The organism is Pseudomonas sp. YuFO20 (assembly GCF_035064975.1).
Taxonomy (GTDB): Bacteria; Pseudomonadota; Gammaproteobacteria; order Pseudomonadales; family Pseudomonadaceae; genus Aquipseudomonas; species Aquipseudomonas putida_AE.
Genome location: NZ_JAXDEO010000032.1, coordinates 1 through 82,115, shown reverse-complemented (window position 1 = coordinate 82,115; position 82,115 = coordinate 1). Strand labels below are relative to the sequence as shown.

General features: G+C 59.7%; 76 protein-coding genes, 3 rRNA genes and 1 pseudogene. 45 read left to right on the top strand and 35 right to left on the bottom strand.

What is annotated here, in order from left to right; translation table 11 throughout:
- Positions 1–49 precede the first annotated feature (49 nt).
- The 5 genes from rrf to SOP85_RS18910 all read right to left on the bottom strand — a co-directional run bounded on the left by rrf (position 50) and on the right by SOP85_RS18910 (position 8,019).
- Positions 50–165, bottom strand: a 5S ribosomal RNA gene (gene rrf / locus SOP85_RS18930).
- A gap of 150 nt (positions 166–315) precedes the next feature.
- Positions 316–3,209: ribosomal RNA gene (locus SOP85_RS18925) — 23S ribosomal RNA — on the bottom strand.
- A gap of 276 nt (positions 3,210–3,485) precedes the next feature.
- Positions 3,486–5,022, bottom strand: a 16S ribosomal RNA gene (locus SOP85_RS18920).
- Together the 16S, 23S and 5S rRNA genes form the textbook arrangement of a ribosomal RNA operon.
- Before the next feature lie 582 nt (positions 5,023–5,604).
- Positions 5,605–6,825: a CaiB/BaiF CoA transferase family protein gene (locus tag SOP85_RS18915; protein WP_274073866.1), complete on the bottom strand. Its 1,221-nt coding sequence runs from the start codon at positions 6,823–6,825 to the stop codon at positions 5,605–5,607.
- Positions 6,826–6,837: 12 nt separating this feature from the next.
- The gene (locus tag SOP85_RS18910; RefSeq protein WP_008064832.1) at positions 6,838–8,019 is read right to left on the bottom strand and encodes an acyl-CoA dehydrogenase; all 1,182 of its coding nucleotides are present in this window, start codon (positions 8,017–8,019) and stop codon (positions 6,838–6,840) included.
- 157 nt (positions 8,020–8,176) lie between these two features.
- Between SOP85_RS18910 and SOP85_RS18905 the strand changes: the two genes are divergently transcribed.
- The 10 genes from SOP85_RS18905 to SOP85_RS18860 all read left to right on the top strand — a co-directional run bounded on the left by SOP85_RS18905 (position 8,177) and on the right by SOP85_RS18860 (position 18,061).
- Positions 8,177–9,076: a LysR family transcriptional regulator gene (locus SOP85_RS18905; protein ID WP_323627845.1), complete on the top strand. Its 900-nt coding sequence runs from the start codon at positions 8,177–8,179 to the stop codon at positions 9,074–9,076.
- 434 nt (positions 9,077–9,510) lie between these two features.
- Positions 9,511–10,632, top strand: coding sequence for a Re/Si-specific NAD(P)(+) transhydrogenase subunit alpha (locus SOP85_RS18900; RefSeq protein ID WP_046818713.1), 1,122 nt, complete (start codon positions 9,511–9,513; stop codon positions 10,630–10,632).
- Positions 10,633–10,643: 11 nt separating this feature from the next.
- Positions 10,644–11,000, top strand: coding sequence for an NAD(P) transhydrogenase subunit alpha (locus SOP85_RS18895; protein WP_008064823.1), 357 nt, complete (start codon positions 10,644–10,646; stop codon positions 10,998–11,000).
- On the top strand, positions 10,997–12,430 hold the full coding sequence (locus tag SOP85_RS18890) for an NAD(P)(+) transhydrogenase (Re/Si-specific) subunit beta (protein ID WP_323627844.1): 1,434 nt from the start codon (positions 10,997–10,999) through the stop codon (positions 12,428–12,430). The genes SOP85_RS18895 and SOP85_RS18890 overlap by 4 nt, the downstream gene beginning before the upstream one ends.
- 215 nt (positions 12,431–12,645) lie before the next feature.
- Positions 12,646–14,139 carry an acetyl-CoA hydrolase/transferase family protein gene (locus tag SOP85_RS18885; protein WP_323627842.1) on the top strand — a complete coding sequence of 498 codons (1,494 nt, stop codon included), beginning with the start codon at positions 12,646–12,648 and terminating at the stop codon, positions 14,137–14,139.
- A 319-nt stretch (positions 14,140–14,458) separates the two neighbouring features.
- Complete coding sequence (locus tag SOP85_RS18880; RefSeq protein WP_007902752.1) at positions 14,459–14,674, top strand: DUF1127 domain-containing protein; 216 nt, start codon at positions 14,459–14,461, stop codon at positions 14,672–14,674.
- A gap of 337 nt (positions 14,675–15,011) precedes the next feature.
- Entirely contained in the window at positions 15,012–15,329 is a 318-nt protein-coding gene (locus SOP85_RS18875; RefSeq protein WP_274073862.1) for a DUF2388 domain-containing protein, read from the top strand.
- Positions 15,330–15,436: 107 nt separating this feature from the next.
- The gene (locus SOP85_RS18870) at positions 15,437–15,754 is read left to right on the top strand and encodes a DUF2388 domain-containing protein (protein ID WP_274073861.1); all 318 of its coding nucleotides are present in this window, start codon (positions 15,437–15,439) and stop codon (positions 15,752–15,754) included.
- Positions 15,755–15,782: 28 nt separating this feature from the next.
- On the top strand, positions 15,783–16,103 hold the full coding sequence (locus SOP85_RS18865; RefSeq protein ID WP_020798084.1) for a DUF2388 domain-containing protein: 321 nt from the start codon (positions 15,783–15,785) through the stop codon (positions 16,101–16,103).
- The gene (locus SOP85_RS18860) at positions 16,100–18,061 is read left to right on the top strand and encodes a DUF7844 domain-containing protein (protein ID WP_323627840.1); all 1,962 of its coding nucleotides are present in this window, start codon (positions 16,100–16,102) and stop codon (positions 18,059–18,061) included. Before SOP85_RS18865 ends, SOP85_RS18860 begins: the two co-directional genes overlap by 4 nt.
- Before the next feature lie 72 nt (positions 18,062–18,133).
- Here SOP85_RS18860 and SOP85_RS18855 read toward each other — a convergent pair whose 3' ends face one another.
- The 3 genes from SOP85_RS18855 to trpB all read right to left on the bottom strand — a co-directional run bounded on the left by SOP85_RS18855 (position 18,134) and on the right by trpB (position 20,749).
- Positions 18,134–18,580 (bottom strand): anti-virulence regulator CigR family protein, encoded by a 447-nt coding sequence (locus SOP85_RS18855; RefSeq protein ID WP_274073859.1) that lies wholly within the window; start codon positions 18,578–18,580, stop codon positions 18,134–18,136.
- A gap of 121 nt (positions 18,581–18,701) precedes the next feature.
- Positions 18,702–19,514 (bottom strand): tryptophan synthase subunit alpha, encoded by an 813-nt coding sequence (trpA, locus tag SOP85_RS18850; protein ID WP_274073858.1) that lies wholly within the window; start codon positions 19,512–19,514, stop codon positions 18,702–18,704.
- Complete coding sequence (trpB, locus tag SOP85_RS18845; RefSeq protein ID WP_323609102.1) at positions 19,514–20,749, bottom strand: tryptophan synthase subunit beta; 1,236 nt, start codon at positions 20,747–20,749, stop codon at positions 19,514–19,516. The genes trpA and trpB overlap by 1 nt, the downstream gene beginning before the upstream one ends.
- A gap of 114 nt (positions 20,750–20,863) precedes the next feature.
- Here trpB and SOP85_RS18840 point away from each other — a divergent pair, with 114 nt between their 5' ends.
- On the top strand, positions 20,864–21,781 hold the full coding sequence (locus SOP85_RS18840) for a LysR family transcriptional regulator (RefSeq protein WP_323627839.1): 918 nt from the start codon (positions 20,864–20,866) through the stop codon (positions 21,779–21,781).
- Here SOP85_RS18840 and SOP85_RS18835 read toward each other — a convergent pair.
- A complete protein-coding gene (locus SOP85_RS18835; protein WP_077185133.1) occupies positions 21,754–22,080 on the bottom strand; it encodes a DUF883 family protein in 327 nt (108 codons plus the stop codon). The genes SOP85_RS18840 and SOP85_RS18835 overlap by 28 nt on opposite strands.
- Before the next feature lie 157 nt (positions 22,081–22,237).
- On the opposite strand from SOP85_RS18835, the gene SOP85_RS18830 reads away from it, so the two are divergent.
- Positions 22,238–22,453, top strand: a complete 216-nt coding sequence (locus tag SOP85_RS18830; RefSeq protein WP_010465710.1) for a dodecin — start codon at positions 22,238–22,240, stop codon at positions 22,451–22,453.
- Between the two features lie 121 nt (positions 22,454–22,574).
- Positions 22,575–22,799 (top strand): DUF1161 domain-containing protein, encoded by a 225-nt coding sequence (locus SOP85_RS18825; protein ID WP_274073855.1) that lies wholly within the window; start codon positions 22,575–22,577, stop codon positions 22,797–22,799.
- A gap of 77 nt (positions 22,800–22,876) precedes the next feature.
- On the opposite strand, the gene SOP85_RS18820 is transcribed toward SOP85_RS18825, so the two are convergent.
- Complete coding sequence (locus tag SOP85_RS18820; RefSeq protein WP_274073854.1) at positions 22,877–23,878, bottom strand: LLM class flavin-dependent oxidoreductase; 1,002 nt, start codon at positions 23,876–23,878, stop codon at positions 22,877–22,879.
- Between the two features lie 240 nt (positions 23,879–24,118).
- On the opposite strand from SOP85_RS18820, the gene SOP85_RS18815 reads away from it, so the two are divergent.
- Entirely contained in the window at positions 24,119–24,550 is a 432-nt protein-coding gene (locus SOP85_RS18815) for an OsmC family protein (RefSeq protein WP_274073853.1), read from the top strand.
- Positions 24,551–24,696: 146 nt separating this feature from the next.
- Complete coding sequence (locus SOP85_RS18810) at positions 24,697–24,930, top strand: DUF1161 domain-containing protein (protein ID WP_323627838.1); 234 nt, start codon at positions 24,697–24,699, stop codon at positions 24,928–24,930.
- 6 nt (positions 24,931–24,936) lie between these two features.
- Here the strand turns inward: SOP85_RS18810 and SOP85_RS18805 are convergent, their stop codons facing one another.
- Positions 24,937–25,356 (bottom strand): PA0061/PA0062 family lipoprotein, encoded by a 420-nt coding sequence (locus SOP85_RS18805; RefSeq protein WP_323609105.1) that lies wholly within the window; start codon positions 25,354–25,356, stop codon positions 24,937–24,939.
- A gap of 40 nt (positions 25,357–25,396) precedes the next feature.
- Positions 25,397–25,819, bottom strand: a complete 423-nt coding sequence (locus tag SOP85_RS18800) for a PA0061/PA0062 family lipoprotein (RefSeq protein ID WP_274073850.1) — start codon at positions 25,817–25,819, stop codon at positions 25,397–25,399.
- A 59-nt stretch (positions 25,820–25,878) separates the two neighbouring features.
- Here SOP85_RS18800 and SOP85_RS18795 point away from each other — a divergent pair, with 59 nt between their 5' ends.
- Positions 25,879–26,955: an aminopeptidase gene (locus tag SOP85_RS18795; RefSeq protein WP_323627836.1), complete on the top strand. Its 1,077-nt coding sequence runs from the start codon at positions 25,879–25,881 to the stop codon at positions 26,953–26,955.
- A gap of 109 nt (positions 26,956–27,064) precedes the next feature.
- Here the strand turns inward: SOP85_RS18795 and SOP85_RS18790 are convergent, their stop codons facing one another.
- Positions 27,065–27,715 carry an HAD family hydrolase gene (locus SOP85_RS18790; protein WP_323609107.1) on the bottom strand — a complete coding sequence of 217 codons (651 nt, stop codon included), beginning with the start codon at positions 27,713–27,715 and terminating at the stop codon, positions 27,065–27,067.
- Positions 27,716–27,743: 28 nt separating this feature from the next.
- Positions 27,744–28,289, bottom strand: coding sequence for a gamma carbonic anhydrase family protein (locus SOP85_RS18785; protein WP_323627834.1), 546 nt, complete (start codon positions 28,287–28,289; stop codon positions 27,744–27,746).
- An 89-nt stretch (positions 28,290–28,378) separates the two neighbouring features.
- On the opposite strand from SOP85_RS18785, the gene prlC reads away from it, so the two are divergent.
- From prlC to SOP85_RS18760, 5 genes are all read left to right on the top strand, one after another.
- The gene (gene prlC, locus SOP85_RS18780; protein WP_323627833.1) at positions 28,379–30,430 is read left to right on the top strand and encodes an oligopeptidase A; all 2,052 of its coding nucleotides are present in this window, start codon (positions 28,379–28,381) and stop codon (positions 30,428–30,430) included.
- Positions 30,427–30,714 (top strand): YheV family putative zinc ribbon protein, encoded by a 288-nt coding sequence (locus SOP85_RS18775; protein ID WP_046818691.1) that lies wholly within the window; start codon positions 30,427–30,429, stop codon positions 30,712–30,714. The genes prlC and SOP85_RS18775 overlap by 4 nt, the downstream gene beginning before the upstream one ends.
- Positions 30,715–30,827: 113 nt before the next feature.
- Positions 30,828–31,886 carry a PA0069 family radical SAM protein gene (locus tag SOP85_RS18770; protein WP_323627832.1) on the top strand — a complete coding sequence of 353 codons (1,059 nt, stop codon included), beginning with the start codon at positions 30,828–30,830 and terminating at the stop codon, positions 31,884–31,886.
- A 241-nt stretch (positions 31,887–32,127) separates the two neighbouring features.
- Positions 32,128–32,859 (top strand): carbonic anhydrase, encoded by a 732-nt coding sequence (locus SOP85_RS18765; protein ID WP_046818688.1) that lies wholly within the window; start codon positions 32,128–32,130, stop codon positions 32,857–32,859.
- A 90-nt stretch (positions 32,860–32,949) separates the two neighbouring features.
- Positions 32,950–34,476 (top strand): SulP family inorganic anion transporter, encoded by a 1,527-nt coding sequence (locus SOP85_RS18760; RefSeq protein WP_323627831.1) that lies wholly within the window; start codon positions 32,950–32,952, stop codon positions 34,474–34,476.
- A gap of 101 nt (positions 34,477–34,577) precedes the next feature.
- Here the strand turns inward: SOP85_RS18760 and SOP85_RS18755 are convergent, their stop codons facing one another.
- Positions 34,578–35,228 (bottom strand): hypothetical protein, encoded by a 651-nt coding sequence (locus tag SOP85_RS18755; protein WP_274073843.1) that lies wholly within the window; start codon positions 35,226–35,228, stop codon positions 34,578–34,580.
- Between the two features lie 370 nt (positions 35,229–35,598).
- On the opposite strand from SOP85_RS18755, the gene coxB reads away from it, so the two are divergent.
- The 4 genes from coxB to SOP85_RS18735 all read left to right on the top strand — a co-directional run bounded on the left by coxB (position 35,599) and on the right by SOP85_RS18735 (position 39,998).
- Positions 35,599–36,726, top strand: coding sequence for a cytochrome c oxidase subunit II (coxB, locus tag SOP85_RS18750; protein ID WP_274073842.1), 1,128 nt, complete (start codon positions 35,599–35,601; stop codon positions 36,724–36,726).
- A gap of 82 nt (positions 36,727–36,808) precedes the next feature.
- Complete coding sequence (gene ctaD / locus SOP85_RS18745; protein WP_274073841.1) at positions 36,809–38,407, top strand: cytochrome c oxidase subunit I; 1,599 nt, start codon at positions 36,809–36,811, stop codon at positions 38,405–38,407.
- Positions 38,408–38,533: 126 nt separating this feature from the next.
- Complete coding sequence (locus SOP85_RS18740; RefSeq protein WP_034149469.1) at positions 38,534–39,085, top strand: cytochrome c oxidase assembly protein; 552 nt, start codon at positions 38,534–38,536, stop codon at positions 39,083–39,085.
- Between the two features lie 25 nt (positions 39,086–39,110).
- The gene (locus SOP85_RS18735; RefSeq protein WP_274073840.1) at positions 39,111–39,998 is read left to right on the top strand and encodes a cytochrome c oxidase subunit 3; all 888 of its coding nucleotides are present in this window, start codon (positions 39,111–39,113) and stop codon (positions 39,996–39,998) included.
- A gap of 65 nt (positions 39,999–40,063) precedes the next feature.
- Here SOP85_RS18735 and SOP85_RS18730 read toward each other — a convergent pair whose 3' ends face one another.
- Positions 40,064–40,267, bottom strand: coding sequence for a twin transmembrane helix small protein (locus SOP85_RS18730; RefSeq protein ID WP_075947087.1), 204 nt, complete (start codon positions 40,265–40,267; stop codon positions 40,064–40,066).
- Positions 40,268–40,337: 70 nt separating this feature from the next.
- Between SOP85_RS18730 and SOP85_RS18725 the strand changes: the two genes are divergently transcribed.
- Genes SOP85_RS18725 through SOP85_RS18705 form a run of 5 tightly spaced genes read left to right on the top strand, consistent with a single transcriptional unit; the run spans position 40,338 to position 44,240 of the window.
- A complete protein-coding gene (locus tag SOP85_RS18725; protein WP_323627830.1) occupies positions 40,338–41,078 on the top strand; it encodes an SURF1 family protein in 741 nt (246 codons plus the stop codon).
- A complete protein-coding gene (locus tag SOP85_RS18720) occupies positions 41,044–41,637 on the top strand; it encodes a hypothetical protein (RefSeq protein ID WP_323609113.1) in 594 nt (197 codons plus the stop codon). The genes SOP85_RS18725 and SOP85_RS18720 overlap by 35 nt, the downstream gene beginning before the upstream one ends.
- A gap of 10 nt (positions 41,638–41,647) precedes the next feature.
- Positions 41,648–42,721, top strand: a complete 1,074-nt coding sequence (locus SOP85_RS18715) for a COX15/CtaA family protein (RefSeq protein WP_323627829.1) — start codon at positions 41,648–41,650, stop codon at positions 42,719–42,721.
- Positions 42,709–43,608, top strand: a complete 900-nt coding sequence (gene cyoE / locus SOP85_RS18710) for a heme o synthase (protein ID WP_323627828.1) — start codon at positions 42,709–42,711, stop codon at positions 43,606–43,608. Before SOP85_RS18715 ends, cyoE begins: the two co-directional genes overlap by 13 nt.
- Complete coding sequence (locus SOP85_RS18705; protein ID WP_274073835.1) at positions 43,605–44,240, top strand: SCO family protein; 636 nt, start codon at positions 43,605–43,607, stop codon at positions 44,238–44,240. Before cyoE ends, SOP85_RS18705 begins: the two co-directional genes overlap by 4 nt.
- Before the next feature lie 151 nt (positions 44,241–44,391).
- Here SOP85_RS18705 and SOP85_RS18700 read toward each other — a convergent pair whose 3' ends face one another.
- From SOP85_RS18700 to SOP85_RS18690, 3 genes are all read right to left on the bottom strand, one after another.
- Positions 44,392–45,165 (bottom strand): MetQ/NlpA family ABC transporter substrate-binding protein, encoded by a 774-nt coding sequence (locus SOP85_RS18700; protein ID WP_274073834.1) that lies wholly within the window; start codon positions 45,163–45,165, stop codon positions 44,392–44,394.
- 89 nt (positions 45,166–45,254) lie between these two features.
- Positions 45,255–45,929 (bottom strand): methionine ABC transporter permease, encoded by a 675-nt coding sequence (locus tag SOP85_RS18695; RefSeq protein WP_008027679.1) that lies wholly within the window; start codon positions 45,927–45,929, stop codon positions 45,255–45,257.
- Positions 45,929–46,936, bottom strand: a complete 1,008-nt coding sequence (locus tag SOP85_RS18690; protein ID WP_274073833.1) for a methionine ABC transporter ATP-binding protein — start codon at positions 46,934–46,936, stop codon at positions 45,929–45,931. The genes SOP85_RS18695 and SOP85_RS18690 overlap by 1 nt, the downstream gene beginning before the upstream one ends.
- Positions 46,937–47,121: 185 nt before the next feature.
- Between SOP85_RS18690 and katE the strand changes: the two are divergent.
- A pseudogene (katE, locus tag SOP85_RS18685) lies at positions 47,122–49,284 on the top strand (catalase HPII); the annotation flags it as partial.
- A gap of 84 nt (positions 49,285–49,368) precedes the next feature.
- Here the strand turns inward: katE and SOP85_RS18680 are convergent.
- From SOP85_RS18680 to SOP85_RS18665, 4 genes are read right to left on the bottom strand one after another with little or no spacing between them, the layout of a single operon-like run.
- On the bottom strand, positions 49,369–50,082 hold the full coding sequence (locus SOP85_RS18680; RefSeq protein WP_323627827.1) for a PA5502 family lipoprotein: 714 nt from the start codon (positions 50,080–50,082) through the stop codon (positions 49,369–49,371).
- A gap of 37 nt (positions 50,083–50,119) precedes the next feature.
- Positions 50,120–50,908, bottom strand: a complete 789-nt coding sequence (znuB, locus tag SOP85_RS18675; protein ID WP_323627826.1) for a zinc ABC transporter permease subunit ZnuB — start codon at positions 50,906–50,908, stop codon at positions 50,120–50,122.
- The gene (gene znuC / locus SOP85_RS18670; RefSeq protein WP_274073830.1) at positions 50,901–51,686 is read right to left on the bottom strand and encodes a zinc ABC transporter ATP-binding protein ZnuC; all 786 of its coding nucleotides are present in this window, start codon (positions 51,684–51,686) and stop codon (positions 50,901–50,903) included. The genes znuB and znuC overlap by 8 nt, the downstream gene beginning before the upstream one ends.
- A complete protein-coding gene (locus SOP85_RS18665) occupies positions 51,686–52,168 on the bottom strand; it encodes a Fur family transcriptional regulator (protein WP_274073829.1) in 483 nt (160 codons plus the stop codon). The genes znuC and SOP85_RS18665 overlap by 1 nt, the downstream gene beginning before the upstream one ends.
- Before the next feature lie 66 nt (positions 52,169–52,234).
- On the opposite strand from SOP85_RS18665, the gene SOP85_RS18660 reads away from it, so the two are divergent.
- Complete coding sequence (locus tag SOP85_RS18660; protein WP_323627824.1) at positions 52,235–53,155, top strand: zinc ABC transporter substrate-binding protein; 921 nt, start codon at positions 52,235–52,237, stop codon at positions 53,153–53,155.
- Positions 53,156–53,263: 108 nt separating this feature from the next.
- Here the strand turns inward: SOP85_RS18660 and SOP85_RS18655 are convergent, their stop codons facing one another.
- Positions 53,264–54,214: a homoserine kinase gene (locus SOP85_RS18655; protein ID WP_274073827.1), complete on the bottom strand. Its 951-nt coding sequence runs from the start codon at positions 54,212–54,214 to the stop codon at positions 53,264–53,266.
- 59 nt (positions 54,215–54,273) lie between these two features.
- Positions 54,274–54,564, bottom strand: coding sequence for a DUF2782 domain-containing protein (locus SOP85_RS18650; RefSeq protein ID WP_046818667.1), 291 nt, complete (start codon positions 54,562–54,564; stop codon positions 54,274–54,276).
- A 74-nt stretch (positions 54,565–54,638) separates the two neighbouring features.
- On the opposite strand from SOP85_RS18650, the gene polA reads away from it, so the two are divergent.
- The gene (polA, locus tag SOP85_RS18645; protein ID WP_323627822.1) at positions 54,639–57,452 is read left to right on the top strand and encodes a DNA polymerase I; all 2,814 of its coding nucleotides are present in this window, start codon (positions 54,639–54,641) and stop codon (positions 57,450–57,452) included.
- A gap of 336 nt (positions 57,453–57,788) precedes the next feature.
- On the opposite strand, the gene yihA is transcribed toward polA, so the two are convergent.
- Positions 57,789–58,433 (bottom strand): ribosome biogenesis GTP-binding protein YihA/YsxC, encoded by a 645-nt coding sequence (gene yihA / locus SOP85_RS18640; protein WP_046818665.1) that lies wholly within the window; start codon positions 58,431–58,433, stop codon positions 57,789–57,791.
- Between the two features lie 191 nt (positions 58,434–58,624).
- On the opposite strand from yihA, the gene SOP85_RS18635 reads away from it, so the two are divergent.
- The 7 genes from SOP85_RS18635 to SOP85_RS18605 all read left to right on the top strand — a co-directional run bounded on the left by SOP85_RS18635 (position 58,625) and on the right by SOP85_RS18605 (position 65,813).
- Positions 58,625–58,915, top strand: a complete 291-nt coding sequence (locus SOP85_RS18635; protein ID WP_323627821.1) for a c-type cytochrome — start codon at positions 58,625–58,627, stop codon at positions 58,913–58,915.
- Positions 58,916–58,958: 43 nt separating this feature from the next.
- On the top strand, positions 58,959–59,588 hold the full coding sequence (locus SOP85_RS18630; RefSeq protein ID WP_274073824.1) for a c-type cytochrome: 630 nt from the start codon (positions 58,959–58,961) through the stop codon (positions 59,586–59,588).
- A gap of 200 nt (positions 59,589–59,788) precedes the next feature.
- Entirely contained in the window at positions 59,789–60,430 is a 642-nt protein-coding gene (locus SOP85_RS18625) for a thiol:disulfide interchange protein DsbA/DsbL (RefSeq protein WP_274073823.1), read from the top strand.
- Positions 60,431–60,444: 14 nt separating this feature from the next.
- Positions 60,445–61,320 (top strand): endonuclease/exonuclease/phosphatase family protein, encoded by an 876-nt coding sequence (locus SOP85_RS18620; RefSeq protein WP_274073822.1) that lies wholly within the window; start codon positions 60,445–60,447, stop codon positions 61,318–61,320.
- Entirely contained in the window at positions 61,321–63,243 is a 1,923-nt protein-coding gene (locus SOP85_RS18615; protein ID WP_323627819.1) for a GGDEF domain-containing protein, read from the top strand. It begins immediately after the preceding gene.
- Between the two features lie 101 nt (positions 63,244–63,344).
- Entirely contained in the window at positions 63,345–64,124 is a 780-nt protein-coding gene (locus SOP85_RS18610; RefSeq protein ID WP_274073820.1) for an N-acetylmuramoyl-L-alanine amidase, read from the top strand.
- 75 nt (positions 64,125–64,199) lie between these two features.
- Positions 64,200–65,813 carry an EAL domain-containing protein gene (locus SOP85_RS18605; RefSeq protein ID WP_274073819.1) on the top strand — a complete coding sequence of 538 codons (1,614 nt, stop codon included), beginning with the start codon at positions 64,200–64,202 and terminating at the stop codon, positions 65,811–65,813.
- A 6-nt stretch (positions 65,814–65,819) separates the two neighbouring features.
- Here the strand turns inward: SOP85_RS18605 and SOP85_RS18600 are convergent, their stop codons facing one another.
- Positions 65,820–67,610 (bottom strand): KinB sensor domain-containing domain, encoded by a 1,791-nt coding sequence (locus SOP85_RS18600; protein ID WP_274073818.1) that lies wholly within the window; start codon positions 67,608–67,610, stop codon positions 65,820–65,822.
- Positions 67,611–67,620: 10 nt separating this feature from the next.
- A complete protein-coding gene (gene algB, locus SOP85_RS18595; RefSeq protein ID WP_274073817.1) occupies positions 67,621–68,967 on the bottom strand; it encodes a sigma-54-dependent response regulator transcription factor AlgB in 1,347 nt (448 codons plus the stop codon).
- Positions 68,968–69,402: 435 nt separating this feature from the next.
- Here algB and SOP85_RS18590 point away from each other — a divergent pair, with 435 nt between their 5' ends.
- The 5 genes from SOP85_RS18590 to SOP85_RS18570 all read left to right on the top strand — a co-directional run bounded on the left by SOP85_RS18590 (position 69,403) and on the right by SOP85_RS18570 (position 73,843).
- On the top strand, positions 69,403–69,690 hold the full coding sequence (locus SOP85_RS18590; protein WP_274073816.1) for a hypothetical protein: 288 nt from the start codon (positions 69,403–69,405) through the stop codon (positions 69,688–69,690).
- 72 nt (positions 69,691–69,762) lie between these two features.
- A complete protein-coding gene (locus SOP85_RS18585; protein WP_003170804.1) occupies positions 69,763–69,927 on the top strand; it encodes a DUF1328 domain-containing protein in 165 nt (54 codons plus the stop codon).
- A 2-nt stretch (positions 69,928–69,929) separates the two neighbouring features.
- Positions 69,930–70,394, top strand: coding sequence for an inhibitor of vertebrate lysozyme family protein (locus SOP85_RS18580; protein WP_323627818.1), 465 nt, complete (start codon positions 69,930–69,932; stop codon positions 70,392–70,394).
- Between the two features lie 673 nt (positions 70,395–71,067).
- Positions 71,068–72,399 carry a glutamate/aspartate:proton symporter GltP gene (gene gltP / locus SOP85_RS18575; RefSeq protein ID WP_323609295.1) on the top strand — a complete coding sequence of 444 codons (1,332 nt, stop codon included), beginning with the start codon at positions 71,068–71,070 and terminating at the stop codon, positions 72,397–72,399.
- Positions 72,400–72,613: 214 nt separating this feature from the next.
- Positions 72,614–73,843 carry a nucleoside recognition domain-containing protein gene (locus SOP85_RS18570; protein ID WP_150773141.1) on the top strand — a complete coding sequence of 410 codons (1,230 nt, stop codon included), beginning with the start codon at positions 72,614–72,616 and terminating at the stop codon, positions 73,841–73,843.
- 91 nt (positions 73,844–73,934) lie between these two features.
- Here SOP85_RS18570 and SOP85_RS18565 read toward each other — a convergent pair whose 3' ends face one another.
- The 7 genes from SOP85_RS18565 to SOP85_RS18535 all read right to left on the bottom strand — a co-directional run bounded on the left by SOP85_RS18565 (position 73,935) and on the right by SOP85_RS18535 (position 81,819).
- Entirely contained in the window at positions 73,935–74,561 is a 627-nt protein-coding gene (locus SOP85_RS18565) for an ABC-type transport auxiliary lipoprotein family protein (protein WP_323607354.1), read from the bottom strand.
- Entirely contained in the window at positions 74,558–75,496 is a 939-nt protein-coding gene (locus SOP85_RS18560; RefSeq protein WP_274073812.1) for an MlaD family protein, read from the bottom strand. Before SOP85_RS18560 ends, SOP85_RS18565 begins: the two co-directional genes overlap by 4 nt.
- A gap of 1 nt (position 75,497) precedes the next feature.
- Positions 75,498–76,301, bottom strand: a complete 804-nt coding sequence (locus SOP85_RS18555; RefSeq protein WP_323607355.1) for an ABC transporter ATP-binding protein — start codon at positions 76,299–76,301, stop codon at positions 75,498–75,500.
- Positions 76,298–77,446, bottom strand: a complete 1,149-nt coding sequence (locus SOP85_RS18550) for an ABC transporter permease (protein ID WP_274073810.1) — start codon at positions 77,444–77,446, stop codon at positions 76,298–76,300. The genes SOP85_RS18555 and SOP85_RS18550 overlap by 4 nt, the downstream gene beginning before the upstream one ends.
- Positions 77,447–77,500: 54 nt before the next feature.
- Positions 77,501–78,529 carry a DUF5924 family protein gene (locus SOP85_RS18545; protein ID WP_274073809.1) on the bottom strand — a complete coding sequence of 343 codons (1,029 nt, stop codon included), beginning with the start codon at positions 78,527–78,529 and terminating at the stop codon, positions 77,501–77,503.
- Between the two features lie 64 nt (positions 78,530–78,593).
- Positions 78,594–79,970, bottom strand: coding sequence for a M16 family metallopeptidase (locus tag SOP85_RS18540; RefSeq protein ID WP_323607357.1), 1,377 nt, complete (start codon positions 79,968–79,970; stop codon positions 78,594–78,596).
- Positions 79,971–80,160: 190 nt separating this feature from the next.
- Entirely contained in the window at positions 80,161–81,819 is a 1,659-nt protein-coding gene (locus tag SOP85_RS18535; RefSeq protein WP_274073807.1) for a Na/Pi cotransporter family protein, read from the bottom strand.
- Positions 81,820–82,115: the final 296 nt, after the last annotated feature.

The following is an 82,115-nucleotide window of genomic DNA, read 5'->3' as shown; positions in this document are numbered from 1 at the left end:
AAAGACAAAACCCCTACCTGCATGCGCAGATAGGGGTTTCGGAATTTAATCTTGACGATGACCTACTCTCACATGGGGAAACCCCACACTACCATCGGCGATGCATCGTTTCACTTCTGAGTTCGGGATGGGATCAGGTGGTTCCAACGCTCTATGGTCGTCAAGAAATTCGGGTACTGAACCGTTTTTCAACGTTTCAGCAAATTGGGTATGTGACAGCTAGGTGTTTTGTGAGCATTTCGAACTTTCGGTTCTTTCGTCTTCACACACCGCAATCTGATGCTCTTTCGAGTAGTCAAATTGCTTGGGTGTTATATGGTCAAGCCTCACGGGCAATTAGTATTGGTTAGCTCAACGCCTCACAGCGCTTACACACCCAACCTATCAACGTCGTAGTCTTCGACGGCCCTTCAGGGGACTCAAGGTCCCAGTGAGATCTCATCTTGAGGCTAGTTTCCCGCTTAGATGCTTTCAGCGGTTATCTATTCCGAACATAGCTACCCGGCAATGCCACTGGCGTGACAACCGGAACACCAGAGGTTCGTCCACTCCGGTCCTCTCGTACTAGGAGCAGCCCCTCTCAAATCTCAAACGTCCACGGCAGATAGGGACCGAACTGTCTCACGACGTTCTAAACCCAGCTCGCGTACCACTTTAAATGGCGAACAGCCATACCCTTGGGACCGGCTTCAGCCCCAGGATGTGATGAGCCGACATCGAGGTGCCAAACACCGCCGTCGATATGAACTCTTGGGCGGTATCAGCCTGTTATCCCCGGAGTACCTTTTATCCGTTGAGCGATGGCCCTTCCATACAGAACCACCGGATCACTAAGACCTACTTTCGTACCTGCTCGACGTGTCTGTCTCGCAGTCAAGCGCGCTTTTGCCTTTATACTCTACGACCGATTTCCGACCGGTCTGAGCGCACCTTCGTACTCCTCCGTTACTCTTTAGGAGGAGACCGCCCCAGTCAAACTACCCACCATACACTGTCCTCGATCCGGATAACGGACCTGAGTTAGAACCTCAAAGTTGCCAGGGTGGTATTTCAAGGATGGCTCCACGCGAACTGGCGTCCACGCTTCAAAGCCTCCCACCTATCCTACACAAGCAAATTCAAAGTCCAGTGCAAAGCTATAGTAAAGGTTCACGGGGTCTTTCCGTCTAGCCGCGGATACACTGCATCTTCACAGCGATTTCAATTTCACTGAGTCTCGGGTGGAGACAGCGCCGCCATCGTTACGCCATTCGTGCAGGTCGGAACTTACCCGACAAGGAATTTCGCTACCTTAGGACCGTTATAGTTACGGCCGCCGTTTACCGGGGCTTCGATCAAGAGCTTCGCGTTAGCTAACCCCATCAATTAACCTTCCGGCACCGGGCAGGCGTCACACCCTATACGTCCACTTTCGTGTTTGCAGAGTGCTGTGTTTTTAATAAACAGTCGCAGCGGCCTGGTATCTTCGACCGGCGTGGGCTTACGCAGTAAATGCTTCACCCTCACCGGCGCACCTTCTCCCGAAGTTACGGTGCCATTTTGCCTAGTTCCTTCACCCGAGTTCTCTCAAGCGCCTTGGTATTCTCTACCCAACCACCTGTGTCGGTTTGGGGTACGGTTCCTGGTTACCTGAAGCTTAGAAGCTTTTCTTGGAAGCATGGCATCAACCACTTCGTGTTCTAAAAGAACACTCGTCATCAGCTCTCGGCCTTGGAATCCCGGATTTACCTAAGATTCCAGCCTACCACCTTAAACTTGGACAACCAACGCCAAGCTGGCCTAGCCTTCTCCGTCCCTCCATCGCAATAACCAGAAGTACAGGAATATTAACCTGTTTTCCATCGACTACGCTTTTCAGCCTCGCCTTAGGGACCGACTAACCCTGCGTCGATTAACGTTGCGCAGGAAACCTTGGTCTTTCGGCGTGGGTGTTTTTCACACCCATTGTCGTTACTCATGTCAGCATTCGCACTTCTGATACCTCCAGCAAGCTTCTCAACTCACCTTCACAGGCTTACAGAACGCTCCTCTACCGCATCATCCGAAGATGATACCCGTAGCTTCGGTGTATGGTTTGAGCCCCGTTACATCTTCCGCGCAGGCCGACTCGACTAGTGAGCTATTACGCTTTCTTTAAAGGGTGGCTGCTTCTAAGCCAACCTCCTAGCTGTCTAAGCCTTCCCACATCGTTTCCCACTTAACCATAACTTTGGGACCTTAGCTGACGGTCTGGGTTGTTTCCCTTTTCACGACGGACGTTAGCACCCGCCGTGTGTCTCCCATGCTCGGCACTTGTAGGTATTCGGAGTTTGCATCGGTTTGGTAAGTCGGGATGACCCCCTAGCCGAAACAGTGCTCTACCCCCTACAGTGATACATGAGGCGCTACCTAAATAGCTTTCGAGGAGAACCAGCTATCTCCGAGCTTGATTAGCCTTTCACTCCGATCCACAGGTCATCCGCTAACTTTTCAACGGTAGTCGGTTCGGTCCTCCAGTCAGTGTTACCTAACCTTCAACCTGCCCATGGATAGATCGCCCGGTTTCGGGTCTATTCCCAGCGACTAGACGCCCTATTAAGACTCGCTTTCGCTACGCCTCCCCTATTCGGTTAAGCTCGCCACTGAAAATAAGTCGCTGACCCATTATACAAAAGGTACGCAGTCACAGAACAAAGTCTGCTCCCACTGCTTGTACGCATACGGTTTCAGGATCTATTTCACTCCCCTCTCCGGGGTTCTTTTCGCCTTTCCCTCACGGTACTAGTTCACTATCGGTCAGTCAGTAGTATTTAGCCTTGGAGGATGGTCCCCCCATATTCAGACAAAGTTTCTCGTGCTCCGTCCTACTCGATTTCATGACTAAGAGATTTTCGCGTACAGGGCTATCACCCACTATGGCCGCACTTTCCAGAGCGTTCCGCTAATCTCAAAGCCACTTAAGGGCTAGTCCCCGTTCGCTCGCCACTACTAAGGGAATCTCGGTTGATTTCTTTTCCTCAGGGTACTTAGATGTTTCAGTTCCCCTGGTTCGCCTCTTGCACCTATGTATTCAGTACAAGATAACCATCTTATGATGGCTGGGTTCCCCCATTCAGACATCTCCGGATCAAAGTCTGTTTGCCGACTCCCCGAAGCTTTTCGCAGGCTACCACGTCTTTCATCGCCTCTGACTGCCAAGGCATCCACCGTATGCGCTTCTTCACTTGACCATATAACCCCAAGCAATCTGGTTATACTATGAAGACGACATTCGCCGAAAATTCGATTGTGCTCTAAGAGCAACTCACAAATTTTACCTTAGCCTGATCCGTTACCAGTGAAAGTAACGTTCAGTCTATCTTTCTATCACATACCCAAATTTTTAAAGAACGGTTCTGAAAAAGATCAGAGCTAAGTATTCGAAGCGAATATTTAGCTCTGCACTTTTACAAACGCATGAATCAAGCAATTCGTGTGGGAGCTCATGGAGCAGCTGAGTCGTCGATTAAGGAGGTGATCCAGCCGCAGGTTCCCCTACGGCTACCTTGTTACGACTTCACCCCAGTCATGAATCACACCGTGGTAACCGTCCTCCCGAAGGTTAGACTAGCTACTTCTGGTGCAACCCACTCCCATGGTGTGACGGGCGGTGTGTACAAGGCCCGGGAACGTATTCACCGCGACATTCTGATTCGCGATTACTAGCGATTCCGACTTCACGCAGTCGAGTTGCAGACTGCGATCCGGACTACGATCGGTTTTATGGGATTAGCTCCACCTCGCGGCTTGGCAACCCTCTGTACCGACCATTGTAGCACGTGTGTAGCCCAGGCCGTAAGGGCCATGATGACTTGACGTCATCCCCACCTTCCTCCGGTTTGTCACCGGCAGTCTCCTTAGAGTGCCCACCATTACGTGCTGGTAACTAAGGACAAGGGTTGCGCTCGTTACGGGACTTAACCCAACATCTCACGACACGAGCTGACGACAGCCATGCAGCACCTGTCTCAATGTTCCCGAAGGCACCAATCCATCTCTGGAAAGTTCATTGGATGTCAAGGCCTGGTAAGGTTCTTCGCGTTGCTTCGAATTAAACCACATGCTCCACCGCTTGTGCGGGCCCCCGTCAATTCATTTGAGTTTTAACCTTGCGGCCGTACTCCCCAGGCGGTCAACTTAATGCGTTAGCTGCGCCACTAAGAGCTCAAGGCTCCCAACGGCTAGTTGACATCGTTTACGGCGTGGACTACCAGGGTATCTAATCCTGTTTGCTCCCCACGCTTTCGCACCTCAGTGTCAGTATCAGTCCAGGTGGTCGCCTTCGCCACTGGTGTTCCTTCCTATATCTACGCATTTCACCGCTACACAGGAAATTCCACCACCCTCTACCATACTCTAGCTTGTCAGTTTTGAATGCAGTTCCCAGGTTGAGCCCGGGGCTTTCACATCCAACTTAACAAACCACCTACGCGCGCTTTACGCCCAGTAATTCCGATTAACGCTTGCACCCTCTGTATTACCGCGGCTGCTGGCACAGAGTTAGCCGGTGCTTATTCTGTCGGTAACGTCAAAATTGCAGAGTATTAATCTACAACCCTTCCTCCCAACTTAAAGTGCTTTACAATCCGAAGACCTTCTTCACACACGCGGCATGGCTGGATCAGGCTTTCGCCCATTGTCCAATATTCCCCACTGCTGCCTCCCGTAGGAGTCTGGACCGTGTCTCAGTTCCAGTGTGACTGATCATCCTCTCAGACCAGTTACGGATCGTCGCCTTGGTGAGCCATTACCTCACCAACTAGCTAATCCGACCTAGGCTCATCTGATAGCGCAAGGCCCGAAGGTCCCCTGCTTTCTCCCGTAGGACGTATGCGGTATTAGCGTCCCTTTCGAGACGTTGTCCCCCACTACCAGGCAGATTCCTAGGCATTACTCACCCGTCCGCCGCTGAATCAGAGAGCAAGCTCTCTTCATCCGCTCGACTTGCATGTGTTAGGCCTGCCGCCAGCGTTCAATCTGAGCCATGATCAAACTCTTCAGTTCAAACATCTTTGGGTTTTGAGAAAACCCTAAACTTGGCTCAGCAATCGTTGGTTACATCTTTGATTTCTCGCGGAGTAACTTGTGATGCTGATAATCTGTTGACTAGCAGTCTGACTCCACAAGCACCCACACGAATTGCTTGATTCAGTTGTTAAAGAGCGGTTGGTTAAGATCTTTCGTCTCAACCGAGGCGCGCATTCTACAGCAGCCTCATTTGCTGTCAAGTGGTATTTTTCAGAAGCTTTCAAGGAATCCTTAACAACTTCAACCACTTGCGCTTCAGATCTCTCATCAGCGGGAGGCGAATTCTACAGCGTTACACGCTGCTGTCAACACCTCTTTTTCAACTTCCTTCGCGCCTCGATGAACTGAAGCAACCTGCTGTCAAAAACTGCGTAACCCATTGTTTAACAAGGAGTTTTCCGTTTCGACTGTGCCGGAAGTGGGGCGAATTATAGGCTTCCAGAATCTGCCGTCAAGCATTGATTCCGGCGTTCTATCAATAACTTGCAGCAGGCGCCAAAACGCCCTGATTGAACCCTATCCAGAAAGACAAACGCTCCTCTATATAGAAAAGCGCCATCAGAGAACGCCCGACGCCTTCAAAGCAGAAACGGCCCCAGCCTCCAGGCCGAGCACCCGCTGCAGAACCTCCAGCGTATGCTCGCCCAGCAAAGGCGGCGCATACCGGTACTCCACCGGCGTCTCGGACAACCGAATCGGACTGGCCACCTGTGGCACCATGCCAGCCAAGGCGTGAGGCAACTCGATCGCCAACCCGCGCGCCTTGACCTGAGGGTCTTCAAACATCTGCGCCAGATCATTGATAGGGCCGCACGGCACACCGGCCTGTTCCAACTGAGCAACCCACTCAGCGGTCGTCTTGAACACCGTAGCCTGGCGGATCAGGGGAATCAGCACCGCCCGGTTTGCCACCCGCAGCTTGTTGGTTGCAAAACGCGGATCATCGGCCCACTGGGGCTGCCCCGCCACTTCGGCAAATTTGCGAAACTGCCCATCGTTGCCGACAGTCAGGATGAAATCGCCATCTGCAGTAGGAAAGTCCTGGTAAGGCACGATGTTCGGATGAGCATTACCCAGACGCTTTGGCGCATTGCCCGTTGTCAGGTAATTCATCGCCTGGTTGGCCAGGCACGCGACCTGGACATCCAGCAACGCCATATCGATATGCTGCCCGCCACCATCGTGGTCTCGATGCGCAAGCGCCGCCAAAATGGCAACCGTGGAATAGAGTCCGGTGAGAATATCCGTCAGCGCCACGCCAACCTTGACCGGCCCGGCTCCCTCTTCGCCTTCAGGTCGACCCGTCAGGCTCATCAGGCCACCCAGGCCCTGGATCATGAAGTCATAACCCGCACGCTTGGCGTAAGGACCGGTTTGCCCAAAACCGGTAATCGAGCAATAAATCAGTTCAGGATTGATCGCCTTCAGCGACTCATAGTCCAGACCGTAGGCTGCCAGGCCGCCGACCTTGAAATTCTCGATCAGGATGTCCGACCTGGCCGCCAGCTCACGCACCAGCTTCTGCCCCTCAGGGCGCGTGAAGTCGATGGTGACCGATTGCTTGTTGCGGTTGGCCGACAGGTAATAGGCGGCCTCGCTGGTATTTTCGCCATAGGCGTCCTTGAGGAACGGCGGGCCCCAGGCGCGCGTGTCATCGCCATTGCCCGGACGCTCGACCTTGATCACTTCGGCGCCAAGGTCGGCGAGGATCTGCCCGGACCACGGCCCGGCCAGCACCCGCGATAAATCCAGTACCCGTAGATGCGAAAGCGCGCCCATAACGTTCTCCTATTAATAGAACGCCTGGATGCCGGTCTGCGCGCGACCGAGGATCAGCGCGTGGACGTCATGCGTACCCTCATAGGTATTCACCACTTCCAGGTTGACCAGATGGCGGGCAACCCCGAACTCGTCCGAGATACCGTTGCCGCCCAGCATGTCGCGGGCCATGCGCGCGATATCCAGGGACTTGCCGCAGGAGTTGCGCTTCATCATCGAGGTAATTTCAACCGCCGCAGTACCTTCGTCCTTCATGCGACCCAGGCGCAGGCAGCCTTGCAGCGCCAGGGTAATTTCGGTCTGCATGTCGGCCAGTTTCTTCTGGATCAGCTGGGTGGCGGCCAATGGGCGACCGAACTGCTGGCGGTCCAGGGTGTATTGACGCGCGGTGTGCCAGCAGAACTCGGCGGCACCCAGTGCGCCCCAGGAGATGCCGTAACGGGCCGAGTTCAGGCAGGTGAAAGGGCCCTTCAGACCACGGACGTCAGGGAAGATGTTTTCTTCCGGAACGAACACGTTGTCCATGACGATTTCACCGGTGATCGAAGCACGCAGGCCAACCTTGCCGTGAATCGCAGGGGCGCTCAGGCCTTTCCAGCCCTTTTCCAGCACGAAGCCACGGATGTCGCCGGCATCGTCCTTGCCCCAGACCACGAACACATCGGCGATCGGGCTGTTGGTGATCCACATCTTGCTGCCGGTCAGGCTGTAGCCGCCTTCCACTTTGCGAGCACGGGTGATCATCGCACCTGGATCGGAGCCATGGTTAGGCTCGGTCAGGCCGAAGCAACCGATCCATTCGCCCGACGCCAGTTTTGGCAGGTATTTCTGTTTCTGCGCTTCGGTACCGAATTCATTGATCGGCACCATCACCAGCGAGGACTGCACGCTCATCATCGAGCGGTAGCCGGAGTCGACACGCTCGACTTCACGGGCGATCAGGCCGTAGCTGACGTAGTTCAGGCCACTGCCGCCGTACTGTTCCGGGATGGTTGCGCCCAACAGGCCCACTTCGCCCATTTCGCGGAAGATCGCCGGGTCGGTCTTTTCATGGCGGAAAGCTTCGAGCACGCGCGGCGCGAGACTCTGCTGGGCGAACTGCGCAGCGGTGTCGCGGATCATGCGTTCTTCTTCGGTGAGCTGTTGATCCAGCAGCAGGGGATCGATCCAGTTGAAGCTAGCTTTACCGGCCATGAGTGTGTCCTCTCGAAACAGGTCAAATAACGTGCAGTGATCCTAGGCCGGGTTCGACGCTTGGGCAAACGAGGATTTCGCATACTGTTGTGCTAATTTCTCACTCCGAAACGTCGCAAATCCCTTTCAAGGCGATGTATTAGTGAGGTTGACGTACATGCGCAGGAAAATACCCAGCACCACCGCCCTGATCAGCTTCGAGGCGGCCGCACGCCATGAAAGCTTCACCAAGGCCGCCCAGGAGCTTTCGCTGACCCAAGGGGCCATTTGCCGACAGATCGCCAGCCTAGAGGAGTTCCTCAGCGTGGAACTGTTCCGACGCTCCCGGCGCGGGGTCAAGCTGACAGAGGCGGGCCTTTCCTACAGTCGCCGGGTGGCCACTCAACTCGATGCGGTCGAGCGCGACACCTTGTCCGTGATGGGTCAGCAGGGCGCCAACGTAATCGAACTGGCCGTGGTTCCGACCTTCGGCACCCAGTGGCTGCTGCCCAGGCTCAAGGACTTTCAGCAGAAACATCCGGAAGTGACGGTCAACCTGACCAACCGCACGCGCCCATTCCTGTTTGCCGACACCGATTTCGACGCCGCGATCTATTTCGGTGATGCGGATTGGTCGGGTACTGAATCCCACAGGTTGATGGGTGAAAACCCGATGCCCGTGTGCAGCCCTAACCTGCTGGGCAAGAAGAATGTCCTGACACCCGCCGAAATCGCCGACCTGCCCCTACTGCAACAGACCACCCGCCCCTATGCCTGGCGCCAATGGTTCGCCTCTCAGCACCTGAATGTGCCGCGGGACATGACAGGGCCGCGCTACGAGCTATTCTCCATGCTGGCCCAGGCCGCGATGCACGACATGGGGATTGCGCTGATCCCGCCATTCTTGATTCAGCGCGAACTGGCCGAGGCGCGCCTGGTGATCGCCAACCCCCAGGCACTCTCCAGTATCAAGGCCTATTACCTGATGATTCCGGAAAGAAAGGTCGAATCGGCGTCTTTAAGGGCTTTTCGGGACTGGCTGGTAACTCAGGCCCATGGCTACAGCCTTGAAGAATAAGGCCCCGGGCAATTATCTGACCTCGTAGTCAGAAAAATTAAAACCCTACAGATATAAGTATTTGTCGCATGGAGGAAAACTGTAAAGCCAAGCAGTACAAACGTGCCACAAGCGCCTGACGACGCGGCTTTGCGCCACTATTTCATCACCATGTCGCATCATTCATATGGCCGATGTGTAATTTGTTGGATTGGCCCCAGAATCCACGAAAGGCACGGCCTAGACGGGATTGAGCCGTTTGGTTGCGACATTCGGTCACGGGGTGACTTGTAGTTAATTTTCCGTCACCCGTCATAATCCCTTGAAGGGCACAAAGTTCGCCTGCAAAATGCCGCGCCCCGCCTGAATTTAGCGGGGTCGTGCTGATCGGCCGCCCCAGCCGCACCATCCGTAGTGCATGGGTTTACTCAATAAGATCACGCAGGAGATTTGACGTGCACATTGGTGTTCCTCTCGAAACCCAGACCGGTGAAACACGGGTTGCTGCAACCCCCGAAACCATCAAGAAGCTGATCGGCCAGGGTCACAAGGTCACTGTACAAAGCGGCGCCGGCGTCAATGCCAGCGTTGTCGACAGTGCCTATGAAGCTGCCGGCGCAACCATTGGCAGCGCCAGTGAGGCATTTGGTGCAGAGCTGATTTTGAAGGTCGTCGCCCCCAGCGACAGCGAGCTTGCGCTGATAAAGAGCGGCACCGTTGTGGTGGGGATGCTCAATCCGTTCAACAACGAAACCATCGCCAAGATGGCCGAGTGCGGCATTACCGCCTTTGCCCTGGAGGCCGCACCTCGCACCTCCCGCGCCCAGAGCCTGGATGTGTTGTCCTCGCAAGCCAACATCGCCGGCTATAAAGCCGTATTGCTGGCCGCTCATCATTATCCGCGCTTCATGCCGATGCTGATGACCGCTGCGGGCACCGTGAAAGCGGCGCGGGTGCTGATTCTCGGCGCCGGTGTTGCCGGATTGCAGGCCATTGCCACGGCCAAGCGCCTGGGCGCGGTGATCGAAGCGTCCGACGTGCGTCCTGCGGTGAAGGAGCAGATCGAATCCCTCGGCGCCAAGTTCGTCGACGTGCCTTACGAGACCGATGAAGAGCGTGAATGCGCCGTCGGTGTCGGCGGTTACGCCCGCCCGATGCCGGCCAGCTGGATGCAGCGTCAGGCCGTGGCCGTGCACGAGCGCGCCAAGCAGGCTGACATCGTCATCACCACGGCACTGATTCCGGGTCGCAAGGCACCGACACTACTCAGCGCGGAAACCGTGGCGCAGATGAAACCCGGCTCGGTGGTCATCGACCTCGCCGCAGCCCAGGGTGGCAACTGCCCTTTGACCGTGGCCGATCAGGTGGTCGTCGAAAACGGCGTGACCATCGTTGGCCCGACCAACCTGGCTGCCGCCGTAGGCGCCGATGCTTCGGCCCTGTATGCGCGCAACCTGCTGGACTTCATGAAACTGTTGTTCGATAAAGAAGGACAACTGGTGATCAACCTTGAAGACGATATCGTCGCCGCGTGCCTGATGTGCCGCGACGGCCAGATCGTGCGCAAGAACGGCTGAGGATAAAAACAATGGAAGACATGCTGATCTCTCACGGTATCTACAACCTGATCATCTTCGTGCTGGCCATCTATGTCGGCTACCACGTGGTCTGGAACGTGACGCCTGCACTGCACACCCCACTGATGGCCGTGACCAACGCGATCTCGGCCATCGTCATCGTCGGCGCCATGCTCGCTGCCGCCCTCACCGTGACCCCGCTGGGCAAGACCATGGGCACCCTGGCCGTGGCCCTGGCCGCGGTCAACGTGTTCGGTGGCTTCCTGGTCACCCGGCGCATGCTGGAAATGTTCAAGAAGAAAGCGGCTCCAGCAAAGGCTCCGGCAGCCAAGGCCGAAGCAATCAAGGCTGAGGTGCAGCAAGCATGAGTATGAACCTGGTTACTTCCCTGTATTTGATCGCCTCGGTCTGCTTCATCCAGGCGCTCAAGGGACTCTCGCACCCCACCACGTCGCGTCGCGGCAACCTGTTCGGCATGCTCGGCATGGGCCTGGCGATCCTCACCACGGTCGGCCTGATCTACAAGCTCGGTGCTGAGCTGGCCCATGACGGCATCGTCTACGTGATCGTCGGCCTGCTGATCGGCGGCACTGTCGGTACGATCATGGCCAAACGCGTTGAAATGACCAAGATGCCGGAACTGGTCGCCTTCATGCACAGCATGATCGGCCTGGCAGCGGTGTTCATCGCCATTGCGGCGGTAGTCGAGCCGCAGTCGCTGGGTATCGTTGCGCAGCTGGGTGACGCGATCCCGGCCGGTAACCGCCTGGAGCTGTTCCTCGGTGCCGCCATTGGTGCGATCACTTTCTCCGGTTCGGTAATCGCCTTCGGCAAGCTGTCGGGCAAGTACAAGTTCCGCCTGTTCCAGGGCGCACCCGTACAGTTCACCGGTCAACACAAGCTGAACCTCGTGCTGGGACTGGCGACACTCGGCCTGGGCATCACCTTCATGTTGACCGGAGACCTCAGCGCCTTCGCCTTGATGCTGGCCCTGGCCTTCATCTTGGGTGTGCTGATCATCATCCCGATCGGTGGCGCGGACATGCCAGTGGTCGTATCCATGCTCAACAGCTACTCCGGCTGGGCGGCAGCGGGTATCGGCTTCTCGCTTAACAACTCGATGCTGATCATTGCAGGCTCCCTGGTGGGCTCGTCCGGTGCGATCCTCTCGTACATCATGTGCAAGGCGATGAACCGCTCCTTCTTCAACGTACTGCTTGGCGGCTTCGGCAATACTGCCGACGCAGGTCCTGCAGGCGCCAAGGAAGCCCGTCCGGTGAAATCCGGTTCGGCTGACGACGCTACCTTCCTGCTGACCAACGCCGACACCGTGATCATCGTTCCGGGTTACGGCCTGGCGGTAGCACGGGCACAGCACGCACTGAAGGAACTGACCGAGAAGCTGACCCATCGCGGCGTGACCGTGAAGTACGCGATCCACCCGGTCGCCGGGCGTATGCCGGGGCACATGAACGTCCTGCTGGCCGAGGCCGAAGTGCCTTACGACCAGGTGTTCGAGATGGACGACATCAACTCCGAGTTCGGCCAGGCCGACGTGGTGCTGGTGCTGGGTGCCAACGACGTGGTCAACCCTGCCGCGAAGAACGATCCGAAATCGCCGATTGCCGGCATGCCGATCCTCGAAGCGTTCAAGGCCAAGACCATCATCGTCAACAAGCGCTCGATGGCCAGCGGCTACGCCGGCCTGGACAACGAACTGTTCTACCTGGACAAGACCATGATGGTGTTCGGCGACGCCAAGAAAGTCATCGAAGACATGGTTAAAGCCGTCGAGTAAGACCGCTTGGCAATGCCACAACGCCCCGACTCGTCGGGGCGTTTTTGTTTGCGTTAATCGTCGGGAAAAGGGCCGCTTTGTTACCGAAACGGTAACGGTGTTTTGTCTGGAAGTGCCGGAATAGACGCCTCGTTTGCGACCTTGGTAGCGGGACAGGGCATCAACAAATTCTCTAGACTGGACATCCTGCTACCCGTTGCCCGAGATAACAATTCATGTACCGTGACCGTATTCGCCTGCCTTCGTTGTTGGATAAAGTGATGAGCGCCGCCGAGGCTGCCGCTCTGATTGAGGACGGCATGACCGTCGGCATGAGCGGCTTCACCCGCGCCGGCGAAGCCAAGGCCGTACCCCACGCATTGGCCGAACGGGCCAAGGTCACTCCGCTGAAGATCAGCCTGATGACCGGCGCCAGCCTGGGCAACGACCTCGACAAACAACTCACCGAGGCCGGCGTATTGTCACGACGCATGCCGTTCCAGGTGGACAGCACCCTGCGCAAGGCGATCAACGCCGGCGAGGTGATGTTCATCGACCAGCACCTCTCGGAAACCGTCGAGCAATTGCGCAATCAGCAACTGAAGTTGCCGGACATCGCGGTGATCGAAGCCGTGGCCATTACCGAGCAAGGCCATATCGTGCCGACTACGTCCGTGGGCAACTCGGCCAGTTTCGCGATTTTCGCCAAGCACGTCATCGTCGAGATCAACCTGGCGCACAACCCGAACCTCGAAGGCCTGCACGACATCTATATCCCGACCTATCGTCCGACTCGTACGCCGATTCCCTTGGTCAAGGTCGACGATCGCATTGGCAGCAGCGCCATCCCGATTCCGCCGGAAAAGATCGTCGCGATCGTGGTCACCAACCAGTCCGACTCACCGTCCACCGTGCTGCCACCGGATGTGGATACCCAGGCCATCGCCGATCACCTGATCGACTTCTTCAAGCAGGAAGTCAGCGCCGGGCGCATGACCAACAAGCTCGGCCCGTTGCAAGCCGGTATCGGCACCATCGCCAACTCGGTGATGTGCGGCCTGATCGATTCGCCGTTCGAACACCTGACCATGTACTCCGAGGTCCTGCAGGACTCGACGTTCGACCTGATCGATGCCGGCAAACTGAGCTTTGCATCCGGCAGTTCGATCACCTTGTCGAGCCGGCGCAACGCTGACGTGTTCGGCAACCTGGAGCGCTACAAGGACAAACTGGTCCTGCGCCCCCAGGAAATTTCCAACCACCCTGAAGTGGTCCGTCGCCTCGGCATCATTGGCATCAACACCGCCCTTGAGTTCGATATCTATGGCAACGTCAACTCCACCCACGTCTGCGGCACGCGGATGATGAACGGCATTGGCGGCTCGGGCGACTTCGCGCGCAACGCACACCTGGCCATCTTCGTGACCAAGTCGATCGCCAAGGGCGGGGCGATTTCCAGCGTGGTTCCGATGGTCAGCCACGTTGACCACACGGAACATGACGTCGACATCCTCGTCACCGAGGTCGGCCTGGCGGACCTGCGTGGCCTGGCCCCCCGGGAGCGGGCGCGCGTCATCATCGACAACTGCGTACACCCGGATTACCGCCAGGCCCTGAACGACTACTTCACAGCGGCCTGCGCAATCGGCGGGCACACGCCGCATATCCTGCGTGATGCACTGAGCTGGCACATGAACCTGGAAGAAACCGGAAGAATGATCGCCGTGTAATTGATACAGATGGCAGCTGACGCAAACACAGTTTCGTCAGCTTGCCGTTGCCGAACAGAATCCTGACAAAAACTGTACTACTGTACCGGTCATTTCCTACCGAATTTTCCTACACCACCCCCTCAAATCACCAAAATCGCACCACAATAGAGCAGACAGGTACAGTTGCCTTATTTTCGACCAGTACACCCCCTATAAACAGTTAACTGAGCTCTCACAATACAGATGAACTGTATCTACAGAGACTAGGCAAACGAGAGGATCATGGGCACCAGTCAAGCCACTACCTAATCCCGCCATAAGCGGAAGGATGTAAACCATGGAACGTACACTCAGTTCCGAACTGTTCTTCGAAGACACCGCTGCAAAAACCCAGGCTTCCATGCCTCTGCGCGTTATCGCCAACCTGATGCTGTGGCAGCGCCGCATCTCCAGCCGCCACCAGCTGGCTCGCCTGGATTCGCGTCTGCTGGCTGACGCCGGGATTAGCGAAGCACAACGCTACGAAGAGCTGAGCAAGCCGTTCTGGCGCTAAGTTAGCGTCGCTGGCTCTGACCTCAGGGTCCACCGCCAGCAACCCGAATTGAACAAGCAAAGCCCGTCGTGGGAAACCACGACGGGCTTTGTCGTTTCACCGGCTGTTAACGCATAACCAGTACAGTTTTCTCATTTATCGATTACACCGATACAGTTGAGCAACCAGTTTTTCATCCGTTCAAACTGATTTCCAGCAACCTTTTCTCTTATAGGCTGTTCGAAACGTCCTGCTCAGGCCTAATATCAAGCCAGAACGTGGCGCCCCCCGAGTGTCTGGCGTCTGATCATCAGACACTGCACCACCTCTTTATCGTCTCATCCAAAGGAGTTACACCATGTCCCGTCTTCGTCTGCTCAGCGCTGCAGCCCTGCTTGCCGTGGCGGCCAATGCCCACGCCACCAGCTTCATCGTGACGACCGATGCCGTCGTCGGTGCACTCAAAGCCACCTCCGACGCGACTTCCGACATCACGTCTTCGTTCAAGGATGACAAGATCGTGCTCGCGGCCCGTGACGACGCTGCCAGCTTCGTCGCCAGCGAAGGCAGCATCCGTGGGGTAAAACTGGAAAGCGCACTCGATCACATTCGCCATCAGGCTCCACAGCTGAACGCAACAGACGCACAATTGGCCCAGGCCATCCTGACCATCTAAGCGTTTGCCTTGATGTGGGACACGCATGCCGTGTCCCAATGTTTCCGCGCTGGCTCTAGCCCGGGCCTTGCGCTAGCCTTGGGACTCACTTTCAACTGTCGAGTCTCATGCGTTTTCTTTCAAATCTGTTGATAACCCCAGTATTTCTTGCAGCCAGCTACTCGGGGGCGGCCCATGCCTTCGATGCGTTCAACCTGTCTACCCAGGGCATTGTGGCCAGCAGTTATGCCTCAAGCCTGGTGACCTCTGCCCCCTTCGACCATAAACTGTTGCTCGCCGCCCGGGATGATGCCGCGGCATTCGTCGCCAGTGATGGTCAAATGAGAGGCGTACGACTGGAATCGGCCTTGTCTTACCTGCGCCACGCCCAGCCAAAACTTCATGCCAGCGACCTTGAACTGGCACAGGCAATTCTCGTCCAATAGTTATCCCAAGTTCCTCCGGAGTCGTTCCATGCGTAACCCGCTGATTGTTGCCACCCTTGGCCTGCTGTTGTTGGCTGATGTGGCCCAGGCCCAAACCCTGGTTGCCACCAGCAACATCCTCATTCGTGCCACCCAGCGCACACTGGACTTCACTTCCGACACGACGACGTCGATCCGCGACTCGAAAATCGTCCGCGAAGCCCAGGACGATGCTGCGAGCTTCGTCGCCAGCAACGGCGATATTCGTGGCGCGCACCTGGAATCCGCTCTCAATTTGTTGCGCACTCGCGTTCCGGAAGCCCGCGATGCCAGTGACCAGGATCTCGCCGAAGCCATCCTCGCACTGTGAGGTCTCCAGTTGCCTTGCTGTTGGCCGGGGTCGTGCTGCTGTTTGGCAGCACGGCCCACGCCGACCTCGAACTGCACCTCAAGACCGAAGGCCTGAGCCCCGCGCAACAACAGGCCAGCCAGGCGTTGCTTGATGAAGCCATGCAGGCATTGCCGCCGCGGTTCATCGAGCAACTCGACCGGCGCATCGACGTCGGCTGGACCGATGACATGCGCAGCGATGCCTATGGCCAGGCGTCGCCGGTGTCCGAACTCGACCTGAATCGCAAACTGCTGGCCAGCCTCACCGACGGCAGTGCGGCGAGCAAAAAAACCAATCGCCCCCATGGCACTGTGCGCCGGGAACTGCTGGCCACGGTGTTGCACGAGCTGACTCACATTTATGACCGCTCGCGCTTGTGGCCTACGTCGGAACGCACGTTGATTCAACGCTGCACCCGCCAGGAGAGCAGCTCGGGGCTGGTGGGCATTCCCGACCAATGCCGTGGTCAATCGGGCCGGCGCTTCACGCTCAGCGATGACCCGCGCCTGCTCGACCTCGCCGGTTGGCAGCAATACGTTGGCCGGCGTGGCGAGCGCGAACAGCACAACCGCCAGATCGCCCGCAGCCCGGACATCTACGAGATCAGCAGCCCGAAGGAATTCGTCGCGGTCAACATGGAGTATTTCCTCCTCGACCCGAGCTACGCCTGTCGTCGCCCGGCGCTGTACCGCTACTACAAGGAGCACTTCGGCTGGGCTCCCGCCGCCAAAGGCGATTGCGCCAAGACCTTCGCATTCCTCAACGCCGGCAATGACTTCGCCAAGACGCCCCTGGGCCAGGTCGATCCGGAGCGGGTCTACGCCGTCGACTACTTGCTGGCAGAGGCCAACCAGAACTGGGTCAGCCGTTGGGGCCACAGCATGTTGCGCCTGGTGATCTGCGCCCCGGGCAGACCCCGCGGGCCGGATTGCCGCCTGGACCTGGACCAGCACCTGGTACTGTCCTACCGCGCATTCGTGGGCGACGTGCAGCTATCGAGTTGGGATGGCCTGGTGGGTAAATACCCGTCCCGCCTGTTCGTGTTGCCACTGGCCCAGGTGATCGACGAATACACCAAGACCGAGTTGCGCAGCCTCGCCTCCGTGCCACTGAACCTGTCGCGTGACGAGATTGAAAACGTGGTGGAGCGTGCCGCCGAGATGCACTGGAGTTACGACGGCAACTACTTCTTCCTGTCGAACAACTGCGCCGTGGAAGAGCTGAAGCTGCTGCGTGGTGGCACCAACAACTCAAAACTGGTTGCCCTGGACAACATCATGCCCAATGGCTTGCTGGAAGTGCTGAAGGGCCGCGGGCTGGCGGATACCAGCGTGCTGGACGACCCGCGTGAAGCCCTTCGCCTGGGTTATCGCTTCGACTCTTTCCGCGATCGCTATCAAGCGATGTTCGAGGTGTTGAGAAAGCGCCTGCCGATCAAACAGGAAAAGGTCGAAGACTGGTTGTCCCTGACTGCTGCAGAGCGCCGCCAATGGTTCGATCAGGCAGACTTGCGCACCAGCGCGGCCTTGCTCTTACTCGAGCAGGCAAGCTATCGCCAGCAGTTGCTCCTGGCCCAGGATGAGGTGAAACAACGTTACCTGGGGGCCCGTGAGCTGAAAAACGGCGGAATGGACAAAGCCAACGCGACACTAAGGCAAATTCTCGACAACAGCGGTTTCCTCAGTCGCCCGGCGGAACTGCTCGGCAGCGGCGGTTATGGCCTGCCGCAACCTGCTGAATGGCAACGCCTGGAATCGGAAACCAGCCTGCGGCAGAAGCAGCTTCAGGTATTGACCGGGGATCTGGACAAGGAAGTCAGGGCGCTCCTCGATCCAGATCGTGCAGCGGAAATGGCAGCCAATGAAGCCAACGTGAGACAGATTGGCGAACATTTGCGCAAGTTGCACAAGGCATCGGGTGGATTGGAGTTGCCATGAGGTCATAAAAGCAAAGATCGCAGCCTCCTGTAGGAGCTGCCGAAGGCTGCGATCTTTTTCACGCTGGCCCCATCAATACAAAACGCCCTGCAACACCTCGTAGACAATCCCCGTACCCGCAGCAATCAGCACAACATCCCCGCCCGCACGACGCCATTCATAACCCGGGTAATACGGCAGTCGCTCCAACGCCCTGTTATCCAGGCGTTCGCCGTAATAACCACGGGGCAGCGGCCGACCACGCTCCAGATGAATGCCTGGTGGCAACGGCGCACCACGGACGAAATACTCGCGCTGGTCATGAATCGTCTGACGCACCGGGGCAAAGTCCCGAGGAGGCGGCCCACCGCGATGATTGTCCTGCCCGCCACGATGGTCATTGTCACGGTTATCGTAATGGCCCTGTTGCGGGCCGCCGTGGTCATGATCGTCGCGCTGATCGGCGCTGGCGTGCAGCAATGGGGTCGCACTGAGCATCAGCACACCCAGGCTGGCAATCAGACGTTTCGGCATTTTCATTGGGTCTTTCCTCAGAACACCTGCAGCAAAAAGGGCTTCAGAACATGGTCCTGAAGCCCTCGGTCTTGCTGGTTAGTCTGTGTTGGGAGGCTCTAATTCCTCTGTATCAGGAACTTTACCTTCAGCTGACACGGGCCTTACGCACGCCATCGGCCAACGCCGAGCACAGGCTCAAAACGCCATCGACCGCTTGCTCCGCAGTCGTGGCATTGGCGATCTGATCGATCAACGCCGAACCCACGACCACGCCATCGGCCAGACGCGCGATGTTCGCCGCCTGCTCCGGCGTGCGGATGCCGAAACCGATGCTGATCGGCAGGTCGGTATGGCGACGCAGACGCGCCACTGCTTCTTCGACGTGCTCCAGGGTTGCCGCGCCCGCACCGGTCACACCGGCCACCGACACGTAGTACACAAACCCGGAGCTGCCGTTGAGGACGGTTGGCAGACGCACATCATCGGTGGTCGGTGTGGTCAGGCGGATGAAATCGATGCCCGCGGCCTGGGCCGGGTCGCACAGTTCACCGTTATGCTCGGGTGGCATGTCGACCACGATCAAGCCGTCGACACCCGCTTCTTTCGCCTCGGCAATGAACCGCGGCACGCCGTATTTGTGGATCGGGTTGAAGTAGCCCATCAGCACCAGGGGCGTTTCGTTGTTGTCCTTGCGGAACTCACGCACCATTTCCAGGGTTTTCGCCAGGTTCTGCTTGGCCTCCAGGGCACGGATGTTGGCCAGCTGGATCGCCGGACCGTCAGCCATCGGATCGGTGAAGGGCATGCCCAGCTCGATCACGTCGGCGCCCGCCGCTGGCAGGCCCTTGAGGATCGCCAGGGAGGTGTCATAGCCCGGGTCGCCCGCGGTGACGAAGGTCACCAAAGCGGCGCGATTCTGTTCCTTGAGTTCGGCAAAACGCGTTTGCAGGCGGCTCATCAGTGTTTCTCCTGCTTGGATGGCTCTTGTTGAGAGTGTTCCATGTGGTGCATCACGGTCTGCATGTCCTTGTCGCCACGGCCAGACAGGTTGACCACCATCAGGTGATCCTTGGGCAGGGTCGGCGCGCGCTTGAACACTTCAGCCAGGGCATGGGCGCTTTCCAGGGCAGGAATGATTCCTTCCAGGCGGCAGCACTGGTGGAAGGCCGCGAGTGCTTCGTCGTCGGTCACCGAGGTGTACTGGACACGGCCGATGTCATGCAACCAGGCGTGTTCCGGGCCGATGCCCGGGTAGTCGAGGCCAGCGGAGATCGAGTGGGCGTCGATGATCTGGCCATCGTCGTCCTGCAACAGGAAGGTGCGGTTGCCGTGCAGTACACCCGGTACGCCGCCGTTCAGGCTGGCCGCGTGCTTGCCGGTCTCGATGCCGTAGCCGGCCGCTTCCACGCCGATGATCTCGACGCTCTTGTCGTCCAGGAACGGGTGGAACAGGCCCATGGCGTTGGAACCACCACCGATGCACGCCACCAGGCTGTCGGGCAGGCGGCCTTCCTGGGCTTGCAGCTGGTCACGGGTTTCCTTGCCGATCACGGCCTGGAAGTCGCGAACCATCGCCGGGTAAGGGTGCGGACCGGCCACGGTGCCGATCAGGTAGAAGGTGCTGTCGACGTTGGTCACCCAGTCGCGCAGGGCTTCGTTCATCGCATCCTTCAGGGTGCCGGTACCGGCCACCACCGGGATCACTTCGGCGCCCAGCAGCTTCATGCGGAACACGTTGGCCTGCTGGCGTTCGATGTCGGTGGTGCCCATGTAGATCACGCAGTCCAGGCCGAAACGCGCGGCCACGGTGGCCGTCGCCACGCCGTGCATGCCGGCGCCGGTTTCGGCGATGATGCGTTTCTTGCCCATGCGCCGCGCCAGCAGGATCTGGCCGATGCAGTTGTTGATCTTGTGCGCGCCGGTGTGGTTGAGCTCTTCACGCTTGAGATAGATCTTTGCGCCGCCACAGAATTCGGTCAGGCGCTCGGCGAAATAAAGCGGGCTCGGACGACCGACGTAATCGCGCTGGAAATAGGCCAGCTCTTCCTTGAAGGCAGGATCTTCCTTGGCCGCTTCGTATTCACGGGCCAGGTCGAGGATCAACGGCATCAGGGTTTCGGCAACATAACGGCCACCGAACGCGCCAAACAGGCCGTTGGCGTCAGGGCCGTTGCGCAGATTAGTCTGGGTCATGGGGCGCTCCAGTTGAATTGCGTAGGAATACAATGGGCACCACTCTACCCCCTGACGCCCCGGGGTGAAAACCGATAAGATCGCTGCAACCTGTCAGGAAAACTCACAGATCAAATGAGCCACGACCTCCCACCGTTGAACGCCCTGCGCGCCTTCGAAGCCACGGCCCGCCTGAACAGCGTCAGTCAGGCTGCCGAACAGCTGCACGTCACCCATGGTGCGGTCAGCCGGCAGCTGAAAGTGCTTGAACAACACCTCGGCGTGAGTCTGTTCATCAAGGATGGGCGCGGCCTGAAACTCACAGATGCCGGCATGCGTTTGCGTGACGCCAGCGGCGAAGCGTTCGAGCGCTTGCGCAGCGTGTGCGCCGAACTCACGCAAAGCACCGCGGATGCGCCGTTCGTCCTCGGCTGCTCGGGAAGCCTTCTGGCGCGCTGGTTCATACCGCGTCTGGGACGGCTGAACGCCGACCTGCCCGACCTGCGCCTGCACCTGTCAGCCGGTGAAGGCGATCTCGATCCCCGTCGCCCGGGGCTGGACGCCCTGCTGGTGTTTGCCGAGCCACCCTGGCCCGCGGACATGCAGGTCTTCGAACTGGCCAGCGAACGGATCGGCCCGGTCATGAGCCCTCTGTTCGCCGGATATGAGCGCCTGCAAACGGCGCCGGCCCAGGCGCTGCTCACTGAATCGTTGCTGCACACCACTTCGCGTCCGCAAGCCTGGCCCAGTTGGGCGCAGCAAAGCGACCTCGACGCCAAGGCGTTGAAGTACGGTCAGGGGTTCGAACATCTGTATTATTTGCTGGAAGCAGCCGTGGCCGGGCTGGGCGTGGCTATCGCCCCCGAGCCGTTGGTGGCCGAGGATTTGAAGGCGGGTCGCCTGGTTGCCCCATGGGGATTTTGTGAAACCCCCGCTCACCTGGCCTTGTGGTTACCCAAGCGCGCCGCGGACGGGCGCGCCAGGCAACTGGCGCAATGGCTCAAGAATGAGCTGCGCCAGACCGATCATTCCCCGCGCTTAAACAGCAGGTAGGCCGCCAGCAGGCCCAGCGCACCGACAGCAACCCCGGCGGTCGTCCAAGGGTGCTCCTGCGCGTAGTCCCGAGTGGCAATGCCGGTCTCACGGGTTTTGACCTTGACCTCTTCATAGGCATCGGTGAGCAGATGGCGCGAATGCCTCAGAGCGTTCTCCGCATTGCCTTTCAACACCTTGAGGGTTTTACGCGACTCGTCCGAGGCGTCGTCCTTCAGGCTTTCCAAGGATTTGAGCAGACTCTCGATCTCCGCTTCCATGCTTTGCAATGAGGCTTTACGTAACGAGCTGTTGGCCATGGTGGCTCTCCTGCATTGTTGATGAGTGGCGTGTGTTGGTTGGGACTTCAGGGACTCGAGAAAGTGCAGTAAATGTGAGCATCCATGTCGCACCGACCGAAGGCAGTAAGACGGAAAATCACTGCTAGGCTGTAATTCACACCCTAAGGAGAACGCCATGACTGACCATCACACCTATAAGAAAGTCGAACTCGTCGGCTCATCCACCAGCAGTATCGAAGACGCGATCAACAACGCCTTGGCCGAGGCCAACAAAAGTATCAAGCACTTGGAATGGTTTGAAGTGACCGAAACCCGCGGACACATCAAGGACGGCAAGGCTGCGCACTTCCAGGTGACGCTCAAGGTCGGGTTCCGGATTGCCAGCAGTTGAGGTTGGTCTAGTCTTCTGAACTTGCGCGCTGGCCGAGTGCCATAGGGAATGGCAATGCGCTAGATGCGTTTCCGGCCAATGGCTGGATGCCTTTTTTTGATCCGACCAGAGAATGCGACCGATGAAGAAGTTTATTTTGGCGGTAGGCTTGTTGAGCCTGGCGGGTACTGCCTTCGCTGAAGGCGGCAAGTCCTGCGAAGAATTGAAAGCCGAGATCGCGGCAAAGCTCGATGCCAAGGGCGTTTCCGGTTATTCGCTGGAAATTGTCGATAAAGGCAATGCGTCTGGCGGAAAAATCGTCGGCACCTGCGAAAAGGGCAGCAAGGAAATAGTCTACAAGCGATAGCCCCGACAAACGGTGGCCCCAACCAATTGCTAGCAAAAAGCCGACGCCATCGCGTCGGCTTTTTGCGGTTAGCTTGCTTAGCCCTTCATGACCTGCGCCAGTAGCTCATAGGAATGCAGACGGTCCGCGTGTTCGTACAGGTCGCAGGTGAAAATCAGCTCGTCGGCTTGAGTCTGCTCGATCAGCACTTCCAGCCTGGCGCGGATTTTTTGCGGGCTGCCGATCATCGCCAGCCCCAGGAAATCACTGACGGCTTCCTTCTCATGAGGCAGCCATAGCCCGTCCATGGTTTTCACCGGCGGACGTTGCACCAGGCTCTGGCCACGCATCAGGGCGAGAATGCGCTGGAATACCGAGGTCGCCAGATAGTCGGCCTGTTCATCCGTGTCGGCGGCCACCAGCGGCACGCCAAGCATCACGTAAGGCTTGTCCAGCACGGCCGAAGGTTTGAAATGATTGCGGTAGACACGAATAGCCTCATGCATGAAGCGCGGAGCGAAATGCGAGGCGAAGGCATAGGGCAAACCGCGTTCGCCTGCCAGCTGCGCACTGAACAGGCTTGAGCCCAGCAGCCAGATCGGAACATTGGTGCCGGTGCCCGGCATCGCGATGATGCGCTGGTCCGGTGTGCGTGGGCCGAGATAACGCACCAGTTCGGCCACGTCTTCCGGGAAGTCGTCGGCACTGCCGGAGCGCTCGCGGCGCAGTGCGCGGGCAGTCATCTGGTCGGAACCAGGCGCACGGCCCAGCCCCAGGTCAATGCGCCCCGGATACAGGCTTTCCAGCGTGCCGAATTGTTCGGCAATCACCAGTGGCGCATGGTTGGGCAGCATTATCCCGCCAGAACCGACACGAATGGTCGAGGTACCACCGGCCAGATAGCCGAGCAGCACGGAGGTCGCGGAACTGGCAATGCCGTCCATGTTGTGGTGTTCGGCGACCCAAAAGCGGTTATAGCCGAATTTCTCGACGTGTTGCGCCAGGTCCAGCGAGTTTCGCAACGATTGCGCGGCGCTGCCGTTCTCCCGAACGGGCACCAGGTCGAGGGTCGAAAACTTGATATCGGACAGTCGTTTCATGAACCTGCTTCTCCAATTGAGGGCGCAGGTTTCTTGATACAAACGAAAACCTGCCGAATCCATAAGCGTGTTTCATGCAATGAGGGCATATACCCGAGTTTCAATAGCACAGAGAAATTTACTGACAAAATGACGCTGCGATCAGATGCGCTGAACTTTGCTGCCCGGTCTATCCTCAGAACCCTAGCGAACGAAACCACAACGGCGCGACGCTTCGCGCCGGATCTTGAGGAGACAGGCATGGCTATCACAAAGAAAGCATCGGCCCACTGGGAAGGCGATCTGAAAACCGGCATCGGCTCGATTTCCACCGAAACCGGTGTGCTCAGGGACGCGCCGTATGGCTTCAAGGCCCGCTTTGAAGGCGGCAAGGGCACCAACCCGGAAGAGCTGATCGGCGCCGCCCACGCGGGCTGTTTCTCGATGGCGTTTTCCATGATTCTCGGCGACGCCGGCCTCAAGGCCGACAGCATCGACACCAACGCCGAAGTGACCCTGGATCAGGTAGAGGGTGGTTTTGCAATCACGGCGGTGAAATTGATTCTCAAGGCAAAAATCCCCGGCGCGAGCCAGGCGCAATTCGATGAGTTGAGCAACAAGGCCAAGGAGGGCTGCCCGGTATCCAAGGTGCTGAACGCGAAAATCAGCCTGGATGCGACTTTAGTCAGTTGAATCCAAAAGATCGCAGCCCTGTAGGAGCTGCTGAAGGCTGCGATCTTTTTTGCGTTATGTAAGATTTGCCGGGCAAAACTGTGGTCGAATAAATGACAGCAGCAAAAACGCATGACCTGTGCGCGCTGCCTGAAGGAGCTTCAACCATGAAACGTTTTGCCTTGGCGGTTATCTGTTGCGCCCTGGCCACTTCGGCCCTGGCGGCACCTAAACCTTGTGAAGAACTCAAGGCCGAAATCGAAGCCAAGATCCAGGCCCGCGGGGTGACCTCCTATACCCTGGAAATCGTGACCAATGACGAAGTGCACGATCAGAACATGGTCGTAGGCTCGTGCGACGGCGGCTCCAAAAAAATCATCTACCAGAAGAATGACCGCTGACCGCTCCTACGGCACACAATTGACCTGGCTGTCTTCGGCGACGATCTCGCGCTTGGCGTTATAGAGGCGCGCTTCAGGGGTGAACGCCATGGAGCGGGCTTGCAGCAGATATCGCTGACCGGCTTCGAAATGATCGTATTTGATGATCATGTAGCACAGCCGCTCGGTGGAGCCGCCGAACAAGTCCGAGCCCCCGCCTGGCACCTCGAAATCGAAGCGCACGGTGAGCACATGGCTACCGGGAGTGACCTGGAAAAAGCGTCCGTCACGCAAGCGCTGGTTATCCAATCGCTCGCCCATCAGCAATTTATCGTTGGGGAATGGCGTAGAGAAGTCGACCCACGCCATATTGGGATTGGCCGCCGGCATCGGCGACGAACAGCCGGCCACTGCACTTGCGGCGAGTAACAGCATCATCCTGCGCATGATGAATGTCCCAATGTCGGGATATTCAGAATAGCGCCGATCAGGTCCGTTGGCAGCCAGCCGGTGTGCCCTGGCCAATCACTTTTCGCTGCTGATCATAAAGCTTGGCCCATGGCCGGAAGCCGATATTCCCCGCTTGCAGCTGGTAGCGCTCGCCCGCATTGAAGTCGCTGAATTTCACATTCATCTGGCAGTCACGCCACAGAGGTTCCGCATTGGGGCCGATATTGGTGGGCTGGACCGGGAACTGGTAACGAACGGTCAGCTCATGGCTGCCGGGTTGAACCTCGAAATAGCGCTTGTCGGTGGCTGCTTTGTTGTCCACCTCCAGCGCCACCAGGGCCGAGTCTTCCTGATGGGATTCCAGATCGATCCAGGCTTGCGTCGGATCATGGTGAGGTAATCCGAATCCGGCACAACCGGCCAGCGTCAGCAGGCCTCCCGTCAGCATCAACTTGCGCATAGCGGAGCTCCAGTCAAGCGGGATAGTCTTGCGAGCAGACTCTCCAGGGATTTTTTATTTTGATCAGGCCGCGTCGAAGCCATGGGTTACTTGATCGCGTTTTACGCATTTTGTTTCCGGGTGTGTTGTTTTTGTTACTCAACGGTTGTTCCAGCATCAGCTACTACAGTCAGTTGGCGAGTGGCCAGCTGCAACTGCTGCGGGCACGGGAGCCCGTTGCCCGGGTAATTGCCGATCCACAGCGCGATCAGAAATTGCGTACGCACCTGGCCCAATCACAAAGGGCCCGGACCTTCGCCAGCCAGCAACTGCACCTGCCGGACAATCAGAGTTACCGCTTGTATGCCGACATTGGCCGCCCCTATGTCGTCTGGAACGTGTTTGTCACCCCGGAATTTTCCCTGAAACCGCAAAACCACTGCTTCCCCATCGCCGGTTGCGTAGCCTATCGCGGCTACTACAGCCAGGGCGCGGCTCGCGGCGAGGCGGCAGTGCAACGCCTGCAAGGCATGGACGTGTCCATCGGTGGCGTAGAGGCCTATTCGACCTTGGGCTGGTTCAACGACCCGATCATGAACTCCATGATGGGCTGGGGCGATGAACGCCTGGCCACGCTGATCTTTCATGAGCTCGCGCACCAGCGCGTTTATGTGAAGGACGACACTGAGTTCAACGAGTCATTCGCCACCTTCGTCGAGCAGGAAGGCACCCGCCAATGGCGGGCGTTTCGGGGCCTGCCGCCGGACAGCAGCTTGCTGTCGCAACAACGGGAGCAGTTCATTGCGCTGGTGCTGGATACCCGCACCCGGCTGGAAAAACTCTACAACCAGCCGCTGCCGCCTGAGCAAATGCGCCAGCGAAAAGCGGCGGAATTCGAGCGCCTGCGCAGCGAATACCGACAGCTGCGTGACAGCCAATGGGCCGGGGACAAACGTTATGACGCGTGGATCAATGCGCCGATGAACAATGCGCGGTTGCTGCCGTTTGGCCTGTATGACCAGTGGGTGCCGGCGTTTGCGGCGCTGTTCAGGCAAGAGGGCGGGGATTGGGTGAGGTTTTATGCGCAGGTCGAGAAGTTGGGTGTGTTGCCGGTTGTTGAGCGCAAGACGGCGTTGAAGGAGTTGGCTGGATCCTGAATCTTCGGTGGCAGTGAGGTCCTCTTCGCGGGCAAGCCCGCTCCCACAGTGATTTGTGTCGACGACGCAATACCCTGTGGGAGCGGGCTTGCCCGCGAAGGCGTTCTGATCAACGCTGCAAAAACGCCTGATGCATCTCATCCAGCGTTTCAAAATGATAGGTCGGCGCTTCTGCGCTTAACTCTTCCCGACTGCCAAACCCATACCCAACAGCCGCCACATCCAGCCCATTGCTGCGCGCACCGATCAGGTCATGCTTGCGATCGCCGATCATCAGGGTCTGGGCCGGGTCGAGGCCCTCTTCGGCCACCAGATGGGCAATCAGTTCGACCTTGTTAGTACGGGTGCCGTCCAGTTCGCTGCCGTAGATCACCTTGAAGTGTCTGGCAAAGTCGAAATGCCGGGCGATTTCCCGGGCGAAAACCCAGGGCTTGGAGGTCGCGATGTACAGCTGTCGCCCTTGCCCGCCAAGCATTTCCAACAACGGCGTGACCCCGTCGAATACGCGATTTTCGTACAGCCCGGTGACCTTGAAGCGTTCACGATAGAAGTTCACCGCCTCCCAGGCCCTGGCCTCGTCGAAGTCATAGAACTGCATGAAGGCCTGTAACAAGGGCGGACCGATAAAGTGCTCGAGCTTGCTCAGGTCGGGCTCATCGATGCCCAGCTTGCCCAGGGCAAACTGAATCGAACGGGTAATGCCTTCGCGCGGGTCGGTCAGGGTGCCATCAAGGTCGAACAGTACGGTTTGGTAATGCATGAAAATTCCTGGGCAATAGCGAGACGTTTCAGATCCGGTCGTAGCCTTCGGCCAGATGCAGGTCCTTGAGCTTCACGTAGTTCGCCGCGCTGTAGGTGAAAAAGGCTTGTTCCTTATCGGTCAGCGGGCGGATCTGTTTCACCGGGCTGCCCACATACAGGAAACCGCTGTCCAGGCGTTTACCCGGAGGTACCAGGCTGCCGGCACCGATGATGACATCGTCGGCGACCACCGCACCGTCCATGACGATGCTGCCCATGCCGATCAGCACCCGGCTGCCCACGGTGCAGCCATGCAGCATGACTTTGTGGGCGATGGTCACGTCATCGCCGATCAACAACGGGAAACCGTCGGGGTTGAACGGCCCGGCATGGGTGATGTGCAGTACGCAGCCATCCTGCACGCTGGTGCGAGCACCGATGCGGATGCGGTGCATGTCGCCGCGGATCACCGTAAGGGGCCAAACGGAGCTGTCTTCACCGATCTCGACATCGCCGATCACCACCGCCGAGCCGTCGACAAAAGCGCCCTTGCCGAGCAATGGCGTGTGATTCTGGTACTTGCGAAGGTTCACGATAGGATTTCTCTCTGTTGCTGATAGCTGCGGTGAGCGTCGATTGTAATTAAGATGGCTGCATGTTTCTTCCAGCCAAGGTGCCAACCGTGAGCGTGAACAACCCTCTTTTGCAGTCCTACGACCTGCCGCCGTTCTCCGCGATCCGTGCCGAGCACGTGCAGCCGGCCATTGAACAGATCCTGGCTGACAACCGCGCCGCCATTATCGAGATCCTCAAGACCCAGGGCAAACAACCGACCTGGGCCGGGCTGGTGCTGGCAATGGACGAGCTCAACGACCGCCTGGGTGCGGCCTGGAGTCCGGTCAGCCACTTGAATGCCGTGTGCAACAGCGCCGAACTGCGCGAAGCCTACGAGGCTTGCCTGCCGGCGTTGAGCGCCTACTCCACCGAAATGGGCCAGAACCGTGAACTGTTCCAGGCCTATGAGGCCCTGGCCAACAGCCCGGAAGCAGGCGGTTTCGACGTAGCGCAGAAAACTATCCTGGAACACGCCCTGCGCGATTTCCGTCTATCGGGTATCGACCTGCCGGAAGCTGAGCAGAAGCGTTACGCCCAAGTGCAAAGCAAACTGTCGGAGCTGGGCAGCCGCTTCTCCAACCAGCTGCTGGATGCTACCCAGGCCTGGACCAAGCACATCACCGACGAGTCCACCCTCGCCGGCCTGACCGATTCGGCCAAGGCGCAAATGGCCGCCGCCGCGCAAGCCAAGGACCTCGATGGCTGGCTGATCACCCTGGAATTCCCGAGCTACTACGCGGTGATGACCTACGCCCACGACCGCGCCCTGCGCGAGGAAGTCTACGCCGCCTACTGCACCCGCGCGTCGGACCAGGGCCCGAATGCCGGCCAGAATGATAACGGCCCGGTCATGCAGGAAATCCTCGACCTGCGTCAGGAACTGGCAAAACTCCTGGGTTTCGCCAGTTTCTCGGAACTGAGCCTGGCCACCAAAATGGCTGAATCCAGCGATCAGGTACTGAGTTTCCTGCGCGACCTGGCCAAGCGCAGCAAACCGTTCGCCGCCCAAGACCTGGAACAACTCAAGGCTTACGCCGCCGAACAGGGCTGCCCGGACCTGCAAAGCTGGGACAGCGGCTTCTATGGCGAAAAACTTCGCGAGCAGCGTTACAGCGTTGCCCAGGAAGCCCTGCGCGCCTACTTCCCGATCGACAAGGTGCTCAGTGGGCTGTTCGCCATCGTTCAGCGTCTGTACGGCATCGAGATCGCCGAGCAAAAAGGCTTTGATACCTGGCACCCGGATGTCCGCCTGTTCGAAATCAAGGAAAACGGCCAGCACGTCGGCCGTTTCTTCTTCGACCTGTACGCCCGCGCCAACAAACGCGGTGGTGCCTGGATGGACGGTGCCCGTGATCGTCGTCGCACCGCCGAGGGCGTACTGCAGAGCCCGGTGGCCAACCTGGTGTGCAACTTCACGCCGGCCGACAGCGGCAAGCCTGCCCTGCTGACCCACGATGAAGTCACCACCCTGTTCCACGAGTTCGGTCATGGCCTGCATCACCTGCTGACCCGCGTCGAACATGCCGGCGTGTCCGGCATCAACGGCGTGGCCTGGGATGCGGTCGAGTTGCCAAGCCAATTCATGGAAAACTGGTGCTGGGAGCCCGAGGGGCTGGCGTTGATCTCCGGTCACTATGAAACCGGCGAACCACTGCCCCAGGATCTGCTGCAGAAAATGCTCGCGGCGAAAAACTTCCAGTCCGGCCTGATGATGGTTCGCCAACTGGAATTCTCGCTGTTCGACTTCGAACTGCACGCCACCCACGGTGACGGTCGCAGCGTGCTGCAAGTGCTTGAAGGCGTGCGCGACGAGGTCTCGGTGATGCGCCCTCCGGCCTACAACCGTTTCCCTAACAGCTTCGCGCACATTTTCGCCGGCGGTTACGCGGCGGGCTACTACAGCTACAAATGGGCTGAAGTGCTCTCGGCCGATGCGTTCTCGAAATTCGAGGAAGAAGGTGTGCTCAATGCCGATACCGGCCGGGCGTTCCGTGAAGCCATCCTGGCGCGCGGCGGTTCCCAGGAGCCAATGGTGCTGTTCGTCGACTTCCGTGGTCGTGAGCCTTCGATTGACGCACTCTTGCGCCACAGCGGCCTGAGTGAGGGCGCGGCAGCATGAGTGAGGGTCCCGTGATTACCAAACGACGCTTTATCGCCGGCGCGGTCTGCCCGGCCTGCAGCGAGCCGGACAAATTGATGATGTGGAGTGAAGACGATGTACCGCATCGCGAGTGCGTGGCCTGCGGTTATTCCGATACGCTGAATGAACAAGGTCTGTCCGTTCCCAAGGAACTGGGCACTCGGGTCAACACATCCGCGCTCAAGCCTGCGGACACCAAGGTTCAGGCGGTGCAGTTTTTTCCGAATCCGAAACTGAAGAAAAAGCCTGACGAACAGCACTGAGTAGAAAGCGCCTTCTCCCACGGCGCAATGCCGTGGGAGAAGCTGCCAAACGGCACTGGTCACTCAAGCCTTCGCCGTATACTGTATAGACATACAGCATGCGAGCTATCCCCATGAACACGCCCTTGCCCCCTCGCGGTCGCGGCACCGCGACCAACCCGCACAATCGCTTCGCCCCCCATCGTTCGGTGGCCGAGGACGACGGCTGGTTTGAGGAAGCGCCGATGACCCAAGGCACCGAGGTGTCCATCGAGACTGCGAAAACCATCATCACCCGCAACAACTCACCAGACCTGCCCTTCGACCGATCGATCAACCCTTATCGCGGCTGCGAGCACGGGTGCATCTACTGTTATGCGCGACCCAGCCACGCCTATTGGGACATGTCGCCAGGCCTGGATTTCGAGACGAAGCTGATCGCCAAGACCAATGCTGCGGACATACTGGAGGAACAGCTTTCCAGGCGTGGCTACCAGTGTGCCCCCATCAACCTGGGGTCCAACACCGACCCTTACCAGCCCATCGAGCGTGAGTACAAGATCACCCGCCAAACCCTCGAAGTGCTGCTGCGCTACCGTCATCCGGTGACAATCGTGACCAAAGGCTCGTTGATTCTGCGCGACCTGGACCTGCTGGCCGAACTGGCCCGACAACGGCTGGTGGCGGTGATGATCAGCCTGACCACGCTGGACGACGAACTCAAACGCATCCTCGAACCCCGTGCTGCGGCGCCCAAGGCCCGGCTGCGGGCAATCCGGGTGTTGCGCGAAGCCGGGGTTCCGGTGGGCGTGCTGTGTTCACCGATGATTCCGATGATCAACGACAGCGAAATCGAAAACCTGCTCACAGAGGCCCATGCGGCCGGGGCACAGAGCGCCGCCTACATGATGTTGCGCCTGCCCCTGGAAGTCGCGCCGCTGTTCGAAGAATGGCTGGCTGCCCACTATCCGCAACGGGCGGCGCATGTCCTGAGCCTGATTCGCCAGACCCGAGGCGGCGAGCTATACGACAGTCGCTTCGGCGCCCGCATGCGCGGTGAAGGTCCCTTTGCCGATCTGTTGGCCCAACGTTTTGCCAAGGCCATCAAGCGCCTGGGGCTCAACCATCGGGAGGGTTTCAACCTGGACTGCGAAGCCTTTTGTCCGCCCGGTCGCCAAATGTCGCTGATTTGAGGACAATTGGCCTATGGTTGATTACTGGGAACACGCGCACATCATGGGCCAGTCACGTTTTTTGTGACCTGGAACACAGGTTCTAGAGCGGTTTTTTCAGTTTGAGTTAAGATTCGAGGGCTACCTTGTTCATCGAGTGACTGACGGGTCGAGCTTCACGACCTGGATGTTTTTTAAACAGCCACTGGCTTCACACCGGACAAAACGGGATTATCCCTGACTCCGCCAAAGAGGATGAATCATGAGTGACAAGGATAAACAGCCGTTGGCTGCGTCGGCTTCTGCCCAACCCGAGGCGGAAACCGCCGATGCAGCGCTGCAGCATATCGTTGACGGCTTTTTGCATTTTCATCATGAGATCTTTCCGCAACAGGAAGAACTCTTCAAGAAACTCGCCACGGCCCAGCGCCCGCGCGCCATGTTCATTGCGTGCGCCGATTCGCGCATCGTTCCCGAACTAATTACCCACAGCGCCCCCGGCGACCTGTTCGTGACCCGCAACGTCGGCAACGTCGTGCCACCTTACGGGCAAATGAACGGCGGCGTTTCCACGGCCATCGAGTACGCCGTGCTGGCCCTGGGAGTGCACCACATCATCATTTGCGGGCACTCCGATTGCGGCGCCATGCGCGCGGTACTCAACCCGCAGAGCCTGGAAAAGATGCCCACGGTCAAAGCCTGGCTGCGGCATGCCGAAGTGGCCAAGACCATGGTCCAGGAAAACTGCAACTGCGCCGATGAAAACGAAAGCATGCACATCCTCACCGAGGAAAATGTGATCGCCCAGTTGCAACACTTGCGCACGCACCCCTCGGTGGCTTCACGCATGGCCAATGGTCAGTTGTTCATCCACGGTTGGGTCTACAACATCGAAACCAGCGAAATAAAAGCCTACGACGCCGACAAGGGTTGTTTCCTGCCGCTCAATGGCAGCCTGCCTATTCCGGTCGCGACGCCCAAAGCGCGCTTCTAAATCCTCCTAAATACCCGTGTGGTTCAGTCGAGGCTGCCGATCAGGCAGCCTGGCTTCGCCATGCCTGAAGAAATCTTCGGGAGAATCATCATGCGTGCTGCGCAACTTAAAGCTGTGCTGCCACGGGAGCTATTGGCTTCGGTGGTTGTGTTTCTGGTCGCCCTGCCCCTGTGCATGGGCATCGCCATCGCTTCGGGACTGCCACCGGCCAAAGGCCTGATCACCGGGATCATCGGTGGACTGGTGGTCGGCTGGCTGGCCGGCTCGCCGTTGCAAGTCAGCGGCCCGGCGGCAGGCCTGGCGGTGCTGGTGTTCGAACTGGTTCGCCAGCATGGTGTGGCCATGCTCGGGCCGATCCTGCTGTTGGCGGGCTTTCTGCAACTGGTCGCCGGTCGGCTGAAACTGGGGTGCTGGTTTCGCGTGACAGCACCCGCCGTGGTCTACGGCATGCTCGCCGGGATCGGGGTGTTGATCGTCCTGTCACAGATACACGTGATGCTGGACGCCACGCCCAAGCCCTCGGGGCTGGATAACCTGGCAGCCTTCCCCGCCGCCGTGTCCCAGGCGTTGCCCTCCTTTGGCTGGCAGGCCGGTTTGCTCGGGCTGGGAACGATCGCGGTGATGTGGCTGTGGGAAAAGCTGCGCCCCCATTCCCTGCGCTTCGTGCCCGGCGCACTGCTAGGAGTCGGGATTGCCACCGTCGCCAGCCTGGTACTGGCGCTGCAAGTCAAACGGGTGGAAGTGCCGGCCAACCTGGCCGAAGCCATTGGCTGGCTGAAACCTGCGGACTTGCTGAACCTGGCGGACCCCACGCTGCTGATCGCGGCGTTCGCGGTAGCCTTCATCGCCAGCGCCGAAACCCTGCTGTCCGCCGCCGCGGTCGACCGCATGCACAGCGGCCAACGTTCGGACTTCGATCGCGAACTGTCTGCCCAGGGCGTCGGCAACATGCTTTGCGGATTGCTCGGCGCGTTGCCGATGACCGGGGTGATCGTCCGCAGTTCGGCCAACGTCCAGGCCGGTGCCACCACGCGCTACTCGACGATTTTCCACGGATTGTGGCTCCTGGCGTTCGTGATGTTGCTGTCGAGCGTGCTGCAAAGCATTCCGGTAGCGAGCCTGGCCGGTGTGTTGGTGTACACGGGTTTCAAGCTGGTCGATCTCAAGGCATTTCGCGGTTTGGGTCGCTATGGTCGCATGCCGATGTTCACATATGCCGCGACAGCGCTGGCGATCATCTTCACTGACCTGTTGACAGGCGTGCTGATCGGCTTCGGCTTGACCCTGGTGAAACTGGCGCTGAAAGCTTCTCGGCTGAAAATAAGCCTGATCGACCTGGCGCAGGACGGCGAAATGGAACTGCGCCTGGTAGGTGCGGCGACCTTTCTCAAGGTGCCGGCGCTGACCCGAGTACTGGGCAGCATTCCAGCGGGGGCGACGGTGCATGTGCCGCTCAATAACTTGAGCTACATCGATCACTCGTGCCTGGAGTTGCTGGAAGAATGGGGTCGGGCGAATGCGGCCAAAGGGTCAAGGCTGCTGATTGAGGCGCGGGGGTTGAAACGCAGGTTGGAGGGGCGGGTGCGGACCAACACCGGCGTAGGCTCCACCACCTGAAACTTGCAGGAGCCGGTTTGCTGGCGATCCAGGCGACGCGGTGTGTCAGGCAGACCGTGTCGTCTGGATCGCCAGCAAGCCGGCTCCTGCAGGGGATGGAGTCAGGCGACGGGCTGATCCAGCTCCAGGCCCACGCCCAGGCGACGGGACATGCACGGCCAGCGCTTCCAGGCAGCGCCGGTGTCCGGACTGCTGAGTTTCTCGCGGTAGGCCTCCACCGACTCCAGCGCAAAGCTCTCTTCGTTAAGCATCTCGTCGATGGCGTGATGCACAGCTTCATCAAGTTGGTTGGCAAATTCCTCACCGATCAATTGATGAGCAATCAGGTTGGCGACAGTCATGTCCAAGGGGATCAGTGGCTGGCCAAGATGCTTGATGTACAGGTCGTTGACCTCTTCGACGAACCGGTGTGCCAGATAGGCTTCGTCCAGCAGGCTGTCGAGCCCGACGTGCCCTGCCATGATCGCTGGCGGCTGGAGGAAGTACTGCTCGGCGATTTTCAGCACCGGTTTGATCTGTGACTCGATGCCCGCTTCCCTGGCAACTTCATTGGCTGCATCCAGCAGATCCGGAACTTCGTCGATGTAAGCGGCGACAAAACGCGTCAGCACGCCGTTGGCGTCCGCTTCCGGCAATTGGATAGCCGGGTGCAAATGAGGCAGCTTGGTTTCAAGTTGACGCGTCAGCAGGCCGGTCTCGGTTTCGTGTTGTTGGGCTTGTTGGATCTGCTCGCGCAATGCGGCGGTGTTCATGAAAACTCCAGGAAACAAAGGCAATGAAATAGGGAAGACATAACTTAGCTGGCTTACGAAAAATGCTAAGACGCATTTGTCATAATTATTTCATCCTTGAGACGCCTCCGTTATATCGGTTTGCCACCACTCGTCTGCATCCTTCTCCATTCGTGCCCTGCAACGCAAGTTAATGCTGTTTCAGTTGATTTACGCCAGCACATTGCGAGGTGGGAGTCGCTGTCTATACTCGGGTTGGAATGGAGTTAGCTGATGACGCCCGACTGCACTGCAGCAAGGCCCGGCGATTCAAGTTCGTAGTCTGATGCAGCCGCTCCCTTGCCGCAGGTGAAAGCCGGCGGGATAACAAGAACGATAAGGGGAACCCGCAATGATGCGACATCCACATGTCTGGATGGGCCTCCTGTTGTGGTCGATTTTCAGTCAGGCGCAAGCGGCCTGGACTGTGAATATGGCGCCTGGAGCGACTGAAATCAGTCACGCTGTGTTTGACCTGCACATGACCATTTTCTGGATCTGTGTAGTGATCGGCATCATCGTCTTTGGCGCCATGTTCTGGTCGATGATCCTCCATCGCCGCTCAACCGGGCAGGTGGCGGCAAAATTTCATGAAAGTACCACCGTCGAAATCCTCTGGACCATCGTGCCCTTCGTGATCCTGGTGGCCATGGCGGTTCCGGCGACCGCCACCCTGATCAAGATGTACGACGCCAGTGAGCCGGATATCGATATCCAGGTCACCGGCTATCAGTGGAAATGGCACTACAAATACCTCGGCCAGGACGTCGAGTTCTTCAGCAACCTGGCCACTCCCGCCGATCAGATCCACAACAAGGAAGCCAAGACCGAGCACTACCTGCTCGAGGTCGACAAGCCCCTGGTGCTGCCGATCGGCGCCAAGGTGCGCTTCCTGGTGACCTCCGCCGACGTGATCCACTCCTGGTGGGTGCCGGCCTTCGCGGTCAAGCGCGATGCGATCCCGGGGTTCGTCAATGAAGCCTGGACCCGTGTCGAAAAACCCGGCATCTACCGCGGTCAATGCGCCGAGCTGTGCGGCAAGGACCACGGGTTCATGCCGATCGTGGTCGAGGTCAAGGAAAAGGCCGACTACGAAAAATGGCTGGGCGAGCGCAAGGCTGAAGCCGCACAACTCAAGGAGCTGACCAGCAAGGAATGGACCCTCGACGAGCTCAAGGAGCGCGGCGACAAGGTCTATCACACCGCCTGCGTGGCCTGTCACCAGGCCGAGGGTCAAGGGCTGCCGCCGATGTTCCCGGCACTCAAGGGCTCGAAAATCGCCACCGGACCCATCAAGGATCACCTGAGCATTGTCTTCCACGGCAAGCCTGGTACCGCCATGGCGGCGTTCGGCAAGCAACTGTCGGAAGTCGATATCGCAGCGGTCGTGACCTACGAGCGTAACGCCTGGGGCAACAATAAGGGCGACATGGTCACCCCTAAAGAAGTGCTGGAGCTGAAACAGGCGGAAAGCAAATGACCCGGTCTATTGCGCACCCAAGGAATCGGTCGGGGCATCGCGCCCCGGCCTGCCCAGCTCATCTGTTTGCAGGAGACAGGACATGACTGTTGTAGTCGATGACCATGTTCATACCGGCGCGGCCCACGACCACGCCCACGGCCCTGCCAAAGGCCTGATGCGCTGGGTGCTGACCACCAACCACAAGGACATCGGTACGCTGTACCTGTGGTTTGCGTTCTCCATGTTCCTGCTGGGCGGCTCGTTCGCGATGGTGATCCGCGCCGAACTGTTCCAGCCAGGGCTGCAGATCGTCCAGCCGGAATTCTTCAACCAGATGACCACCATGCACGGCCTGGTGATGGTCTTCGGTGCGGTGATGCCGGCCTTTGTCGGCCTCGCCAACTGGATGGTCCCGCTGATGATCGGCGCACCCGACATGGCGTTGCCACGGATGAACAACTTCAGCTTCTGGCTGTTGCCGGCGGCATTCATCCTGCTGGTTTCGACCCTGTTCACCCCGGGTGGCGGACCCAACTTCGGCTGGACGTTCTACGCGCCACTGTCGACGACCTACGCACCGGAAAGCGTGACGTTCTTCATCTTCGCCATCCACTTGATGGGGATCAGTTCGATCATGGGGGCGATCAACGTTATCGCGACCATTCTCAATCTGCGCGCCCCCGGCATGACGCTGATGAAAATGCCGCTGTTCGTCTGGACCTGGCTGATCACCGCGTTCCTGCTGATCGCGGTGATGCCGGTACTGGCCGGATGCGTGACGATGATGCTGATGGACATTCACTTCGGCACCAGTTTTTTCAGTGCCGCTGGCGGCGGTGACCCCGTGCTGTTCCAGCACGTGTTCTGGTTCTTCGGCCACCCCGAGGTGTACATCATGATCCTGCCGGCCTTCGGTGCCGTCAGCTCGATCATTCCGGCCTTTTCGCGCAAGCCATTGTTCGGCTACACCTCGATGGTCTACGCCACGGCGAGTATCGCGTTCCTGTCGTTCATCGTCTGGGCGCACCACATGTTCGTGGTCGGCATTCCACTGGTGGGCGAGCTGTTCTTCATGTACGCCACCTTGCTGATCGCGGTGCCCACCGGGGTCAAGGTGTTCAACTGGGCCAGTACCATGTGGCAAGGCTCGCTGACCTTCGAAACGCCCATGCTGTTTGCCGTGGCGTTCGTGATCCTGTTCTCCATCGGCGGTTTCTCGGGGCTGATGCTGGCCATCGCACCCGCGGATTTCCAGTACCAGGACACCTACTTCGTGGTCGCACACTTCCACTACGTACTGGTGCCCGGCGCCATCTTCGGGATCTTCGCCTCGGCCTACTACTGGATGCCGAAATGGACCGGTCACATGTACGACGAAACCCTCGGCAAGCTGCATTTCTGGCTGTCGTTCATCGGCATGAACATGGCCTTCTTCCCGATGCACTTCGTAGGGTTGGCAGGCATGCCGCGGCGGATTCCGGACTACAACCTGCAATTCGCCGACTTCAACATGGTGTCGTCGATCGGCGCCTTCATGTTCGGCGCCACGCAGATTTTCTTCCTGTTCATAGTGATCAAGACCATCCGCGGCGGCCCGCCAGCACCGGCCAAACCGTGGGATGGGGCTGAGGGTCTGGAATGGAGCATCCCGTCGCCGGCGCCGTATCACACCTTCACCACGCCGCCGGAAGTGAAATGAACACCTTGCCCTTTGTGGGAGCGGGCTTGCTCGCGAAGAACGATAACGCGGTTTGCCTGTTGAACCGCAGTGCCTGCTTCGCGAGCAAGCCCGCTCCCACATTGGTTTGTGTTGAGGTTTGGAATCATGGCTGATTCAATTTCGATGAAGAAGCTCGTCACTCGCCTATTGCTCGTGGTGGTAGCGATGTTTGTCTTCGGCTTTGCCCTGGTGCCGATCTACGACGTGATGTGCAAGGCATTCGGCATCAATGGCAAGACCGCCGGGCAGTATGAGGGCGAACAGACGGTCGATACCTCGCGGCAGGTTCGCGTGCAGTTCCTGTCGACCAATTCCGCCGACATGTCCTGGGATTTCTATCCCAAGCACGATGAATTGACGGCCAACCCCGGGGCGGTGAACGAGATGATCTTCATCGCGCACAACCCCACCGACAAGCCGATGAGCGCCCAGGCGGTTCCGAGCATCGCGCCCAGCGCGGCAGCGGCGTACTTCCACAAGACCGAATGCTTCTGCTTTACCCAACAAGTGCTGCAGCCCGGTCAACGGATCGAGATGCCGGTACGTTTCATCGTTGACCGTGACATGCCCAAGGATGTGAAGCACCTGACGCTGTCCTACACGCTGTTCGATATCACCGCCCGACATCCACCGGTCGCAGTCAATACTGGCGGTTGAGCGTGCCCGATAAGGAGAACAATAAATGGCAACTCATGAACATTATTACGTTCCGGCCCAGAGCAAATGGCCGATCATCGCCACGGTCGGGATGTTCGTCACAGTGCTCGGCCTGGCCACCTGGTTCAACGATCTGAAAGCGGCGCGGCCGGAATCCCACGGGCCGCTGATCTTTTTCGTTGGCGGCCTGCTGCTGGCCTACATGCTCTTTGGCTGGTTCGGTACGGTGATCAAGGAAAGTCGCAGCGGCTTGTACAGCGCGCAGATGGATCGCTCGTTCCGCTGGGGCATGAGCTGGTTCATTTTCTCGGAGGTGATGTTCTTCATCGCTTTTTTCGGCGCTCTGTTTTATGTGCGCCATGTGTCCGGCCCGGCACTCGGCGGTGAAGGCGCCAAAGGCCTGGCTCATATGCTCTGGCCGAATTTCCAGTTCACCTGGCCGCTGCTGAATAACCCGGATTCCAAACTCTTTCCGCCGCCCAAGGAAGTCATCAGCCCCTGGGGCCTGCCGCTGCTCAACACGGTTTTGCTGGTGAGTTCCAGCGTGACCGTGACCATCGCCCACCATGCCTTGAAAAAGGGCCATCGCGGCGCGCTGAAAATCTGGCTGGCGCTCACCGTGCTGCTGGGTTGTGCCTTCCTCGGCTTCCAGGCCGAAGAGTACATCCATGCCTACCATGAACTGGGCCTGACCCTGGGTTCAGGCATCTACGGCGCCACGTTCTTCATGCTCACGGGGTTTCACGGCGCGCATGTGACGATCGGCACCATCATCCTGTTCGTGATGCTGATGCGGGTCATGCGTGGACACTTCGACAACGAGCACCAGTTTGCCTTCGAGGCTGCGAGTTGGTACTGGCACTTCGTGGATGTGGTGTGGATCGGGCTGTTCGTTTTCGTCTATGTGCTTTAAGAGCAGCTGCAAGCTACGAGCTACGAGCTAGAAGCTTGAAGCTTGAAGCTCGCGCTTTGCGCGCCCTACCAAGGGGCATGGGAAACCAGCTGGCCGCTGAAAAAACCCCAGGCGATCAAGCCGACGGTAATGGCGGCCAGCGCGACACGAACACTCAAGGCAATGACGAGGCGGTTCGAACTGCTGTCGTCCTTGACCAGAAAAAACAGGCCGCTGAACAGGCTGACAACCGTGGCAATCAGCATCAGGACGATGGCTGTTTTGAGCATGGTGGGACTCCGGGGGACAAGCGATGCACTTGAGTATAGCTATCGCGACGACCGACTTTCTGGCCAGGCCATGAAGCGCTTTCGGCCGGGCATCATTCCGACACTGGTGGTGGCGCTGTTGCTGCCACTGCTGGTGTCGCTCGGGTTCTGGCAATTGAGTCGGGGCGCGGAGAAAAGCGCGCTGCTGCAAAGCTACACCGAGCGCCGGGCCGCCGAACCGATGGCCAGCACCGAGCTGCAACACACCGCAGATCCGGCCTTCCGCCGGGTTCACCTGCACGGCCAGTTCGACGCCGGCCACAGCCTGTTGCTGGATAACCGCCAGCGCGATGGCAAGGTCGGGGTTGAATTGTTGCAACCGTTTCACGATCAAGCCACCGGGCTGTGGCTGCTGGTCAACCGCGGCTGGCTGCCGTGGCCGGACCGCCGTACACCGCCACAATTCACGACGCCCGACACCCTCTTGAGTCTCGACGCCTGGGTCTACGTGCCTCCCGGCGCCACTTTCCAGCTCCACGCTGACCCCAATACCCGTACCTGGCCAAAACTGCTGACGGCCATTGATCCGAACGCTCTCTGGAAAGCCCTGGACCGCGAAGGCTACGCCTACGAATTACGCGCAGAAACCGGACCCGCCACGTACCAGGCCGATTGGCCAGTCGTGGCCATGGGCCCGGAAAAACACCTCGCTTATGCCGTGCAGTGGTTCGCCCTGGCGATCGCCCTGTTCGGTCTTTATCTCTACCTCGGCTGGCACAACGCAAAGGAGAAACACCATGGGAGCGGCCATGAATCCACCCAGCATGTCTGAGGCCAAAACGCCGGCGAGTCGGCGCAAGGGTCGCCTGCAACTGCTGCTGATTGTGCTCGGGGTGATCGGTCCGATGATCCTCGCCACCGGCATGTACAAACTGCAGTTCTGGGTGCCGGAGGGTCGCAGTTACCACGGCGAACTGATCGGCAACGGCCAGACCCGCGCCAACCTTGGCGTGCAGGCCGATGAACAACGCTGGCAGTTGCTGGTGACCGCACCCAAGGAGTGTGCGGTGGACTGTCAGCAACTGGTGTACCTGGCACGGCAGGTCCAGATCGGCCTGGGCCGCGATGCCGGGCGCGCCAGCCATGCCATTGCCGTCGCGCAGCCGCTGGGCACTGATTACGACGCCAAGTTGACGCGGGAGTATCCTCAACTGCAGCGCTATCCGCTGGACGTGAACACCTTCAACAAAACCACCGGTGGCAAGGCGGTGCCACAGCTGTGGATCATCGACCCCCACGGCAATCTGGTGCTGCGCTACGACCCGTCAGTCAAAGGCAAGGACCTGCTCAACGACCTGCGTCACCTGTTGAAACTGTCGAACATCGGATGAGGGCATCGTCATGGCCAAGCCTGGATTTCGCCTCGCGTTGTTTGCCACCTTGCTGGCACTGATTGTGGTGTTGCTCGGGGCTTATACCCGCCTGACCCACGCAGGCCTGGGCTGCCCGGACTGGCCCGGCTGCTATGGCTTTATCAGCGTGCCGAAAAGCGAAGCGCAATTGGCCCATGCCGAATTGCATTTCCCGGACACGCCCGTCGAAGCCCATAAAGGCTGGAATGAGATGATCCACCGCTACTTCGCCGGCACGCTGGGGCTGCTGATCTCGGTGTTGGCCGGTCGGGCCTGGGTCCATCGCCGGCATCCGGGGCAACCGGTGAAGCTGCCGTTGTTCCTGCTGGCGGTGGTACTCGCCCAGGCGGCGTTCGGCATGTGGACGGTGACGCTCAAGCTCTGGCCGCAAGTGGTCACCGGGCATCTGCTGGGCGGCTTTGCGACCTTGAGCCTGCTGTTCCTGCTGACCTTGCGCCTGTCCGGCGTATTGCCGGCGCTGACGGTGCCGCGGCGCTTGCAGTACTGGGCGACTGCCGGGTTGTTGCTGGTGATCGGGCAAATTGCCCTCGGCGGTTGGGTGAGTTCCAACTACGCCGCTGTGGCCTGTATCGACTTTCCGACCTGCCATGGTCAATGGCTGCCGCCAGCCGACTTTGCCAATGGTTTTCACCTGACCCAACACATCGGCCCGAACTACCTCGGCGGGCAACTGGACAGCGACGCTCGCACCGCCATACACCTGACTCACCGTATCGGCGCGCTGCTGGTCACGCTGGTGCTGCTCGGCCTGGCGTGGCAACTGAAAGTCGTGGGCATGACGCGCCTGGCGGGGCTGGTGCTGATCGCCCTCGCCGCGCAAATCACCCTGGGAATCAGCAACGTGCTGTTTCATCTGCCGCTGCCAGTGGCCGTCGCCCACAACGCCGGGGGCGCGGCACTGCTGCTGACGATGGTGCTGGTCAACTATCACGCCCGGACCAGCCTGGTTCGGGTCAAGCAGCCGACTCGCTGGCGCTTCAGCCCGCGTAAACATTCAGCCGGGCCCATAACAATAAAAGGAGAGATGCCATGGCGATTCTGATCGGCGCGCGTCACAGCCAGGCGATCTGGCGTGACTATCTGGAGCTGACCAAACCGAAAGTGGTGGTGCTGATGCTCATCACTTCGCTGGTGGGGATGTTCCTCGCGACGCGCGCCGGAGTGCCATGGACGGTGCTGGTGTTCGGTAACCTGGGCATTGCCCTGTGTGCAGGCGGTGCGGCGGCGGTCAACCATGTGGTGGACCGGCGGATCGATGCGGTCATGGCACGCACCCACAAGCGGCCGCTGGCTGAAGGCCGGGTGTCTCCGGCCGCCGCGCTGACCTTTGCCCTGGTGCTGGCGCTGCTCGGCCAGGCCTTGTTGCTGGCCTTCACCAACCCACTGACAGCATGGCTGACACTCGCCTCCCTGCTCGGCTACGCGGTGGTCTACACCGGTTTCCTCAAGCGCGCGACGCCGCAGAACATCGTCATCGGAGGCCTGGCCGGTGCCGCCCCACCGCTGCTCGGCTGGACCGCCGCCACCGGACACGTCAGTGCCGAACCGCTGCTGCTGGTGCTGATCATCTTCGCCTGGACCCCGCCGCACTTCTGGGCGCTGGCCATCCATCGCAAGGAGGAATATGCCAAGGCCGACATCCCGATGCTGCCGGTGACCCACGGCGAGCACTACACCAAAATCCACATCCTGCTTTACACCTGCGCGCTGTTGGCCGTCAGCCTAATGCCCTACGTGATCCACATGAGCGGCCTGCTCTACCTGGTCTGCGCCATCGGTCTTGGCGCCAGATTCCTGCAATGGGCCGTGGTGCTGTACCGTGGCACTCGGCCGCACGCGGCGATCAACACCTTCAAGTACTCTATCTACTACTTGTTCCTGCTGTTTATCGCCCTGCTCGTTGACCACTACTTATTGTTGAATCTATGACCCGAACCCAGAAAACCATCTTCATCCTTGTCGCCCTGATCGCGCTGGTCCTGGGCCTGACCATCAATAAAGTGCTGTCCGGCAAAGGCCAGGGCGACCCGACGGCACTGATCGACGCCGGGATCATCCTGCTGCCGCAAAGCCGCAACCTGCCGAGCGTGACCATGACCGACCAGGACGGCAAGCCGGTGGCGGTCAACGAACTCAAAGGCAAGTGGTCGCTGCTGTTCTTCGGCTACACCTTCTGCCCGGACATCTGCCCGACCACCCTCGCCCAACTGCGCCAAATCAAGAGTGAACTGCCGCCCGAGGCGGTGGACAAGTTGCAGATCGTTTTGGTCAGCGTCGATCCCAACCGCGATACGCCCAAGCAGCTCAAGCAGTACCTGGGTTACTTCGATCCACAGTTTGTCGGCCTGACCCCGACTTCTATTGAAGACCTGCAGAAAGTGGCCAACGCCGTGAGCATTCCGTTCATTCCTGCCGATACCAGCAAGCCGAACTACACCGTCGACCACAGTGGCAACCTTGCTGTCATCGGGCCGGACGGAACCCAGCGCGGGTTTATTCGGGCGCCGTTGAACAATGTGAAGCTGGTGGCGCAATTGCCGGTGATGCTTAACCGTCAGTGAGAACACCACGCAACCTGTAGGAGTCCGGCTTGCCGGCGAAGGGGCCCGTGAGATCGCCTTCGCCGGCAAGCCGGGCTCCTACAAGGGCAGTGTTTCAGGCGAAAAAAAGGGGCGCATTCAATGCACCCCTTTTTTTCGTCATAGCTACAAATCAGAACGCCGGCACGACCGCGCCTTTGTACTTCTCGAGGATGAAAGCCTTCACTTCCGGACTGTGCAGGGCAGCGACCAGCTTCTTCATCGCTTCGCTGTCCTTGTCGTCCGGGCGGGCGACCAGGATGTTCACGTAAGGCGAGTCGCTGCCTTCGATGACCAGCGCGTCCTTGGACGGATCGAGCTTGGCTTCCAGCGCGTAGTTGGTGTTGATCAGCGCCAGGTCGACCTGGGTCAGTACACGCGGAATGGTCGCGGCTTCGAGCTCACGGAACTTCAGGTTCTTCGGGTTCTCGGTAATGTCCTTGACCGTGGACAGGATGTTGTTCGAATCCTGCAACTTGATCACACCGGCCTTGGCCAGCAGCAGCAGCGCACGGCCGCCGTTGGTGGCGTCGTTCGGGATCACCACGGTGGCGGTGCTTGGCAGTTCTTCCAGGGTCTTGTACTTGCTGGAGTAAGCGCCCAGGGGTTCCAGGTGCACGCCGGCAACCGAAATCAGGTTAGTGCCCTTGGCCTTGTTGAACTCATCCAGGTATGGCTGGTGCTGGAAGAAGTTGGCGTCCAGGCGTTTTTCCGCGACCTGCACGTTCGGCTGGATGTAGTCGGTGAAGACCTTGACCTTGAGGTCGACGCCTTGCTGGGCCAGTGCCGGTTTGACGAACTCGAGGATTTCCGCGTGCGGAACCGGAGTCGCCGCGACAGTCAGGGTGTCGGCGGCATGGGCGGAAAAGGCTGCAACGGCAGCGAACGCGACGAGTAGTTTTTTCATTCAGCTAACTCCTTGTGGGTACCCGCTTGCGGCGCCCGTTTGGCGCCTGCCAGCGAATGGCCGGCTCATTGATCATTAACGAGAGCTTTTTATTTCCGGGAAAAATGCACAACCAGCTTGTCGCCGACGGTTTGCAGGACCTGCACCAGCACCAGCAGCAACACGACCGTGACCACCATTACATCAGTCTGGAAACGCTGGTAACCGAAGCGGATCGCCAGGTCACCCAGGCCACCGGCACCGACCACACCGGCCATTGCCGTGTAGGACACCAGTGTAATGGCTGTCACCGTAATCGCTGCGAAGATGCCCGGGCGGGCTTCGGGCAGCAAGGCATTGGTGATGATCTGCCGCGTCGTTGCGCCCATGGCCTGGGTCGCCTCGATGATGCCGCGATCCACTTCACGCAACGCGGTTTCCACCAGTCGCGCGAAGAACGGTGTGGCACCGACCACCAGCGGCGGGATTGCACCGGCGACGCCGAGGGAAGTCCCGGTGATCAACACGGTGAACGGAATCATCACGATCAGCAGGATGATGAACGGCAGCGAACGCAGAATGTTCACCACCAGGGACAACATCGCGTACACGCCCTTGGCTTCCAGCAACTGACGCGGGCTGCAGAGGAACAGCAGCACACCCAGGGGCAGGCCCAGCAACACGGTGAACAACAGCGAACCACCGAGCATCAGCAAGGTGTCGCCGGTGGCCAGCCAGATTTCGAACCAGTCGATATTGGCGAAGAAAGTTGTCAGGGCTTCCATTAGCGCAGCACCTCCATGTGGACGTCGGCCGCGGTGAAGCGGGCGAAGGCCGCTTCCATGTCACCGCCGGTCACGGCCAGGGTCAGTTGCCCGTAAGGGATGTCCTTGATGCGGTCGATACGACCGGCCAGGATGCTGTAGTCCACACCGGTTTCCCGAGCGACGGTACCCAGCAGCGGAGCGTAGGTCGCTTCGCCCTGGAAGGTCAGACGCACGATGCGGCCTGGCACGTGAGCGAAGTCGTCGCGCTGTTCGCCTTCGTCGATCTGCTCGTCTTCTTGCACGAAGCGCTTGGTCGTCGGGTGTTTTGGATGCAGGAACACCTCGGCCACCGTGCCTTGCTCGACGATCACGCCAGCATCCATCACCCCGACCTGGTCGCAGACCCGGCGAATCACGTCCATTTCATGGGTGATCAGCACGATGGTCAGCTTCAGCTCGCGATTGATTTCGGCCAGCAGTTGCAGGACCGACGCCGTGGTTTGCGGGTCGAGGGCGCTGGTGGCTTCATCGCACAGCAGGATTTTCGGCTTGGTCGCCAGGGCGCGGGCAATGCCGACGCGCTGCTTCTGGCCGCCGGACAATTGCGCCGGGTACTTGTTGGCGTGGTCGGACAGACCGACCCGGGCCAGCAACTCGGCAACACGCTGATTGATCTCGGCGCGGGACATTTCACCCGCCAGCGTCAGTGGCAGGGCCACGTTGTCGGCAACGGTCTTGGATGCCAGCAGGTTGAAGTGCTGGAAAATCATGCCGACCTGCTGACGGAAACGGCGCAGCCCGTTGGCGTCGAGCGCCGTGACTTCTTCGCCATCGACGATGATCTTGCCGCCACTGGAGTTTTCCAGGCGATTGATCAGACGCAGCAGGGTACTTTTTCCCGCACCGGAATGGCCGATCAGACCAAAAACCTGACCGTTCTCTATCGTCAGACTGGTCGGATGCAGGGCGGGGATATCCTTACCGGCGACGCGGTAGGTTTTATGGACGTTTTGAAACTCGATCACGTAGCGAACCTTGTGGGGCGCGTTGGAATAGGATCAGCGGTTAGCCGGGCGCGCATTTTAGCCTGTCCGTATAGCAGTTCTTAGCATTTATTTTGCATTCGACCAGTCATTTGGCAATAACGCGATCAAAGGTCAGATAAAAGGAACGGCGCAAAACAACATCAGTCACTAATAAGGTCACTCGAAAAAAACCCGAGGAGTCTTGCCTGATGAGTACGAAGAAGCCTGCCGCCCCTAAAAGCGCACTGGCCGGGACCGATACCCCGGACCGCAGCAACACCAACACCAAGCTCGATAGCCTGGAAACATTTCGCTCCGACGCCACCGGTCAGGCCTTGCGTACCAATCAAGGCGTGAAGGTGGCAGACAATCAGAACACCTTGAAAGCAGGCGCCCGTGGGCCGTCGCTGCTGGAAGATTTCATCATGCGTGAGAAGATCACGCATTTTGACCATGAGCGCATCCCGGAGCGCATCGTGCATGCCCGCGGCACCGGTGCCCATGGTTTCTTCCAGTCCTACGAGAATCACTCCGTACTGACCAAGGCCGGTTTCCTGCAAGATCCTGCAAAGAAAACGCCGGTGTTCGTGCGTTTTTCTACTGTGCAGGGGCCCCGTGGCTCAGGCGATACCGTTCGAGACGTACGCGGTTTCGCCGTGAAGTTTTTCACCGATGAAGGCAACTTCGATCTGGTGGGCAACAACATGCCGGTGTTTTTCATTCAGGACGCCATCAAGTTCCCCGACTTTGTCCACGCAGTAAAACCCGAGCCTCACAACGAAATCCCTACTGGCGGCTCGGCCCACGATACGTTCTGGGACTTTGTCTCGCTGCAACCCGAATCCGCCCACATGGTGATCTGGGCCATGTCCGACCGGGCCATCCCGAAAAGCCTGCGTAGCATGCAAGGCTTCGGCGTGCACACTTTTCGCCTGATCAACGCCGAAGGAAAGTCGCGCTTCGTCAAATTCCACTGGCGCCCTGCCGCCGGGACCTGCTCGCTGGTGTGGGATGAGGCGCAGAAACTGGCGGGCAAGGACACCGACTATCACCGTCGCGATCTCTGGGAAGCCATCGAGATGGGCGACTACCCGGAATGGGAACTGGGCGTACAGGTGATTGAGGAGGAAAACGAACACGCCTTCGATTTCGACATCCTCGACCCCACCAAGCTGATTCCTGAAGAGCTCGTGCCCATCACGCCGCTGGGGAAGATGACGCTCAACCGCAACCCGGACAACTTCTTCGCTGAAACCGAGCAGGTGGCTTTCTGCCCGGGGCACATCGTGCCCGGGATCGACTTCTCCAACGATCCGCTGCTGCAAGGTCGGCTGTTTTCCTACACCGACACGCAGATCAGCCGACTCGGTGGGCCAAACTTTCACGAAATCCCGATCAACCGTCCGGTAGCCCCCTTCCACAACGGCCAGCGTGATGCGTTGCATCGCACCACCATCGACAAGGGGCGCGCGTCCTACGAACCAAACTCGATCGATGGCGGCTGGCCGAAAGAGACGCCCGCGGCCGCACAGGATGGCGGCTTCGAGAGTTACCAGGAGCGCATCGACGCCAACAAGATTCGTCAGCGCAGCGAGTCATTCGGCGACCACTTCTCCCAGGCTCGGCTGTTTTTCCACAGCATGAGCAAGCACGAGCAGGAGCACATCATTTCGGCGTACAGCTTTGAGCTGGGCAAGGTCGAACGGGAATTCATCCGCGCACGCGAGGTGAACGAGATCCTGGCCAACATCGATCTGGAACTGGCCAAGCGCGTGGCGCAAAACCTTGGCCTGCCGGCACCCAAAGCCGGAACGGTCGACGTACCGAAGATCTCGTTGGATCGTTCGCCAGCCCTGAGCCAGGCCAACTTGCTGCCGGGGGACATCAAGACCCGGAAAGTAGCGATTCTCGCGGCCAACGGCGTCGATGGCAATGCGGTCGATGCGATGAAAAAAGCCCTGGAAGCCGAAGGTGCACACGCCAAACTGCTCGGGCCCACCTCGGCGCCGGTCACCACTGCTGACGGCAAGATGCTGCCGGTGGATGCGTCGATGGAGGGCTTGCCGTCCATTGCGTTCGATGCGGTATTCGTGCCCGGAGGCGCGGCCTCGATCAAGGCGCTGAGCACCGACGGCGTGGCGTTGCATTATCTGCTTGAAGCCTACAAACACTTGAAGGCAATTGCCCTGCACGGCGAGGCGAAGCAACTGCTGGATGTGTTGAAACTGGAGGCTGATGCGGGATTGATCGTGGGAGCGGACGCCAAGTTGGCCAAGCCGTTTTTTGCGGCGATCGGCCAGCATCGGGTTTGGGACAGGGAGCCTAAGGCTAAAGCGATTCCGGCCTGACCCCTTCGCGAGCAAGCCCGCTCCTACATTGGATTCGTGACCGACACGGAACCAATGGGGGAGCGGGCTTGCTCGCGTAGCTTTTTACGGTTTGCGAGGGCTCAAGACCATCTGCGCCGGAACGCTGCGAATGATCTGCCGCTCCAGATTCAAATCAAACTTCGGATCGAGCTTTTTCACCCGCTTGGTCAGCAAGTTAGCCAACCATGGGTAATCATCGGTACGCGGCGCCTGAATGCTCACATCACACTGAAAATTCACCACATCGGCGGCGATAGCGTCCAGTTGGCGACGTAGTTTGGCCATATCATTGATATTCAACGCAACCGTCGTGCTCTCCGCCGTCAGGTCGATGACCTTGGCTTTTGGCTGGGCTTCGGCGGCTTTCAGCGCTGCTTCGGCTTTTTCCAGTTCAGCCTTGCGGGCCTCGGCGATGGCGCCATTGACCCCGCCGGTCAGTGCCGGCGCCTTGGGCATCAGCACACGGGCTCGGCTCAGGGCGGTGGCGGCGGCGTTCACATCGCCTTTTTGCAACACGATCTGGCTGCGCAGCAGATAGGCTTCGGCCAGCTGACGCTGATATTGCTCAAGGGATTGATCGTTGGGTGAATCGGCCTGCAATGCCGCCAACTGACCCTCGGCCGTGGCCAGTTCGCTGCTGGCCAGACTTTGTTCCAGCTGTGCAATGGCCGTAGCCCGCGCATCCGGGACCTCGGGGGCCGGTGGCGTGCTTTGGCAGGCGCCCAGCAGCAAAGAAAATGCGACAAGGAGCAGATAACGGGAGGCGAACGACTTCATTCCTGCGACTCTCTATTTGCGCAAAAAACGAGCAAGTCTACACCCCTCGACGGGGCAGAACAAAACTCAGCAGAAACAGCGCGGCGGCTGTCACTACGATCGATGGGCCCGCCGGGGTGTCCTTGAACCAGGACATCGCCAATCCGCCACATACGGCGAGTACGCCCAGCAGGCTCGCACCCAGTGCCATTTGCTCCGGTGAGCGGGCGTGCCGTTGTGCCGCAGCCGCCGGAATGATCAACAACGACGTGATCAGCAACACGCCGACGATTTTCATCGCCACCGCAATCACCACGGCGATCAACAGCATCAGCGCCAGGCGCAAACCCGCCACCGGCAGCCCTTCGACCCTCGCCAACTCTTCGTGCACAGTGATTGCCAGCAATGGCCGCCACAATGTCACCAGCAACGCCAGCACCCCCGCGCTACCCCCGAGGATCCACGCCAGATCGGTCGGACTGATCGCCAGCAAGTCACCGAACAGATAGGCCATCAGGTCGATCCGCACTTCGTGCATGAAGCTTAGTACCACCAGGCCTAAAGAGAGGGTGCTGGGTGCGAGAATACCCAAAAGCGTGTCGGAGGCCAGCGGCTGGCGTTGTTGCAAGGTCACCAGCAACACCGCCAGCAACAAGCAGCCGACGGTCACGGCCACGGTCGGGCTGACATCCAGCAGAAAACCCAGCGCCACGCCGAGCAATGCCGCGTGAGACAGGGTGTCGCCGAAATAGGCCATGCGCCGCCAGACCACGAAGGAACCCAAGGGGCCCGCCACAACCGCCAGGGCCAGACCTGCAAGCAGGGCGTAGAGCAGAAAATCAGCCATGCTTGCAGCTATCTCCATGAACATGGGTATGGCCCGAGGGGGGCGCCTTGACCACCGAGCCGTGCAAATCGTGGGCGTGGTCGTGATGGTGGTGATAAATCGCCAGGCTTTGTGCGTTTTTTCCGAATAGTTCGACGAAGGCCGGATCGCCGCTGACCTGCTCGGGGTGGCCGGAGCAGCAGACATGGCGATTCAGGCAAACCACCTGGTCCGTGGTGCTCATCACCAGGTGCAGATCGTGAGAAACCATCAACACGCCGCAGCCGTGACGGTCTCGCAGGCGGGTGATCAGGCTATAGAGTTCTGCCTGACCGGCCACGTCGACGCCTTGGACCGGTTCGTCGAGCACCAGCAATTGCGGCTCGCGCAACAAGGCCCGGGCCAACAGGACGCGCTGCATTTCACCGCCGGAAACACTTTGCACGGGGCTATCGATCACCTGTTCGGCGCCGACTTCCTTGAGCGCGGCCAAGGCCATCGCCCGGTCCACACCCGGCACCAGGCGCAGGAAGCGCAGGACCGAGAGCGGCAGGGTCGGATCGACATGCAGTTTTTGCGGCATGTAGCCCACCCGCAGTTTCGGCTTGCGCCAGACGCTGCCGCTGTCGGGTTTCAGCAGGCCGAGCACGGCACGCACCAGAGTGGTCTTGCCGGCGCCATTGGGGCCGATCAGGGTCACGATCTGCCCTGGTTCGACGCTCAATTCGATGTTATCCAGCACAGGTTGGCCGGCAAAGGTGACGGCAACCTGCTCGAGGCGGATCAGCGCGTTACTCATCAGGCCCCCTGGCAACCCGAACAGAGACCGATCACTTCAACGGTCTGGCCTTCGACGACAAACCCGACGTCCCTGGCGCTGGCGATGATCGCGTCGCTGATGGATTTCTGTTCGAGTTCGATGGCAGCGTGGCATTCACGGCAGATCAGGAACTGGCCCTGGTGGGCGTGCGCCGGGTGATTGCAGCCAATGAAGGCATTGAGCGAGGAGATGCGGTGTACCAGACCGTTTTCCAAAAGGAAGTCCAGCGCGCGGTAGACCGTGGGGGGTGCAGCCCGGCGCCCGTCCTGCTCACTGAGGACCGCGAGAATGTCGTAGGCCCCCAGCGGTTTATGGCTTTGCCACACCAGTTCCAGCACCCGCCGACGCAACGCGGTCAGGCGCAAGCCTTTGCGTGCGCACAAGGCATCGGCCTCAGACAGAGCGCTGTGAACGCAATGAGAGTGGTCGTGGGGACGACTTGCAATCGGTGTTTTAGGCATGAGCGGCGACGAATTTTGTGAGAGACGTTATTATATTACCCGTTCTCGCCTCTTCGAGTGGTCATCGTGTCCCGACTTTTTTCCATCTTTGTCGCTTTTTTTGCAAGTTTCCTGCTGCTCGGTTCGGCGCAAGCCGAGGTCAAGGTCCTCACCAGCATCAAGCCGCTACAGCTGATCGCCGCTGCCGTACAGGACGGCGTGGCGATTCCGGAAGTCCTGCTGCCACCCGGCGCCTCGCCGCATAACTATGCCCTGCGCCCGTCCGACGTACGGAGGGTGCAATCGGTGGATCTGCTGTACTGGATCGGTCCGGACATGGAAGGTTTCATGCCGCGAGTGCTCAATGGTCGTACCTTGCCGAGCGTTGCCGTGCAGGACCTTCCTGGCCTGAAACTGCGACATTTCGCCGAGGACAACCACTCCCATGCCGAAGAAACCGACGAACATGACCACGACCATCGCCCAGGTACTCTGGATGCGCATTTGTGGTTATCGCCGGTCAACGCCCGGGTCATCGCGGCGAAAATGGCTGCGGATCTGAGTGCCGCCGATTCCGCCAACGCGGCGCGCTACCAGAGCAACCTCAAGGCCTTTGATGAGCGCCTGGACGCGTTGGATGCACGCTTGAAGCAACGTCTGGCGGGTGTTGAAGGCAAACCTTACTTCGTATTCCACGAGGCTTTCGACTACTTCGAAGACGCCTACGGCCTCAAGCACGCCGGCGTGTTCAGCGTCGCGGCCGAAGTGCAGCCCGGCGCCCAGCACGTCGCGGCGATGCGCGCGCGGTTGCAGGAAGTCGGCAAGACCTGCGTCTTCAGCGAACCGCCGCTGCGCCCACGCCTGGCGGAAACCCTGGTGGCGGGCCTGCCGGTGAAACTGGCGGAACTGGATGCGCTGGGCGGGTATACGCCGGCGACTGCCCAGGGGTATGAGCAGGTGCTGGAGAAGTTGGGGAATGATTTGGCGGGATGCCTGGAGTCGTTGTAATTCGAAAACTGCGTCGCCCCATTCGCGAGCAAGCCCGCTCCCACATTGGACCGAGTGCTTCCAGATGGAACGCGGCCCTATGTGGGAGCGGGCTTGCTCGCGAAGCTTTTAAAGGGCGAACGGCAACGGTGTATTGACCTTCTGCCGCTGCGCCAACCGCAGCTCGAACTCCATCGGATCGTGGATCAACACGTCCTGCCCGGCAAAAGACTCCGCCGCGATCAAGCGCGACAACCAGAAGCGTACGCACGCCACCCGCAGCATGGTCGGCCACAACTCGGCTTCGGCCGCGGTGAAAGGACGCAATGCGGCGTAAGCACCCAGCAACGCCCGCGCCCGTGGCCCGTCGATCAAGCCGTCATCGTCGGAGCACCAGTCGTTCAAGGCAATCGCCACGTCGTAGAGCATCGGCCCCGAGCAGGCGTTGTAGAAATCGATCAGCCCGGTCAGGTGCGTGCCTTCGAACATCGCGTTATCGCGGAACAGGTCGGCGTGGATGTTGGCCCGTGGCAACGCGAGGATTTTCTCTTTCTGCTCGGTGATTTCTTCCAGTGCCCGTTGCAACAGATCTTTCTGCTGCGGTTTGAGGTGCGAAAGAAACTGCGTGCCTTCTTCCAGCATCCAGTCCAGGCCACGATCGGTCTTGCGCTTGATCATGTTGGCCTGGGTCGCCAGGTGCAGGTGCGCCAGCAACTCACCCACTTGGCTGCAATGCTGCGCATTGGCTTGCTTGATGTGCTTGCCGGCCAGGCGCGGTTGCAACAGCGCAGGCTTGCCGGCCAGTTCGCGCAGGGCCACGCCGTCGGTGGTACGCAGGGCGTAAGGCACCGGCAGGTCGGCCTGGTGCAGCACGTCGAGCAATTCGATGAAGAATGGCATCTCCTGCACCGGGCCACGCTCGATCAGGGTCAGGACGAATTCGCCCTGCTCCAGGCTGATAAAGAAATTGGTGTTTTCGCTACCGGCGGCAATCCCCTGGAAATCAAGCAGGCGGCCGAGGCCATAAGGGGCGAGAAAAGCTTCCAGCTCGGGCCGAGCCAGGGGGGTAAACACAGACATGGTTAAAACTGCCAGTACGAGGCGCTGCTCTTGAGCCAACGCCGGTTTAAATTAAGAAACTACTTCCACTCGAAGATCTTCCACGACGGTATCAGCATATCCGGCTGATCCGAGCGGATGAAGTTTGCATCGGTCCCGTCTGCGCGCACCAGGAAATAAGGCGGTGCGCCCTTGGGCGTAACCTTGATCGCATACAGGAAGCCGTTCTGGCGGTATTCCTGGATGACCTTGTCGCCTTCCGTGCGGATCGTAACTTCCGGCTCTGGTGTCGGTGCATCGTCCGCCGCCATGACGGCCAACGGTGTGATTGCAAACAAGCCAGCCAGCAACAGGCGATTTAGTGTGCGCATGATAACCTTGTCCCTTTGTCGTCAACGGTCCCGCTATTCTAGCGCCGGACCCGCCGAAAAGGTTGATCCTGCTCATGAGCCAAGCCCCCCTCGTCCTGGTGGACGGTTCTTCTTACCTGTACCGCGCCTTTCACGCGCTGCCACCGCTGACCACGTCCAAAGGCCTGCCGACCGGCGCCGTCAAGGGTGTGTTGAACATGCTCAAGAGTCTGCGCAAGCAGTACCCGGACAGTCCCTTCGCCGTGGTGTTCGACGCCAAGGGTGGGACGTTTCGCGATGACATGTACGCCGAATACAAGGCCAACCGGCCGAGCATGCCCGACGACATGCGCGTGCAGATCGAGCCCCTGCATCAAAGCGTGATCGCCCTGGGCTTCCCGCTGTTGTGCGTCGAAGGCGTCGAGGCCGATGACGTGATCGGCACGCTGGCCCGCAGCAGCGCGGCGGCCGATCGCCCGGTGGTCATCTCCACCGGCGACAAGGACATGGCGCAACTGGTCGACGGCCACATTACCTTGGTCAATACCATGACCGGTAGCAGCATGGACGTAGAGGGCGTGAAGGAGAAATTCGGCGTCGCTCCCGAGCAGATCATCGACTATCTCGCACTCATGGGCGATTCTTCCGACAACATTCCGGGCGTTCCCGGCATAGGTCCAAAGACCGCTTCCGGCCTGCTGGTGGGCGTGAATGGCGGCCTGACCGAGCTCTACACGCAGCTCGACATCGTCCCGACCCTGCCGATCCGTGGTGCCAAGACCCTGCCGGCCAAGCTCGAAGAGCACAGGGAGATGGCCTTCCTCTCCTATCAACTGGCGACCATCAAGGTCGATGTACCGTTGGACATCGGTCTCGATGACCTGCAGATGGGCGCGGAAGATCCGGCCAAACTCTACGAGCTCTACACCCTGCTGGAATTCAAGAGCTGGCTGAACGAACTTGATCGGGACGCCAAACGTCTTGAACTGAGCAGTGCTGCCGCCGAGCCTGCGCCGGCTGCAGACCTGTTCAGCGCATCCGAGGCCGAGGTCGAGACACCGGCCGCCGCCCCTGAGGCCGCTTATGAAACCATCCTTGATCAGGCCCGTTTCGACGTCTGGCTGGAAAAACTCAACAGCGCCAAGCTGTTCGCCTTCGACACCGAAACCACCGGCATCGATGCGCAACAGGCGCAGCTGGTAGGCCTGTCGTTCGCCGTGCAGGCCAACGAAGCCGCCTACATTCCGCTGACCCATTCCTACATCGGCGTGCCAGAACAACTGGACCGCGACACTGTGCTGCGCGCCCTCAAGCCAATTCTGGAAGACCCGAACAAGCTCAAGGTCGGCCAGCACGCCAAGTTCGACATGAACATCCTGGCCAACTGCGCCATCGGTGGCGATCAGGCCAACGGCATCACCGTGCGCGGCATTGCCTTCGATACCATGCTTGAGTCCTACGTGCTCAACTCCACGGCCACTCGCCACGACATGGACAGCCTGGCGTTGAAATACCTGGATCACACCACGGTGAGTTTCCAGGACATTGCCGGCAAAGGCGCCAAGCAGCTGACGTTCGACCAGATTGCCCTCGAGCAGGCCGCCCCGTACGCCGCCGAGGACGCCGATATCACCCTGCGCCTGCATCAGGCGCTGTTCGAGAAGCTCAACGCCATTCCGAGCCTGGCCAGCGTCCTGACCGACATCGAAATCCCGTTGGTGCCGGTACTGGCGCGTATCGAACGCCAGGGCGCGTTCGTGGATGCCGCGCTGCTCGGCGTGCAAAGCATCGAACTGGGCGACAAGATGGTGGCGCTGGAGCGTGAAGCCTTCGAGATCGCCGGTGAGGAATTCAACCTGGGTTCGCCCAAGCAACTCGGCGTCATCCTCTACGAGAAGCTCGGCCTGCCCGTGCTGAAGAAGACCGCCAAGGGCCAGCCGTCCACCGCCGAAGAAGTGCTGGCCAAACTGGCCGAGGACGACTACCGGCTGCCGAAAGTGCTCATGGAATACCGTTCCATGAGCAAGCTCAAGAGCACTTACACCGACCGTCTACCGGAACAGATCAATCCGCGTACCGGCCGCATTCACACTTCATATCACCAGGCCGTTGCATCCACCGGGCGCTTGTCCTCCAGCGATCCGAACCTGCAGAACATCCCGGTGCGCACGGCTGAAGGGCGGCGCATCCGCCAGGCCTTCGTCGCCCCGACCGGCTACAAGCTGCTGGCTGCCGACTATTCGCAGATCGAACTGCGGATCATGGCGCACCTGTCCCGCGATGAAGGCCTGATGAATGCCTTCCGTCACAACCTGGACGTGCACACCGCAACCGCCGCCGAAGTGTTCAAGGTCGAACTCACTGACGTGACCTCCGACCAGCGCCGCAGCGCCAAGGCGATCAACTTCGGCCTGATCTACGGCATGGGCGCGCAGAAACTCGGCAAGGACATCGGTGTCGATACCAAGACGGCCAAGGCCTATATCGATACCTACTTCGCCCGTTACCCCGGAGTTCGCGAGTACATGGACCGCACCCGCGCCCAGGCCGCGGATCAAGGCTATGTGGAAACCTTCTTCGGGCGCCGGCTGTACCTGCCGGAGATCAATTCGAACAAGCCGCAGGAGCGTGCAGCCGCCGAACGCACGGCCATCAACGCACCGATGCAAGGCACGGCCGCCGACATCATCAAGAAAGCCATGGTCGCTGTGGATAACTGGCTGACCAGCTCCGGCCTCGACGCCAAGGTCATCCTGCAGGTGCACGATGAATTGGTGCTGGAGGTGCGTGAAGATCTGGTCGAGCAGGTCAGCGAAGAGATTCGCCTGCACATGAGCGGCGCGGCGAAACTGGATGTGCCATTGCTGGTCGAGGTCGGGGTGGGCAATAACTGGGATGAGGCGCACTGAGTCGCCGATGCTGCTGCGGCATGATGCCGCGGCAGACTGCGCAAACGCTGCTTAGTCCAAAAGGCGCTTGGGGTTATTCCAAAGCGCGCGAAAAAAAATTGAACTAATTCTGCTTCCAGCCACTCAGATTTACTGAATGGCTGGTGAAGCCCTTCGATGCTCCTATGTTGTGTTAAGTGTTGGCAGATATCTGGACCCCGCCCTAGCGGTCTAGAACTTGAACCCCGGAACTTCCCCCTCCCCATTGAAGTCCGGGGTTTTTTTTGCCTGTAGAAAACTGCCTGCTGCGATCAAGCCGCACTGGCCTGACCGCACTTCAGACTATTTTTTACACACTTATCCGGTGACTTCTTCGGCGCCCTTGTCCGCCAGTTCCATCCAGCCTGCCAATACAGTGTAGGCGTCTTCCAGGCCCATGCGTTTGGGCGCCGAAAACAACTGGATCGTCACGGCATCGCCCCAACCCTTGCGGATTTCCGACTGCACCTTGAGCAGCGTGTTCTTGGCCGCGCCGTAGGTCAGCTTGTCCGCCTTGGTCAGCAGGATGTGCATCGGCATGCCGGCGGCAACGGCCCAATCGAGCATCAGCAGGTCGAAGTCGGTCATCGGGTGACGGATGTCCATCATCAGGATCAGACCCTTCAAACTCTCGCGACCACCCAGGTAGGCCTCGAGGTGACGCTGCCAGTGTTGCTTGAGCGGGATCGGTACTTTTGCATAACCGTAGCCCGGCAGGTCGACCAGACGGCGTTCATCGTCTAGCTTGAAGAAGTTCAAGAGTTGCGTGCGCCCCGGGGTTTTCGAGGTGCGCGCCAGGCTGGCATGCGTCAGGGTGTTCAGGGCACTGGACTTGCCGGCGTTGGAACGCCCGGCGAAGGCGACTTCGAAGCCTTCGTCATCCGGACATTGGTCGACTTTGGCGGCGCTGAGCATGAAGGTGGACTGTTGGCACAGACCGAGGATGGGATTCTTGAGTTGCATGGGATTTCCGATGTGGGCGGCGCCAGGAATAGGTGCGGCAAGCAGTGTCGCTTCCGTTTCAGTGACGCCAGTATATAATGCCGCAGATTTTGTGTGCGCTTTGTCCCGACGCAGGATGAAGTTCACGAGAGCGACAGACCTTGATTGCGCACTAGAACGCAGATCGCTCTCAACCCTGAAAAGGTCGTTTTATGACGAAATGGCTGCTAGCTGCCGCAATCCTGATGCCGCTTCACAGCGCGCAGGCTACACAGGATCCGGAAGCTGTGTACAACCGTGTTTGTGGTGCCTGTCATTCCGGCCAACTACCCATGGCGCCCCGCAAGGGCGATCAGGAAGCTTGGACGCCGAGGTTGGCGAAAGGTATGGAGACGCTGGTGCAACACGTGACCCAGGGTTTCAAGGCGATGCCGCCGCGTGGTTTGTGCATGGACTGCAGTGCCGAGGATTACCAAGCCATCATCCACTGGATGAGCGAGTAAACCCGGTCCATAACTTAACCCTTAGCCGTAGTTGGATTAGCTGATGAACAAATTGATCGTGAGTCTGCTGTTGACCGTGGGGATCTCCGGCATTGCCCATGCTGCAGGTGAGCCAGTCAAACCTGGTGACGCCGCCGCAGGCCAGGCAAAAGCCGCCGTATGTGGCGCCTGTCATGGCCCGGATGGCAACAGCATGGCGCCTAACTTTCCAAAACTGGCAGGCCAGGGCGAACGCTACCTGACCAAGCAGTTGCACGACATCAAGTCGGGTAAGCGCACCGTTCTGGAAATGACTGGCCTGCTGACCAACCTGAGCGACCAGGACCTGGCGGACATCGCGGCCTACTTCGCCAGCCAGAAGGGCAGCGTCGGCGCCGCCGACCCGAAAGTCGTGTCACGCGGTGAAGCACTGTTCCGCGGCGGTGATCTGGCCAAGGGCTTGCCATCGTGCACCGGCTGCCACTCGCCCAACGGCGCGGGCAACGCAGCTGCCGGCTTCCCGCACCTGGGCGGTCAACACGCTCAATATATCGCCAAGCAGCTCACTGACTTCCGCAAGGAAGAAGGTGGCCGCAATAACGACGGCGATACCAAACCGATGCAGAGCATTGCCAAAAAGCTGAGCGACGAAGACATCGCGGCAGTGTCCAGCTACATCCAGGGCCTGCACTAAGACCGGTGAATCGGGCGTTGATCGGGATCTTCAACTCCTGCAACGTTAACGCTCCATTAATCCGTCGCAGCAAGTATAAAAAGGGTGGCCTTGGCCGCCCTTTTTTGTGGCCGCTGCCGTTACACTACAGAACTCAGGCCCGCCATGATCTGTCTTAATCCAGGTCCCGCGAGGCGATAAAATTTGTCCAGGAGTAAAGCATGCGTAATCTGATCATCAGCGCCGTTTTTGCCGCTGCCAGCCTGCTCGGCATGACTGCCCAAGCCGCTGAAGCCCCCGCCGCACCTTACGTCGAGCTGAGCAATCCGGTGCCGGTCGCCGTGCCTGGCAAGATCGAAGTGGTGGAGCTGTTCTGGTACGGTTGCCCGCACTGCTACAAATTTGAACCGGTGATCAATCCCTGGGTGGAAAAACTTCCATCCGACGTGAATTTCAAGCGTATCCCGGCAATGTTCGGCGGCCCTTGGGATGCTCACGGTCAAATGTTCCTGACTCTCGAATCCATGGGTGTCGAGCATAAGGTTCATGCTGCGGTGTTCAAGGCGATTCAGGAAGAACACAAAAAATTGACTACCCCGGATGAGATGGCCGAATTCCTGGTCACCCAAGGCGTAGACAAGGATAAATTCCTCGCCACCTTCAATTCCTTTGCCATCAAGGGCCAGGTCGTTCAAGCCCGTGAACTTGCCAAGAAATATGAAATCACCGGCGTACCAACCATGATCGTCAATGGTAAGTACCGTTTTGACATCGGCTCTGCCGGCGGTGCCGAACAAGCCCTGCAACTGGCCGATAAACTGGTCGACCAAGAGCGAGCGGCTAACAAGGCTGCCGCCAACTAAGCGAGGCGCCTGCCATGCGCCGCTGGGGAACCGAACGTGTCGTTGGCCTGCATGATCCGCAGGTCAACGAGCATCACCTGGAATCGACGGGCCTGCCCGCAGACAGCCGTCTGCGCTTGCTCAGCTTCAATATCCAGGTCGGTATCAGCACCGAGCGGTATCGGCATTACCTGACCCGGGGCTGGCAACATCTGTTGCCGCATACCGGGCGTGCGGACAATCTGCAAAAAATCGGCAATCTGCTGGGCGACTTCGATCTGGTCGCCCTGCAGGAAGCCGATGGCGGCAGCCTGCGCTCAGGCTACGTCAATCAAGTCGAACACCTGGCCCAGCTCGGTGCCTTCCCCTACTGGTATCAACAGCTCAATCGCAATCTCGGTCGCCTGGGCCAGCACAGCAACGGTGTGCTCAGTCGCCTGCGTCCATGGGCGATCGAGGACCATCCACTGCCGGGGCCGAAAGGTCGCGGGGCGATTCTGGTGCGCTTCGGCGAAGGTCCGGAAGCACTGGTGGTGGTCATGATGCACCTGGCACTTGGCGCTCGTACCCGCAGCCTGCAACTGGCTTACATCCGCGAGCTGATCGGTGGCTACAAGCACCAGGTATTGATGGGTGACATGAACACCCACGCCAGTGACCTGCTGCAAAACTCTCCATTGCGCGACCTTGGCCTACTGGCCCCGCAACTGGATGCGACATTCCCCAGCTGGCGCCCGCAGCGCTGCCTGGACCATATTCTGCTGAGCCCGAGCCTGACCCTGGAAAAGGTCGAGGTGCTGGCGCAACCCATTTCCGATCACCTGCCGGTCGCGGTAGAGATTCGTCTGCCGGGTTCGCTCACGGCCGATGCATTGCCCGCGTTGAGTCCTGCCCCCCCGCGGAACCCATGAATGAGCGAAGAAGCACAGCGCTGGAAAGAGAAGTACCTGCAAAGCATCGAACAACAGGAAAAGCTCGAACGTCGCTGGGACGCCCGGCTCGACCTGCTGCGCCGGGGCCTGGTGCGCAGCACGCTGGCAGCGGAAGGCACCGACCGCGTCGTTGACCAATGCATGAAGGAGATGCGCGAAGTCGTGCGCACCGACGACATGGACGCCGGTCTTGCCGCCCTGCTGCCTCGCCTGGAAAAAGCCGTACTCGACTCCGAGCAGCGCCGGGAAACCCGGATCAACCAGACCAGCGCCGCCCTCAACGCCCTGGTCACGCAGCTGCAGACATTGCCTCTGCCCCGGGAAGTGAGCCGCCCCCTCAAGCACTTCGCCAAGCAACTGGATAGCCGTGTCAGCCAGGCGCGTGAGATCCCGTTGCTGCTCGGCGAACTGAGCGGGCTGCAAGGCAAGGCCCTGAGCCAACTGGAGAGCCCGGCGGAACCCGAACGCCCTGGCCTGCTGCAGCGGCTGTTCGGTCAACGTGAAGCCGAAGAAGCCATACCCGCGCAACAGGCGCTTTTCGCGCACACGGGCGAAAACGTTTTGGCGCCTGTGGTCGCGCCCCCGCCAGTCATTGCTGACACCGCGCCGCAGGCGACTCCGGACATTCCGGCTGCAACCCAGCCTGAAGCTGTTGCGCCAACCCTTGAGGCGCAGCACGCGCCTGTCAAACCCGTACCTCAGACTGAACAGGCACTCAATCCCGACGAATTGAGCCCGGCGCTGTTGCTCGACACCCTGCCGCTGCCCGCGCCCATGGCCCAGGCCCTGGCAGCCATCGATCCGCAGCAGCCCGAGCAAGACATGCTCTACGCCCTGCCCGACTCGCCCGAACCGTCCTACAGTTCTGTGGCCAAACACATCGAAGACACCCTGTTGGGCTTGCTCGACGACCTGACACTACCCGAGCGTCATCGTCCACAAGCCGAATCGATGCGTGAACGTCTGAAAAATGGCTTGAACTGGTACGAGTTGCTACCGATTCTCGATGATCTGGCGACGTTGATGCTGGCCATCTCCGACAGTGGCCAACATGAATTCGAAGCCTATCTGCAGCGGCTCAATGAACGCCTGGAATCGTTCCAGAGCAATCTGCAGGCCGCCAGCGCCGGCCATGCCGACAGCCGATCCGCCGCCCATGCGATGGACACGCAGATTCGCGAACAGGTCGACGGCTTACAGAGCAGCGTGCAGGAAGCGGCCGACCTGGATGATCTCAAGCACGTCCTGGAGAACCATCTGGAAGGCTTGCTCGGCACCATGGACCAGCACCGCCAGCAGCGCGACGAGCGTGAGCAGGAGGTGGCTGCCCGCCTGCACAGCCTGGCCGACCGGGTTGCGCACATGGAACAGGAAGCCCAGGGCTTTCGCGAGCACCTCGAAGAGCAACGCCAGAAAGCCCTGATCGACCCGCTGACCGGCCTGCCCAACCGCGCGGCCTGGAGCGAACGCCTGGAGCATGAGATCGGCCAATGGCAGCAGCACGGCAACACGCTGATGCTGGCCATGCTCGACCTTGATCATTTCAAGCGCATCAATGATAACTACGGGCACCTGGCGGGCGACAAAGTGCTGAAAATCATTGCCAGTGTGCTGCGCAAACGCCTGCGCGGAACGGATTTCATTGCGCGCTTTGGCGGCGAGGAGTTTGTCCTGTTGATGCCGTCCACAGTTCCGGCGAACGGCCTGAAACTCCTGGAAACTCTGCGCGCCGCTATCGAAGCTTGCCCTTTTCACTTCAGAGGTGAACCGGTAACGATAACCCTCTCCATCGGCCTGGCGGCATTCAAACCCGGTGAGCATAGCGATCTGGTGCTCAAAAGAGCCGATCAGGCGCTATACCGCGCCAAAAATGCCGGGCGAAACCGGGTGGAGTTGGGCTGAAGGCTTTTGCCCCATTTTGTTCAAATCGTTGCGATCGGCCAACACGCACAAGGCAGTACGTTACACTGTTGCATTACTGTCTTTAGCGCGTTGGCTTTCCCATGAAATATCTTGCTCTCATCGTGTCGCTGATCCTGTTGGCTGGTTGCGCCAGCGGCCCCCGATACGACACCAGCCACGCTTCGGCCAACCACGACAGTCGCATTCAGTTCGTCGTGCTCCATTACACCTCCGCATCGCTGGAGCGCTCGCTGCAACTGCTGACCCACGGCGAAGTCAGCAGCCACTACCTTGTCGGCGACGACAAGAACGCGACCATCTACAAGCTGATGGATGAAAATCTGCGGTCCTGGCACGCCGGGGAAAGCCAGTGGCAAGGCCGGACCTGGATGAACTCCAGTTCCATCGGTATCGAAATCGTCAATCCAGGCTTCAAGGACACCCCGACCGGGCGCCTGTGGTACCCCTACACCGAAGCGCAGGTCCAGTCCCTGGTCGTCCTGCTCAAGGACATCAGCCAGCGCTACGCAATCAGCCCGCGCAACATCGTCGGACATAGCGACATCGCCCCCCTGCGCAAGCTTGATCCAGGGCCACTGTTCCCCTGGAAGCGCCTGGCTGAGCAAGGGATCGGCATTTGGCCGAACGAGCAAGCCGTAGCGCGCCAGCAAAGCCGCTTCGAAACACAGCTGCCGAGCATCAGCTGGTTCCAGTCACAACTGGCCCGCGTCGGTTACGACACGCCGCAAACCGGCGAACTGGATGTCGCTACCCGCCATGTGCTGGCGGCCTTCCAGATGCATTTTCGACCGTCGCGCTATGACGGTACGCCGGACGCACAAACAGCTGCGATGCTTCAGGTATTAATTCAGACAAAATAATGACGATCGCCCGACGGTCAGCGCGTTTCTCAAATAGCAGCTATAACTCATTGGTAATTCGTCGGATATTCCATAATGACTGCTGCTCGAGAGACACTCAGAAGTTGGTTCTATCGCCCCTGGTTTCTGGCGATGCTGGCTGCTGTCTTGAGCGCTACCCTGATGATGGCCGGCAGTTACTTCGTTGCCATCCACCAGGTTGAGCAAAACGAAAGCTGGGAAATGAACGCCCAGGGCGAACGCTTTCTCGCCCGGCTCGAGCAACTGTTCGGGCAATTGCGCGAAAGCCTCGATGACCTGGAAGCCCAGCCACTGCGTAGCTGTGACGACGACATGATCGCGACCCTGCAGCAGGTCAGCTTCAATTATCGCTTCGTCTATGAGGCGGCCTACATGGACGACTCGCGAATCTGCTCCAACCGTCCACGCCAGGAAGGCCTGTCACTGTTACGCCCACCGGACATCAAAGGCCCCACCTACACTTACTGGTTGAACACCACTACCGAGCCGGATGAAAACCGTGCCGCGCTGATGCTCGGACGCGGCAACTTCCGGGTCGCGACCTCCCGCGGCCATTTGACCGACATGGTCGACCTGTCGCCCGGAAGCAGCCTGCTGGTGGTACTGGATCATGGCACCCGGGCCATTCCGGTGCTGGGCGTCGCGCAAGCCTGGCCACCGACTGGCCATTGGCCGCCGGAAGCCCGCGATGCGCTGCAGGTCACCCAGAACAGGCTGATTTACCGCATGCCCACCGACAACCCGGAATACCAGCTGGTGCTGATCAGCCCGCGCAGCGGCACCCATATACCGCCCGTGTGGTGGTGGCTGCTGCCGGCCTGCGTGCTATTGGCACTGTGCGTGGGTTTCCTGGTGTTCTTGCTGGTGCGCCAACGCCAGTCCCTGGACGCTGAACTGACGGGCGCCATTCGTCGAGGCGAGTTGCAGGTACTGTATCAACCGATCTTCGACCTCGACAGCCGCAACTGCGTCGGGGCCGAGGCCTTGCTCCGCTGGCGCAGGCCAGACGGCACCCTGACCAGTCCCGACCTGTTCATTCCGATGGCCGAGAACACCGGGCAGATTCGCCAGATGACCGACTTTGTCCTGCAACGCCTGCTCGAGCAGCTGGGGCAACTGCTGCGGGCCAATCCGCAGTTGTATATCTCGGTCAACCTGGCGGCCTGCGACGTCATGGTCCCGCGGATCGGCCAGGTGATGGCCCGCCTGTTGACCCTGCACCGGGTCGCGGCCAAGCAAATTGCCTTCGAGGTCACCGAACGCGGATTGATCGACGTGGTGGTGGCCCGGGAAAACCTGCAAGCCTTGCGCGATGTCGGGCATCAGGTACTGATCGATGACTTTGGCACCGGTTATTGCAGCCTCGCCTACCTGCAAACCCTGCCAGTGGATTGTCTCAAGATCGACAAGGCGTTCATCGATGCCCTGGGCCATGACGCGGCGAGCAGCGGTGTCGCCCCGCATATCATTCACATGGCTCAGTCACTGCACTTGAAGGTGATTGCCGAAGGCATCGAGCATGAAGCCCAGGCGGCGCTCCTGAGCAGTGAGGGGGTGAAGTTCGGTCAGGGCTGGCTTTTCGCCCATGCTCTGAGCGCGGTACAGTTCATCGAGCTGATTACCCGAGGCCGCCGACTGGCTGGCCGACGCCTGGATGACGAAGCGTAAGAGCGCTTACACGGTCAAGGTCATATAGAACTGAGTGCCCTGCCCCGGTCGCGAGTAAACGCCCATCCGGCCACCGTGCAGCTGCACGATCTCCTTGCACAACGCCAGACCGAGCCCGGCCCCGCCTTTCTTGCGGCCGACCTGGACAAAGGGCTCGAAGATCCGCCCCTGTTGCCCATAGGCAATGCCTTCACCGTTATCTTCAACGCTGATGATGACCCGGTCCCCATGTCGCCGGGCTTGCAACCGTATCAGTCCGCCACTGGCGGTATGGCGCAGGGCATTGTCGATCAGGTTGTCGAGCACCCGGTCCAGTTGCGGCTGATCGGCTTGCAAGCGTGGCAAGGGCTCCTGGACTTCGATCAGGAGCTCGACGCCTTTGTCCTGCGCACCGTCGCTGAAGCGAATCTGCGCTTGTTCCAGCAACTCCTCAATGGAGCACGGCGCCAGGGTGAGCTTCTGCAGGCCATTCTGGTAGCGAGAGAAATTCAGCAAGTCGTTGATCAGTTGCATCAGGCGCTGCATTTCTTCATTGACCGTGTCCAGCAGGTCGGCTTCTCGGGATTCTGGCGGGAAATGCGCGCGCTCGCGAAACAGGCCGAATGCCATGTGCATCCCGGTCACGGGCGTGCGCAGCTCATGGGAAGCGCGTAGGACGAACTCGCTGCGCACCCGTTCGAAGGCACGTTGTTCGGTCACATCGTGCAGCACCATCACCGCACCGAGAATCTGCCCCTGGGTATGAATGACCGGCGTCAGGCTATAAGTCAGCAATCGCGTCTCGCCATCGACCTCGATGCCCAAATCATCCGGCACTCGCTCCAGCGTACCGCCACGCAGTACCAGCTGCAGCTGTTCATCGAGTTCAGGGTGCTCCAGCGCCTCACCCAGGCCTCGCCCAAGTCGATCGGTGTCCCAGCCCAACTGACGCTGCGCGACCGGATTGAGGTGCTCCAGGTGCCCCTGGCGGTCGATCATCAGCAAACCGTCGTCGATGCCGTCGAGCACCGCCTGCAAACGCTGCTGCCCTGCCAGCAACTCATCGACATTGGTGGCCTGGTGCTGGCGTAGCGCCTCGGCCATGATGCCGAAGCGCCGGGTCAGCTGATTCAACTCCACGGACGAGGACACCGGCAGCGTGACGTCGAAATTACCTTGGCCGATATGATCCGCTGCCTGCGCCAGCGCCTCGATGGGCTCGCCGAAACGCCGGGCGATGGCATGCGCAGTCACGAACCCGATGATCAACACCGCCAGCCCGACCAGGCCAAGCAGTCCGGCGATCAGCAGCGCACGCTCGCGTGCCTTGCGTTCGATGGTGCTGATGTCGTCCAGCGCCCGCTTGTGTTCGGTAATCAAGCCATTGCGCAGCAGATTGAATTTTTCGGTCAGCTCATCGTTGCCGTTCAGCACTCGCGTCGGGTCAGCGGACACCTCATACGCACGAATAAAGTCCAGATAGTCGGCCTTGGCCTTTTTGAAACCGTGTTCGAGATTTTCGCCCGCCGGCTCCTGGGCAATACCTTCCTCCAGCAGCTCAAGGTAACGCCGTCTGGATGCTTCGAAGGCGGCGGGATCGTTGTTTTCGCTGAGCATGATGATTAACTGATCACCCAGGGTCTGGCGCAGCTTGAGCCCCAGATCCAGGGTGACGAAGTTGTTGCGCACCAGCGCTTCCTGGCTCCCGGCCATCTGCAACACACTGACAAGACCAAGCAGCAGGCCCAGCAGTGCAACAGTGATCAGCGCGGAAATGCTGAGAAAAAGCCGGGTCTGCAACTTCATCGTCAGTTTCATCGGCGCTGACTCACAGGTTGTACTGCTTGCGCTTGCGATACAGCGTCGACGCGTCGATCCCCAAAGTCTTGGCGGCTTGATCCAGGGTCCCCGCAGTGGCGAGGACGGCTCCGATATGGGCTTTTTCCAGCTCATCCAGGCTTAACGGCGCTCCAATGCGCGGGGCGTTATTGATCGGCGCTTCGGCCATGCCCAGGTGGCTGATTTCGACCCGTTCCTGCGGGCAAATAATGCTCGCCCGCTCCACCACGTTACGCAGCTCGCGAATGTTCCCTGGCCAGCGGTAACCCAACAGCGCTTCACGGGCCTCGTCACTGAAGCCCCGTGCCGGACGCGCGTATTCCTTGACGAACCGGGCCAGGAACCGGTCGGCGAGGTTGAGAATGTCTTCCCGGCGTTCGCGCAGCGGCGGCAGGTGCAAGGTAATGACATTGAGGCGATACAAAAGGTCTTCGCGGAAACGGCCGTCGCGGACCATGTCCTCAAGGTTCTGGTTGGTGGCCGCGAGAATGCGCACATCAGCCCGACGAGTCACCGGATCCCCTACCCGCTCGTATTCCTTGTCTTGAATGAAACGCAGCAATTTTGGTTGTAAAACCAATGGAAAATCGCCGATTTCGTCAAGAAACAAGGTCCCCCCGTCGGCCTGGTTGACGCGTCCCAAAGTACTTTCGCTGGCGCCGGTAAAGGCGCCCCGGCTGTGGCCGAACAGCTCGCTTTCCATGAGTTCGGCCGTCAGCGACGGGCAGTTGATGGTGATGCAGGACTTCTTCGCGCGCTTGCTCCAGCCGTGAATCGCCTGGGACAACTCACCTTTACCGGTGCCGGACTCACCGAGAATCAGGATGTTGGCATCGGTATTGGCTACTTGGCGTGCGGTCTCGAGCACTACTTTCATCGCTGGGCTATGTGAGTCCAGTCCGTCCTTGGGTTTGCGTATCTCACCTTCCAGGGCCTCCAGACGTGCCGACAACTGCCGCACTTCCAGCTGCTTGGCCGTGGCCAGGCGCAACTGATCGGGACTGCACGGCTTGACCAGATAGTCGGCGGCACCCGCCTGTATCGCATCCACGGCAGTGTCCACAGCCGAATGCGCAGTCACGATCACCACACGCATCCACGGAGCCTGGATGCGCATCTGCGCCAGAACGTCCAGGCCGTTGTCCTCTCCGAGTCGCAAATCGAGGAAGCACAGGTCGAAGACCTGACGTTGCAGCAAGGCTTCCGCTTGCGCGGCGCTGTTTGCGGTCGCCACGCTGTAGCCTTCATCTTCAAGGCAATAGCGGAAGGTTCGCAGGATGGCAGACTCATCATCTACCAGAAGAATGCGGCCTTGATGCTCAGTGGCGGATTCCATTTTCCTACGCTCCTTAATGAATGATCTTTAGTTAGTCACGGAAAAATCGGGCAAGTTGCATGGTTCATTCTGATCCATTCCTGCCATGGCAGGGTAGCTATCTCCTGCCCCCTCGCTTCAGCACCCGGGTTCGCGCGTCTTTCAAAGAAAAGCGCGGATCAGAGATGTCTTGCGTCCATTTCTGACAGCTGCGCCCTCCTCTCAATTCAAAAATATTGCGATCTCTTTGCGACTAGTCGTGCATTACGCACGACCGCACGAGGGCTCATCGTGCAGGATGCGTCTGGACGTATTTATGGCATATCACTAACTTATTGTTTTTAAAGGTTTTTTTAAAGGAAAAAAGCTGGCATGCAGGCTGCAATAAGCTGATTAACGCAGGGCAACAACAAAAGCCCTCAACCCGATATTCCCCAGCGTGGGAGGAGCTTCAGGATGAATCGTCAACGTGCCGCCCAATTGCATCTCTCGCCACTGCATGTTCAGCAAGGCCTGTTTGCGGTACTTGCACTGTTGATCACCTTGTTCGCCGGCCAACAGTTTCTTCTTTGGGAACAGAGCCAGCAGCCAGAAGCCCCGAGCGTATCGTTTGAACGTCCGACCCAAACCCACTTCAGCGCAGCAGGCAGCGGTTTGGCAGACAACACCCCGATGCGAATGATGGACGTCGACCAGGCACAGCCGGCCGATGAGATGCCCCGTCAGGAACGCTGGGTGTTTTAAGCACATTCGGCTTGGTGCGCTTGACGCGCCGGGAATGCAGCACCTTTAAATAGAAACGTAAGGAGAATCACCATGTTGAGCTGGGCAATCACATTCTTGATCATTGCCATTGTCGCCGCAGTCCTGGGCTTCGGTGGTATCGCGGGCACCGCCACGGGTATCGCCAAGATTCTCTTTGTCGTGTTCCTGGTGATGTTCATCGCTTCCTTCTTCTTTGGCCGTCGCGGCCGAGGGTGAACATGAGCGTTTCGTTAAAGACACTGGCTGCCGCCCTGCTACTGGGCGGTAGTGCCATGGCAATCGCCGCCAATGATGGGCAGGCACGGGTCAACGAGCTTTTGAACGCGGATCCGCAGTACCGTGAAACCTGGCACGGCGTGGTGAAAAAGGAAGAACGCCTTCCGGAATGGGTGATCAACCTGTCCGGCGATGCTGAACAAATGAACGGCGTTGAAGAGGATGGCGACAAGTATCTGGTGGGGCCGCTGTGCCAATCCCAGGCCAGTTGCACCCACGAACGCCTGATCGTCGCGGTCAGTTTCGACAAAAAGGAGGCCTACGCCATGCTGGTCGAAGTACCGGCAGGTTTACCGGCCGACAAGTCGCCGACACGGCATGCCAACTACCGTTTCCTCGGAAAACCGGACCAGGGTATGCAGGACTTGTTGATGGAGCAGCTGAGAAAAGATCCAAAGTGGTACTGATTTCCAGACGCGAAAGAAGCGCACTGCTTCTTTGCCGCTGCGCCACCTGAGGAAGGAAGGCGCATGACCAGGGGGTCGGGACGTTCTGCCTGCTTCAGGGGCGGAGTGACCTACGGGTACAGGGAGTGCCTGCGCAAGGGCCGGGTCAGGGTAAAGCTGCCACGCAAGTTCGCCAGCCAACCGCGGCTCGACGGACTTGCGTAGAGCTTGAAGGCTAAAGTCGTTGTACTGCCCCAAGCCTTTGTTTTTCCGTTCGCGGTGCTCCATGAGCGACCGTACATCGAGAAAAATCGCCTTTCTTTTGTGCCCGGGTCTCGGCGCACATAAGGGGTTTTTCTGCCTTTTCAGCACCCTTCCCAGCTGATCAAAAAACACCCAATCTGCTCTGTGATGGCCGGTTCACGGCACTTATGCCTGCCAATATGTCGTATTCGAACCGGTTGGGACGCGCGTTTCACTGAAAAAACCTCATGCCGATTCGGCATAGGGTAGGCGTTTACGGCATTAGACGTCGCTTCCTTGCATCGGAATAGTTGCGCCTTTTTTCGCCTGCCAGAGAGCCACTAACAAGCGCTCCGGGGCTCCTTATACGGGGGCAAGTGCTCTGACATTTTCGCCACAAGCGAAACCGTTTCTGCATCTGTCCGAGTCAAACTGAAGTAAGGGTAAAGATATGAAGAAGGCAAAGCTTAGCCTCGCCTGGCAGATCCTCATCGGTCTGGTATTGGGGATTGCAATCGGTGCGCTGCTCAACCATTTCAGTGCCGAAAAAGCCTGGTGGATCAGCAACGTCTTGCAACCAGCGGGCGATATCTTTATCCGTTTGATCAAGATGATCGTGATCCCGATCGTCATCTCCTCCCTGATCGTCGGCATTGCCGGCGTGGGTGACGCCAAGAAGCTGGGGCGCATCGGCTTCAAGACCATCATCTACTTCGAAATCGTCACCACCATCGCCATCGTGGTAGGCCTGCTGCTGGCCAACCTGTTCCATCCGGGTGCCGGCATCGACATGAGCACCCTGGGCACTGTGGACATTTCCAAGTACCAGGCCACGGCGGCCGAGGTTCAGCATGAACACGCGTTCATCGAAACCATTCTCAACCTGATCCCGTCGAACATCTTTGCGGCCATGGTTCGCGGCGAAATGCTGCCGATCATCTTCTTCTCCGTGCTGTTCGGCCTCGGTTTGTCGAGCCTGCAGGCGGACCTGCGCGAGCCGCTGGTGAAGATGTTCCAAGGCGTATCGGAAAGCATGTTCAAGGTCACTCACATGATCATGAACTACGCCCCGATCGGCGTGTTCGCATTGATCGCGGTGACTGTGGCCAACTTCGGCTTCGCGTCGCTGATTCCGCTGGCCAAACTGGTGATCCTGGTTTACTTCGCCATCGCCTTCTTCGCTTTCGTGATCCTGGGCCTGATCGCTCGCCTGTTCGGCTTCTCGGTGATCAAGCTGATGCGCATCTTCAAGGATGAGCTGGTACTGGCTTACTCCACCGCCAGTTCCGAAACCGTGCTGCCGCGTGTGATCGAGAAGATGGAAGCCTATGGCGCGCCTAAAGCCATTTGCAGCTTCGTGGTGCCAACCGGTTACTCGTTCAACCTGGACGGTTCGACCCTGTACCAGAGCATTGCAGCCATCTTCATTGCCCAGCTGTACGGCATCGACCTGTCGATCAGCCAGCAATTGCTGCTGGTACTGACCCTGATGGTCACCTCCAAAGGCATCGCCGGCGTTCCGGGCGTGTCCTTCGTGGTCCTGCTGGCGACTCTGGGCAGCGTCGGTATTCCGCTGGAAGGCCTGGCATTCATCGCCGGTGTCGACCGCGTGATGGACATGGCACGTACCGCCCTGAACGTGATCGGCAACGCCCTGGCCGTGCTGGTCATCGCTCGTTGGGAAGGCATGTACGACGACGCCAAGGGCCAGCGCTACTGGAACTCCCTGCCGCACTGGCGCAGCAAGGAAAAGCTGGCGGTTGGTGAAACCTCCAGCAACTGATCTGAACCCTGTGGTGGCTTTTCTGTGGGAGCCAGCCTGCTGGCGATAGCGGTACATCAAACAACAGAGATGTTGAATGTGCCGGCCTCATCGCCAGCAGGCTGGCTCCCACAGTGATCCGAGTCAGCCTCCCCAACAAACCCCGGAGAAATCCGGGGTTTGTCGTTTCTGGTCACCCCGCTATCATTCGCGCATCTTTTGGGGGATTTGACTGATGCTTAATGGCCTGTGGCTTGGCTTCTTCATCGTGGCTGCCGTGTCGGCGCTGGCGCAATGGTTGATCGGCGGCAACGCCGGGATCTTCGCGGCGATGGTGGAGAGCATCTTCGCCATGGCCAAGTTGTCCGTCGAGGTCATGGTCCTGCTGTTCGGCACGCTCACCCTGTGGCTGGGCTTCCTGCGGATCGCCGAGAAAGCCGGGATCGTCGAATGGCTGGCCAGGGCCTTGGGTCCACTGTTTTTGCGCTTGATGCCGGAAGTCCCGCCCGGCCACCCCGCCATCGGCCTCATCACCCTGAACTTCGCCGCCAACGGCCTGGGCCTGGACAATGCCGCCACGCCCATCGGCCTCAAGGCCATGAAGGCCCTGCAGGAGCTCAATCCCAGCGATACGATCGCCAGTAACGCGCAGATCCTGTTCCTGGTGCTCAACGCCTCCTCCCTGACCCTGCTGCCGGTGACGATCTTCATGTACCGCGCCCAGCAAGGCGCGCCCGACCCGACGCTGGTGTTCCTGCCCATCCTGCTCGCCACCAGCTGCTCGACCATCGTCGGCTTCCTGGCCGTCGCCTTCATGCAACGCCTGCGCGTCTGGGACCCGGTCGTGTTGGCGTATCTGATTCCCGGCGCCCTGGCCCTCGGTGGTTTCATGGCGCTGCTGGGCACGATGTCCGCCACCGCGCTGGCGGGTCTGTCGTCGATCCTCGGCAACCTCACGCTATTTGGCTTGATCATGCTGTTTTTGTTGATCGGTGCAATGCGCAAGGTAAAGGTCTACGAAGCGTTCGTCGAGGGCGCCAAGGAAGGCTTTGATGTGGCGAAGAACCTGCTACCGTACCTGGTGGCGATGCTCTGCGCCGTGGGCGTGCTGCGGGCGTCCGGCGCCCTGGATTTCGGCCTGGACGGGATTCGGCACCTGGTGGAGTGGGCCGGCTGGGACACGCGCTTCGTCGACGCGCTGCCGACCGCGATGGTCAAGCCGTTCTCCGGCAGCGCCGCCCGCGCGATGCTGATCGAAACCATGAAAACCTCTGGCGTGGACAGCTTCCCGGCGCTGGTGGCGGCAACGATCCAGGGCAGTACCGAAACCACGTTTTATGTACTGGCGGTGTACTTCGGCGCGGTGGGTATCCAGCGCGCGCGCCATGCGGTGGGGTGTGCGTTGTTGGCGGAATTGGCGGGTGTGCTGGGGGCGATTGGGGTTTGCTACTGGTTCTTTGGGTGAATCCGACATTTATCGCTGGCAAGCCAGCTCCTACAGAGAGCGCGCTGTACCTGTAGGAGCTGGCTTGCCAGCGATAAGGTCCGCAGGACCTTCAAAATCTCGCGGGCGGCGCTAACTTTTGTCCTTGCTCCACCGCCCACGCCACCACCTGCGTCGTGATCTGATCACTGGCCTGGCCAAACCCGGCCACCACCGCCGGCACCTTCAAATCGCTCAACGGCTGGCGCACTTCAAAGCGTTTGCTGGCGAGGATTCGCTGGTCATACCCACGCACCAACAAGGCATCCAGGCGCACGACCACGCTGGCGCTGGTGCCCTGATACTCAGTCTGAAACGCCTGCAAGCTGCCGCCCAGCTCCAGATCCGCCTGGAAGTTGCTGTCATCGGTACTCAGCAGCGTCACCCGACCATCACGCTGGAAACCATCGAGCAGCCGGTTGCGCAGCAATACCGGCGCCGGGTCGCTCCAGCGCGAGCCCTTGTAGCTGCTGATCACGTCGCCCTGGGGGATGACGGCAATGTTCGGGCTGTTCAACGCTTCGCTGGCCTGGGGTTTGTTCAGGCGCAACGACCAGCGCTGCGGTGTGACGTGACTGGCCGGTATGCTGCTTTGCGCCGACGGCAATCGATAAAGATCGAAGGGTTCCGACTTGGGCAGGATCGAGCACGCGCTGATCAGCGTGAAGCTGGCGAGGAGGGCGAGGCGGGTCAGCGTCATGGAGTGAATTCCTTACTCTTGTCACGGCCCAGCAGGTAGCCGCTGGGGTTGGATTCCAGGCGTTGGGAAATAGCCCGCAACGAGGTGAGGGTCTCGCGCAGCTCACGCACCGCCGGCGCCAGGCCATTGAGACCCTGCATGCCGTTGTTGAGCGACTCCTGATTGGTGCTCAGCAGCTGGTTGATGGTCGCGGTGCTCTGTTCCAGCGACTTCATGGCCTGTTCGGCGCTGCCGAACATCTGCTTGCCCTGGTCATTGAGCAAGCCGTTGGCGTTGCGCATCAACGCCGACGTCTGCTCCATCATGGTACCGGCCTGCTTGCCGACCGAGGCCAATTGCTGCATGGCCTGGCGAATGTCGCCGCGCTGGTCGGCAATGACCCCGGTGGTTTGCTCCAGATGCTCCAGGGTCTTGCTGATGCGCTCGATGTTTTCCGTGGAAAACATCAGGTTGGCGTTGTGCATCAAGGTGTTCACCCCGGCCATCAAGTCGTTGCTGTCATTGAGCAGGCGAGCGATGGGCGAGGGCGACGCGATGATGGTCGGCAGCTTGCCGTCCTTGCCCTTGAGCGTCGGGCTCTGAGGCGTACCGCCGCTGAGCTGGATGATCGAGGTGCCGGTGACCCCGGTCAGCGCCAGTTTGGCCTGGGTGTCTTCCTTGATCGGGGTATCGCCGCCCAGGCGGATCCGCGCCAGCACCCGGCGCGGGTCTTTCGGGTCCAGGCGCAGGGTCACCACGTCACCGACCTTGATCCCGCTGTACTGCACCGAACTGCCCTTGGACAAGCCGCTGACCGCCTCGTTGAACACGACCTCGTAATCCTTGAACTCGGTGTCGACACTGGATTTGGCCAGGAACAAACCAAAGAGAAGGGCGCCCGCCACCACGATCACAGTGAACAGGCCGATCAATACATGATGGGCTCGGGTTTCCATGTCAGACCTCGTTGAGCTGTTGAGCGGCACTCAGCGCCGCGCGGCCGCGAGGGCCATGGAAGTATTCGTGAATCCACGCGTCGTCGGTTTCCGAGACCACATCGATGGCATCGGCCACCAGCACTTTCTTCTGCGCCAGCACCGCCACCCGATCGGTGATGGTGTAGAGCGTGTCGAGGTCGTGGGTCACCAGGAAAACGCTCAGGCCCAGGGCATCACGCAGGGTCAGGATCAGTTGATCGAAGGCGGCGGCACCAATCGGATCGAGGCCGGCGGTGGGTTCGTCGAGAAACAGGATGTCCGGGTCCAGCGCAAGGGCCCGCGCTAGCGCCGCACGCTTGATCATGCCGCCGGACAGGGACGCGGGGTACTTGTCCGCCGCCGACAGCGGCAAGCCGGCCAGGGCCAGTTTCACCGCCGCCAGGTGCTCGGCATCGTCGCGGCTCAGACCGGCATGTTCGATCAGGGGCAGGGCGACGTTCTCGGTCACGGTCAGCGAAGAGAACAGCGCGCCTTTCTGGAACAGCACGCCGAAGCGCCGCTCGATCAGGGACCGCTCGTGCTCGGGCAGGCTCGGCAGGTTTTTCCCGAAGACCTTCACCACGCCCTCGCTGGGCTGGCGCAAACCGACAATGCTGCGCAGCAGCACTGATTTACCGCTGCCGGAACCGCCGACCACGGCAAGGATCTCGCCCTTGTACAGATCCAGGTCGAGGTTCTCGTGCACGCTCTGGCTGCCGAAACGATTGCACAGCCCACGGACTTCGATCACCGCCTCGGCGGGGGCTCGGGGTACTCGACTCACCAGCTCATCTCCATGAAAAACAGCGCGGCCACGGCGTCGAGCACGATCACCACGAAAATCGACTGCACCACGCTCGATGTGGTGTGGGCACCGACAGACTCGGCGCTGCCGCTCACCTTGAAGCCTTCCAGGCAACCTATCGCGGCAATGAGAAAGGCGAAGATCGGTGCTTTGACGATCCCTACCAGAAAGTGCTGAACGCCGATGTCCGACTGCAGCAGCGACAGAAACATTGCCGGCGAAATATCCAGCGATACCGCGCAGACCACGCCGCCGCCGATAATCCCCGAGACCATCGCCAGGAAGGTCAGCATCGGCAACGCGACCAGCAAGGCCAGGACCCGCGGCACCACCAGCAATTCCATCGGATCGAGGCCTAGGGTGCGGATGGCGTCGATTTCCTCGTTGGCCTTCATCGAGCCTATCTGCGCGGTGAACGCACTGGCGGTGCGCCCGGCCATCAGGATCGCGGTCAGCAGCACGCCGAATTCGCGCAGGAAGGCAAACGCCACCAGGTCCACCGTGAACACGCTGGCGCCGAACGTGCTCAGCACTGTCGCCCCGAGAAACGCCACCACGGCGCCCACCAGGAAGGTCAGCAGGGCAACGATGGGCGCGGCGTCGAGGCCGGTCTGTTCGATGTGCGCCACCATCGGCGTAATGCGCCAGCGCTTGGGACGAAACAGGCCACGGACGATGGTTTCCAGGATCAGGCCGACGAACCCAAGCAGTTGCAGGGTGTCCTGCCAGACTGTGTCCACCGCACGGCCGATGCGGGTCAGCAATTGAATGCCGACGCTGATTTCCGGCTCCTTGATGGGCACGCAGAAATCCGTCAGCGATTGATAGACGGTTTGCAACAACGCGCGGTCGGCGGAGGAAAGGGTGCAATCAGGATGTTGCGCGGAGCGGCCCAGGCGTTCCGAGCCCAGCAGTTCCACCAGCAGCGAGGCGCCGGCCGTATCAAGGGCGCCGAGGCCGTTGAGATCGATGAGGGTGCTGTCGTTGTACTGGCCTTCGAGCTTTTCGCTCAGGTGCTTGAGGTCGGCGTAATGGGCGAGCGTCCAGTCTCCCGTCACCCGTATCTGAGGCGGGGAGTGCGAGGTGTCCAATTGGGCATTGCCGGCCATTGTGCTGCTGGTCATAAGCTCCGTGCTTTTTCGGCTGTTACGCAGAGCTACGTAATAGCACGAACTGCCTTACTTTTCTTTGACCGGTGTGCTGTCAGCCACCTTGAAGCGCAATACGCCGATCAATTGGCCGTCTTCGGTCAACACCCGAACCTGCCATTTGCCTGCCGGATTGCCCGGGAAATTCTGCTTGTGGGTCCAGGCCCGGTAACCTTCCTTGCGACCGCCGTGGATATCGAGTGGGATTCGGTCGACCTCTTTGCCGTTGAATTGCCAGACGTGATAGATCCGCTCGTCCAGGCCGCGCGGCGCATTGATCGCCGTGTAGGCATAGAGGCCGCCGCCGCGAATCTGCTCGGCGCTGACTTCATCGAGACTGGCGCCGGGGGTGCGATCCTGCATCTGTGTGCTGATGGCCACGTCGGTCATCCACAGGGTTGCCGGCGGCACCCACGAGCGCAGCACCCAACCGACACCGCCGATACCCACGGTAATGCTCAGGATCGCCAGGGCGTTGCGCAGGGTGCGGATCGGAAAGATCGATGCCAGGCTCGGAAACGACAACAGCACGGCGATGCCCAGCGCCCACTTGAAACTTTGCGCGGTGGTCAGGTGCATGATCACCGGCAGCGCGGTGAGCAGGGCGGCGAACAGGGTCAGGGTGTGAAGCGCCAGGAACGCCCAGCGCCGCGGCGCCAGCCACTTGTAGTAGAGCGGGTCGATGATGGAAATCAGCGCCGCGATGCCCAGCAGCCCGGTAAAGAACAGCTGGCCGCTGTTCCAGGTCGTGGTGATGAAGAAGAACGGCAGGACGAAGAACAGGCTTTCCTGGTGAATCATCTGCGTCGCATAACGCAGCAAGGGCTGGGGGATCTCCCGCTTGAAGATTCGGGTGAATAGCTTGGTCAGGCTGTTTTCCAGCATCAGCCAGACCCAGCTGATCAGCATGATGGTGGTGATCCAGCTCGCCAGGCCCTGCTGGCGATCCACCAGGATGAAGCTGCCGATCCCGGAGACGAAACCACCGAGCGCAATGACCCCGGGGTAGCGTTTCATCAGCTCGAGGATGCGCTGGACGAATAGGGTCAGGGTCGGCATTCGGCGGTTCACAGTAGTCGTAGGAAAAATCCCTGACAGGTTACCGCCTCATCGGTGAAAGCGCTTACTTTCTGCGATGAAAACGCCATGCCGCCAGGCCCAACAGCAACAACCCCGACAGCCCGGCAATCGCCCACATCAATTGGTCATAACTGACCAGGGGTTTTTCGATCCGCACATACCCCGGCTGCAGGAGCAGTTCGCGCATGGCCTTGTTCGCTTGCGCCAGCGTGACCGCCTGCAATTCCTTGACCGGGTTGGCGAATCGGCCGTCTGCGTAGTCCCCCAGGGCACTCCAGTAGTAATCGGCCAGTGCGCTGTTGCCTTGCACCGCCCAGGACTGGCGGGCGATGGCGGCCTGTTTGAGGCGATTGAAGGTCTCGGCGTTGAGACCGTCCTTGAGCATACCGGCCTTCAAGTCATCCAGCACTTCCAGTGCCTGGCTCACGTCGTCGCGCTCCAGGTCGGCATTCAGGCTCATGAAGCCAACGCCGCCAAACACCTCGCGCTCGGCCCAGGGGCCATAGGACAGGCCGTGCGCCAGGCGCAGCTGGCGATAGAGCGCCCAGTCCAGATAGTCCTTGAGCAGGTCGAAGGTTTCGTCGTGCTGATCGTCCAGCACCGGCTCCGGTACCAGCCAGTGCAGCTTGGCCCCGCCACCGACGAAGCCATGGATCAGGCTGCGCTCATGGGCGGCGCTGGCCTGGATCTGGGGCAGGGGCGGGTGCTCTGTCGGAGTGATGGGGGCAAGCTCGCCATAAGTGCGATCCAGATAGGCCGGCAGTAAGCGGTCGAGATCGCCGACGACGATCAGGGTCATGTTGTTCGGCGCGTACCAGTCCTTGCGCACGTTCTCCAGCTGTTCGCGGGTCAGGTGATCGACTTCCGCGCGCTCAGGGCATTTGAGGCCCAGTTCCACGGCCAATTGATTGCTGGCGGTATGGCCCAGGTCCTGGCGATCCAGCCAGCGTTGCAGGTGCGTGTAGTGCCCGCCGTCTTCACGCTCGACCACTTGCTTGGCGGCGTTGATGGCGTCGTCGTCGAAATGGGTCTGGGTCAGCAGCGCCAGCAGCAAATCCAGGACCTTGCGCTGGTTTTTCGCCGGGGCTTCGATCACGAAGGTGGTGTCGGCGTTGCTGGTGAAAGCGTTCCACTCGCCACCCAGCGCCTGCATGCGCTCCTCCAGGCCGCCTTCACCGCTGGCGTCGATGCCGCTGAACAGCAAGTGTTCGAGCAGGTGCGGCAGTTCTTTATCGGTGCAACCGAAATCATCCAGGCCTACCCCGACCACCAGCCGGATCGCCACGTGCCCGCGCTCGGTGCCGGGCTTGAGCAACATCTGCAAACCGTTGCGCAGGGTATAGCCCTCGACCTGGAAGCGATCCAGGGCAAACGAAGGGAGTGAACCAAGCAACAGACAGGCGAACAACAGACAACGCATAACGAGCTTCCCGGCAACCAATCGGAGATCCGTTTCGTCCTTCCGTCCGCCATCGCGAGCAAGCTCGCTCCCACAGAATCCGTGCTGATCCATTCATTGTGGTCAACTCGAAACCTGTGGGAGCGAGCTTGCTCGCAATAACGGCCTTGAGGCTGAATCAATGTTACTGACTGATCACCTTGCCAGACGTTCAAGGCGAATGCGTGATATCAGCCAAATCGTCCACAACCAGCGCACCGGTGTCGGACGCTTCCAATACGACGTAGGCACTGCTGCAGAACAGCGAATTCAGACGCTTCATGTCGGCAATCAACTCCAGGTGCAGCGAACTGGTCTCGATACTCTGCACGATCTTACGTTGCAAACGGCTGACATGCGCGTGGGCCAGGCGGCGTTCCTGTGCGCGAAAGCGACGTTTTTCACGCAGCAACTGGCGGGCACTTTCCTTGTCGGCACTGAGAAAGACCGACAAGCCCAGGCGCAGGGTGGAAATCAACTGGCTGTGCAGCCCGGCCAGCTCTTCCAGGCCCACTTCGGAAAACGATCGGCGCTGGGAAGTTTTTTGCTGCTGGACTTTGCGCAGCATGCGTTCGATCAAGTCGCTGGCGAGCTTGAGGTTGATCGCCAGTTCGATGATTTCCGCCCAGCGCCGGCTGTCCTGATCACTGAGGTCTTCCCGGGGCATCTGCGCCAGATACAGCTTGATCGCGCTGTAGAGCGCCTCGACATCATCGGTCAGGCGCCGCATTTCCTGGGTCACGGCGGTTTGCTTGCCGTGCAGCACGTCGAGCATGGCCTCGAGCATGTTGTCGATCAGATCACCCATGCGCAGGGTTTCCCGGGCCGCGTTGGCCAACGCCAGGCTGGGCGTGACCAAGGCTGTCGGGTCAAGGTGCCGGGGCTTGGCCATGCCGTTGGTTTGCGGGCGCTCCGGCAGGATCCACGCGCAAAACCGGGCCATCGGCCCGACGGTGGGCAGCAGGATCAGGCAGCGTGCGGTGTTGTAGAGCAGGTGAAAGCCGATGACCATTTCCTGGGGGCTGAAGTCGAGGCTGTCGATCCAGTGCACCAGAGGGTCGAGCACCGGGATGATCAGCAACAGGCCGATCAGCTTGTACAACAGGCTGCCCAACGCCACCTGGCGACCGGCAGCGTTCTGCATGCTGGTGCTGAGGAACGCGAGAATGCCGCTGCCGATGTTGGCCCCGATCACCAGGCCGATGGCTACTGGCAGGCTGATTACGCTGGCGCCGGCCAGGGTCGCGGTCAGCAGGACTGCCGCCAGGCTGGAGTAGGAAATCATCGCGAACAAGGCGCCGACCAGGGCGTCGAGCAGGATGTCGCCGGTCAGCGAGGCGAAAATCACCTTCACCCCTTGGGCATGGGTGATCGGCGCGGCCGCCTCGACGATCAGTTGCAGCGCCAGGATGATCAAGCCCAGGCCGATGCTGACGCGGCCCATTTGCCCCAGCCGCGTCTGTTTGCGCGACAGGAAAAAAATCACCCCGAGAAAAATCAGCAGTGGCGAGAGCCATGACAGGTCGAAGGTCAGCACCCGCGCCATCAATGCCGTACCGACATCGGCCCCGAGCATGGTTGCCAGGGCAGGGGTCAGCGCCATCAGGCCCTGACCGACAAACGAGGTGACGAGCATCGCCGTGGCGTTACTGCTCTGGACCATCGCGGTCACGACGATCCCCGCGATGAACGCCAGCCAGCGCTTGGACATGTTCTGGCCGATGACGTGGCGCAGGTTGGAGCCGTACACCCGCAGGATGCCGGTTCGGACGATATGCGTGCCCCAGATCAGCAAGGCCACGGCTGAGAGCAAATTGAGCAGGGTGAGCATGCAGGCCCCCTGAGGTGGTAGCGCCCCAGAGGGGCAAGTTAGCGGTGCCGCGCGACGTTCTACGTTCTGTACTTAAGCTGTAGTTGGCTAACGGTCTGTGCGCCAGCATCGCATAGCTAAAGTGCTGATTGAAACAAAACTGTCATGAAACCAATGTGGGAGCGGGCTTGCTCGCGAAAGCGGTGTATCAGGCAACAATGATGTCGACTGACACTCCGTCTTCGCGAGCAAGCCCGCTTGTATGTTTAGACTTGTAGGGGTGGTGGGACTAAAAGCCAGCATCTGACTCTAGCCAG

Bases quoted from the DNA above. Each gene is read 5' to 3' on its own strand.
- SOP85_RS18915 (WP_274073866.1), bottom strand. From the start codon at position 6,825: ATGGGCGCGCTTTCGCATCTACGGGTACTGGATTTATCGCGGGTGCTG.
- SOP85_RS18910 (WP_008064832.1), bottom strand. From the start codon at position 8,019: ATGGCCGGTAAAGCTAGCTTCAACTGGATCGATCCCCTGCTGCTGGAT.
- SOP85_RS18905 (WP_323627845.1), top strand. From the start codon at position 8,177: ATGCGCAGGAAAATACCCAGCACCACCGCCCTGATCAGCTTCGAGGCG.
- SOP85_RS18895 (WP_008064823.1), top strand. From the start codon at position 10,644: ATGGAAGACATGCTGATCTCTCACGGTATCTACAACCTGATCATCTTC.
- SOP85_RS18890 (WP_323627844.1), top strand. From the start codon at position 10,997: ATGAGTATGAACCTGGTTACTTCCCTGTATTTGATCGCCTCGGTCTGC.
- SOP85_RS18885 (WP_323627842.1), top strand. From the start codon at position 12,646: ATGTACCGTGACCGTATTCGCCTGCCTTCGTTGTTGGATAAAGTGATG.
- SOP85_RS18880 (WP_007902752.1), top strand. From the start codon at position 14,459: ATGGAACGTACACTCAGTTCCGAACTGTTCTTCGAAGACACCGCTGCA.
- SOP85_RS18875 (WP_274073862.1), top strand. From the start codon at position 15,012: ATGTCCCGTCTTCGTCTGCTCAGCGCTGCAGCCCTGCTTGCCGTGGCG.
- SOP85_RS18870 (WP_274073861.1), top strand. From the start codon at position 15,437: ATGCGTTTTCTTTCAAATCTGTTGATAACCCCAGTATTTCTTGCAGCC.
- SOP85_RS18865 (WP_020798084.1), top strand. From the start codon at position 15,783: ATGCGTAACCCGCTGATTGTTGCCACCCTTGGCCTGCTGTTGTTGGCT.
- SOP85_RS18855 (WP_274073859.1), bottom strand. From the start codon at position 18,580: ATGAAAATGCCGAAACGTCTGATTGCCAGCCTGGGTGTGCTGATGCTC.
- trpA (WP_274073858.1), bottom strand. From the start codon at position 19,514: ATGAGCCGCCTGCAAACGCGTTTTGCCGAACTCAAGGAACAGAATCGC.
- trpB (WP_323609102.1), bottom strand. From the start codon at position 20,749: ATGACCCAGACTAATCTGCGCAACGGCCCTGACGCCAACGGCCTGTTT.
- SOP85_RS18840 (WP_323627839.1), top strand. From the start codon at position 20,864: ATGAGCCACGACCTCCCACCGTTGAACGCCCTGCGCGCCTTCGAAGCC.
- SOP85_RS18835 (WP_077185133.1), bottom strand. From the start codon at position 22,080: ATGGCCAACAGCTCGTTACGTAAAGCCTCATTGCAAAGCATGGAAGCG.
- SOP85_RS18830 (WP_010465710.1), top strand. From the start codon at position 22,238: ATGACTGACCATCACACCTATAAGAAAGTCGAACTCGTCGGCTCATCC.
- SOP85_RS18825 (WP_274073855.1), top strand. From the start codon at position 22,575: ATGAAGAAGTTTATTTTGGCGGTAGGCTTGTTGAGCCTGGCGGGTACT.
- SOP85_RS18820 (WP_274073854.1), bottom strand. From the start codon at position 23,878: ATGAAACGACTGTCCGATATCAAGTTTTCGACCCTCGACCTGGTGCCC.
- SOP85_RS18815 (WP_274073853.1), top strand. From the start codon at position 24,119: ATGGCTATCACAAAGAAAGCATCGGCCCACTGGGAAGGCGATCTGAAA.
- SOP85_RS18810 (WP_323627838.1), top strand. From the start codon at position 24,697: ATGAAACGTTTTGCCTTGGCGGTTATCTGTTGCGCCCTGGCCACTTCG.
- SOP85_RS18805 (WP_323609105.1), bottom strand. From the start codon at position 25,356: ATGCGCAGGATGATGCTGTTACTCGCCGCAAGTGCAGTGGCCGGCTGT.
- SOP85_RS18800 (WP_274073850.1), bottom strand. From the start codon at position 25,819: ATGCGCAAGTTGATGCTGACGGGAGGCCTGCTGACGCTGGCCGGTTGT.
- SOP85_RS18790 (WP_323609107.1), bottom strand. From the start codon at position 27,715: ATGCATTACCAAACCGTACTGTTCGACCTTGATGGCACCCTGACCGAC.
- SOP85_RS18775 (WP_046818691.1), top strand. From the start codon at position 30,427: ATGAGTGAGGGTCCCGTGATTACCAAACGACGCTTTATCGCCGGCGCG.
- SOP85_RS18770 (WP_323627832.1), top strand. From the start codon at position 30,828: ATGAACACGCCCTTGCCCCCTCGCGGTCGCGGCACCGCGACCAACCCG.
- SOP85_RS18765 (WP_046818688.1), top strand. From the start codon at position 32,128: ATGAGTGACAAGGATAAACAGCCGTTGGCTGCGTCGGCTTCTGCCCAA.
- SOP85_RS18760 (WP_323627831.1), top strand. From the start codon at position 32,950: ATGCGTGCTGCGCAACTTAAAGCTGTGCTGCCACGGGAGCTATTGGCT.
- SOP85_RS18755 (WP_274073843.1), bottom strand. From the start codon at position 35,228: ATGAACACCGCCGCATTGCGCGAGCAGATCCAACAAGCCCAACAACAC.
- coxB (WP_274073842.1), top strand. From the start codon at position 35,599: ATGATGCGACATCCACATGTCTGGATGGGCCTCCTGTTGTGGTCGATT.
- ctaD (WP_274073841.1), top strand. From the start codon at position 36,809: ATGACTGTTGTAGTCGATGACCATGTTCATACCGGCGCGGCCCACGAC.
- SOP85_RS18740 (WP_034149469.1), top strand. From the start codon at position 38,534: ATGGCTGATTCAATTTCGATGAAGAAGCTCGTCACTCGCCTATTGCTC.
- SOP85_RS18735 (WP_274073840.1), top strand. From the start codon at position 39,111: ATGGCAACTCATGAACATTATTACGTTCCGGCCCAGAGCAAATGGCCG.
- SOP85_RS18730 (WP_075947087.1), bottom strand. From the start codon at position 40,267: ATGCTCAAAACAGCCATCGTCCTGATGCTGATTGCCACGGTTGTCAGC.
- SOP85_RS18725 (WP_323627830.1), top strand. From the start codon at position 40,338: ATGAAGCGCTTTCGGCCGGGCATCATTCCGACACTGGTGGTGGCGCTG.
- SOP85_RS18720 (WP_323609113.1), top strand. From the start codon at position 41,044: ATGGGAGCGGCCATGAATCCACCCAGCATGTCTGAGGCCAAAACGCCG.
- SOP85_RS18715 (WP_323627829.1), top strand. From the start codon at position 41,648: ATGGCCAAGCCTGGATTTCGCCTCGCGTTGTTTGCCACCTTGCTGGCA.
- cyoE (WP_323627828.1), top strand. From the start codon at position 42,709: ATGGCGATTCTGATCGGCGCGCGTCACAGCCAGGCGATCTGGCGTGAC.
- SOP85_RS18705 (WP_274073835.1), top strand. From the start codon at position 43,605: ATGACCCGAACCCAGAAAACCATCTTCATCCTTGTCGCCCTGATCGCG.
- SOP85_RS18700 (WP_274073834.1), bottom strand. From the start codon at position 45,165: ATGAAAAAACTACTCGTCGCGTTCGCTGCCGTTGCAGCCTTTTCCGCC.
- SOP85_RS18695 (WP_008027679.1), bottom strand. From the start codon at position 45,929: ATGGAAGCCCTGACAACTTTCTTCGCCAATATCGACTGGTTCGAAATC.
- SOP85_RS18680 (WP_323627827.1), bottom strand. From the start codon at position 50,082: ATGAAGTCGTTCGCCTCCCGTTATCTGCTCCTTGTCGCATTTTCTTTG.
- znuB (WP_323627826.1), bottom strand. From the start codon at position 50,908: ATGGCTGATTTTCTGCTCTACGCCCTGCTTGCAGGTCTGGCCCTGGCG.
- znuC (WP_274073830.1), bottom strand. From the start codon at position 51,686: ATGAGTAACGCGCTGATCCGCCTCGAGCAGGTTGCCGTCACCTTTGCC.
- SOP85_RS18665 (WP_274073829.1), bottom strand. From the start codon at position 52,168: ATGCCTAAAACACCGATTGCAAGTCGTCCCCACGACCACTCTCATTGC.
- SOP85_RS18655 (WP_274073827.1), bottom strand. From the start codon at position 54,214: ATGTCTGTGTTTACCCCCCTGGCTCGGCCCGAGCTGGAAGCTTTTCTC.
- SOP85_RS18650 (WP_046818667.1), bottom strand. From the start codon at position 54,564: ATGCGCACACTAAATCGCCTGTTGCTGGCTGGCTTGTTTGCAATCACA.
- polA (WP_323627822.1), top strand. From the start codon at position 54,639: ATGAGCCAAGCCCCCCTCGTCCTGGTGGACGGTTCTTCTTACCTGTAC.
- yihA (WP_046818665.1), bottom strand. From the start codon at position 58,433: ATGCAACTCAAGAATCCCATCCTCGGTCTGTGCCAACAGTCCACCTTC.
- SOP85_RS18635 (WP_323627821.1), top strand. From the start codon at position 58,625: ATGACGAAATGGCTGCTAGCTGCCGCAATCCTGATGCCGCTTCACAGC.
- SOP85_RS18630 (WP_274073824.1), top strand. From the start codon at position 58,959: ATGAACAAATTGATCGTGAGTCTGCTGTTGACCGTGGGGATCTCCGGC.
- SOP85_RS18625 (WP_274073823.1), top strand. From the start codon at position 59,789: ATGCGTAATCTGATCATCAGCGCCGTTTTTGCCGCTGCCAGCCTGCTC.
- SOP85_RS18620 (WP_274073822.1), top strand. From the start codon at position 60,445: ATGCGCCGCTGGGGAACCGAACGTGTCGTTGGCCTGCATGATCCGCAG.
- SOP85_RS18615 (WP_323627819.1), top strand. From the start codon at position 61,321: ATGAGCGAAGAAGCACAGCGCTGGAAAGAGAAGTACCTGCAAAGCATC.
- SOP85_RS18610 (WP_274073820.1), top strand. From the start codon at position 63,345: ATGAAATATCTTGCTCTCATCGTGTCGCTGATCCTGTTGGCTGGTTGC.
- SOP85_RS18605 (WP_274073819.1), top strand. From the start codon at position 64,200: ATGACTGCTGCTCGAGAGACACTCAGAAGTTGGTTCTATCGCCCCTGG.
- SOP85_RS18600 (WP_274073818.1), bottom strand. From the start codon at position 67,610: ATGAAACTGACGATGAAGTTGCAGACCCGGCTTTTTCTCAGCATTTCC.
- algB (WP_274073817.1), bottom strand. From the start codon at position 68,967: ATGGAATCCGCCACTGAGCATCAAGGCCGCATTCTTCTGGTAGATGAT.
- SOP85_RS18590 (WP_274073816.1), top strand. From the start codon at position 69,403: ATGAATCGTCAACGTGCCGCCCAATTGCATCTCTCGCCACTGCATGTT.
- SOP85_RS18585 (WP_003170804.1), top strand. From the start codon at position 69,763: ATGTTGAGCTGGGCAATCACATTCTTGATCATTGCCATTGTCGCCGCA.
- SOP85_RS18580 (WP_323627818.1), top strand. From the start codon at position 69,930: ATGAGCGTTTCGTTAAAGACACTGGCTGCCGCCCTGCTACTGGGCGGT.
- gltP (WP_323609295.1), top strand. From the start codon at position 71,068: ATGAAGAAGGCAAAGCTTAGCCTCGCCTGGCAGATCCTCATCGGTCTG.
- SOP85_RS18570 (WP_150773141.1), top strand. From the start codon at position 72,614: ATGCTTAATGGCCTGTGGCTTGGCTTCTTCATCGTGGCTGCCGTGTCG.
- SOP85_RS18565 (WP_323607354.1), bottom strand. From the start codon at position 74,561: ATGACGCTGACCCGCCTCGCCCTCCTCGCCAGCTTCACGCTGATCAGC.
- SOP85_RS18560 (WP_274073812.1), bottom strand. From the start codon at position 75,496: ATGGAAACCCGAGCCCATCATGTATTGATCGGCCTGTTCACTGTGATC.
- SOP85_RS18550 (WP_274073810.1), bottom strand. From the start codon at position 77,446: ATGACCAGCAGCACAATGGCCGGCAATGCCCAATTGGACACCTCGCAC.
- SOP85_RS18545 (WP_274073809.1), bottom strand. From the start codon at position 78,529: ATGCCGACCCTGACCCTATTCGTCCAGCGCATCCTCGAGCTGATGAAA.
- SOP85_RS18540 (WP_323607357.1), bottom strand. From the start codon at position 79,970: ATGCGTTGTCTGTTGTTCGCCTGTCTGTTGCTTGGTTCACTCCCTTCG.
- SOP85_RS18535 (WP_274073807.1), bottom strand. From the start codon at position 81,819: ATGCTCACCCTGCTCAATTTGCTCTCAGCCGTGGCCTTGCTGATCTGG.